The sequence below is a fragment of the Roseibium sediminicola genome (genome assembly GCF_023156505.1).
GTDB classification, from domain to species: Bacteria; Pseudomonadota; Alphaproteobacteria; order Rhizobiales; family Stappiaceae; genus Roseibium; species Roseibium sediminicola.
This window is the reverse complement of sequence record NZ_JALNMJ010000004.1, coordinates 228689-321853: the sequence shown is the minus strand read 5'-3', so window position 1 is coordinate 321853 and position 93165 is coordinate 228689. Positions and strand designations below refer to the sequence as shown.

Here is a 93165-nt window from a genome sequence, read left to right as displayed (position 1 = left end):
GATCCGGCCATCGGCCGTGACGCGATCCGCGAGCTGATGGCTCAGGTCGACGCCTACATCCCGACCCCGGAGCGTCCGAAGGACCTGCCGTTCCTGATGCCGATCGAAGACGTGTTCTCGATCTCCGGCCGCGGCACCGTCGTGACCGGCCGTGTCGAGCGTGGCATCGTGAAGGTTGGTGAAGAAGTCGAAATCGTCGGCATCAAGGACACCACCAAGACGACCGTGACCGGCGTTGAAATGTTCCGCAAGCTGCTGGACAGCGGTGAAGCCGGCGACAACATCGGCGCCCTGATCCGCGGCGTCGGCCGTGAAGAAGTTGAGCGTGGCCAGGTTCTGTGTAAGCCGGGTTCTGTGACCCCGCACACGAAGTTCAAGGCTGAGGCTTACATCCTCACCAAGGAAGAAGGTGGCCGTCACACCCCGTTCTTCACCAACTACCGCCCGCAGTTCTACTTCCGTACCACGGACGTGACCGGTGTGGTGTCCCTGCCGGAAGGCACGGAAATGGTGATGCCGGGCGACAACGTCTCTGTTGACGTTGAACTGATCGTGCCGATCGCCATGGAAGAAGGCCTGCGCTTCGCGATCCGCGAAGGTGGCCGTACCGTCGGCGCCGGCGTCGTCGCATCCATCATCGAATAATCGACAGCCGGGCCTGCCGGCAGAGCTTTTGAATGTTACGCGGGCAGGCCCGCAGATTTGTTGGGAACAATAACAATGAACGGTCAGAATATCCGGATCCGCCTGAAGGCGTTCGACCACCGTATTCTGGACGCCTCCACTAAGGAGATCGTCAATACGGCCAAGCGGACCGGTGCCCAGGTACGGGGTCCCGTGCCGCTGCCGACGCGGATCGAGAAGTACACTGTGCTTCGCGGCCCGCACATCGATAAGAAAAGCCGCGATCAGTTCGAGATGCGTACGCATAAGCGTCTTCTCGACATCGTCGACCCGACCCCGCAGACCGTGGACGCGCTGATGAAGCTCGACCTGGCGGCCGGTGTCGACGTCGAGATCAAGCTGTAAGCCGGGTCGAAGGGGACACATCCAATGCGTTCTGGAGTGATCGCTCAGAAAGTGGGCATGACCCGCATCTATAATGATGCAGGCGAACATGTTCCGGTCACCGTGCTTCGGCTGGAAAATTGCCAGGTCGTCGCACAGCGGACCGACGAAAAGAATGGTTACACTGCGCTGCAGCTCGGTGCAGGTGGCCGTAAAGTGAAAAACACGCCGAAGGCGCTGCGCGGCCACTTTGCTGTTGCAAAGGTCGAGCCGAAGCGGACCGTCGCCGAATTCCGCGTTTCCGCGGACAACCTTATTGACGTTGGTGCGGAACTGACCGCTGACCACTACGTCGAAGGCCAGTTCGTCGACGTGACCGGCACCTCCATCGGTAAAGGTTTTGCCGGTGCGATGAAGCGTCACAACTTCGGTGGTGGCCGTGCCACGCACGGTAACTCGATCTCGCACCGTTCGCACGGTTCTACCGGTCAGTGTCAAGACCCGGGCCGCGTGTTCAAGGGCAAGAAGATGGCCGGTCACATGGGCGATGCCCGCGTGACCACGCAGAACCTGAAGGTTGTGCGCACTGATGTTGAGCGTGGCCTGATCATGGTCGAGGGCTCTGTTCCGGGCGCCAAGGGCGGCTGGATCCTGGTCCGCGACGCGATCAAAAAGGCGCTGCCGGAAAACGTTCCGGTTCCGGGTGCATTCAAGGCATCCGAAGCGACTGCGGCCGCCGGGAAGGAGAGTGAGTGATGGAACTCCAGGTCAAGACCCTCGAAGGCGGGGCGGCCGGTTCGATCACGGTGTCTGACGAGATCTTTGGTCTCGAGCCGCGCACCGATTTGATCCACCGTGTGGTGCGTTGGCAGCTCGCCAAGCGCCAGGCTGGTACCCACAAGACGCTGGGCCGTTCGGAAGTCACTGGCACGACGAAGAAATTCGTTCGCCAGAAAGGTTCCGGCGGCGCCCGTCACGGCAACAAGAAGGCCCCGCAGTTCCGCGGTGGTGGTCGGGCATTCGGTCCGGTCGTTCGCGACCACAGCCATGACCTGCCGAAGAAGGTTCGCGCCCTCGGCCTGAAGCATGCCCTGTCGGCGAAAGCCAAGACAGACAGCATCGTTGTCGTGGAAGACGCCAAGGCGGCGGAAGCCAAGACCAAGGCTCTCAAGGGGCAGCTCGCAAAGCTCGGCCTGACCAGTGCCCTGGTCATCGACGGCGCCGAAGTCGACAACAACTTCGCACTGGCCTCACGCAACATTCCGCATCTGGATGTGCTGCCGGTTCAGGGCATCAACGTTTACGACATCCTGCGGGCCAACACCCTGGTGTTGACCAAGGCTGCGGTGTCCGCACTTGAGGAGCGCTTTAAATGAGCAAACTTCCTCACTACGACAAAATCGTCGGCCCGGTGATCACCGAAAAGTCGACGATGGCTTCTGAAGAGAACAAGGTTGTCTTCAAGGTTGCCAACGATGCAACCAAGCCGGAAATCAAGGCCGCAGTCGAAGCACTGTTCGGTGTCAAGGTCACGGCAGTGAACACCCTGGTCCGCAAGGGCAAGGTGAAGCGCTTCCGTGGTCGCCTTGGCCGTCAGTCCGACTTCAAGAAGGCCGTCGTAACGCTGCAGGAAGGTCACGCCATTGACGTGACCACCGGGCTCTAAGACGGGGACCAGAAGAAAATGGCACTTAAGACATTCAATCCGACGTCCCCAGGCCGCCGTCAGCTGGTACAGGTTGACCGTTCCGGTCTGTGGAAGGGCAAGCCGGTCAAGACCCTGACCGAAGGCCTGTCCAAGTCCGGTGGCCGCAACAACACCGGTCGTCTGACGTCTCCGAACCGCGGTGGCGGTCACAAGCGGACCTACCGTCTTGTCGACTTCAAGCGTCGCAAGTGGGACGTGCCGGCAACGGTCGAGCGCCTCGAATACGATCCGAACCGGACCGCATTCATCGCTCTTATCCGTTACGAAGACGGTGAGCTGAGCTACATCCTGGCGCCGCAGCGTCTGGCTGAAGGCGACACCGTTGTGGCCGGCGAAAGCGTCGACGTGAAACCGGGCAACGCAGCTCCGCTGTCGCGCATTCCGGTTGGCACGATCGTCCACAACATCGAACTGAAGCCGGGCAAGGGCGCCCAGATCGCCCGCTCCGCCGGTGCGTTCGTTCAGATCGTTGGCCGAGACCAGGGCTACACCACGCTTCGCCTTATGTCTGGCGAACAGCGCCGTGTGCTCGGCACTTGCATGGCAACCATTGGCGCCGTGTCCAACCCGGACCACGCCAACGTGAACCTCGGCAAGGCAGGCCGCTCCCGCTGGCTTGGCATTCGCCCGCACACCCGCGGTGTTGCCATGAACCCGATCGACCACCCGCATGGCGGTGGTGAAGGCCGGACTTCCGGCGGTCGTCATCCGGTTACCCCTTGGGGCAAGCCGACCAAAGGTAAGCGCACGCGGCGCAATAAGCAGACCGATAAGTTTATCGTCCGCAGCCGCCACGCGCGTAAGAAGTAAAGGACAGGATCGTGGCACGTTCGATCTGGAAAGGTCCGTTTGTCGACGGGTATCTGCTTAAGAAAGCGGACAAGGTACGTGAATCCGGCCGGAACGAGGTCATCAAGACCTGGAGCCGCCGCTCAACGATCCTTCCGCAGTTCGTAGGTTTGACCTTCGGCGTCTACAACGGTCAAAAGCACGTTCCGGTGCTGGTGTCTGAAGAGATGATCGGTCACAAGTTCGGCGAGTTCTCGCCGAGCCGGACCTACTACGGACATGGCGCCGACAAGAAGGCGAAGAGGAAGTAACGATGGGCAAGCCGAAGAGTGAGCGGACGCTCGCTGACAATGAGGCTCGGGCAATGACGCGGATGATCCGCGTTTCCCCCCGTAAGCTGAACCTCGTTGCGGCCTCGATCCGTGGCAAAAAGGTCGGTTCCGCGATTGCGGACCTGACATTCTCCCGCAAGCGCATCGCGCAGGACGTCAAGAAGACCCTGATGTCCGCAGTTGCCAACGCGGAAAACAACCATGACCTGGACATCGACAACCTGGTGGTTGCCGAAGCACATGTTGGCAAAGCGTTTGTCATCAAGCGTTTCCAGGCCCGTGCACGCGGACGTGTTGGCCGGATTGAGAAGCCGTTCTCGAACCTGACCATCGTCGTGCGCGAAGTTGAGGAGACTGCCTGATGGGACATAAGACAAACCCGATCGGCATGCGCCTCGGGATCAACCGCACCTGGGATTCCCGCTGGTACGCGAACAAGAACGAATACGGCGATCTTCTCCATGAAGACTTCCGCATCCGTGAGCTGCTGTTGAAGGAACTCAAGCAGGCGGCTGTGTCCAAAGTTGTCATCGAGCGTCCGCACAAGAAGTGCCGCGTGTCCATTCACTCCGGTCGTCCGGGTGTGGTCATCGGCAAGAAGGGTGCAGACATCGAACGTCTTCGCAAGAAGATCGCCGACATCACCAATTCCGAAGTGCACCTCAACATCGTTGAAGTGCGCAAGCCGGAAGTCGATGCGACCCTTGTTGCCGCGTCCATCGCTCAGCAGCTGGAACGCCGTGTTGCCTTCCGCCGCGCCATGAAGCGGGCCGTTCAGTCCGCCATGCGTCTCGGCGCCCAGGGCATCCGGATCAACTGCGGCGGCCGTCTCGGCGGTGCGGAAATCGCTCGTATCGAATGGTACCGTGAAGGCCGCGTGCCGCTCCACACCCTGCGTGCCGACATCGACTACGGTGTTGCCAGCGCTCACACGGCTTACGGCGTGTGCGGTGTGAAGGTCTGGATCTTCAAGGGTGAAATTCTGGAGCATGACCCGATGGCGTCCGAACGCCGTGCGACGTCTGCCTCCGAAGGTAACCAGGGTGATCGCGGCGGACGCCGGGATCGGGGCCGCGAGCGCGCAGCTTAATTAAGCTGCCTGCCGCTCGTTAGACAAGAAAGACGAGAGAAGAACGATGCTGCAACCGAAGCGCACAAAGTTCCGCAAGCAGCACAAAGGCCGCATCCACGGCTTGTCGAAGGGAGGCACCGACCTCAACTTCGGCGCGTTCGGTCTGAAGGCTGTAGAGCCGGAGCGTGTTACCGCACGCCAGATCGAAGCGGCCCGTCGTGCTATGACCCGCCACATGAAGCGTGCGGGTCGTGTTTGGATCCGTATCTTCCCGGACCTCCCGGTTTCCTCGAAACCTGCCGAAGTCCGCATGGGTAAGGGTAAGGGTTCTCCGGATTACTGGGCTTGCCGCGTCAAGCCGGGCCGGATCATGTTCGAAATTGACGGTGTGCCGGAAGACGTGGCGCGTGAAGCCATGCGTCTCGCCGCTGCCAAACTGCCGATCAAGTGCCGTTTCGTTCAGCGTATCGGCGAGTAAGGCAGACCAGGAGTTAGAGCCATGAAGGCGACCGATGTACGGGCTAAGACCCTCGACGAGCTCCGCACGGATCTCGAAGGCCTGAAGAAAGAGCAGTTCAACCTGCGCTTCCAGAAGGCAACGGGTCAGCTTGAAAACACTGCGCGTGTCCGGCAGATCCGCCGCGACATCGCGCGCATCCAGACGATCATGCGCGAAAAGCGCGTGTCGGCGAACGCGTAAGGAGACGGCCATGCCGAAGCGTATCCTGCAGGGCACCGTTGTCAGCGACGCCAATGACAAGACGGTGACGGTGAATGTGGAGCGCCGCTTCACGCACCCGCTGCTCAAGAAGACTGTGCGCCGGACCAAGAAGTACCGCGCACACGACGAAAACAACCAGTACAAGGTTGGCGACTCTGTTCAGATTGAAGAGTGCGCGCCGATCTCGAAAAACAAGCGTTGGACCGTGGTCACTCAGTGACCTCTGTTCAGTAGTGAGCATCAGGCGCCCGTGACCCGTGCGCCAAGAGAAGAACAAGGCAGCCAGTCATGATTCAGATGCAAACAAACCTCGACGTCGCCGACAATTCCGGCGCCCGTCGTGTCATGTGCATCAAAGTGCTCGGCGGCTCCAAGCGTAAATATGCCCAGGTTGGCGACATCATCGTCGTCTCCGTCAAAGAGGCAATTCCGCGGGGCCGCGTCAAAAAGGGCGACGTGATGAAGGCTGTCGTCGTGCGCACGGCAAAGGATATCCGCCGTCCCGATGGCAGCGTGATCCGGTTCGACCGCAATGCGGCCGTGCTGGTCAACAACAATAAGGAGCCGGTCGGCACCCGTATCTTTGGTCCGGTGCCGCGCGAACTCCGTGCAAAGAACCACATGAAAATCATTTCGCTCGCGCCGGAGGTGCTCTGATGGCTGCGAAAATTAAAAAAGGCGACACGGTGGTCGTGCTGACCGGCCGTGACAAGGGTAAGTCCGGCGAAGTCATCAAGATGATGCCGGAAGACAACAAGGCCCTGGTCCGCGGGATCAACATGGTCCGCCGCCACCAGAAGCAGACCCAGACGCAGGAAGCCGGCATCGTGGCGAAAGAAGCCCCGATCCACGTTTCCAACATCGCGCTGGCCGATCCGAAGGACGGCAAGGCGACCCGCGTCGGCTTCAAGGTGCAGGAAGACGGCACCAAGGTCCGTGTGGCCAAGCGTTCGGGAGACCTGATCGATGGCTGAGACCATTTACGTGCCGCGTCTTAAGACGCATTATGATGAAGTCGTGCGCAAGCAGCTTCAGGAAAAGTTCCAGTACAAAAACGTGATGCAAATCCCGCAGCTGGAAAAGATCGTCCTGAACATCGGCGTCGGCGAAGCGGTTAGCGACTCCAAGAAGGCGCGCATCGCTGCGGACGACCTGGCAGCGATTGCCGGTCAGAAGCCGGTCATCACCAAGGCGAAAAAGTCGATCGCGACCTTCAAGGTCCGCGAAGGCATGCCGCTTGGTGCAAAGGTGACCCTGCGCCGCCAGCAGATGTACGAATTCATGGACCGTCTGATCACCATCGCGCTGCCGCGCGTTCGTGACTTCCGGGGCCTGAACCCGAAGAGCTTCGACGGTCGCGGCAACTATGCCATGGGCATCAAAGAACACATCGTGTTCCCGGAAATCGAGTACGACAAGGTCGACCAGATCTGGGGCATGGACGTGATCGTTTGCACCACGGCGCCGAATGACGACGAAGCACGCGAGCTTCTGCGCGCGTTCAACTTCCCGTTCACGAAGTAACGGGCAAGGAAGGGATCGACGATGGCGAAGAAAAGCGCAATCGAAAAAAACAAGCGCCGTGAGAAGCTTGTCAAGAAATACGCTGAGAAGCGCGCCGCTCTGAAGGCAATGGCTAAAGATGACAGCCTGTCCCTGGAAGAGCGCTACAACGCCCGCCTGAAGCTGGCAAAACTGCCGCGGAACTCCGCGCCGAACCGCGTTCGCAACCGTTGCGAAGTGTCCGGCCGTCCGCGCGGTTTTTACCGCAAGCTGAAGATGTCGCGTATTGCGCTTCGTGAACTGGGTTCCCTGGGCAAGATCCCGGGCCTGGTTAAGTCGAGCTGGTAAGGAGAAACTCCGATGGCAATTTCTGATCCGTTGGGGGATATGCTGACCCGGATTCGCAACGCACAGATGCGTCGCAAGAACAAGGTCAGTTCACCAAATTCCAAATTGCGCGCACATGTACTTGATGTGCTCGCAAAAGAGGGGTACATCCGTGGCTACACCACGGTTGACTACGAGGGCGGTAAGTCCGAGTTGGAAATCGAACTGAAGTATTTCGATGGTGAGCCGGTGATCCGCACGATTGAGCGGGTTTCCAAGCCGGGCCGCCGCGTGTACTCGTCGGTGAAAAACATCCCGCATGTCTCTAATGGCCTGGGCGTGTCGATTATTTCGACTCCGCGCGGCGTCATGAGCGACCATCAGGCGCGGGAAGAAAATGTAGGTGGTGAGGTTCTTTGCCGCGTCTTCTGATGCGGCATCCTCGCTTTTGAAACAACGACAAGGTTGGTCAAATGTCTCGTATTGGCAAAAAGCCAGTCCCCGTGCCAAGCGGGGTAACGGCATCGATCGACGGTCAGACGGTTTCGATCAAGGGCCCGAAAGGCGAAAAGTCTTTCCTGCTCAATGATCTTGTTCTGGCCGAAATGACGGATGACGGGATCAAAATCGATCCGCGCAATCAAACCAAGCCGGCGCGCTCCATGTGGGGCATGAGCCGGACCATGGTTCAGAACCTGATCACGGGTGTGACCGAGGGCTTCAAGAAAGACCTCGCCATCACCGGTGTCGGTTACCGCGCACAGGTCCAGGGTAAGAACCTTCAGCTGGCGCTCGGTTTCTCTCACGATGTTGTCTATCCGATTCCGGAAGGCATCGACATCGTGTGCCCGAAGCCGACGGAAATCAGCATCACCGGCACAGACAAACAGCGTGTCGGCCAGGTTGCTGCTGAAATCCGCGAATTCCGCCCGCCGGAGCCCTACAAGGGCAAAGGCGTTCGTTATGCAGACGAGTTCATCGTCCGCAAAGAAGGCAAGAAGAAGTAACGGACCCAGATCATGGCGAACAGCAAACAAGCTTTCGAGCGCCGCCGCGATCGCGTGCGCCGTTCGATCCAGAAAGCCGCGAACGGTCGTCCGCGCCTTTCTATCTTCCGCTCGTCGAAGCAGATCTACGCCCAGATCATCGACGATGCGAAGGGACATACGATTGTCTCTGCCTCCACGATCGAAAAAGATCTCAAGGGCAGCCTGAAAACGGGCGCCGACGTCGCTGCAGCCGCAGCCGTTGGCAAGCTTGTGGCCGAGCGTGCATCCGCCGCCGGCGTCAAGCAGGTCGTGTTCGACCGTGGCGGGTACCAGTATCACGGGCGCATCAAAGCGCTTGCTGAAGCGGCCCGCGAAGGTGGACTTGAATTCTGACCAGCGCCCGTTGGCGCTCTTAAGAACGGAAGACGTATAAAATGGCGAGACAAGAAAATCGCGATCGCGAAGAGCGAGACAGCGAATTCGTCGACAAGCTCGTTCACATCAACCGCGTTGCCAAGGTGGTCAAGGGTGGCCGTCGTTTCGGCTTCGCAGCCCTGGTTGTGGTTGGTGATCAGAAGGGCCGTGTCGGCTTCGGTCATGGCAAGGCACGCGAAGTGCCGGAAGCCATCCGGAAAGCAACTGAAGCTGCAAAGCGCACCATGATCCGTGTGCCGTTGCGCGAAGGCCGGACCCTTCACCACGATGTGGAAGGCCGTCACGGCGCCGGCAAGGTTCTGCTGCGTGCGGCTCCGGCCGGTACCGGTATCATCGCGGGTGGCCCGATGCGCGCCGTCTTCGAAACGCTTGGCGTTCAGGACGTTGTTGCAAAGTCGCTGGGGACTTCCAACCCCTACAACATGGTTCGTGCAACCTTTGCTGCGCTGACCAAGGAAGACAGCCCGCGCTCCGTCGCTGCCCGCCGTGGCCTCAAGGTCTCTGTGCTGCAGTCGCGGCGTCGTGACAACACCGATGATGCGGCTCCGGCTGCTGCCGAGGCTTGATCTCGGCGGCTCCGGCCCCCAGCTGATAGAGGGTATGTTCCATGGCGAACACCGAAAAGACTGTAACGGTCGAACAGATCGGCAGCCCGCTGCGCCGTCCTAAGGACCAGCGCGCGACGCTCATCGGTCTCGGCCTGAACAAGATGCACCGCCGTTCCACACTGAAGGACACTCCTGAAGTGCGCGGCATGATCAATAAGGTCCAGCATCTCGTTCGCGTCGTCGAAGACAACGCATAAGAACGGGGTGAGGAGAGAAGAACATGAAGCTCAACGAACTTCGTGACAACGAAGGTGCAACGTCCGACCGCATGCGCGTCGGCCGTGGCATCGGGTCCGGAAAGGGCAAGACCGGCGGCCGTGGCGTCAAGGGTCAGAAATCCCGTTCCGGCGTTGCCATCAAAGGCTTTGAAGGCGGTCAGATGCCGCTTCACCGCCGTCTGCCGAAGCGCGGCTTCACGAACATTTTTGCCAAGGACTACACCACCGTGTCCGTCGGCCGTGTTCAGAAGGCGATCGATGCAGGCAAGCTGAACGCATCCGAGACGGTCACCGTCGAGGCGCTGAAGGCTGCAGGCGTAGTCAAGCGGGTCCGCGACGGTGTGCGCATCGTTGCCAACGGTGAACTCACCGCTGCAGTGACCTTCGAAGTTGCCGGTGCCTCCAAGGGCGCTGTCGCAGCGATCGAAAAAGCAGGCGGCAAAGTAGCCGTTCTGGGAGCTCAGGCTTAACAGCCTGGGCTTCACCCATTTCCTGGGCAAGCATTCCGGAGTAGGGCATGGCATCCGCCGCCGAGCAACTGGCGTCAAATCTCAATTTCTCAGCTTTCGCCAAGGCTGAAGAACTCAAAAAGCGCATCTGGTTCACACTGGGGGCGCTTTTGGTTTATCGACTGGGCACTTACATTCCGCTGCCCGGCATCAATCCCGAAGCCTTCGCGCAGGCCTTTTCCCAGGCCCAGTCCGGCATCGTCGGCATGTTCAACATGTTCTCCGGCGGCGCGGTCGAGCGTATGGCAATTTTCGCCCTCGGCATCATGCCGTATATTTCAGCCTCCATCATCATGCAGCTGATGACCACCGTGGTGCCGTCGCTGGAGCAGATGAAAAAGGAGGGCGAGCAGGGCCGGAAGGTCATCAACCAATATACCCGCTACGGAACCGTGATTCTGGCGGCGTTCCAGGCCTACGGCATTGCCGTCGGCCTCGAAGGCGCGAGCAATGTGGTCTCCGATCCGGGCTGGTTCTTCCGCGCCTCGACCGTGATCACACTGGTCGGCGGCACCATGTTCCTGATGTGGCTGGGTGAACAGATCACCTCGCGCGGCATCGGCAACGGCATTTCGCTGATCATCTTTGCCGGCATCGTCGCCGGTCTGCCGTCGGCGATCGTTCAGACGCTGGAACTGGGACGTCAGGGATCGCTGGCGACCTGGATCATTCTGGCCGTCATTCTGCTGTCGGTGGTGGTGATCGGTCTGATCGTGTTCATGGAACGCGCTCAGCGGCGGTTGCTGATCCAGTACCCGAAGCGCCAGATGGGCAACCGCATGTTCGAGGGCAACACCTCGTTCCTGCCGTTGAAGCTCAACACGGCCGGCGTCATCCCGCCGATCTTCGCGTCGTCGCTGCTGCTGGTTCCGGCAACGCTCTCCGGTTTCGGTCAGGGAACGGGCAATGAGTGGCTGACCTATGTCACTGCCGCGCTCGGTCACGGGCAGCCGTTGTTCATGGTGGTCTATGCCGCGCTGATCGTCTTCTTCTGTTTCTTCTACACGGCGATTGTCTTCAATCCGGCCGACACGGCGGACAATCTGAAGAAACACGGCGGCTTCATTCCGGGCATCCGGCCGGGTGAGCGCACGGCGCAGTATATTGACTACGTGCTCACGCGCATTACGGTGGTGGGTGCGATCTATATCACCGTCGTTTGTCTATTACCCGAATTCCTCATTTCGGCGACGGGCGTTCCGTTCTATTTCGGAGGAACTTCACTGCTGATTGTCGTGAGCGTGACAATGGATACCGTATCCCAGATCCAGGGCCACCTGCTTGCGCATCAGTATGAAGGACTGGTGAAAAAATCGAAACTCAGGGGGAGACGTCGATGAGGCTAATTCTGGTAGGACCGCCAGGAGCGGGGAAGGGGACACAGGCCGCGCATCTTGTTGCGAAATACGGTATCCCGCAGCTCTCCACCGGAGACATGCTGCGGGCCGCGGTGGCCGCCCAGACCCCGGTAGGCCTCAAAGCCAAGGAAGTCATGGATGCCGGCGGTCTCGTCTCCGACGAGATCGTGGTCGGCATCATCCGGGACCGGATCGCCGAAGACGACGCCAAGAAGGGCTTCATTCTCGACGGTTTCCCGCGCACGCTGGCCCAGGCGGAAGCTCTGGACCAGATGCTGGGCGCCAACAGCCTCAAGCTGAACGCGGTTCTTGAACTGAGAGTCGACCAGACCAAGCTCGTCGATCGCATCATCAAGCGGGCGGAAGATGCCAAGGCTGCCGGACAGCCGGTGCGAAAGGATGACGACCCGGAAGTTTTCAAGCAACGCCTTGAAGCATATAACCGCGATACTGCCGTTGTGGTCCCGTATTACGAGAAGACGGGCCTGCTCTCGGTCATCGACGGTATGCAGTCCATCGAAGACGTTACGGCGTCCATAGATTCCGTTCTGCAAGGACTTGACGAAAAGGTTTAGAGCCGTTACACGACGCGCTCTAGCTGAAAGTTTAGCCGGTTCCATGCATGTGGGACCGGCATTCTCTGTGCCGGGGCCAACCCGGCATTTTCGTACCCGCAAGGGCCGGACTCCACCGGACGCGGGCTTTACCCACTGCGGTCAGGCCACCAGGTTTGCCGCTTAACATGGAGACGAACGTGGCACGTATTGCTGGCGTTAACATCCCGACGAACAAGCGCGTAGTCATCGCGCTTCAGTATATTCACGGCATCGGCAAGAAATTTGCCCAGGAAATCATCGAAAAGAACAACATCGATGCTGCCCGCCGTGTGAACGAACTCTCCGACGCAGAAGTTCTGTCCATCCGCGAAACCATCGACCGTGACTACATGGTTGAAGGTGACCTTCGCCGCGACACCGCGATGAACATCAAGCGTCTGATGGACCTTGGCTGCTACCGCGGCCTGCGTCACCGTCGCGGCCTGCCGGTTCGCGGTCAGCGGACGCACACGAACGCACGTACCCGCAAGGGTCCGGCGAAACCGATCGCAGGTAAGAAGAAATAATCATCGCTCCGCGATTGGTGGTGGAGCTGCCGGCATTACGGCAGTGACGAGATCAATAAAAGGACAAAAGAATGGCTAAAGACACGACGCGCGTGCGTCGCCGCGAGCGCAAGAACATCTCTTCTGGCGTTGCGCATGTGAACTCCACGTTCAATAACACCATGATCACGATTACCGACGCACAGGGCAACACGATCTCCTGGTCGTCCGCCGGCGCACTCGGCTTCAAGGGCTCCCGTAAGTCCACGCCGTATGCTGCTCAGGTTGCTGCTGAAGACGCCGCGAAGAAAGCTGCCGAACACGGCATGCGTACTCTGGAAGTCGAAGTACGTGGTCCGGGTTCTGGCCGTGAATCTGCTCTGCGCGCCCTGCAGGCCGCCGGTTTCCTCATCACGTCCATCCGCGACGTGACGCCGATTCCGCACAATGGCTGCCGTCCGCGTAAGCGTCGCCGCGTCTAAGGCTTCCCAGCTTTAGGTACCTGTTTCTCCAAATGGCAAAGAATGGCCTGGCCTTGCTGCCGGGCGGGATAGCCGAAGGGACGAAAACGTGACCATTCAGAAAAACTGGCAAGAACTGATCAAGCCGACCAAACTCGAGATCAAGCCGGGCGACGACCCGCGCTTCTTGGCGACCGTTGTTGCCGAGCCGCTCGAGCGTGGCTACGGGCTGACACTGGGCAACGCCCTGCGCCGCATTCTGCTGTCTTCGCTTCAGGGCGCGGCGGTGACTGCTGTTCAGATCGACGGCGTTCTCCATGAGTTCTCGTCGATCCCGGGTGTCCGGGAAGATGTCACCGACATCGTGCTCAACATCAAGGAAATCGCCATCCGCATGGAAGGCGAAGGCCCGAAGCGCATGGTCGTGCGCAAGCAGGGTCCGGGTGTTGTGACCGCTGGTGACATCCAGACCGTCGGCGACGTCGAGGTTCTCAACCCGGATCTGGTGCTCTGCACGCTGGACGAGGGCGCTGAAATCCGTATGGAATTCACCGTCAACACCGGCAAGGGCTACCATTCTTCCGACCGGAACCGTCCGGAAGATGCGCCGATCGGCCTGATCCCGGTCGACAGCCTGTACTCCCCGGTCAAGAAGGTCTCCTACAAGGTGGAAAACACCCGTGAAGGCCAGGTTCTTGACTACGATAAGCTGACCCTGACTGTCGAAACCGATGGTTCCGTCAAGCCGGATGATGCTGTGGCTTTCGCAGCGCGCATTCTGCAGGATCAGCTGTCCATCTTCGTCAACTTCGAAGAGCCGCAGCGTGAAGTCGCCGAGGACACTGTCCCGGAACTCGCGTTCAACCCGGCCCTTCTCAAGAAGGTCGACGAACTGGAACTGTCTGTCCGGTCTGCTAACTGCCTGAAGAACGACAATATCGTGTATATTGGCGATCTCATTCAGAAGACCGAAGCGGAAATGCTGCGGACCCCGAATTTCGGCCGCAAGTCGCTCAACGAGATCAAGGAAGTTCTCGCCCAGATGGGTCTCCATCTCGGCATGGAAGTCGCCAACTGGCCGCCAGAGAACATCGACGATCTCGCCAAGCGTTACGAAGACCATCAGTATTAAGGGGCGTACGCGTCCCTAGAGGATCAACCGGGCAAGTGCTCTTCAAGGATATGAGCAGACTGCCTGACAGGAAAAGGAGAGGGCCATGCGCCACGGTAAATCCGGCCGCAAGCTCAACCGGACCTCTAGCCACCGTAAGGCTATGTTCGCGAACATGGCAGCGTCGCTGATCAAGCACGAACAGATCGTCACGACCCTGCCGAAGGCCAAAGAAATGAAGCCGATCATCGACAAGCTCATCACCCTGGGCAAACGCGGTGATCTCCATGCACGCCGCCAGGCCATCTCGCAGATTCGCGATACGGCCATGGTTGCGAAGCTGTTCGACACCCTCGGCGAGCGCTACAAGGACCGCAGCGGCGGTTATTCCCGCGTTCTCAAAGCCGGTTTCCGCTACGGCGACAACGCTCCGATGGCAGTCATCGAGCTGGTCGATCGCGATCCGGAAGCACGTGGTGCTGAAGACCGTGCACGCGCCGAGGCTGAAGAAGCAGCTGAAAACGCAGCGTAAGTTTTGTCTTATCAGGCAAGCGGAAAAGGCGGGCAAGTTGCCCGCCTTTTTTGTTTGTGCATGCGCCCATCACCTTAAGTAATCCGTGCCGGATAGTGAGACCGTCAATTATCAATGATTTAAGGAAAACTGCCTAACCTGAAAGCCTGCCTCGTGGAGAAGCGGAAGAGGCTGGGGAGAATTTACAGTGATAGGCAAAATGAACTCAGGCACGAAGAAGCGGACACCTTCTCTTCGTCTTTCCTTTGTCATTCCGGCACTTATGATCGTCGTAACCGTTGCGGCTTGCGCGGCTGTCGGCGTGATCGGATACATGACCGGCCGCGATGGCCTGGAGAAGGCCGCCAAGGCCGAACTCGACATGGTGGTCGCCGCCAGATCGGCGCTCTTGAACTCGGTGTTGAGCGCGGCCCAGGACGAGGTGGTCAACCTGGCCTCCAGCGTTTCGGATCCGCTGAGCAATCTTGGCAACGCGACCATGAACCTGGCCAAGGAGAAGGACGAAATCCTGGGCCTGTTCCAGGCGCCTACGAGCCCTGAAGAGCGCGCGCAGGTGACCGGTAAAGAACAAAAGACAATGTATGCCTGGCGCCACACCGAAGCGCACCCGGCACTTTTCAATGTCTGGAAGAGCGGCGGATATTCCGACATCTACCTGATCGATCCTTCCGGTCTCATTCTCTATTCCGTTACCAAGGGTAAGGAGTTTCTGTCCAAGTTCGGTGAGGGCAGCCCCGCGGAAGGCACCGCTCTGGAAGAAGTGTTCAACAAGGCGAAGGACCTCGAGGTCGGTCAGGTTGTTGCCAGCGATTTCCAGGCCTATGGACCTGCCGACGATGCGGGCTCCCTGTTCCTTGCTTCCCCTGTGTTCATGAATTCCTTTGGGACCGTCAGTTTCAGCGGTGTTGCCGTTGTCCGGTTCGATTCGCACTTTCTTGACAATATCGTCGCAAGCCGCGCCGATATGGGCGAGACGGGCCAGGTCTATGTGGTCAATGAAAAAGGTACCTTGCTGAGCGACATGCCGCTGGCGGGCGAACCGACCGCATTGGTCCGTCAGATCTCCGAAGGTCCGGCTCTGACGGCAGCGGCCGGCACGGATGCCGCCGGCATCGTGACCGGTCAGAACGGCGTCGACAATCTCGTTGTGGCACGGTCGCTGTCCTTCCAGGGGCGGAATTGGGCCATTGTCGCCGAGAAGAGCGTCGATGAGACCCTTTCCGCAGTGACCAACATGCGCGACCAGATGTTCATGTGGTCGCTTGCCACCATTGCCATCGCTGCCGTGATCGCATTGCTGTTCTCCCGCTCCATCACCCGGCCTCTGACGACGCTGGTGGGGGCATTGAACGCGATTGCCTCAGGCGATCTTGGCGCGGAAATCAAGGCTGCGAGCCGCAAGGACGAGATCGGCGATATCGGTCGGGCGGTTCTGCAGATCCGGCAGAACGCGGCCGAAGACAATGAACGGCGTGCGGCGGAAGAAGCAGAAGAAACGCAGCGCCAGGCCGAACAGCGCCAGGAAATGCTGGCCAGCCTTGCAGGCGACTTCGAAGCGACGGTCGGCACCGTCGTGGACAAGGTGGCACAGTCCGCGGCCAAGTTGCGCGAATCCGCCAACAACATGCGCAGCATGACGGACACTGCAGGCGAAACGTCCTCCAACGCGGCGACCATGTCGGAAGAAACCCTGGCGGAAGTGGAATCCATTGCTGCCGCTTCCGACCAGCTGTCGAGCTCGATCCAGGAAATCTCCACCCTGATCGAACGCTCCTCGGCCGTTGCGGCAGAAGCCACCAAGCGCGCCGAGACCACCAACGACACGGTCAAGTCGCTTGCCGAGGCGGCCAACCGCATCGGTGAAGTGGTCACGCTGATCTCCGACATTGCCGACCAGACCAACCTTCTGGCCCTGAACGCCACCATCGAGGCGGCGCGGGCCGGGGAAGCCGGCAAGGGCTTCGCGGTGGTTGCCTCCGAGGTCAAGGACCTGGCGTCCCAGACCGGCAAGGCCACCGGCGAAATCCAGCAGCAGATCGACGCGATCCGCGGCGCGACCGACGATGCGGTCGGAGCCATTGGCGACATCCAGAAGACGATCGACGAAATCACCCAGTCGGTCAGCGAAGTTGCCGCTGCTGTCACGGAGCAGAGCTATGCCACTCAGGGCATTGCCGAAAACACCCAGCGGGCGGCCGGCGGCACCTCCAAGGTGACCGAGGACATCCGCAACGTGTCGGCGCTTTCCAACGACACCAACATGGCGGCGCAGAACTTCTCCGAGGAAGCTGCCGACATGGCCAGCCAGGCGGATGAGCTCGACAAGGAAGTTCGCAGCTTCCTGGCGCAGGTCCGCTCGGCCTGAACCGGTAACGGTTCAAAAATTCAAAGGCCGCCGGGTTACCGGCGGCCTTTTGTCGTTTAATCCTGCTTTTGTATTTGCCTCTATTCCTCCCTATCTGCCATGTATCGCCCTTGGTGATGAGAAGAATCGAAGAAGAGGCACCTGCCATGCGTTTCGCAACTTTCGGCACATCGCGTTCCCTGGCCGCTGTGGTCCTGGCGAGCCTGATCGGCATTTCCCAGGTAAGCGCGCAGACCGCCCAGCCGTCTGCTGCGGATTTGCGGCTGGTTCCCAAGAACGAGGCGCAGATCAAGCTGTCCTTCGCGCCGATCGTGAAGACCGTCGCGCCAGCTGTGGTCAATGTCTATGCCAGCCGTAAGGTGGTTCAGCGGCAACGCGTGTCGCCGTTCTTCGACGATCCGTTCTTCCGGCGCTTTTTCGGCCAACAGGGCGGCGGCTTCAACCAGCCGCGGCAACGCGTGGAATCCTCGCTTGGATCCGGCGTGATCATCTCGGCCGACGGCACCGTGATCACCAACCATCACGTGATCAAGGACGCGGACGAGGTTCGGGTCGCGCTCAATGACCGGCGTGAATTCGACGCCGATATCGTGCTCATGGACGAACGCACGGATCTTGCCGTCCTGAAGATCCGGGGCGAGGGGCCGTTCGAGCATGTCGCCTTTGCCGATTCCGACAATTTGGAAGTCGGCGACATCGTCCTGGCGATCGGCAACCCGTTCGGTGTCGGCCAGACCGTCACCCAGGGTATTGTTTCGGCAACCGCTCGCACCCAGGTCGGGGTGACCGATTTCCAGTTCTTCATCCAGACGGACGCGGCGATCAATCCGGGCAATTCCGGCGGCGCGCTGGTCGACATGACCGGCAAGCTGGTCGGAATCAACACCGCGATCTTTTCCCGCTCCGGCGGTTCCAACGGTATCGGTTTTGCCATTCCGGCGCATATGGCCAGGTTTGTGGCAAGGGCCGCGGACCAGGGCGGCAAGGTCCAGCGTCCGTGGCTGGGAGCGACCGTGCAGCTGGTCAATGCCGAGATCGCCGAAGCGCTGTCGCTCGACCGGCCGCAGGGCGTTCTGGTAACCACCGTCTTCGAAGGCTCGCCCGCCCATCAGTCAGGTCTCATGGTCAGCGATCTCATCGTCGCGGTCGACGGCAAGGAAGTGACCGATCCGAATTCCTTCGGCTACCGGTTCGCCACCAAGATGATCGGTGAGAAGACCGAGTTTCTGGTCCTGCGCGGCGGCAAGGAAGAAGTCGTCACCGTCTCCCTGCTGCCCGCGCCGGAAACCGTGCCGCGGGACACGCGCGAACTGGTCGAGTATTCCCCGTTCGAGGGCGCGACGGTGATGAACCTGTCGCCTGCGGTTTCGGAAGAACTCGGGCTGGAAGGCCTGTTTGAAGGTGTCGTGGTTGCCGATGTGCGGCGCGGCAGCGCCGCCGACCGTGTCGGCTTGCGCCCGGGCGATATCATTCGCGGGATCAACCAGAAAACGATCGAATCGACCAGTATGCTTGAAACGATCACCAAAAAACCGCCCCGGGTCTGGCAGCTCGATATTGAGAGGGACGGCAAGGTGTCCCAGATCATCCTGCGCGGGTAGGGGCAGGTGAGTGACCTCTTCGAAACCTCCGGAGTGAGCCAGACCGGTCCACGCCCGCTTGCGGACCGAATGCGGCCGGCGCGCCTTGCCGATGTGGTCGGGCAGGATCACCTGCTCGGGCCGGACGGCACGCTGACGCGGATGCTGAAAACCCGCACGCTCGGCTCGCTGATCTTTTGGGGGCCGCCCGGGACCGGCAAGACCACCATCGCGCGTCTGCTGGCAACGGAGACGGATCTGGCCTTCGAGCAGATTTCAGCGATCTTCTCCGGGGTTGCCGACCTTAAGAAGGTGTTCGAGGCGGCAAGGGTCCGGCGTATGAGCGGGCGCTCGACTCTGCTCTTTGTCGACGAGATCCACCGCTTCAACCGGGCCCAGCAGGACAGTTTCCTGCCCGTGATGGAAGACGGCACGATCACGCTGGTGGGCGCGACCACCGAAAATCCGTCCTTCGAGCTCAACGCCGCGCTTTTGTCGCGCTCTCATGTGATGACCTTCCAGTCACTCTCCCTGGAGGCGATCGAGAAGCTGCTCAGCCGTGCCGAAGTCGAAGAAGGCAGGAAACTGCCGCTCGATGCCGAGGCGCGCCAGGTGTTGATCCGCATGGCCGACGGCGACGGCCGGTCATCGCTGACCCTTGCCGAGGACGTCTGGCGCGCGGCGGAAGAGAACGAGGTTTTCGACGCGGAGCGCCTGCAGGAGATCGTGCAACGGCGGGCGCCTATCTATGACAAGAGCGCTGACGGCCATTACAATCTGATTTCGGCCCTGCACAAATCCGTGCGCGGATCGGACCCGGACGCGGCGCTCTACTGGTTCTGCCGCATGCTCGATGGCGGCGAGGATCCGATGTATCTGGCCCGCCGTCTCATCCGTATGGCGGTAGAAGATATCGGCCTTGCCGATCCGAATGCCCTCGTCCAGGCCAATGCATCTCGTGACGCCTATCAGATGCTCGGCTCGCCGGAAGGTGAACTGGCGCTGGCGCAGGCGGTGATCTATCTGGCGACGGCGCCCAAATCCAACGGCGCCTATGTGGCCTACAAGGCCGCCATGCGCGATGCCAAGTCCAGTGGATCGCTGTTGCCGCCCAAGCATATTCTGAACGCGCCGACCAAGCTGATGAAGGAAGAAGGCTACGGCACCGGCTATCAGTACGATCACGACGCGCCGGACGGATTTTCCGGGCAGGACTATTTTCCGGAAAAGATGGGCCGCAAGAGCTACTACGATCCGCCGCAACGCGGCTTCGAGCGCGAACTCCGCAAGCGTCTGGACTATTGGGACAAGCTGCGCAAGGAGCGGGGCTGAGGCCGTGGGCGGATTTAAGAAACGATCTGTGGACGGAACCTATAGCTTCTCGAGAAAAGTGTGAGCCGACATTGGCTGCTTCTCGGCTCTGCCTCGAACGCAATAGTCGGCAATGTTTGTTTCAAACATTTCTCGAAATGCATTAGTCAAGATCGGACGGCGTGAGGCGTTTCAAGGCGTTCCTGAGCGAGGACACGAGCTTGTTGCGGTCTTCCTGGCTCATGGATTCGGGCAGGTTGGCCAGCTGCTCTGACATCTGCGCCAGATCCGGGTTGTCCTCGGCAGGCGCAACCTCTTTCAGGCCGATGACTTCATAGGTCGTCACCGGATAGGCAATACCCTTGACGGTGACTTCGCCGTTTTCGGCGCATTTGACGTGGTCCTTGACCTGGGAATAGGTCTCGAAGGAAATCAGCACTGAGCCAGGCGTTGCCAGGCTCTCCAGCCGGGAAGCGGTGTTCACACCCCGGCCGATGATCGTGTAGTCGAGACGGTCGTCGCTGCCGAAATTGCCGACGGTGCAATAGTCGGTGTGGATGCCCATGCGGCATTTGAGCGGTTTCGAGATGCCCGATTCCTGCCAGACGCCCTGGAGTTGCTTCATCCGCTCCTGCATTTCGACGGCCATGCGCACGCAGGCGAGCGCGTCCTCGGTCACACCCCTGGTTTCCGGATCGCCGAAGAAAATCAGGATGGCGTCGCCGACATATTTGTCGATGGTCGCGCCATGCTTGAGCGCGATGTTCGACATCTCCGTCAGATACTGATTGAGGATCGAGGTCAGTTCCTCCGATTCCAGCCGGTCCGCCGTTTCGGTGAAATCCGCGATGTCGGAAAAGAATACGGTCAGCTTCTTGCGCGTCGCGGCGATCTTGACTTCCTGGCGGCCCTCGAAGATCGACCGATACACCTGGGGCGACAGATATTTGGCGAGCTGCTTCGACAGGTTCTCGAGCTTGATGGACTGGTCCGCAAGCTGGTCCTCGACAGCTTCGCCATGTTCGATGGTTGCTTCGTAGAGCACCCGCAGGTCTTCAAGTTCGGCGCGCAGCGTTTCGTTCTCGTCCCGCAGTTCGCGCAGAACGGAATCTTCCACAGCGTTTATGTTTGCTGCAGAGCCCTGTGCGGTTTTCTTGATGCTCTTCGCCATTTCAGTCCGCGTGACAGTGACCAGAACCATTTGTCTGATCTCGAGTTTTCAAAATTCCAGAATCACCTGCTTATATTGAAGCTATCTTAGCGGAATATTGCCGGTGGACATGGGAAAAGTGTAACCGATTTTGTCAATCGGACGGGGTTGCGACGGACGGTTTACACTTTTCCAGATCCCTTGCTCGAACTGGAAAAATCCTGCAGTGGTTCCTTGCCATTTTGGTGCTCCATTTTAATAGCCAGATAAAGACAGTTGCCATTTTTTCACGCTAGAATCCCCACATGGCCGCCGCGGTGATCTCATGAAGGAAATCGAACTCAGACTTGCGCTGGTGTTTTATGGCGGGGTATCGCTCGCCATCTACATGCATGGGGTCAGCCGGGAAATTCTCAGCCTCGTTCGGGCGTCCAGTTTCCGTCTCGACCGGAAAGCCACCAAAACGGCGCCGGACCAGGACGTCGGCGAGCTGCCTCCGGTTCAAAGCGCCTATCGCGATCTCCTCGATCTCCTGTCTTCTGTGGCCGACATAAGGGTGGTTGTCGACGCGATCGCCGGCGCGTCGGCGGGCGGGGTCAACGGCATCATGCTGGCCCGCGCCATCACCCATGACCTGCCGCTCGACAGCCACAGCGAGATGTGGCTGGAAAACGCCGACGTTACCCGCCTGGCCAGGCCCCAGTCCGGTCTGTCGCGTTACCTGAAGATCTCGATCTCGCCGGTGCTGGACCAGTTGATCTCGTCTCGGCTCGACAAACAGATCGAAAGCGCGGAGACGCGCGAGAAACTGCGGCTGTTCATGCAAGCGCGCTGGTTCTCGCCGCCGTTTTCCGGGGAGCGTTTCATCGGCTGGATGCTCGATGCCTGTCAGAAGATGGAGCGGGAGGCGAAACCCGGCCGGAGCCTGATCCCCAGAGGTCAGACGCTGGACCTGTTCGTCACCATTACGGACTATAACGGCGTCAAGCGCCGCATCCATCTGGACGATCCGGACTATGTCGAAGAATGGGATCACCGACGGATCCTGAATTTTCACGCAGCACATCGCATGCCTGGATATGTCGATAGCCAGTTCGACGCCCGGAGCATTCCGGATCTGGTGTTTGCCGCCCGGGCGACGTCATCCTTTCCTGGCGCGTTTCCGCCGGCAACGGTGGCCGAGATGGAACGTGTGCTGGCCAGTCAAAACCTGTCCTGGCGCAATCGGGACGCTTTTCTCGAGCGGGGCTTCGGTCTGACCGCCGAAACGATCAGCCAGCATTGTTTTGTCGATGGCAGCGTGGTCATGAACAAGCCGTTTGCACCGGTTATCGACGTCATCCAGGACCGTCCGGCCACCCGGGAAGTGGCCCGCAGGCTCATCTATGTGGATCCGGCGCCGGTGGAACCGACCGAGCAGGACGGCGCCGTCTCGGAGCTGCCAGGGTTTTTCCGGGTCATTCTGGCCTCGCTTGCTCATATTCCGCGCAATGAACCGATCGGCGACGACCTGAAGGAACTGGAACAAAACAACCGTCGCAGCCGCTGGCTGTCGCAGCTGATCGACAGCGCCGGGCCGATGGTCGACCAGGCGGTTTCCAGCCTGCTGCCCAAGCGGCGGCTTGTAACGCCCGATCTCCTGTCGAAATGCCGTAAACAGGCAACAGTGGCCGCCTTCGAGCAGGCCGGGTTTGCCTTCTTGAACTACCAGTCGCTGAAACTGCATTCCCTGGCGGATCGGCTGGCACAGCTGACGGCCCGCCTCAGCGGCCTGGAACATGCGCGTGGCCAGGAAGAGGCACTGCTCGGGCTGATTTCCGACCGTTTCAACCGCATGACGGCCGCAAGCAAGGATGTTCTTGGCCGCACGGATCCCGATATCGTGGCCCTGCTACGCGGCCTTGATGTCGACTATCGCATCCGCCGTCTGCGCTTCGCGATCCGCAAGCTGAACGGGTTTTACCACTACCAGAAGGCCTCCGGCCTGCCACCTCCGAATACGGAAGCGCTCGATCATATGAAAGCCTTGCTCTACGAGCAGATCGATCACCTCGGCTGGCGGTGGAGCGAGCGGTTTTTCGGCGGTGCCAGCCGCGAGCACGCCAAACGCTTCGTGAGCGATCTTCAGGCCGGTTCCAGCTCCGCCGGAGATCACGTAGCGCCGCTTCTGAAGTCATTCACGCAGATAATGGGCCTTGCCGATCTCGACCGGTTTCAGGACGAGCTGTTTTCCGACACAGCACGCAATTTCCTGGACAGGGGCCGGCATATGGCGCTGTTGCGCTCCTATATCGGCTTCGGCTTTTTCGACTTGATCACTTTTCCCGTCCTGCAGCGGAATGACTTCTCGGAAGTAACGGAAATCCTGGTCGACCGGATCAGTCCGACGGACGCTGCCAGTCTCTACACCGAAGGTTTCGACCTCAAGGGCAAGTCTCTGAACACATTCGGCGCTTTCTTCAACCGGGGCTGGCGGGAGCATGACTACCTCTGGGGCCGGCTGAACGCGGCCGACAGGCTGGTCAGCATCGTGCTGTCGGCGGCCGGTGAGGGCACTTTGCCGCAGCAGCAGGTCAACCAGGCGCGGGCACGGATCTTTTTGGCGGTCCTGGAGGAGGAACGCGAGAAACTGACTGATATTCCGGAGGAAATCGAGCGGATCGACACACTGATCCGGTCCATCTTTCCGGATTTTGCCCATGTTGCGGCGGAAGTCTAGCCCGGCGAACCGGGAAATTGGCAAGTGTTTCCTTGACGTGTGGACCGTTGTTTCGCTACGCACAATACCAACACGCGTTGCATGAGCGGATAGTCAGGTAAATGGAATTTTTTGTCGGCAGTTTCGGAACGGGTCCCATGGCGTTTCTGGCCATGGTTGTCGGGCTCTATGCGACCAGCCTTGTCGTGCTGTTCACGACCGGAACTGTGATGACGCTGCTGAACAAGCGCCACCCGGACCGCAAGATCCAGAAGCGGGAGCCGACCCACGACGCCTTGCGCGACATCCGCTCCTCGATGAAGCAGCTGATGATCACCAGCGTCTGCCTGTCGATCGGCCTTTATGCCCAGATGAAGGGCTGGACCCTGTTTGCGCCTGTCGCGCTGTCCTGGTGGTCCGTGCCGCTGTTCTTCGTGATTTCGCTGATGCTGCATGACACCTGGTTCTACTGGGGCCACCGGATCCTGCACACCAAGATGTTCTACAGGTTCCACAAGCCGCATCACATGACGGTGACGCCGACGGTCTGGTCGAACGATGCCGGCTCCAGCGTCGACACGCTGTTTGCGCATTCCTATTATGCCCTGGTGCTGTTCGTCGTGCCGATGCCGGCGCTCGTGTTCCTGGGACATCGCCTGTTCGACCAGATCTCGGCTGCGGTCGGCCATTGCGGCTATGAGCATTTCGCAAGCCCGAGCGCGCGCAAACCCTGGCCGCTGCTGTGCACGCTCTACCACGACCAGCACCACCAGTATTTCGTCTACAATTACGCCAACTACTTCTCCTTCTGGGACCGGTTCTGCGGCACCATCCATCCGACCTATGACGAGCGGGTCGAAGGCTTCGAAGAGCTCTATGCCGCCGGTAAGCGGGATCAGGCGTGATGGCGTTGCTGGTCGATTATCTCACGATTTTCGCGCTGACCTATCTGGCGATGGTGGTGCTCTATTTCGCGACCGGCTTCACAATGCTGGCGATCAATGCCCGCCATCCGGAGCGGCGCATCCAGAAGCACCGCGACGGGCTGAAACGCCAGGCGGAAGAAATCAAGGCCTCGATGCAGGCGCTGGCGACGTCATCGGTGCTGATGTCGGCGGGTTTTTTCGCGCAGACGCAGGGCTGGACGCTGGTGGCGCCGCTTGCGCTGTCCTGGTGGTCCTTCCCGCTGATGTTCGCCGTCTGCTTCGTGTTGTTCGATGCCTGGTTCTATTGGGGTCACCGGATCCTGCACTGGCCGTCGCTCTACAAGTATCATGTTCCGCATCACCGTTCGATCGCGCCGACGGTCTGGAGCAACGATTCATCGACCACGGTGGACACTCTGATCGAGCATTTCTTCTATTTCCTGGTCTGGTTCGTGCTGCCGGTGCCCGCGCTCAGCGTGTTCGCGCTGCGGCTGTTCGACCAGATTTCCGGGATGGTCGGCCATTCGGGCTTCGAATATTTCGCGTCGAAATCCTCGCGTTTCCCGTCACCGCTGATCTGCACGACCTTCCATGATCTGCATCATTCGCAGTTCCACTACAATTACGGTAACTTCTTTTCATTCTGGGACCGGGTCTGCGGCACCGTGCATCCGAAATACGATGCGCTTGTGCAATCGATGGAAGAGACCGGCGAGATCCCGGACAATGAAGAGACCAAGGTAAAGGCAACCGGGTAAGCCCGCACGCGACCGCGCCGTGTCAGCCAACCGACCAACTGGATGTAAGACAAGATATGTTCGATCATGCGCTGACAGTATTGCTTGAGTTTCTGCCGATCTACGCGGCGTGTTATGGCGTGAACGTGTTCCTCTATTTCGCGACCGGCTGGGTGCTGGTGCAGATCCAGAACCGCCATCCGGAGCGGCGGATCCAGCAGCACCGGCGCGGCGAGAAACGCATGTGGAAGGAAATCCGCGCCAGCGTTTCTTCGCTTACCGTAACGGCCGGCTGCCTTGCCGTCGGCATCTTCCTGTCGATGAAGGGCTGGACGCTGGTGGCGCCGCTGGAGCTGACCTGGTGGTCGGCGATCTTGATGTTCGTCGTCTCCATCATCGCCTTCGACACCTGGTTCTACTGGGGCCACCGGCTGATGCACACCAAATGGCTCTACCGGTTCCACGCCGAGCATCACCGTTCGGTCGCGCCGACGGTATGGAGCACTTATTCCGACGACCTCTTCGATGCTTTCGTGATGCAGAGCTATTACCTGTGGGCGGTGATCATCCTGCCGATCCCGATCCCTGTGCTGATCGTTCATCGCCTCTGGGACCATTTCAACGGCACGATTGGCCATTCGGGCTTCGAGTTCTGGGCCTCGCCCATGTCGCGCATGCCCTCGCCAATGGTCTGCGTCACCTTCCACGACCAGCATCATTCCCGGTTCAAGTACAATTTCGCCAATTTCTTCTCGTTCTGGGACCGGGTCTGCGGCACGATCGACCCGAAATACGATGAACAGGTCAAGGTGTTCGAACAGATGGGACAGGCGGGCGAACAGAAACCCGCGGCACCCGGGGAATAAGGGGCTCGCGTTTGAAACATCTCCTTCTGGTCATGCTGGGCGGCGGGCTGGGGGCAGGCGGTCGGCATCTGGTCTCCATGATGACGCTGCGCCTGTTCGGCCCGGGTTTTCCGGTCGGAACATTGACCGTCAATGTGGTCGGTTCACTGGTGATGGGGCTGTTCGTCGGCTGGCTGGTCAAGCATGAGACCGGCAACCTTCAGGATCTGCGCTATTTCGTGGCCACCGGTTTTCTCGGCGGTTTCACCACTTTCTCGGCCTTTTCCCTCGACACCTCGGTGCTGTGGGAGCGGGGCGACACCCATCTCGCGCTCGTCTACATTCTGATGTCCGTCGCCCTGTCGATCCTGGCTGTGTTTGCCGGGCTGATGATCATGCGCCAGGTCGCGACATAAGAATTTCTTCCCTTCCGGCGCGATTCCGCCTATACGCAGCGGAACGTTTTGCCCCGCGGATACGCGGCGGCGCTGGAGATGCGCGGCGCGACGACGCCTGCAGCAGAAATTGAGATTAAGATGTCCGCGATTGAACAGAAACAAGTGACCGCCGACGAGGCGGGCATGCGCCTCGACCGTTGGTTCAAGGCCCATTATCCGGGACTCGGCTTCGGCCGTCTGCAAAAACTCCTGCGCACCGGTCAGGTGCGGGTCGACGGCAAGCGCGCGGAAAGCAACACCCGCATTGCCAAGGGTCAGACGATCCGCATCCCACCGCTCGGTGTTGAGCTGCCAGCGGACGACAAGAAGAATGCCCGGCCGAAATCGACCAAGCTGATTGCCGACGACCGCAAGGCCATCGAGGACATGCTGCTTTTCGAGGACAATCACGTGATGGTGCTGAACAAGCCCGCCGGCCTGGCCGTCCAGGGCGGTTCCGGCCTGAAGCGCCATCTGGACGGCATGCTCGAGGCTTATACGGACCGCAAGGGCAACAAGCCGCGTCTGGTGCACCGTCTCGACCGGGAAACCTCCGGCATCATCCTGGTGGCGCGCACGCGCCAGGCGGCGCAAGAGCTGACCAAGGCCTTCCGCCACCGCAACACACGCAAGATCTATTGGGCGATGCTTGCCGGCGTTCCGAAGCCGTTTCAGGGCCGGATCTCGACCTTTCTGGCCCGCAACGAGGGCGAGGAGCGCATGCAGGTCGCCCGTCAGGGCGACGACGATGCCCAGCACGCCGTGTCGCTCTATTCGGTGTTTGAAAAATCCGGCCAGAAGCTCTCCTGGGTGACCATGAAGCCGGTCACCGGCCGCACGCACCAGCTGAGAGCCCATGCCGCCCATATCGGCCATCCGATCATCGGCGACGACAAGTATTTCAACATCGAGAACTGGGAGCTGCCGGGCGGAATCCAGAACAGGCTGCATCTGCTGGCCCGCCGGATCGTGATCCCGCACCCGTCCGGTCACGGTCAGATCGATGTCTCCGCGCCGCTACCGCCGCATATGCAGCAGACCTGGAACCTGCTTGGCTTCGACGCGACCGATTACGATCCGGAAGTCGACGACCCGGACGATTCGCTCAACAAGCGCTGACGGCTAACTTTCAATCCGATGGATCTCGAGGACAAAGCCCTCGTCTTCCGTCGGGCGCTGGAAATGGTTGCTGATCCGGTCGAACTGCTCTTCCGTTACCGAGAATTCGTGTTTGCCCGAGGCGTTGCGCTGTTTCAGCCGCGCTTTGCAGATTTCGTCCGGCACGTCGAGAACGTGGAGCCGGTGATCGCATTCCGCCTGTTCGAAAAGCCCCTTCATCCAGGCCCTGGCGTCTTTCGTGTTGGCCTGGAAGTCGAGCACCACGGCGGTGCCGGTTTTCAGCAGCGCCACGATATGCGGCGCGATCGTGCGTCTGAGCCGGCCCGAATACTCCACGAAATCCTTGAGCGTTTGCATGTCCTCGCCATAAAGGCCGGACAACAGGGCATCCTCGCGCAGCAGAACCGTGTTCGGTTCACAGGCGAGCCTGTCGGCCAGGGTCGATTTGCCGGAGGCGACCTTGCCGCAGAGCAGATGAAGGACGGGAGAGATTTTCTCGGACATGGAATCTGACCGTGAAAGACTGGAGAAAGGCGCTCAAAGCCCCTGGAACAGGGCGGTCAGGACCACCGAGGCGAAGGTAATGACAACGACGCCGGCGACCAGCTTCCAGGCGTCCTTGCGCTGTTTCAGCCCCGGCCAGCCAATCGGCTTTATCACCTGGATCGCGGCGACCAGAAACAGAAAGAAGATCAGGATTTTGGTCAAGAAGAGATCCGGGAAGAAATGAGTTCGGAGACTTCATTTAGCGCCGGTTGGCGGCAATGTCGAGAACAAGGGTCAAGGTGTCGGCAATTCAAGCGTATCGAGCCATTCATAGCGGACAGATGTCTCGATCTCCTGTCCGCCGGTCATTGTTTTCGTGTGGCGTTTTGCGGGCAGGGAAGTGTCCGGATCGACCCATAGCGTCACGGTGGAAATCGATTCGACAGGTGCCGTCGTTTCCTGAACATAGCTGTAGGTAGTGAAGGTCTTGTCGCCAAGCTTTTCGCTGCCGCAGTCAACGTCCTTGATGGACGCACGTGTTTCCGCGTTGCGTTTCAGGGTTTCGGCGAGCCAGTCCGGATCGCGTGTCTGACTGGCCGTCCAGTTTTTGCCGTCGCTCGAGGTGTATTCCTGATCGTCCAGGACCAGCCAGTGCAGCCCTGTCTGTTTGATGATTTGATAGAAGTGGCTGTAGTCACGATAATATTGCTCGCTGTTTTGAACCACTTGGCCGCCCATGCTCAGTTCCGCCACAAGCAGGTAGTTTTTGGCGATTTCGCCAGCCTTCATGAGGGCTTGGATGTCGGATTTGCAGTCTTTTGATGCAGCTTTTGCCCCCAAAACGCTGATCAGCAGAGATGTGACGAGGGCAGCAGCAGAGTTGAAACAGCTTGAAAAACGCACAAAAGCCTCCGTGACAGCCTGGTCGGATGATCCAAGTCTATCACGGAGGCTTGTTGAGTAAACCGGAGCTTCTGGCGTTACGCCCCGGCGCCGCGTTCCAGTTTCGCCAGATAGGTCGGCAGTTTTTCGATCGACGGCACCACGATCATGGTCTTGACCTTGCCGCGTTTGAAGGCGTTCAGGAACTTGTTGTAGTCCTTGAAGGCGACACAGCCATGAGAGCCGATGGAGCGGCGCAGCAGGCGCGTGTGGGTCAGCATGCCGTCCCGGCCCTTCATGGCGGCGCGGTCTGTCGGCAGCATGCGGATGGCTTCGACGCCGTGGAAGAGGCTTTCGCGCATGCGCAGGCGATAGATGTTCGGCGGAGTCGGGCCGGCCATCCGCACATGGGCGTATTTCGGGTTGTCCATCCGGTGGCCGATGCCCGAATGGGCTTCCAGCTTGGTGCCATCCGGCATGTGCACGGTGGCGGCGCTGATGTCATAGACGGCGACTTTGCTGGACGGCCCCGGCATGCCCTTGGTGCCGCCGAACAGCTTTCCGAGACCGCCGAAGACACCGTTTTCGTCATCCTGCGGATTGCCCGGACGCGCATAGGCGAGGACCGGTGAGGCGTCTTGCTCCGGTTCAGGGGAGGGCCTTGTTGCGGTCTCAGGCTTGCTGCGGCGCGGCGGCTCCGGTTTGACGTCGGGCGTCGGTGGCAGGATTGCGCCAGGCTTTACGGGAACAGACGCTGAAAGGCTTGCGACGACGATTTCGGCCGGTTTGGCGATCACGTCGGCGGTAGCCTCAGCGGACGTGCCGGTTGCCTGCAGCGCGGCCACGGTGACGGACGTCTGCGCTGCCTTGGAACGCGCCTGGGCGGCCAGCAGCGTGCGGGCAAGTTTCAGTCTGGCGAGTTTTGCGGCCAGTTGTGTCTTGGCGTTCTGGCGCGCCGAGGCTTCGCGAGCTCTTGCCTGGGCCAGTTCTTGCTGAAGGTCGATCTCGGTCTCAGCCGCGGGTTTGTTGCGCGCGGGCAGGAAAGCGACGCCAAGGCTGACGGCAATGCCGGTTGCCAGGGTTGCCTGGTCTGGCGAAGCAGCATTTGGTTCGACCTGAGACAGTGTCAAGTTCGGCGCCGCGCCATCTTCAGCGGATAAATGCGCCGTCGACAGGGAGGTGCCGAGACCGGTCACCGTCGCCGCAAACCCTGAGATGAGAAGGGTTGCCCCCGCGAGCACCGCATAAAAGGTCCGGTCGCTCTTTCGGGAAACCTTGTTTCCGACGCGCCCGATGTCCCGTTTAATCCCTAGCATTCAGACAAACCATTCTTTCGCGCGTCCTCACATGGCCGCGTGTTTCAATCCGTATGATTTGGTGACAAGCTTGCCCCAAACGATCATGCCCACCCGCGCTTATGATTATTGCCCGTTAAGGTAACCAGTGCGTTTAGAAACGTGGTTAACCGAACCTTAAGCGCCGGATCGTGCAATCCGTTTCTCAAGATAAAGAGGCAATTTTCGGGCGCCTGCCCAAAATAGGCGATATCCAAAGATTGGCGGTTAATCATTGGTTAATATGGGAAGACTTTGCCTATTGGTAATTTTACTGGGTCGGCATCAGTCTTTCGAAACTCACCTTGCGTCGTTCCGGGCCTTTCCGGGACGGGTCTTGACGCCCGGACCAAAACCCGGCACATGCGGGCCGCAACAGCCTTTCACGAAGGTCTTCCCATGTATCTGATCCTGTTTGACGTCGACGGCACGCTGGTGGACAGCCAGAACACGATCCTGCATGGGCTTGAAGTGGGGTTTGCGGCGGTCGGCCTGACGATGCCGGACAGGCAAACGGCTTTGTCCATTGTCGGCCGGTCGCTTGAAGAGGCGTTTCTGGATCTGGTTGGTTCCGCGCACACGGACAAGGTTCCCGCGATGGCGGCAGCCTATCGCCAGTCGAAGATCGCACGGCGGGAGCAGGGGCTGGACCTCGACCCGCTCTATCCCGGTGCGCGCGAAGCGATCGACCGGCTGCATCGCCGGGACGAGCTGCTGCTCGGCATCGCCACCGGCAAGGCCCTGCGCGGTGTCCGGCACATGCTGGACAAGCATGACCTTCACGGCCGCTTCGCCACCATCCAGACCGCTGACACATCGCCGTCGAAACCGCATCCGGACATGGTGCTGCAGGCCATGGCGGAAACCGGAGTGGAGCCGGGGCGCACGCTGGTGATCGGCGATACCGGCTTCGACATGGCCATGGCCAAGGCGGCAGGTGCCCAGGCGATTGGGGTCACATGGGGCTATCATGACCATTCCAGACTGGTTGAAAATGGCGCTGACCGGATCATTCAGGCGTTTTCCGATCTGGATGTTGCTCTCTCTGAAATTTTGAAATTCGACAAGGAAACAATCTGATGCGTGATTTTCTTGAAGTGTTGCAGGAAGATGCCGCCAAGGATCCGGAACAGCGTGCGCGGGAACTGTCCCGGCGCGAGCTGCCCAAGCGCTTCTACAAGGAAGCCGCGCATGCCGCCGCCCAAGGCGGCTTTGCCATTCATCTGGACGGACGGCCGGTCAAGACACCGGGCAAATCGCTGCTGCTGCTGCCCAACGCCGTGCTTGGCGCCGCCGTGGCCGCGGAATGGGCCGCGCAGGAAAAACTCATCAATCCGGCGAACATGCCGCTGACCCGGATCGCGAACTCGGCACAGGACGCCGTCAGTGTCCGGTTCGACGAAGTGGCCGACGATGTCACCAAATTTGCCGGCAATGATGCGCTCTGCTATCGCGCCGACGACCCTGAAAGCCTGGTAGAGACCCAGCGGCGCCTGTGGGATCCGGTGGTGGAATGGGCGGGTGAGTTGCTCGGCGGCCGCTTTGTGTTGATCGAGGGTCTTATCCACGCGCCGCAATCCGAGACCTTGCTGGCTTCCTATCGCGCCCGGATCGCGGGAGAGACCCCGCTGCGTCTGGCGGCGCTGCACACGGTCACCAGCCTGACCGGTTCCGCGCTGCTCGCGCTGGCCTTGAAAGAAGAACTGCTCGACATGGACACAGTCTGGACGGCCGCCCATGTGGAAGAAGACTTCAACATCGATCGCTGGGGCGAGGACGCCGAGGCAGCCCAGATCCGCGCCTACAAGCGGACCGAGTTTGACGCGGCCGCGTTGATCCTTCGGGAAGGGTGAGTGTTCCTCACCCCAGATAAAACGTCGTTGCCATCAGGAAGAAGATGAGCACGCCGAGGACGTCGTTGGACGAGGTGATGAAGACGCCGATGGCCATGGCCGGGTCGATGCCGATCTTGTCCAGGATAATGGGCACGGTGGCACCGACCATGGCGGCAAGGGTGGTGACGCACAGGAGCGACAGGGAGGTGGCCAGCGCCAGGCGCTCAGGGGCTTCCAGGGGCACCACGAAAGAGGCAATCAGCACCAGGCTGCCCAGGATCGTGCCGGCAATGGCGCCGTTGAAGAGAGCGGCCGCCAGTTCCTTCATCAGGCGAAAGAAGATGTCCCCGGTCCAGAGCGCCCCTGTGGCGATGCCCTGGACGGCGACGGCCGACGCCTGAAGGCCGGCATTGCCGGCCATGGACATCGTGACCGGGATGAATGCGGCCAGAATGGCCGCTTCGGCGAGCTGGTCCTCATAGGAACCGACAACGGTCGCGGCGACACTGGCGCCGACGAGGCCGGCGAGGAGCCAGGGCAGGCGCCGCCGGACAATTCTCAAGACCGTGTCGTCCGCCCGCGATTCCCCGGACACACCGCTCATCAGCAGCATGTCCTCGTTGGCCTCGTCCGAGGCGATCCGGGTGAGCTGCTTCGGCGTGACCCGGCCGATCAGGTGACCTTCGGAGCTCACCACTGGCACCGTACGCATGTCGCGCTTGCGCGCAAGGCGCAGCACTTCTTCCTGGTCCGTGTCGGCGGACACCGTCAAAACATCCCTGTTGACGATGTCCCGCAAGGGCGTGTCCGCGGGAGCAAGCAGCAGCCTGCCGACCTCGACGGTGCCTGTGAGCTTGCCCTCGTCATCGGTGACATAGACCGTGAAGATCTTGCGGATACGGTCTGCTTCCGCACGCATCTGGGCCACGGCTTCGCCGGTGGTGCAATGTTCCGGCAAAGCAACGAATTTCCGGGCCATCACCCGGCCGGCGGTATCATCCGCATAACCGCCGCGTGTGCCGATTTCGTCGATGTCCTTCAGTCGGGCGATCAGTTCGTCGGCGACGTCGTCCGGAAATTCGTTCAGGATTTCGACGGCGTCTTCCGGGTCGAGCCCGTCCAGAATGTCGTGAAACTGCTCAAGCGTGGATTCCTCCATCAAGATCGAGCGGAATTCCGGGCGCAGCTCGGCGACCACCTTGATCGACGGATTGGCCGGCAGCCACTGGAATAATTTGCGCGCATGTTTGAGGCGTAGCCGAGTCAGCAACTGCATGACATCGACCGGATCCCAGCGCTTGAGCAGCTCGACAAGCTGGTTGCGCTCGCCGGCCTTGATCAGATCGCGGACAGCTTTCAGGGCTGCGTCGTTCTCCTCCAACGGTTCCTGGGCGGGCTCGCGGGTCCAGGAAACGGCATCAAGCTCGGCGACAGCGCTGGAACTGGTCATGGGAAATCACCTTCCGGTTCGATCCGTTCGCTTCTAATGCCGATTTGTGACGGTTGGCTGACAGAGCGGTGGGCCGATCAGACCTCGAATTCGTCAATATCGGCAAAGGCCTCGCGCAGTTTGTCGGACCAGCCGCGGGACAGTTTCTGGAAATAGGGATCGTCCTGTTCGATTCTTACCTGACGGCCGGTGGAATAGCTGTCGGTGTTGTAAAGCAGCATGTCGATGGGCATGCCGACAGACAGGTTGGAGCGCAAAGTGCTGTCGAAGGACAAGAGCACCAGTTTGGCGGCTTCGCCGAGGCGCATGTCGGAGCGCGTGACCCGGTCCAGAATGGGTTTGCCGTATTTGTGCTCGCCGATCTGCAGGTAGGGCGTGTCCTCGCAGACCTCGATGAAGTTGCCTGCGGCATAGACCTGGAACATGCGCGGTGCCTCGCCCTTGATCTGGCCGCCCAGGATGAAGGTGACGAAGAAGTTCTCGGCGCTGGTGGCCAGCGCCTCGCCGTCGATCGCCTTGACCTCGCGCACGGCGCTGCCCACCAGGCGGGCGACCTGGAACATGGTCTTGGCGGTCATCAATGTGGCGCGATTGTCCTCGACGGACGAAATGTGTTCGGTCAGCAGGGAAATCACGGCCTGGGTCACGGCCAGATTGCCGGCGGAAAGCAGCGTGATAACGCGCTCACCGGGTTCTTCCCAGACATGCAGCTTCTTGAACGTGGAAATGTTGTCGACGCCGGCATTGGTGCGCGTATCCGCGGCGAAGACCAGTCCGCGATCCAGTTTCAAGCCGACACAATAGGTCATTCACAAGCCCTTCAGGCACCGTTCGTTGCGCTCACAAGCGAGGGAACCGCTTCCGCCGTCCGGAGAATGACACTCACTGCTGCTGTTGCTGCTGGAGCGCGGCCTGGGCCACGTCGACTTCAACCTGCAGGTTTTCCTCCAGACCGCCGAAGCGGATCCCCCTGATTGGGGCAGCAGAACGGGAATCCAGGCCCACCGTCAAGCGAATATAGCGGTCTGTAGGGCACATTGTGTTGGATATGTCGAAGCCGGTCCAGCCAAGACCGTTGATCATGACCTCCGCCCAGGCGTGATGGGCTTCCGAAGCCTGTTCGTCTTCCAAGAGCAGATAGCCGGAAACATAGCGGGCCGGGATGCCGAGCGAGCGGGCCGCGGCGATGAAAATATGGGCGTGGTCCTGGCAGACGCCTTCACCGGCAGCCAGCACCGAAGCGGCCGGGGCATGGGTCTCGGTGACACCTATCTTGTACTCGACCTTGTCGCGGATGGCGTGCATGAGCGCGTGAAAGCCGGCGATCTTGTCATGGACATCGGCCAGCACCGCCAGTTTGCGGATCGCCTGGTTGGATTGCGTCAGCGGCGTGACACGCGTGTAGATCCGGTCCGGCGCGCCGGCGTCCGGCTCATGGCCCAGCACACCGCTGGTATCGGTCGTGTCGACGATGCCAGTGGCGGTGATTTCCACGTCCTCGACGGGTTCGCTGCGCGAGACCATGTGCACCTGGTTGCCGAAGGCGTCCTTGTAGGTGGTAGCGCGTTCAATGCCCGGGGCTTCGATGGCCCAGTTGACGATGGTCTGTGCAGGCCCGTTTTCCGGCGTCAGCCGCAGTTGCTGCATGGCATTGGCCAACGGGGTCTCGTAGCGATAGCGGGTCGTGTGTCGGACGGTCAGTCGCATGTGGCACCGGGTCGGGTTGAAAGGTCAGGAGAAATTGTAATCTTCACTCAGCTGGTGGGCGAACTGGTTGTTCTTGCCAATGAAGTCGGTGAGGAATTCGTGCAGGCCCTGGCGGTAGATCTCGTGCATCTGCTTGTCAGACAGCTCGCGGAACAGGGCGGCCGCCAGGTCCAGGCTCGGCTCGCGCGATCCGTAGAACTGGGCAAGATCCTCCGCGGTTTCCGCGATCCAGTCGTAACAATGGGCCAGAGAGCGCGGCATTTCCGTTCTCAGGATCAGGAATTCGGCTATGTTGAAGGCTTTCAGGCGCGAATTGGGATAGGCGAAGCGGTAGCTGCGCCGGCCCGAGAGCGCCCTGAGAATGGCGGACCACTGGTAGCGCTCCGCCGAGCCGTCGTCGACAATGTCATTGTCCGGCAGCAGGGCCCAATACTGGGTGTCGAGGATCCGCGCCGTGTTGTCGGCACGCTCAACGAAATTGCCCATCTGGCTGAAGAAATAGCCGTCGTCGCGCAGGATCGTGTTGAGCAGCGCTCCGCGGAAGAGATGGGCACGCTGGTTCACCCAGGCGAGAAAATCCGGCAGCTTGTCCTGGGTGATCGATTGCGGATTTGTTTCGGAAAACTCGATCCAGGTCGTGTTGATGGCCTCCCAGAGCTCCGCGGTGATCCCGGTGCGCACGGCGCGCGCATTGTTGCGCGCCAGTTCCAGGCAGGACCGGATACTGGTGGGATTGTCCTTGGAGAAGATCATGTAGGCCGTCACATGGCGGATGTGCAGTTCGTCGTACTTCTCGTTGTAGTCGCTTTCACAGCCCGCGCTTGCCAGGGCAAACGTCCAGTGGGAGCCATGCTCCTGGCCGGAATGGGACATGATGGCGCCGCGATAGGCCACTTCGAGCAGGCGCGCCAGGTTCTGCGCGCGTTCATAGTAGCGGGACATCCAAAACAGCGAAGAGGCGGTTCTTCCAAGCATCTGTTTTTCAGTCCTCCAGAACCCAGGTGTCTTTTGTGCCGCCACCCTGGCTGGAATTGACGACGAGCGAGCCTTTTTTGAGGGCGACCCGGGTGAGGCCACCCGGGGTGATACGCACCTGGTCGCCAATCAGGACAAAGGGTCTGAGATCGACATGGCGCGGCGCGACGCCCGAAGCAACGTGGGTCGGGCAGGCGGACAGAGCCAGCGTGGGCTGGGCAATGTAGTTGGTCGGGTTGGTCTCCAGAACTTTCCGGAACTCGACGATCTCGCGTTTCGAGGCGGTCGGGCCGATCAGCATGCCGTAGCCGCCGGAGCCGTGCACTTCCTTGACGACGATGTCTTCCAGATTGTCTAGCACATAGGCCAGATCGTCGGGCCGCGAGCAGTTCCAGGTCGGCACGTTGTTCAGGATCGGCTTCTGACCGGTGTAGAACTCGATTATGTCGGGCACATAGGCGTAAATCGCCTTGTCGTCGGCAATACCGGTGCCAGGCGCGTTGCAGATGGTGACATTGCCGGCGCGGTAGGCATCGAAGAGGCCCGGGACGCCGAGCATGCTGTCCGGATTGAAGGTGAGGGGATCCAGGAAAGCGTCGTCGATGCGCCGGTAGATCACGTCGACCTGCTGCGGCTCCCGTGTCGTGCGCATGTAGACATGGCCGGCATCGACGAAGAGATCGCGGCCCTCGACCAGTTCCACGCCCATCGAATCGGCCAGGAAAGCATGTTCGAAATAGGCCGAATTGTAGATCCCCGGCGTCAGAACGACGATGGTCTGACTGGATTTGGACGGATCCGGCGCGACGCTCTCCAGCGTCTGAAGCAGGTTTTCCGGATATTGCTCGACATTTGCCACATGGTGGGTCTGGAACAGTTCCGGGAACAGCCGCATCATCGTCTCGCGGTTCTCCATCATGTAGGAGACCCCGGAGGGCGTGCGGGTGTTGTCTTCCAGGACGTAGAACTCATTCTCCGACACCCGGACCAGATCGGTGCCGATGATGTGGGAATAGACCTTGCGTGCCGGTGTAAAGCCGGCCATTTCCGGCAGGAAGGCCTCGTTCTGCAAAATAAGATCCGCCGGGATCCGGCCGGCCCTGAGGATTTCCTGACGATGATAGATGTCGTGCAGAAACGCATTCAAAGCGCGCACACGCTGGTCGATGCCGGCCGACAGGCGCCGCCACTCGGCTGCGGAGATGATGCGCGGGATCGGATCGAAGGGAATGAGGCGTTCGGTGGCTTCATCCGCGCCATAGACCGCAAAGGTGATGCCCAGCCTGCGGAAGATGGTTTCGGCGTCCTTGCTCTTGCGCGACAGGAAATTGGCGGGCTTGTCTTCTAGCCACTTGGCAAGGCGGGAATAACACTGGCGCGGCGCACCTGCCTCGTCGAGCATTTCGTTGAAATACGTGCGTTCGTCCGACATTGCCTCCCCTTTGCCACTGCTACCTTCTTGAGCAATCATGGCAAAATTCTGAAGTGTGTCAAAGAGCAATGTCGCGGCGGGGGTGCCTACAAATTAGGCGGATAAGTGGAAAAGGAGGCAAAACCCCGACGTTTCCTCCACTTGTGCGACGTTCTCGATACCCGCCATCCGTGAGCGTTAGCCTGCCTTTTGGTACCCCGTCCACTCGCGAAGTGCTTCCTGACATCAGCTGACAGGCGGCAAAGTGCCCGTCGGCACCAAAGGCGTACCTAGCGGCACTTTTTTTGAACGGTTTGTTTGAGAGTGCACACTCGATGTGCAGCGCCGGCACGTTTTTCAGTTTGTCCGAACCGTGCCGGCGCATGTTGCCGGGTGAAAACGGGCGGTGTTATCTCATTTTGGTTCTGCCGGTCGAAATCACAGTGACGTCGCCGTATTTGCGGCCGGTCCACACGTGGAGCCCGGCACCGACGCCGAGCATCGGAATGGTGTAGAGGCCTTTCTTCACGAAGCCCTTGTTCTTGGTGATCTCGATCGCCGCATGGCTGAGTTCCTCGTATTTTTCCATGGTGGTGACGATCTTGCCGATGCCCTTCAGGCCTTTCAGGACATCGCCGAGCTTGCCGCCGATGGCGAGGTCGAGATCCCAGTCGGACCATTCGCCCTTCTTGTTGAACTCGTGCGGGGATTGCACGCCATGGGCAACGACGACAATCGCGCCGACACTGCCGCCGAGGCCGCCGCCGAGTTTCCAGCCGTCGGCCATCAGGTCGACATAGTCGACGAAACCGCCATCGTCCGCGCTTGCCCGGTAGAGCCGGCCATTCCAGTTGTAGCGTCCGACGGCGACAAGATCGCCCGAGTGGCTTTCGCCGATACCAACCCACAGGGTCGATGCCTTTTTGGGTTTCGGCTTCATCTTTTTCGGGGTCTTGATGACCTTGGGGTTGGGCGGTGTCGGTATGGAATGCACATAGATCATGACCGCCCGGAACTGGCCGTCCTCGACGCCGTCTTCCTGCCCCATCTCCTCTGCCAGCGATTCCCCGAGCCCGTCGACCAGGTCGAACGGAAAACTCTTCTGCATTGTTTCTTCAAGGAACAGCTGAACGGCAACGGCCCGCTTCTTGGACAGGGCCTTGTTGTAGGCGGCCTTGCCGCTTCTGCTGGACAGGCCGACCACGCTGATGCTGCCATTGCCTTGCAGCAGAGGAATGACATGGCGCCTGAGCCAGGCCTTGTGTTCTTCCTTGAGATTTGACTGGCTGATATCAAAAAACTGAAGACGGGCGAGGGTGATCGCGCCGTCACAATGTTCAATCACGAACTTTTCGGACATGCTTGTACTCCGACAGAAGAATGCGGTCCCGGCTTGCAGTGTCATGTCCCGATCGACAGGGCGGACTGCTGGAACGGGCCTGTGTGCCGCGACGAAATCGTCCTAATGGCTAATGAGATCACGCTACGTCAGAATGCTTGGGAGGCAAAGCGAACCCGGGGCCCAACGGACGGAAATCGGCGGGAATGTGATGGGGATCACCTTATTGAGCGTTCTCCACCAGCGCCCTTCGGGGAATGCGGTTCGAGCGCCGTGCCCTCGACAGGCTTTCCCTTAAGCCCATGTGCTGACTATGCACTTTTGAGCGATCATGGTACGCCCTCAGCAAGTGAATATTGGGAGGACCGGATGAAAGAAGTTCTGGCCGAATTGGAACAGCGCCGGGAGACGGCCCGGCTGGGTGGCGGGCAGCGCCGTATCGATGCACAGCACAGCAAAGGCAAGCTGACGGCGCGCGAACGCATAGAGATTCTCCTGGACGAGGGCTCCTTCGAAGAGTTCGACATGTTCAAGCAGCATCGCTGCACCGATTTCGGCATGGAGGAGCAGCACATCCCGGGCGACGGGGTTGTGACCGGCTGGGGCACGGTCAATGGCCGAACCGTTTACGTCTTTTCCAAGGACTTCACCGTCTTCGGCGGATCCCTGTCTGAGACCCACGCGGAAAAGATCACCAAGCTTCAGGACATGGCCCTGCAGAACCGGGCTCCGATCATCGGCCTGTTCGACGCGGGCGGCGCCCGCATCCAGGAAGGCGTTGCGGCGTTGGGTGGCTATGGCGAAGTGTTCCAGCGCAATGTGCTGGCCTCCGGCGTCATTCCGCAGATTTCGCTGATCATGGGGCCCTGCGCGGGCGGCGACGTCTATTCACCGGCCATGACCGACTTCATCTTCATGGTCCGCGACACGTCCTATATGTTCGTCACCGGTCCGGACGTGGTCAAGACCGTGACCAATGAGACGGTGACGGCGGAAGAACTCGGCGGCGCCTCGATCCACACAACCAAATCCTCCATCGCGGACGGCGCCTTCGACAACGACGTGGAAGCCCTGCAGGAGATGCGGCGGCTGATCGACTTCCTGCCGATGAACAATCAGGCGGATCTGCCCGAACTGACCAACTACGATGATCCGGAGCGGATCGACACCAGCCTCGACACGCTGATCCCGGACAATCCGAACAAGCCCTACGACATGAAGGAGCTTGTCTTGAAGACCGTCGACGAAGGCGACTTCTACGAGATCCAGGGCAGTTTCGCCGGCAACATCCTCACCGGTTTCGGCCGCATCGAGGGACGCACGGTGGGCATCGTCGCCAACCAGCCGATGGTTCTGGCCGGGGTTCTGGATTCCGATGCCAGCCGCAAGGCGGCGCGGTTCGTGCGCTTCTGCGACTGTTTCGGCATTCCGATCGTGACCTATGTCGACGTTCCGGGCTTTCTGCCGGGCACCGCGCAGGAATATGGCGGCCTGATCAAGCACGGCGCCAAACTGCTGTTCGCCTACGCGGAAGCGACGGTGCCGAAAATCACCGTGATCACCCGCAAGGCCTATGGCGGCGCCTATGACGTGATGAGCTCGAAGCACATCCGCGGCGACATCAACTATGCCTGGCCGTCGGCCGAGATCGCGGTGATGGGCGCCAAGGGCGCGGTCGAGATCCTGTACCGCTCGGAACTTGCCGACAAGGACAAGATCGCCAAGCGCACCAAGGATTACGAGGACCGGTTCGCCAATCCCTTCGTGGCGGCGGAACGCGGCTATATCGACGATGTCATCCGGCCGCATTCAACCCGCCGCCGGGTCGCCAAGGCACTGGCGCTGCTGCGCTCCAAGACGGCGGAGACGCCCTGGAAAAAGCACGACAACATCCCTCTTTGAACGATTACACGGCCCATTACCGCTGGAACTGACCCTCGTGGGGTCAATCCCAGCGGTTGAAGCCGCCGCGCGGGAACAGCGGTTCCCGGCATTCATAGGCAACCGGGCACCGGCGGGCGTCGCGGGTCTGGCCGTATTGGGTGAACAGCACCTGGTTGCGGTCGCAGTAGCTCAGGTTCGAAACGAACATCGAATAGGTGTGCTGACCCGTTGTGAACACGACGGCGCCATGCTGTGCCACCATTTGCTGCGCCTGGGCACAGGTCATGCGGCGCAAGTCGGGCCGTGCTTCCGCGGCCGTCGTCATGGCAAGGCCCGCCAGAACGAACGCCGCTGATAGAAAGTGAAATTTTCGCATCGATGCCTCCTGGTCCGTCGGGTCATCTGTCCGGAACTCCGGCCAAGAGCAGCCAGGCTTCCAGGCATGATATTACCCGTGGGGAAATCATGAGCGCCAGTATGCGATGATTGGGCACGCGGAATTGTGACCCGGAGCACTTGAACGCGGGATTGGACCGGAAAATCCCGATTATTGGCTGTTATGAGCCAGCTGGCTTGCGCAGACCGAGTGCGGTGTGACTTCGCGAACGCCCTTGAGCGAAAAGCCGGCGTAGCGCCGGTCCTCGAACTGGACCTTGAATCTCACGGAAGAGCGCAGGCGGTGCCAGAAATAGGTCAGGTTATCGCTGCAAGCAGGGCAATCGTTGCGGATATAGCCGTCGGGACCGACCTTGAACTTCACCAGCTTGTGGTCCAGTTCGACCCTGACCAGCGAGTCCGGTGAAGGACGCTGCCCCTTGATATCGATGCCGATCAGCGCGCCGCGCGCATCGTGGTTGGGTGGGCACCAGATGGTAAAGCGCGCACCCGTTGAGTTCACGGTCCAATAGCGCTCGTACCCATGGGCGGAATCGTTGTGCCACTTGCCCTGTTCAGCAGCTTGCAAGGGGGACGCCGCGATCAATAGCGCCGCGAAAAATAGAGAAACCTTCAGCATTTGCCCTACCCAAATCTGTCAATGACAGAATTGCAGGGTGTCTCTAAGAAATACTTAAAATTTGAACTTTTATCGGTCGCTGCCGGGTTCGGCCGGAAGAAACAGCGAGGGCGCTAACTGTTCGGGTTCTTTTTCTGCCAGTCAGTCGGACAGACGGGACCTGGCAGGATTTGCCGCGCACCTCTCAAGGAAAAGCCAGCATAGCGGTTGTCGTGAAATTTGACCGCCAGGGTGTGAGACGCGCGCAGCTTGTGCCAGACATAGCCGAAACTGTCGGAACAGGTCGCGCAGCCGCTGTCTATGTAGCCCTGTGCGTTGACGGGCAGTTCCAGAATCTCCTGATCCATGATCAGCTTGATCCGGGTGTTCGGGGTTGGGGTATGTCCGCCGATCTCGATATGCAGCAAGGTGCCGTTGACCTTCCGCTCCGGATGGCACCAAACCACAAAACTTGCGCCCTCTTTGTTGCCGGTCCAGTAGCGTGTAAAACCGTTGATCTCGCCACGGTTCCATTTGCCGATCGTGTCCGCAAGGCTTGCGGTCGACAGCATTGCGCCAGCAAGAAACACACTTGTGAAGCGACTTATCATGCGGCTCTTCCCCTTTTTCATCCGTAATTCCTGCAATAGCTTTCTTAATATTCAGATAAACGGCAGAGTTGCCGCCGGTTTTGCCTCTCTCTTTCCGTCAATAAGGGGATGATCGGGCAAGAGTCGTGCCGAATCGGCAAAAAGACGTCTCGCCCTTTGGATAAGTTGCGCGGCCCTGAGGGGAGGCCTACAAAAAGCAAAACGATCCAGCCGGGTGGAAATTCATGTTCTCGAAAATACTTGTCGCCAACCGTGGTGAGATTGCGTGCCGGGTCATCAAGACCGCGCGCCGCATGGGCATCAAGACGGTCGCCGTCTATTCCGACGCCGACCGAGAGGCGCTTCATGTCGAAATGGCGGATGAGGCAGTGCATATCGGTCCGGCGGCAGCCGCCGAGTCTTACCTCATCGCCGACAAGATCATCGCCGCGTGCAAGGAAACCGGCGCCGAAGCGGTTCATCCGGGCTATGGCTTCTTGTCCGAACGGGCCAGCTTCCCGGAAGCATTGGCCAAGGAGGGCATTGTCTGGATCGGTCCGAATCCGCGCGCCATCGAGGCCATGGGCGACAAGATCGAATCAAAGAAATTCGCCAACGACGCCAATGTCAGCACGGTACCCGGCTATCTCGGTGTGATCGAGACGCCGGACCAGGCGGTCGAGATCGCCGAGGACATCGGCTATCCGGTCATGATCAAGGCCTCGGCAGGCGGCGGCGGCAAGGGGATGCGCATTGCCTGGAATGCCGATGAAGTCCGTGACGGTTATGCCCGCTCCAAGTCCGAAGCCGCGTCCTCGTTCGGCGACGACCGGGTGTTCATCGAGAAGTTCATCGAGAACCCGCGCCATATCGAGATCCAGGTGCTGGGCGACAAGCACGGCAACGCGATCTATCTCGGCGAGCGTGAATGCTCGATCCAGCGCCGCAACCAGAAAGTCATCGAGGAAGCGCCGTCGCCGCTGCTCGATGAGGAAACCCGCCGGCTGATGGGAGAACAGGCGGTCGCGCTGGCCAAGGCCGTCGACTATGACAGCGCCGGCACCGTCGAGTTCGTCGCCGGGCAGGACAAGAGCTTTTTCTTCCTGGAAATGAACACCCGCCTGCAGGTGGAACACCCGGTCACCGAGCTGATCACCGGGGTCGACCTGGTGGAGCAGATGATCCGCGTGGCCGCAGGCGAACAGCTGCAGCTGAAGCAGGGTGACGTCAAGCTGAACGGCTGGTCCGTGGAAAGCCGCATCTATGCGGAAGATCCCTACCGGAATTTCCTGCCTTCCATCGGCCGGCTGGTGCGTTACCGGCCGCCGGAGGAAATGACAACCGATGCGGTGACCGTGCGTAACGATACCGGCGTGGTCGAGGGCTCGGAAATCTCGATGTTCTACGACCCGATGATCGCCAAGCTGATCACCCACGCACCGACGCGGGCGGAGGCGATTGATGCCATGAGTTCGGCCCTGGACGCCTTCTATGTCGACGGCATTCAGCACAATGTGCCCTTCCTGACCGCGCTGATGAACCATCCGCGCTGGCGTTCCGGCGATCTGGCCACCAGCTTCATTGCCGACGAATATCCGGACGGCTTCGCACCGGCGGTCCCGGACGCCGAAGCCTATGCGGTTCTTGCCGCGGTGACCCTGTCCATGGGCGCGCTCGAGCGCGAGCGGCTTGACCACCTGCCGGGACGTCTGCGGCCGCACTCCGGTGCGATCCGCGAGGACTGGGTCATCAAGCTGGACAAGACCTATGTGCCGATCCGGCTGGCAGCGGGTTATCCCGGCACACCGGTCGAAATAGACGTGGCCATCGGCGATGGTCCGGTCATGAATGTGGAGGCCGATTGGGCACCGGGCGATCCGATGTGGTCCGGCAAGGTCGGGTCCCGAACCGTCACGGTTCAGGTGCGCAAGGTGAGGGGTGGTTACCGGCTCGACTGGCAGGGCTATTCCGTCGTTGCCAAGGTGATGACGCCGCGGATTGCCGAGCTTGACCAGCTGATGCCTGAAAAACTGCCGCCGGATACCTCAAAGATGCTTCTCTGCCCGATGCCGGGTCTGGTCGTGTCGATTGCGGTCAGCGAGGGCCAGGAGGTCAAGGCAGGCGAGCAGCTTGCCGTTGTCGAAGCCATGAAGATGGAAAACGTGCTGCGCGCCGAGCGGGACTGCACGGTGACCGCCATCAAGGCCAAGCCGGGCGACAGTCTCGCGGTCGACGCCGTGATCATGGAGTTTTCCTGAGCCGGATTGACAGTGGTCTGGAACCATCGATAGTGCGGCGGCCCGTTACCTGAAGGTGCGGGCCGTTTGTTTTTTGGCCTGGAGGGAATGGTTTGTCATTCACGACCGTATTGTTCGATCTGGACGGAACGCTGACCGATCCTTTCGAAGGCATCACCCGCTCCATCCAATACGCTCTGGAAAAGATGGGCGTTTCCGCTGTTGCAGCCGAGGACCTGCGCTGGTGCATCGGACCGCCGCTCTGGGAAAGCTTTCGTGTTCTATTGGCCACGGAGGAGAAAAAAGAGCTCGACCGTGCGGTCGGCTTCTATCGGGAGCGCTACACGAAGACCGGTCTTTACGAGAACACGCTGATCGATGGCATTCCCGAGCTGCTGGCAGACCTTTTAGAGAGCGGGCTGCGGCTGCATGTCTGCACGTCCAAGCCCCATGCCTATGCGGGCACGATCATCGAGCATTTCGGACTGCGGCCGTATTTCGGAACCGTTTATGGCTCGGAGCTGGACGGGGCCCGGTCGGCAAAGGCGGAGCTGATTGCTCATATTTTGAGGCAAGAGGCGCTGCAAGCCGGTGAGACGGTCATGATCGGCGACCGCAAACACGATCTCATCGGTGCCAATGTCAACGAGGTTGCCGGGATCGGTGTGCTGTGGGGCTATGGCAGCCGCGAAGAACTCGAAGCGGAGCAGCCTGTTTTGATTGCGGAAACGCCCATGGAGATCGCAGAGTTTCTGCAGACGGCCTGTCAAAGCCTGGTGGCGCGTCCTTAGAGCGCCTGTGCGACGCTTGGGACGATGAGGCTTTATTTAGCTGTCTTAACGTCAGATTTATCGCTGTTGCTTAAACAGAGGGCAGACGAGAACAGGTCCTGGTTTGTCATGTTTGAGACGGAGTCCGATAAAACAGCGGAACCGCGCGATACGGCGGTTGTCGTCAGCTATTACGCAGAAGCCGGGAAGACCTTGCCGGTCATGCCCGAGGGCTATCAACTCGAACGCATTGACCCTAATGGGCCAAAGGGATTTTCCTGCTCCCGGATCTGCCTTCTGGTCGTCCAAAATGTGGAAGCCTTTCTCCAGGATAACCCGTCGCTGCTCGACGGCGACCGGTATGTGATCGCCGTTGTCGATGCTGTTCTGGCAGGCGATCGGCAAATGGCTTTGCTCGCCGCCGGAGCAGATGAAGTCGTTTCCTTCAAGGACCGGACACAGCTCGCGCTCGCGCTGATGCGGGCAACCAGGTTCAGCAGGGTACGGGAAGCGCTGCGGCAACGGTGTCACGACATCGCCGTTGAACGGGACAAGCTGCAGGCCGCCATCGACAACCTGCCGTCGCCGATCTTTTTCAAGAACAGGGCCGGTATCTACAGCGGTTGCAACAAGGCCTTTGAGGGCTTCATCGGACTGCCGGCGGCGAAGGTCCGCGGCTCGAGCGTCTATGACGTGGCTCCGGAGGAACTGGCAAAGGTCTATGAGGAGGCCGACGAGGCCCTGATGCGTGAGGGTGGTGTCCAGATCTACGATGCGGAGGTGCGTTTCGCGACGGGCGAATACCGGACGGTGACCTTTCACAAGGCGGTCACAAGGGATGCGGCAAGCGGTGAGGTAAACGGGCTTGCCGGAGCCATGCTCGATATCACGGAGCGCAAAAAACTTGAAGAAAAGCTGACGAGAGCGGCCGAGCGGGACGATCTGACGGAGGCCTATAACCGGCGGCGGTTCTTTGAACTTGCAACCGCGGCATGGGAGCGCGCTCAAGTCCCGTCCAGGCCTCTGTCCGTTCTTGTGATCGACATTGATCACTTCAAGCAGGTCAATGACCGTCATGGCCACGCGTGCGGTGATGCCGCCCTGCGCCATCTCGTCAGGTTGCTCGACAAAGTTCTTGCGCAGCCTCACATCTTTGCGCGGGCCGGTGGCGAGGAATTCTACTGTCTACTGGAAGACTGCGCACCCGACCTGGCGCTGACAATCGCCGAAGCCATTCGCGACAAGGTCGAAGCCACGCCGCATCTGCATGAAGGGCAGGACATTCCGCTGCGCGTGAGCATCGGTGTGGCAACGGTTGGCAAAGGCGAAACCGTCAACCAGGCCATCGCGCGCGCCGACGCCGCCCTTTATCGGGCGAAGGAGGCCGGCCGGAACAGGGTGTGTTCGGACTGACGGTCTCAGAGCGGGCAGTTTTTCATTGCCTTCCCGCTTTTTCAGTAATACTGAATTTTTTTGAGAACAGTTCTCGGGGCGGGGTGCAATTCCCCACCGGCGGTATCAGGGAGACCTGGAGCCCGCGAGCGCCTTGCAAGGACACCTGCAAGGGTCAGCAGATCCGGTGAGAAGCCGGAGCCGACGGTGACAGTCCGGATGAGAGAGAACTTGGCTGCAGAACCTTAGCCGGGGCCTGTGGTCGCGTGTCTTTTTGAGACTGTTCTGATTGGAAACGGAACCGAACTCGGAAAGGACAGCGCCATGTCGGCCAATTCCCGGAAATCCCTTTTTGCCGCCCTAGCCATGATCGGGGCAGGGGCGTCCTTCGCCCTTGTCAACGGTGCCCTGCAGGCCTCGACCATGCAGCTGGGCGTGCCGTCGACTTCGGCCGCTTTCTGGCAGTATGCGCTTGGCCTCCTCGTTGCCTTGCCGTTTGTCCTGCGGCGCGGCCTTTCCGCTCTGAAAACACGGCATCTCGGCTGGCATCTCCTGCGTGGCGGTCTTGCGGTTGTCGGAATCCAGCTCTGGGTTGCCGGGCTGTCGCTGGTCCAGATCTGGCAGGCGATCGCCCTGGTGATGACCTCGCCGTTTTTCGTGATCATTGGTGCGAAGCTGTTTTTCGGCGAACGGGTCGGCCCGGTGCGCTGGCTGGCGACGATTGCCGGCTTTGCCGGCGGCATGGTGATCCTGGAGCCCTGGACGGAAGCCTTCAGCTGGGCCGCGCTGCTTCCGGTTGGCGCAGCGGCGTTCTGGGCCGGGACGTCGCTGGTCACCAAGAAACTCACCGCGACCGAAGAAGCCGATTCCATCACCGTCTACCTGCTATTGCTGCTGACGCCGGTCAATGCGCTTTTGGCGCTGGGCGACGGCGGCATCATGCCCTCCGGCCCGGCGCTGTGGCTTCTGGCCGGGGCGGCTGTGCTGACGGTGATTGCGAATTACCTGCTGACGCTGGCTTATCAGAAGGCGGACGCGGCCTTCGTCCAGCCCTTCGACCATCTGAAATTGCCGCTCAACATCGCCGTTGGTTTCTTCGCCTTTGGCTTTGCGCCAAGTGGAGCCTTCTGGCCGGGTGCGCTGGTGATTGTTGGGGCGTCGCTGATCGTCATGCTGGACGAACAGAAACGGGCATCGCGCAGGGAGACACTCGCGAAAGTCTAGAAACCTTTTCCGAAGCACTCTAAGCTTGCCTCAGGGAAGGACCGGGGGTGCTTGATGACAGCAGATCCATTGACCGTTCATGTGCTTGTTGAAGGCCGGGTGCAAGGCGTCGGCTATCGGGCCTGGTGCGCCGGCGAGGCGGAGGCGCGGGCGCTTTCCGGCTGGGTGCGGAACCTTGCCAACGGGTCTGTCGAAGCGGTCTTTTCCGGCCCCTCGGACACGGTCGTCGATATGCTGGACGCGCTCTGGCAGGGGCCTTCGCTCGCCCGGGTCAACACCGTCAGCAATCTGGATCCCGTCGATCCCGCCTCCGGCGCCTTCGAAATCCGGTCGACCACCTGACCGGTTTCCCGTGACCAATCGTCTCTCGTATATCAATCGTGAAGTTCGATATTGAGTTGTCACGGAAATATCGCAATGATCTGGTCTTTCAAATGGAACAATCGGAACGGCGAGACGTTTCGATACGGACAACCCGGGGAGATTTTCAGTGAAGATTGCGATACTTGGCGGTGATGGTTTTGTCGGCTGGCCCACGTCCTTGCATCTGTCGGATCAGGGACATGAAGTTCATGTCATCGACAATCTGAGCCGCCGGTGGATCGATGCCGAACTCGGTGTGCAGTCGCTCACGCCGATGGATTCGATCCAGGAGCGCACCCGGATCTGGAAGCAGGAATCAGGCAACACGATCCATTTTCACCTGATCGACATTGCCAAGAACTACGAGGTCTTCAAGGCCTGGCTGGCGGACAACCGCCCCGATGCGATCATCCATTTCGCTGAACAGCGCGCCGCGCCTTATTCGATGAAGTCGGACCAGCACAAGAACTACACCGTCAACAACAATGTCAGCGCCACGCACCACCTGCTGAACGCCATGGTGGAGCTGGATCTGGACGCGCATCTGGTGCATCTGGGCACCATGGGCGTCTATGGCTATTCCAGCGTCGGCGCGGCAATCCCGGAGGGGTATCTTTCCGTCGACGTGGAGACGCTCGGCGGCGAGAAGGCTTCTCAGGAAATCCTCTATCCGGCCAATCCCGGTTCGATCTATCACATGACCAAGTGCCTGGATCAGCTGCTGTTCCAGTTCTACGCCAAGAATGACGGCCTGAGGATCACCGACCTGCATCAGGGCATCGTCTGGGGCACGCATACGGAGCAGACCTTGCGCCACAAGCAGCTGATCAACCGCTTCGACTATGACGGCGACTATGGCACCGTGCTGAACCGGTTCCTCATCCAGGCGGCCATCGGTTATCCGCTAACTGTGCATGGCACGGGCGGGCAGACCCGTGCCTTCATTCACATCCAGGATTCGGTGCGCTGCATTGAGCTGGCGCTGAAGAACGCACCGCAGAAGGGCGACCGGGTCAAGGTGTTCAACCAGATGACTGAAACCCACCGGGTGCGCGATCTGGCGGAGCTGATTTCAAAACTCACCGGCGCGAAGGTCGCCTATCTGCCGAACCCGCGCAAGGAAGCCGCCGAGAACGACCTGGTTGTTGAAAACAAGCAGTTCCTGGAACTTGGCCTCAACCCGACCACGCTGGAAGACGGTCTGCTCAGCGAAGTGGTGGATGTCGCAAAGACCTATGCCTACCGGGTCGATCGCAGCCGCGTGCCAGCCGTTTCGGCCTGGACCAAGGAAATCGCCGAAGAGATCGAGCACGATCCGGAGCATCCGCGTTTGAAATCCGTTTCCTGAGGCGGGACGATGCAAGATGCTCCAGATTTCGACAGGGCGCCCGGAAGCCGGACCGCCTATGTGACGCTGGTGACCAACCGGGACTATGTGCTCGGCGCCACCGCGCTGCTGCGCTCGCTCCGCCGCAGTGGCACATCCGCCGATCTGGTAGTGCTCTGTACGCCGGGGGTCGACGAGGACGATCTTGCCGTCCTGAAGGCTTTCGAGCCGCGCCTCGGCCGCTGCGACCGTCTGCCGACCTCGGACGCCTTCAACGAACGCCACGAGCGTGGCCGCCTGCACAAGGCGGCCCCCTTCACCAAGGGCGGCAAGCCGGTGTTCCACACGCCCCTGGACAATTTCGTCAAGCTGCGCCTGTGGCAGCTCACCGAGTATGACAAGGTCGTCTTCATCGACGCAGATGCACTGGTGCTTAAGAATATCGACAAGCTGTTCGGCTATCCGGAATTCTGCGCGGCGCCCAATGTCTATGAAAGTCTCAAGGACTTTCACCGGATGAACAGCGGCGTCTTCACCGCCGTCCCGAGCGAAGCCACCTTCGCGGCAATGCTGGAGCGGCTCGATCAGCCGGAGGCGTTCTGGCGGCGCACCGACCAGACCTTCCTGGAAAGTTTCTTTCCCGACTGGCATGGCCTGCCGGTCTTCTACAACATGCTGCAATATGTCTGGTTCAACCTGCCGGACCTCTGGGACTGGGACCAGGTCCACGTGCTGCATTACCAGTATGAAAAACCCTGGCAGACCAGCCATGACAAGGTGGACCGACTGCGGCCGCTGATTGATCTATGGCAGGCCTTTGCCACCGGCGACGGCATTCCAGAAGATATTTCCGTGCTGCCGCGGCCTGTCGACGCGGCGGCGCTCAGGGCGTCCTGAGATGCGTGTCCTGCTGACCGGGGCAAGCGGCAGCGTTGGCCGGTTCATTCTGGCGCGGCTGATTGGAGAGGGCCATGGGGTTACGGTTCTGGGCCGCCGGCCGGTCGGCGGCTTTGCGGCCGCGTTTCATCCCTTCGATCTGTCGGCCCCTGAACCGCAGCTTGCCGAAGCCGATGCGCTGGTCCATTGCGCGCTGCTGCATGAACCCGGCCGCTTCCGGGGCGGGGAGGGCGACGATCCGGAGACTTTCAGACGCGTCAATGTCGATGGCACGCAGCGCCTGTTCGAATCCGCCAAAAAGGCAGGATGCCGGCGGGCGGTGTTTCTCTCCAGCCGGGCGGTGTATGGCGACCACCGTCGCGGTGAGATGCTCCAGGAAACGGACGACCCACAGCCGGAATCGCTTTATGGAGAGGTCAAGATGGCGGGCGAACAGGTTCTCGCGGAACTGAGCGACAGGGTCTTTCGTGGTTCCGTGCTGCGCGCGACCGGCGTCTACGGCCTGCCGCCGGGTTTGCAGGAACACAAGTGGTCGTCCCTGTTCGAAGACTTTGCGCGCGGCGACAAGATCACGCCCCGGCGGGCAACAGAGGTTCATGGCGAAGATCTGGCGGCGGCAGTGTCCTTGCTGTTTACGCGGGATGAGCCTGAGCCCTTTGAGGTCTTCAACGTGTCGGATCTGCTGCTCGACCGGCGAGATCTGTTGGCGGCCTATTCCGAGATTTCTGGCGTGACCGGCAAGCTTCCGGAGGAGGCCGTGAACATGCCCGGCATCATGACGACAGAGAAGCTGCGGGCGCTCGGCTGGACGCCGGAGGGCATGGATCGGCTGCGGGCGTTCCTAAGGGAACTGACAGCGTAACCGCATTGCTACCAACTCTGATATTCCCTCGTCATTGCCGGACTTGATCCGGCAATCCATGCCGTGACTTCACCAGATGGCACGTCCGTGCCGGAGGGGTTGAAACGGCATGGATGCCATGGTCGAGCCATGGCATGACGATGGGGGATGGGTTTGGCGAGAAAATGCGAGCCGTTTGCTTGCTTCCAGCCTTCGTCATTGCCGGACTTGATCCGGCAATCCATGCCGTGACCTCACCAGATGGCACGTCCGTGCTGGAGGGGGGTGAAACGGCATGGGGGCCATGGCCGAGCCATGGCATGACGATGGGGATGGGGTTCGCAAGAAAAAAGGCGGGCTTTTGAGCCCGCCTTCCTTCGTTGGAACTGCCTATTAGCTTATGCGGCGCGGATGCCTTCGAAGAAGCGTTCGACCTTGCTGCGCAGGTCCGAGGCCTCGGTGGACAGCGACTCGGCGGTCGACAGCACATCGGCGGCGTTACGGCCGGTGGACTGGGCACCGCTGGAGACCTGGATGATGGTCTCGGAAATCGAGTCGGTGCCGGTGGAGACCTCGTTGACGTTTTTCGAGATCTCGTTGGTCGCCAGGCTCTGCTGTTCGACGGAGACCGAGATGTCCTTGGAGATCTCCGACATTTCCGCGATCACGTTGGCGATGTCCTTGATGGCGTCGGCCGCCTGATTGGACACCGTCTGCATGGCCTGGATCTGGGTCGCGATCTCTTCCGTGGCCTGGGCGGTCTGGGTGGCGAGTGACTTCACTTCGGAGGCCACAACCGCAAAGCCCCTGCCGGCTTCCCCGGCACGCGCCGCCTCGATGGTGGCGTTCAGTGCCAGGAGGTTGGTCTGGGCTGCGATATCGTTGATCAGGCTGACAATCTGGCTGATCCGGTCGGTGGTTGCCACCAGGCTCTGCACCGTCTGATCGGTCTCCGATGCAGCCGAGGACGCCTTGTCGGAAATGCCGGCCTGGTCCTCGACCCGGCGGGCGATTTCGGCGATCGACGAGGTCAGTTCCTCAGAAGCCGCGGCGACGGAGCGGACATTGGCCGCGGTGTCGCCGGTGGTGCGAGCGGCGGCTTCCGCGTCGGTCGAGCTCTTCTCGGAAGTGTCGGCGAGTTCGCGCGCGGTGCGCTCCAGTTCTTCGGTGGCGTTGGAAACGGTCTCCAGCACGCTGCGGATTTCCTGGTTGAAACCGCCGAGCAGATCGTCGACGGCAGCAGCGCGGCGCTGCTTGGCTTCCTGCTCGGCTTCACGTTCCGCTTCGAGCTGGCGTTGAGCCTTGCCATTTGTCTTGAAGACTTCAACCGCGTTGGCGATCGAGCCGATCTCGTCGTTGCGCTCCAGGCCCTGGACGGGGGCGTCGAGATCCCCTTCTGCGATCTGTGCCATCGAACCGGTGACCGAGGCGAGGGGGCGTGCCAACAGCGTCTGGAACAAAGTGCCCAGAATGACAAGCATCAGGACGGTTGCGATTACGGTCGCGATGATCGCCGAATAGCGGAAGCTGGTCAGGCTGGCATAAGCCGCGGACTCATCGACGGAAAGGCCGATTTGCCAGTCGACCGGAAGACCGGTAACCGCTACGAACTGGATGATCCGGTCGCCGTTTGCATTGGAGGCGTATTGCGGTTCGCTGGAGACTTTCACGCCACCGTCCGGGAACAGCTCGTTCAGGGGTTTGGAAATCAGCGCGCTGTCCGGGTGGATCAGGATCGTGCCTTCAGAATCGGTGACAAAGACATACCCCAGGCCGCCCATATCGGAACTCGCCAGCATCTCCGCCAGGGTGGTGATGTCGAAGTCGCCGCCGACAACGCCGGCAACCGTGCCGCCGGCCTTGACCGGGGTGGCCGCGGTCACGATCAGGTTGCCGGTGGAGGCATCCTGATAGGGGTCGGTAATCGTCGAGCCACCCTTGGCGACGGCATCCTGGTACCAGGGCCGTTTGCGCGGGTCATAGCCTTCGGGAAGATCGGCCGGCGGCCACATGTTGAAGGCGCCGTCGGCGGCGACACCGTAATAGGTGGCGCTGAAATTGTCGGTCAGGGTTTTCAGGTCGAAGAATTCGGGGGTGACCTCGCCAGCCTTGGCGACGCGTTCGGCCGTGGTCTCGACCAGCAATATGCGGGCTTCGAACCAGTTGCGGACGATGTTGACTTCCGACTTGCCGACACCCGCCATGTAGTCGCGGACCTCGTCGGTCTTGGCGTTGCGTTGCAAGGTGTCGTTGAACAGGCCGAAGCCTGCGAAAATCGCGACGATGACGGCGGCGGCCGCCAGCAGGATCTTGGTGATGACGCTCTTGGAAGAGCGGGAGGTGCGAGACTGGGTCACAAACTTCGTTCCCGAAATTGAGAAAGTTTGTGACGTTTTTGACGCAATCGGGTGAAGGAATACTAAATTCGGCTCGGTCGGACGTAAGAAAGAGCTGGAATTTCAAGTATTATGTAAATTACTGACAGAAATGACGATGACGTTTCTTGGGGTGGCCGCGAATCGAAAAGGGAAACGGCACGGAACTGCCCCAATGGAAACGGTCAGCGCGAGACCGTCGGTCCGAAGATTTTCTCGAACTCGGCGCGCAGGACACTGTCATTTTCAGCCATCGTCACCGGAATGCCGAGATCGACCAGGCTGGTGACACCGTGCTCGGTGATGCCGCAGGGCACGATGCCGGAAAAGTGCTCCAGATCCGGCTCCACATTCAGACTGATGCCGTGGAAGGTGACCCATTTGCGCAGCCGGATGCCGATGGCGGCGATCTTGTCCTCCACAGTCGCGCCACGGTCCGGCCGGCGCACCCAGACGCCGACCCGGTCTTCGCGGCGTTCTCCGCGAATGTGATAGGACCAGAGCGTCGCGATCAGCCAGGCTTCCAGGGCGGAGACAAAGGCCCGCACATCCTGCTGGCGGCGTTTGAGGTCGAGCATCACATAGGCAACCCGCTGGCCGGGACCGTGATAGGTGTGCTGACCGCCACGGCCGGTGCGGTAGACCGGAAACCGGCCGGGCGCTACCAGATCGGCGTCATTGGCGCTGGTCCCGGCCGTATAAAGCGGGGGGTGTTCCAGCAGCCAGACCTGCTCGTTGGCCTCGCCGGCAATGATTCCCTGCACCCGTTCGTCCATTTCGGCCAAGGCCCTGTCATAGTCGACCAGTTCGTCCGTAATCCGCCATTCCACCGGCGCGGAGCCTGAAATTGGCAGAAAACTCAAGGAAAGGGCGTCTCGATCGGTGGGTGACATGTGGATGACAGTTCTTTGTTTTTTGAGCTGGCTGGCCGTACCGTGGTATGGTTAAGCGTCGGCGGCGCTTGCGTCGTTCGCCCTATTTAAGGATCTGCGCGTCTTATGACCACCTTCGATGAGATCAAAGTCGATATTTCCGTCGTGCTCGGGGAAAACGAAATGCCGGTGCACCAGCTGCTGCGCATGGGCCGTGGCGCGGTGATCGATCTGGACGTGTCCGAGGACGACGACGTGAAGATCTATGCCAACCAGACGCTGGTTGCCAAGGGGCAGGTGGTGCTGCTTGGCGAGCGGATCGGCATCTCGATCACCGAAGTGCTGATGCGGCCGCCGGAGATCCGGCCGATGCGCACGGACGGGCCGCTGTAACGGGCCAAACCTGCCCGCGCAAAGAAAAATCGCGCGCCTGTGAATTATTGCAAGAAGGGCACTTGCGCCCCCAAATTCCTTTTGCTACATGGAGCGCCTCGACGCTGACAGGCGCCGGGAACAATCGAATATGCGGTCGTGGCGGAATTGGTAGACGCGCAGCGTTGAGGTCGCTGTGGGGTAAAACCCGTGGAAGTTCGAGTCTTCTCGACCGCACCATTCGAACGGCAACGGAAGTTGCATCAAAGGCTGCCCTCGGGTGGCCTTTTTGATTCTTGTCGTCTCCTCCTGAAGCCGTCGGAATATGCCTATCGGAAGGCCTTGGGGACTGTCGGCAGGCGATCCGATGTGCTTTTCTCCTTGTTGACGCAATTGCCTGAAACCATTCGGTTTCTGCCAACAAGCTCCGGAGATCCTTCATGATGATGCCTCGACATGTCCTGTCCGCGAGTGTTTTTCTGGCGATTGGCGCAATGGTTTCCTGTGTCGCGGCGAGCGCTCAGGAGACCCTGATCCCCCCGCAATCCGTGGCCGGATCGGCCACTGTGCCGGTCGATGGCGACATCTATCGTTATCGGGCGGTGCTGTCCGAAACGGAGGACGGGGGAGATCTCTATATCTTCACCGACGCGGGCGAGGGCTGGGTCGAGACGGTGCATGCCAGAAATATCGTCTGGAAGGGCGGTATGTATGGCCAGGAACCGTGGCTGGAGATCAACGAACACGGATCGCTGAAACTCTATTCGGAGAATTCCGCCATCGGCCGGGACCGTTGGGAGCAGGTGCTGACGATTGCCTATCGCGGCGGCGAATTCCTCATCGCCGGGTACACTTTCAGCTACTACGACACGCTCGATCCGGACGGCGCCGGCCAGTGCGATGTCAATCTGCTCACCGGCAGCGGTGTCCACAACGACAGGAAATTCAAGACAAAGCTGCCAAAGACCAGGGTCGCCGACTGGACAATGGACACGCGTCCACCGGAATGCGCGCGGGACTGAGGTTCGTGGTTTGTATGCAAGTTGGGAGAGGCGGCAAAAGGGAAGCGCTTGTGGCGTTTCTGTCAGGAGCCGGTGCCAGCTCTCTTAATGATGCCGCATTTGCCCAGCCTGTATCTTCTTGAAAACCAAACCGGGTGACCTGTGCCTTCATTTTATCGTTCGCGCCTGAAAAAAGCTGCTTTTGCCGGCGCCGCGTTTGCGGCGACGGCTCTCGTGTTGCTTCAGCTTGTCTTCACGGCCTATTCGGTGAAGGAATTCTGGTTTGCCATTCCGTCGAACCCCTCCCTAATGCTCCGGTTCGTGCTGCAGCAGCTGATAACACTCGAAGTCTGGGCGGTTCTGCTCTCGACCTCGGAGTGCCTTGTCCTGGTGGTCGTCCTGGCAATGGTCTACTTGAAGCCGGGCTCGGCCTGGAAGGTGTATTTGGCGTATGCCATTCTGGATCTTGTATCACTCCTTCTGTCCTATGGGATTATCCAGTCACATATCCCCGGACACCTTCTACCCGTCGTTTTGACGGGGTATGGCCTCTCGATCCTGCGTTCAGGGGTCACGCTGGCCATTCTCTTCGGCATAGCCAGACTGGCTGGGCCGGCAGCCAGCACAGTGGATGTCGATGACTTCGCGTGACACGAATGGTTCAAGCGACAGGTTGTGTCACAGCCGATCTCTTCCGTTTGCGGTCGCGGGGTTTCTGCTGCTTTTGGGCAGTGCGGCGGCCTTTGCCCAGACCCTTACCGTCAATCCCGGTCGTTTCGGCGCGATGACCTGCCAACAGCTCTGGTACACCGAGCAGGAGGTTCTGGCGGAGGGTAGAGTGTGCCTCAAGACCGAGCGGGCCCGGCGGGCATTTCGACGCGCGCCGCGCTGCATTTCGGATGACGAGTCCATTTTGCCGGCGAAGGTGGAAGACTACCTGGATCAGTTGCGGCAAAGCGCAAGAGACAAAGGCTGCAAGGGCTTTTGAGCCTCCGCTGGCGCGCGCGCCGGGCGGCGGTGGCTGGAGAGGTATCGCAAACGCGTCCTTCCGCTTAAGTCTGTGGACCGGTTTCGCTTTTCCGGTGGCGCTTTTCCTTCGCAAACGCTAGTTCTGAACGAAAGGGCTGGTGCCGAGGTGCCGGATGAGGTCAACGCGCAAGGAGGAGGTGCCGGATGAGCGAAGCTGCTGAGCTTGATATGACCGCGCCTCCCGAACCGCAGATTCCGGTTCGCGACGAAGAAGAGCACCTCAACCCGGACTTCATTGCCGCCGTCGAGACGGCGATCCGGGCAAAGGACCAGTTCAGCCTGCGCGAACTGGCGGCGGATCTGCACGAAGCCGACACCGGCGACCTTCTGGAAACGCTCGACGCGGATGAACGGGCCGCGTTTATCCATCTGCTCGGCGATGATTTCGATTACACCGCGCTGACGGAAATCGACGAAGCGGTCCGTCTGCAGCTGCTGGAGGATCTGCCGAACGAGGTCATTGCCGAAGGCCTGGAAGACCTCGATTCCGATGACGCCGTCTACATTCTGGAAGACCTGGACGAGGACGACCAGGCGGCGATCCTGGAAGAGCTGCCTTATGCCGACCGGGCGCAGCTGCAGAAAGCGCTGGATTACCCGGAAGACAGCGCCGGCCGGCGGATGCAGAGCGAGTTTATCGCCGTTGCGCCTTTCTGGACGGTCGGCCAGACCATCGACTACATGCGCGAGGCGCGCGACCTTCCGGACAGTTTTTACGAAATCTACGTGGTTGACCCGACCTTCAAGCTGCTCGGCGCGGTGCATCTGGACAAGATCCTGCGCACCAAACGCCAGGAGAAGGTCACCTCCATCATGGAGGAGACCCGCCAGGCGGTGCTGGCAACGGAAGACCAGGAAGAGACCGCGCGCCGGTTCGAGCGCTACAACCTCGTCTCCGCCGCCGTCGTCGACGAGAACGAGCGTCTCGTCGGCGTGCTGACCGTCGATGACATCGTCGACGTCATCCAGGAAGAAGCGGAAGAGGACATCCGCGCGCTTGCCGGGGTGGGCGACGAAGAAATCTCCGACAGCGTCCTCACCATCGCGCGGTCCCGATTCACCTGGCTGGTGGTCAATCTCGGCACGGCGATTCTCGCCTCCGTGGTGATCGCGCTGTTCGAGGACACGATCGAGGCGATGGTGGCGCTGGCCGTGCTGATGCCTATTGTGGCCTCCATGGGCGGCAATGCCGGCACCCAGACCATGACGGTCGCCGTGCGCGGTATCGCCACCCAGGAGCTGAGCACGCGCAACATGCTGCGCGTGCTCAACCGTGAGGTCCTGGTGAGCATGCTCAATGGCGTTGCCCTGGCGGTGCTCATCGGGATCACGGCCTGGCTGTGGTTCGCCAGTCCGGGTCTTGGCATCGTGATTGGCGGGGCTATCGTGATCAACATGCTGTTTGCGGGCCTGTCCGGCCTCCTGATCCCGATCGTGCTCGACCGGGTCAATGTCGACCCGGCGATCGCCTCAAGCGTTTTCGTGACGACGGTGACCGACGTGGTCGGCTTTTTCGCCTTTCTCGGCATCGCCGCGCTCTGGTTCGGCCTGCCGCTTTAAGGATTATTGCTCGCCCGAGACCAGCACCTTCTGCCGTTCACAGGCAGCCGTGCGGTGGTGAAAGGCGCCACGATAGCTTTCGTCCGAATAAAGCGCAGTCAGGGCCCCCAGGTTCGGATAGGTGCCGATAGCGACGACGTCCCAGTCCTCTGTCTCTCCCAGGAACATGCCCTGGAACGGACCGACATGGAGAAAGCGTCCACCGGCGCGTTGCATCGCCGGAATGCTGACGGACGCGTAGCTCGCAAAGGCGTCCTGGCCGGAGGTCTCTCCGGTTCCCTGTGGATAGTCCGCCTTGTCCCGCAACTTGAAGAAATTGATCAAGGTGACCGGCTTGTCCGCCGGCCGGCCGAGGATCTGCGCCCACTGGTCCACAGTCGGACTGCTGCCGTCGGTGCCCGGGCCGTACCACGCGGTGAACTGGTTAACCTGCTCGTTGACGTTCATGTGCGTTCTCCTTAACTTTACACATGTCAAATATGGGAGTGACTTTACACGTGTCAAGTGTTGACAGGGTGGCGCGGACCCGCGCGGAGATATTGGACAGCGCCTGGGATCTGATTTCGGTGCGCGGCGCCGAGGTGTCGCTGGCGGAGATCGCGAAGGCGGCGGGGATCAGCCGTCAGTCGGTCTATGATCATTTCGGCTCCAGGGGCGGTTTGATCCTGGGTCTGGTCCGGCGCGCCGACGAGCGGCTGGACATCAAGGCACGGTTCGACGAGGCCTTTGAAACCGTCAATCCGGCGAAAAGGCTGGAAGCGTCTATCGAGGTCTGGATCCGGTTCGTTGAGGAAATCTATCCCGTGGCCTCGGACCTGATCCGCCTGCGCAGCACCGATGCGGATGCGTCGGCTGCCTGGGAAGACCGGATGAGCGAGCTGCGGGACTGGTTGCTGATCCTGACCGGATCGCTGGAGCGGGACGGAGCCCTGCAGGCGGATTGGTCCGCCAAGGAAGCGGCGGACTATCTGTGGGCGTCCTTCAGCGTCCAGAGCTGGGGCCTGCTGACACGCGATTGCAGCTGGTCCGAGGAGCGGGCGCTTGAGGTCCTGAAGCGGACCATCCGCCAGGCACTGTTGCGCCCGGCGGTTGCTTGATCACGGCTTTTGGAAAGCGAGGTGAGGGCCTAAACGTCCACGCCGGCTTCGCGCAAATTGTCGCGCAGCCGCATGATCTTCGACTGCAGATCCATGACTTCTTCCAGCTTGAGACCGGTGGAAGACAGGATGCAGGAGCTGAAATGCTCCGTCTTTTTCTGGAGCGCACGGCCCTTGCGGGTCAGCTTCAAAATGACCTGACGCTCGTCCTTCGGATTGCGCGTACGGGTCACCAGGCCCATCGCCTCGAGGCGCTTCAGGAGCGGTGTCAGCGTGTTGGTGTCGAGCTGCAGTTTCGCGGTGATCGTGCCGACCGGGACGTTGTTGTTTTCCCACAGAACGGTCATTGCCAGAAACTGCGGATAGGTCAGCCCGGCTTCCTTGAGCAGCGCCTTGTAGACGCCGTGCATCGCGTGATTGGCGGAATAGAGCGCAAAACACAGATACTGGTCGAGCGGCAAGGCATCGTTGGCGGCGATGGGACCATCCGGTGCTTCCGCCTCCAAAGGCTCTATTGCCTCCACCGCTTCCGCAGGGGCTGGGATTGGGGCGGGCGTGTTTGCAACGACTTCCGTCGCGGCCGGCTCAGGCATGGCAGTGTCAGTCGAAGCCGCCACGGGCTCTGACGCTTCAGCCGCCTTTTTGCGTGCTTTTTTCTCGGACTTTGCAGGCTTTGCCGGCTTGTCTTTTTTCGGTTTCTTGGTCTCTTCGGGCGCGGGCATTCCGATCGCGTCAAGAAGGGACATCTGGCTGGTCGTCTCGTTCATGTGCACTTTATAAATCGCGCGCGATATGGTCGCAACCTGTTGACCTTCGTCATCAGCGTCTATATGTGGGTAACTATATCGTGCACGATATAATCTTGAGCGATAAAAGTGGATTTTGTGACTGACTGCAGAGAGATATGGAGAGACCAGATGGCTGTAGATGTGCTGTATGAAACCCGCGCCAAGGCAACCGGTGGCCGCGACGGCGCCGCGGAAACCCTCAGCGGTTCCTTCAAGGTGACCCTGTCGACGCCGAAGGAGCTCGGCGGGGCGGGCGGTGCCGGCAACAATCCGGAAGAGCTGTTTGCCGCCGGCTATGCGGCCTGCTTCATCGGCGCGATGAAATTCGTCGGCGGTCAGGAAAAGATCGCGGTTCCCGCCGACACGACGGTCACCTCGACGGTCGGTATCGGTCCGCGTGCCGAAGGTGGCTTCGGTCTGACCGTCGTGCTTGAGGTCGCTCTGCCTGGTCTCGACAAGGCCGTCGCCGAGGACCTCGTTGCCAAGGCCCACCAGGTCTGCCCCTATTCCAACGCCACCCGCAACAATATCGACGTTCAGTTGACCGTTGTCTGATTGGGGCGCCGGCCCGGTCCCCTTGACCGGGCCGGCGCTTTTCATATTCAACCGGAGCAGATGTCCGATGAACCTTTTCGTGATTGACCTGACCTATCGCGCAGACCTGTCCGAGATCGACCGACTGCTGGAAGCGCACCGGGACTTCCTGAAGCAGCACTATGCTATTGGTGTGTTCCTGGCGTCAGGTCCGAAAGTGCCGCGCAATGGCGGCATCATCCTCGCCCAAGGGGAAAGCCGGGAGGCGATCGAACGGGTTGTCGAACAGGATCCGTTCAAGGCTGAGGGCGTCGCCGACTACTCAATTACGGAGTTCAGTCCTGTCATGACGGCTCAAGGGTTTCCAACTGCGGCATAGCCTCGACAGACCCGCCAGTCCCGCTATGCTGAGTGCGGAGCTTCGGTGAAGCGCGTGAGCGGGAAGGGATATGCGACCCAAACTGGATGGAATCCTGGAAACGGCGGTCTATGTCGATGACATGGACGCGGCGCATGTTTTTTACTCAGAAATTCTCGGCCTGAAGCGCATGGTGGCGGGGGAGCGGCTCTTTGCCTATGACGCCGGTCCCGCTCAGGCATTGCTGGTCTTCCATCGCGGTCATACCGGCGAGGATGTCGCGACCGAAGGCGGCGTCGTGCCGGGCCATGACACCACCGGGCGCAGCCATTTCGCTTTCCGGATTCCGGCCGATCAACTGGATGCCTGGCGAGACTATCTGGCCAGTCGGAACGTGGCCGTGACCAGTGAGGTGACCTGGCCGGCGGGCGGTACAAGCCTTTATTTCAACGATCCGGACGGCAATGTCCTGGAGTTGGCTGCGGCGCCACTCTGGCCGAATTTTCTGACGTGATTTTAACCGTTTTGGGGCAGTCTCTGACCGGATTTGGGACTTTGGGGTGGTGGAATGAATGTCTTGCAAGCAATCCTGCGGACCTTGTTCTATGTTGTGGTCGGCGGGTTGATATCGATTGTCGGAGCGGCATTTTTCTTCATGAATTGGGAACCGGACCGGGACGATTTCACCGTGCGCGGCATCGACGTGTCACATCATCTGGGCGATATCGATTGGCCGCAGGTTGCCGCGGACGACGTCGCCTTTGTCTATATGAAGGCGAGCGAGGGCGGCGACTTCAAGGACAGCGCCTTTGCCCGCAACTGGGCGGGGGCCGGCAGCGCCGGTCTGGCGCGCGGTGCCTATCATTATTTCAGCCTGTGCCAGCCGGGTCGGAAGCAGGCCGAAAACTTCCTGGGCGTCTTGCCGAAAGACAGCGATATGCTGGCGCCGGTGCTCGACCTGGAATTGACCAGCAATTGTGCCCGCAGACCGCCCGTGGAAGAGGTGTTGAAAGAGATCAGCGCCTTCACCACGCTGGTCGAGCAGGCACATGGCAAACAGGTCATCTTTTATGCGCCAGGCGACTTCTACGAGGCCTATCTCAAGGGCAGCGGCTTGAACCGGCGTCTGTGGGCGCGCTCGATCTGGCATCAGCCGGACTATGCCAGCGACTGGGTGATCTGGCAGTATCATGACCGGGGCAGGGTCAAGGGTGTCGAGAGCGATGTGGATCTCAATGTTCTTCAGTCCGATACGGTACTGGAAAAACTGAAATCCTAATTAGTCAAATTACTGTTATATAATACGAAAAACAGACCTGTTGACTTTAACGTAAAAACCCTGAACTGTGCGCCCAACAAGGAGCGGGCATGCAGCGCTATTACACCATCACCCAGCTGACCCAGGAATTCGATATCACCACAAGGACGCTTCGATTCTACGAGGCGCAGGGGCTGGTGTCACCGACACGCCGGGGCCGGCAGCGGCTTTATACGCCGGGGGACCGCACCCGCATCAAGCTGATCCTGCGCGGCAAACGGCTGGGCTTTTCCCTGAACGAAATCAAGGAAATGATCGAGATGTACGGCAGCGCACCGGGGGAAACCGGTCAGCTGCGCCTGTTGCTCGACAGAATTGCCGCCCGCCGCGCGGAACTCCTGGAAAAACAACGCGATATCGAACTGACATTGCTGGAGCTGGACGAAGTCGAGGCCGGTGCGCATGACCGCATGGCCGAGCTTTCGACCGGCTCGAAATCGGAGAAGGCCTGATGGATTTGTCGCCACGCGACCCGGATTGGAACGAACGGATCCGGTCAAGCTTTGCCGCTCAGAAATTCATGGTGCATCTGGGAGCGCAGATCGCGCATCTGTCGCCTGGAGCGGTGGATCTTGAACTCAAGATGGCGCCGGAGCTGACCCAGCAGCACGGCTATTTTCATGCCGGTGCGACGTCGTCCATCGCTGACAGCGCTGCCGGTTATGCCGCGTTGAGTCTGTTCGCGCCCGGCTTCGGCGTGCTGACCAGCGAATACAAGATCAATCTCCTCAATCCGGCCAACCAGCCTGTGCTGCTGGCGCGGGGCAGGGTGGTCAAGCCGGGCCGCACACTGACCATTGCCAGGGCGGATGTCTATGGCCTTGACGACGGCACACAGGTGCATGTCGCCACCGGCCTGTTCACGCTGATGAGCGTCTCCGGGGTGAAGGACTGACACAATGACAAACATTACCGTCAGGGCGCTGGAGCGCGCGGACAAAGCGGCCTGGCTGGGCCTCTGGCTTTCCTATCTCAGTTTTTACGAGCAGGAACTTGCGGAAGAGGTCACCGAAACCCTGTTTGAGCGGCTTCTGTCCGCCGAGGGGCACCGGGCGCAAGTCGCCGAACAAGACGGCAAGCTTGTCGGATTTGTCCACTATCTCTTTCATGACAGCACGTGGTCGAGCGAAGCCACCTGCTACCTGGAAGACCTGTTTGTCAGCTTGGACCTGCGCGGCGGCGGTGCCGGGCGCAAGCTGATCGAGGCCGTTTATGCTGCTGCCGACGCCGAGCCGACGGCGAGCGGCAATGTCTACTGGCACACCCATGACCACAACGCCCGTGCCCGGCTGCTTTATGACCGGATCGGCGTCTTGAGTGAATTTGTCCGATACGACCGCCCCAAATAATCCGGGGCCAGGGAGGTTCTCAAAATGATCCGCAACGATTTTCCATCCTTCAACTTCGATCTTGGCGAAACCGCCGACATGCTGCGTGACACGGTCCGCTCCTACAGCCAGGACCGGATCGCGCCGCTTGCGGAAAAGATCGACCGCGAAGACTGGTTCCCGCGCGAGCTCTGGCCCGAAATGGGCGAGCTTGGTCTGCACGGCATCACCGTGGAAGAGGAATGGGGCGGTTCCGGCCTCGGCTATCTTGAGCATTGCATCGCCATGGAAGAGGTCAGCCGGGCATCGGCCTCGATCGGCCTCAGCTACGGCGCGCATTCAAACCTCTGCGTCAATCAGATGCGCCGCTGGGGCAACGACGACCAGAAGAAGCGCTATCTGGAAAAGCTGGTCACCGGGGAACACCTGGGCGCGCTGGCCATGTCGGAGCCGGGCGCCGGCTCCGACGTCGTCTCGATGAAGCTGCGCGCCGACAAGAAGGGCGACCGCTACATCCTCAACGGCTCGAAGATGTGGATCACCAACGGCCCATCCGCCGACACGATGATCATCTATGCCAAGACCGACGCGGAAGCCGGCCCCAAGGGCATCACGGCGTTCCTGGTCGAGAAAGGCTTCAAGGGCTTCTCCGTGGCCCAGAAGCTGGACAAGCTCGGCATGCGCGGATCGGAAACCGGCGAACTGGTGTTCCAGGACTGCGAAGTGCCGGAGGAGAACGTGCTCGGTGAGGTCGACAAGGGCGTCAACGTGCTGATGTCCGGTCTCGACTACGAGCGTGCGGTGCTGGCGGCCGGCGCCGTCGGCATCATGCAGGCGGCCATGGATGTGGTCATTCCCTATGTCCACGAGCGTGAGCAGTTCGGTCAGCCGATCGGCACGTTCCAGCTGGTTCAGGGCAAGGTCGCGGACATGTATGTCTCGATGAACGCCTCCAAGGCCTATGTCTATGCCGTGGCGAAGGCCTGCGACCGCGGCGAAACCACGCGCGAAGACGCCGCCGGCGCCATTCTCTACGCGGCGGAGAACGCCACCAAGATGGCGCTCGATGCGATCCAGCTGCTTGGCGGCAACGGCTACATCAACGAATATCCGACCGGCCGGCTGCTGCGCGACGCCAAGCTCTACGAGATCGGCGCGGGCACATCTGAAATCCGCCGCATGCTGATCGGCCGCGAAATCTTCAACAAGACGGCCTGACGGGCGAGACGAGGTCCTTATGAAACAGACGACACTGCCGGAGCAGCCGGACGCGCGCTCTCCGGCAGGGGCCGAGATCCGTTTCATCATGGACGGGCCGACCGGCAACATGATCCATTCCACCGTTCCGCCGGGCCAGATCAACCGGGCCACCCGGCACAGAACCGTGTCTGAATTCTGGCACGTGCTCGAAGGCGCTGGTGAAATCTGGCGCTCCGACGGGGCCGAAGAGAGCATTGTCGACCTGGTCGCCGGGGTTTCCATCGACATTCCCGTGGCGACAGCCTTCCAATACAGGAATGTTGGAACGGAACCGCTGAAATTCATCTGCATTTCCATGCCGCCCTGGCCGGGCGACGATGAAGCCGACTATGTCGACGGGTTCTGGCAGCCGACGATCTGAGAGACACAGAAATCCCGAAGCGGTGAGGATGCGTATCCCTTCCGGAACAGGAAAGGGAACACATGCAGGATATTGCCGTTGTTATCGGGGCGAGTGGCGGGATCGGATCGGCCATCCGCGAGGCGCTGCAGCGCTCGGGAGGCTATGAGCGGGTGATCGGTTTCAGCCGGTCCACGGATCCGGCGCTGGATCTCCTGAACGAAGACAGCATTCGGGCCTGCGCGGAGCACGTTGCTGCTCTTTCAGGTGAGCTCAGATTGGTCTTCGACGCGACAGGTGCGCTGACGCTGGACGGGGCGCGGCCGGAAAAAAGCTGGCGGGACCTCAGCCCGGATCTGCTTGCCCGGTCCTTTGCCGTCAATGCCATCGGACCGGCTTTGCTCTTGAAACACTTCCTGCCGCTGTTGCCGAAGGAGGGGCGCTGCGTCTTCGCGACCCTATCGGCCCGGGTCGGCTCCATCAGCGATAACCGGCTGGGCGGGTGGTACGCCTACAGGGCCTCCAAGGCGGCTCTCAATCAGCTGGTGCGCACCGCCGCGGTGGAATTGGCGCGCAAGAGGCCGGAGGCCGTCTGTGTGGCCCTCCATCCTGGTACGGTGCGCACGCGCCTGACGGAGGGATTTGCGAAGTCGGGGCTGGAGGTTCAGGAACCTGATGTGGCGGCGGAAAGGCTGCTGACCGTCCTGGACGGGCTCGCGCCGGAGCAAAGCGGAGGTTTTTTCGATCACCTCGGCAAGCCGGTTCCGTGGTGACGTAAGACAGATTGAAATCTTCCTACCGGGCGGCTTGAATGGGGCGCCAGTCGAAGCGATCGCAGAGAAGAATGAGCCAAGGCGTTGGACAATTTGACGAACAAGCTTGCGGAAGCAATTAAAGCGCACCGTGTGAGGTATAGGCCTGTAGGGAAAAGAGAACTAATAGGTTTTGGCGTGTGCTGTGCCGTGTACATTGTTTTTAAGTTGCTTGGTGCCGAGTCAAAATACCTCGATAAAGTCGAAGTATTGATGGTGATGCTGGGAGTGTTTTTTGTTCTTGTCTACTTGATCAGGTTCATCAAGCGCTTCAACATGAACTCAGAAGTCGATCAGACTAACGAGAAATCATCGAAAGACCGAGGAGCGCTTTAACTGCTTGCGATAGAACCGACAAAGGGCAAAACCTTTACCTTTTCCCCCACTCTCAAACTTGCCAGGCCATTCTCATTGGGTGTGACAACAGCGCGAAAATGGCAATGATCTACGACAACACTCGGCCCAAATTTCTGTTTAATTGGGAAATCTTTCCGATCTGCCCGCAGCAAGGATCTTTGCATGTCAGACACCTTCTTTCATCCGGTCTCCGGTTTCGAACTGCCCCGTTTCGCCGGCGTGCCGACTTTCATGCGCCTGCCGCATGTCGCTCTCGACGATCCGAGGCTGAAGGACGTCCGGATCGGATTGATCGGCACGCCTTGGGACGGCGGCACCACCAATCGGCCTGGTCCGCGCCACGGACCGCGCCAGCTGCGTGACATGTCGACCATGATAAGGGCACAGAACGGGGCGACCGGCATCCGGCCGTTCGAACTGGTCAATTGCGTCGATCTTGGCGATGTCGGGCCCAACCCGGCCAGCGTCGACGACAGCCTGACCCGCATGACCGCATTCTACGATCGTGTTGTCGCCGCCGGCATCCGGCCGCTTTCCGCCGGTGGAGACCATCTGTGCTCGCTGCCGATCCTGCGGTCATTGGCGAAGGATCGGCCGCTCGGCATGATCCATTTCGACAGCCATACCGATCTCTACAAGAGCTATTTCGGCGGCATGCTCTACACCCATGGCACACCATTCCGGCGGGCGGTGGAGGAAGGACTTCTGGATCCGAAGCGGGTGGTCCAGATCGGCATTCGCGGCACGGCCTACGACAATGAAGACCGGGACTTTGCCGACAGTGTCGGCATTCGCGTAATTCCGATCGAGGAGTTTCATGCGCGCGGCGTCGAAGATGTGATGGCCGAGGCCAAGGAAATTGCGGGGACAGGTGAAACCTATGTGTCCTACGACATCGATTTCGTCGACCCAGCCTTCGCGCCCGGCACGGGGACACCGGAGGTCGGCGGACCGAATTCCCACCAGGCGCTGCAGGTTGCCCGGATGCTCGACGGGGTGAACATCGTTGGAGCGGATCTGGTCGAGGTCTCGCCGCCCTTCGATACCAGCGGGGGCACCGCTTTTCTTGGCGTGTCGATCATGTTCGAAATCCTGTGCAACATGGCTCTTTGCTGCGTACAAGGCGAAGCGCAGACTTCAGGAGCCAGCGCGTGATTGGGCGGACCCTTGGCGCTTGGAGCCGTTATATCGACGCGTTCGTACTAATCATCTTGTGCGTCGCGTTATTGATTGAGTTCCATGATGATGCTTCCTTTTACAAGCGTTTATCATTCTGGGTTTGGGGGGTGATGACAGTTGGAATGGCGTTCAATGTTGTCAGCCGGTTTGTGCACCGGAAAGGCGAAGATCAAAATCGTGGTTGGAAAAACGCAAATGATTCATAGGGAATCGTGAGCGTACTTGAGCGCTGGTTCAAGCCGAAACGCAACGGACAATTGGCAGCGCTGTCATTGACGGCTAGGAGGGGGCGCGTGATTTTATGACCAGGCCTAATGGGGTTGGAACGTTACCTGTTCAGGGCGCTTCCCGCGCGCGTATAGAAAGGAGCTTAATCTTTGAGAACATACTCGAAACGATCTGTGTTTTGGTCAGATAAACATGTGGTCAGGCTTTGTTGTATTTTTATATTTTTGTTTATTCCATTGCTGTTATCAATGTATTTGTCGTATCCATATAACCTTTACTTGTGGGGTGGGTGTATTTTGATTGTCAGTCCAATAGGTTTTTACAGTTTTTTTAGGCTTGTGCAAAAAATGCTAAAAGAAGTGATATAAAAACTTTGCTCTAAGAAAATTTACATTTAGTGTTACTAAAGGAGCGTCGCATGTCCGAAGGCTCGATTGTTTTTCACGCTGTAACGCCGGACCGCTGGCACGATCTGGTCGACCTGTTCGGCTCTGAGCGCGGCGCCAGTTCCGGCTGCTGGTGCATGTGGCCGTTTCTACGGGCCAGGGACTGGCAGGGGCTCACGCGGGCAGAGCGGCGCGACGCCTTGAAGGAGAAGGTTGACGACGGGCCGGCACCGGGCCTGCTAGCCTATTCCGGCGACCTCGCCATCGGTTGGGTCGCGGGCGGACCGCGCACCCGTTATGTCCGCTTTCAACTGGGCAAGACCTCAAGGCCGCTTGAGACGGACACGGAAGACATGATCCGTGCTACCCACGCCATCACGTGTTTTTATACCCGCGGCGGATACCGGAAAGGCGGGCTGATGGAACAGCTTCTTGAGGCCGGGACCGCTCATGCGCGGAGGCAGGGAGCGGCCTTTCTGGACGCTTGTCCAATCGAATCGGATAAGCCTCTCCAATGGGGAGAGGGTTTTGTCGGCATTGCCACCGTCTTCCGGCGCAGCGGGTTCGAAGTGATTGCCAGGCGCAGTCCAAAACGCCCGTTGATGCGCAAAACTCTTTGATGATGGGAATGCGGATGACCGGGGAAACAGATCTGACTGTCTTGATTGCGCAAATGAGGCCAATGCTCGACCCGGAGCCCTATGTTTTCTGCACCTTTGCGACGAAGTCCCTTGTGGAGCTGGCCGATTACGAGCCGATCGGCCTTTTCGCCGAGACCGAGGGGCTGACGGCGATCCTGCCGGTCGAACGGGCCCGCGAACTGGGGCTCGGCGACGCGGAATGGTTTCGCCGCATCACCTTGACCGTGCATTCGTCTCTGGAGGCCGTCGGCTTGACGGCAGCGGTTGCCACAGCGCTGGCCGACAAGGGCATTTCCGCCAATGTGGTCGCCGCCTATTTCCACGATCACGTGTTTGTGCCCGAAGAACATGCGGAGGCGGCGCTGGAAGCCCTGCGTCAGCTTGCCGAAGTCCGTTAAGCTCTTTGCCGGTTTTTGGTAGGCTCCCACCGCGAACTTGCCGAAATCCACCGATTTGTTCTTGCAATTTATGCCGTGCCTTCCCATTCCTACGTGTGAGCAACCAGGGGTAAGAGCATGCAACGGGTCAAGCGACGTCTCGCGGCGATCATGTGCGCGGACGTGGCACAATATTCCAAGCTCATGGAGCGGGATGAAGATGGAACCCTCGACCGGCTCAAGGCCTACCGGTCGGTGATGTCCTCCCTGACCGAGGGCCATAACGGCAGGATCGTCAACACCTGGGGCGATGCCGTCATCATTGAATTTTCTTCAGTGACGGAAGCCGTGCAATGCGCCGTCGATATCCAGAACGAACTGTCCTTGAGGAATTCCGAGCTGCCCGACCTGAACCGGATGGAATTCCGGATCGGCATCAATCTCGGCGACATCATGGTCGAGGGCGATGATATCTATGGCGACGGCGTCAATGTTGCCGCGCGGCTCCAGGAAATCGCGCCGAAGGGCGGCATCATGCTGTCCCAATCGGTCTATGACCAGGTCAAGACCAAGATGGCACTCGGCTTCGATCCGCTCGGGCCGCAGCATGTGAAGAATGTCACCGATCCTGTTGAAACCTATGCCGTGCGTCTCGGCGGCCGGAATGCGCCGCAGGAAAGCGAAGCCAGCGGTCAAGATGCCTCGGACAAAGCTGCCGAAACCGCCTCACACCCGGACTGGGACCGGGACACCCAGGTGCTCGCCAATGGTTTTGAGCAGGCACGCCGGTGGTTGCGGGCCCAGCCACGCAAGGTGCGCAGCTGCGTTTTCCTGATCGGGTTCTTCTTTGTCCTCAACCTGCTGACATCGGGCCTGTCGACGCTCTGGTTCGTCTGGCCGTCTCTGCCGTTCGCCATGATGCTGGTCTGGCACCTGCTTGTCGGACGGAAGGAAAAATCTATGACCAATCCCTCGCAGCAGGGTGACTGACGGGCCGCGTTGCCAATCTGATAACTCTTTTCGCGCTAATCAGAGCCTCAGGATTTGCGAGCGTCCGTCACTTCGCTTACACATGATTCAAATCCGGTGCGGTGGAGGCCTCCGCCAGCCGGGAGAAACTGCCGGTCCACCCGGCCCAACACAGCCAAGGGAGCTTTATCCTGCGCATGAAAAACTATTCGACCACGGTGCCTGCACGCCTCGACGATGACGAGGACGAAAAAACCAAGAGCCAGCCGTCGATCCAGGTCGACAAGCATCTGTTCGAAGCGCGCACGGTTCTGATCACCGGCCCGGTGACCCAGGACATGGCCCGCGACGTCTGTGCGCGCCTGCTCGCGCTGGCGCAGGTCTCCAACGATCCGATCACCGTCATCGTGTCCTCTCCAGGCGGACATGTGGAATCCGGTGACATGATCCATGACACCATCAAGTTCATTTCGCCGGAAGTCCGCATCCTGGGCATGGGCTGGGTCGCCAGCGCCGGTGCGCTGATCTATGTGTCGGTGCCGAAGGACAAGCGCTTTTGCACGCCGAACACGCGCTTCTTGCTGCATCAACCGTCCGGCGGCGCCGGCGGCATGGCCACGGATATCGAGATCCAGGCCAAGGAAATCATCAAGATGCGTGACCGTCTCAACAAGATTTTCTCGGATGCGACCGGACAGCCGATCGAGAGGATCGAGAAAGACACCGATCGCGATTACTGGATGGGCCCGGATGAGGGCATCGAATACGGCCTTGTCGGCAAAGTGGTCACCAGCGTCGACGAACTTGGCTAAGCGTTTGAGCGGATGTGATTGAAAAACGCCGGCCCCAGGCCGGCGTTTTTTGTTGGGAAGTGCTGTCTCAGGCGCGCAGCATTTCCGGTTCGACCGAATAGACCTTGACCGGCGCGACCGGTTTAGGGTCGAGCACATGCGGTCGCAATCGGCCCATCAGCTGGCGCAGATGGGACTCGTCGTCCGCCGTCGGCCTGCCGTTGAACAGTACAAAAACCAGGTGGTCCACAAAACGTTCATAGACGTCTGCGCAGGTGCAGATGGGAGACAACAGCTCGCAGATGGGTTTGCCGTCATAAAACGGCGCGCCGCCGGAGAGAAAAATCAGGAATTCACTGAGATCGTCCGAGCGCTCGAACTCCTGTCGAAACGAGCCGGGTGTGAAACACGGATCCTGCTCAAGCCGCGCCAGCAGATGCGGCATGGCCCGCATGATCGCCTTGCGACCGCCGAGCTTCATATAGAGTGTCATCTGACTATCCTTGATCGTGCCTTCGAAACAATGCAATCAGCGTGCCTCAATCAGCACACATTCCCTGTGACCCCGATCACGGATCGGCCCTTTGTAAAAAACAACAAGGTTACAGAGAGCGCCCGTACCTGGATCAGGCGGGGGCTCCATGATGCGGCATGCATTGCAGGGCGCACCTTGTCGTCCAATTGTGGCGGGAGCTTTACAGATTTGTAACAACGGGAAGAGCTGGAAAATCTGTATAAGTATCTGAATTAAAATACGAAAAATTACCTGGCGATTGCCTGGTTAGAGCGGTGAGGCATTGGTTCCCAGGAATTACGGCGATCCGCGGACGGAATAGCCGATGTCGAGACCCAATGGGAGACCATCCACCATTGGCTGGGGTCACGGCTTCCGTGTCAGTCGGCTGCCTGCGGCTGCGCTTCGGCGCTCCAGGATGTTTCAAACTGCGAGCTGGACGGATCATGGACCAGGCAGGCCCGGCCCTGATTTTTTGCGGCATAAAGGTTCTGGTCGGTCCGCATATAAAGGCTTTCGGGAGTGTCGTCCGGTTGCTGTTGCGCCAGTCCGGCGCTGGCGGTGTAAGCATAATGCTCGCCGTTGGCATAAAGCGGCGTCGCATTGATCAGATCAAGCATTCTGTTGACGACAACGGTAGCCTGATCGAGCGAGGTCTCCGGCAGGATCAGGGCAAACTCCTCACCGCCGACACGGCAAATGATGTCCGTCTGCCGCAGATGCTCCAGGCATCGATGCGCAAAATGAACAAGAACCTTGTCGCCAAGCTGGTGGCCGTGGGTGTCGTTGAAGGATTTGAAATGGTCGAGATCAATCAGGGTAATACAAAAAGCGTGACCATACCGGTTGGCCCTGCTGAATTCTCTCTCCAGTTCCCGGTCGAAACCTCGGCGATTATAGACCTCTGTCAGCGGGTCGGTTAATGCCAGATTTTCCAGCTGCGAGTTTTCACGTCCGAAATGCCTGATCTTGCTGTTCAACGACGATATGTCGTCATTGAGACTCGCGAATTTCGCCGACAAGTTCATGCTTTCGTCAAAGCGGATCATCACCGCCCCGTCGATTCCCGTTTCCGTGACGGCGAGTCGGTGACCGAATGCAACGCAATCGAATCCGGACGTCAATTTCAAGCGGGCGGGCACCGGCATGGTTGCCGACCGGCACAATTGGAAGAAATTCTTCGCTGGCTCGGCATTGGGCACCAGGTCGAAAAGCAGCCGGTTTTCCTGGAGCCCCGCGCTTTCACGCGCGCTTGCATTTGCAAGCACGATCCGTCCCGTCTGGTCGAGGATAATGATGGGGCTGGGGATTGCCTGGATAATTGCGGAAATGATCGCGTAGGATTTCGGCACGATCAGCGGACCTTGAAAAACTCTTTGCTGCCCTCGTCATGTTCCGGGGCAGGGGCGAGATGCACGGTCACGCGGCACTCGGAGTCGCCTTTGGCAATCGCCTTTTCGATGTCTACGCGTGCATAGCCTGTACTGTCGGCCGCAATTCTGCCGAAAACATTGGTGGTCATCATGCAAAGGGCCGGGCGGCCCATTACCCTGTCCCCAAACGGACAACGCGTGTTTCTAAGGACAATGACCTTGTCATCTTCGTATTCAATCGAAAATCGGCCCTCAATCCGGCGTTTCAGGTCGACCAGAACATTTGGTAAAAGGTCTCTTGGAATATGGTCGAGATTGAGGGCGGACTTATAATCCTGGTTGATCTTTTCACCGATGCGGCTGGCAACAAGCGTGATGAAGCCCTCCGCCTCGTTGAGCCCGACGATTTCCTGAAGCGCGCCCGAGAGTTCGTTGATGACCTGATTGAAAAAGTCGGTTTTTTCAAGCGGGATCGTCGTCTTGTCCAATTCCGTCAAGTTACGCTCGATTTCGGCAGGCACGCTCATCGATATACTCCGGCTGTTGCAATATAACGTAGGGGGAGCAGAGTTATTATTCCCTTAAAAGACTGAGCTGACGGAAGAGAGGCGCAAACCACACAAATTAAACAATTTAATTGGAAGTTTTCAGGTTAAATATATTGTCACTTGTGTCAGGGGGTACGAAAGGGGTGGCTGGGTCTTTTTCGAAGTCTCGTTGAGGCATGCGCCGATTGAAGTGTTCAGACAGGAAAGTACGGAGCCGGCCTCAAAATTGTCGGCTTGGCGCGATCCTGTGTCAGCCCCTTGTTTTTGAGATTCGGACAGACTGATGTTTTTTTACGTTGCCAAGTTGGGCGGCTTTCTCTTGCAGCCGTCGAATGTTCTGGTCGGCTTTGTGCTGTTTGGATTGCTCATCAGCGCAAGGGGGCGTTGGGCGAGGGCGGGGCGCCGCTTGATCTGGGCTGGAGCTCTCGGGCTCGCGGTTTGCGGCTTCTCGCCGGCCGCGAACTGGCTGATCCAGTCTTTGGAAGACCGGTTCGCCAAACCTGACACGCTGGAAGGCTTTGACGGCATCATTGTGCTGGGCGGTGCCGTCGACACGATCGTCACCGGCGGGCGCGGCGATACGGCGCTGACCATGTCCGCGGAGCGCATCACGATCACGGCGCGTCTGGCCGAGCAATTGCCGGAGGCCCTGATCGTCCATACCGGCGGGCAGGGGATCATCGTCTCCCAGCAGGCAACGGAAGCGGAGGGCGCCGCCCGGCTGTTTGCGGATTTCGGTATTTCGCCGGACAGGGTGATACTGGAAGACGCCTCCAAAAACACCTGGGAGAACGCGGTCCTGGCCAAGGAGCTTGTCAGGCCTGAGCCGGGACAGACCTGGCTGCTGGTCACTTCCGCCTATCACATGCCCCGCGCCATGGGCGTGTTTGAGAAAGCCGGCTGGACCGGTGTTGCCGCCTATCCGGTCGACTACCGCACCCGGGGAAAAGAGGACCGCATGCTTGGTTTCGGCGGCGCGTCCAAGGGGCTCCGGCGCTTCGACGTCGCATTCCGCGAATGGGTCGGGCTGACGGTCTACTGGATGATTGGCCGGAGCACCGCATTCTTTCCCGCACCCTAAAGCCGAAAATCTCTTTCCACTTTGTTGTGCATTTGGGTCGCAGCCTCTTTTACCGGCAAAGCGCTGCACCCATATACTGGGACGATTCAGGGTTTGAAAGGACGTGGGCAGATGGTCCTCGAAGCGCCGCTTGTCGCGGCAGACGTCGTGCAATGGCTATACAGCGAAGCGCCTCAATTGAAGGGGACGCTTGAAATCGTCAGCGAGCTGGGCGAACGCCTGCGCGCCGGCGGTGTGCCCGTCGACCGGGTCACCACCGGCATCTGGGTGGTGCATCCGAATGTGCGCGCGGAAGGATCGATCTGGACCAGCTCGGAGGAGCCCAAGCTTATCCTCTACAAGGCGGATTCCAAGACGTCGGAAGACTACATGAAAAGCCCGATCCGTCGGGTTCACGAGACGGAAAAGCCTGTGCGGGTGGCGATTGAGCTTGATCCCGAGGCCGCAAATGAGTTCCCGATCGCCGAGGATCTGCGCGCGGAAGGATATTCGGACTATATCGCGCTGCCGATGCCGTTCTCGGACGGTACCGTGAAGGTGGCGAGTTTCGCGACAAAGGCGCCGGGCGGCTTTTCAAAGTCCCATATCAGCGTGTTCGACTCGCTTATCCGTCCCCTGGCACTGGTCTGCGAGCTGAAAACGCTGCGCCGGACGGCGGAAACGGTTCTGGACACGTATGTCGGTCCCCGGGCCGGTCTGAAAGTCCTGGACGGCTCGACGCGGCGGGGCGATGGCGAGTGGATCAAGGCGGTAGTTTCCTTCGCCGACATCCGCGGCTTCACCCGCCTGTCCAATACCCTTCCGGCCGACAAGATCGTCGTGTTCCTGAACAAGTATTTCGGCGCGATGACCGCGGCCGTCGAGGCCCATGGCGGCGAGGTCCTGAAATTCATCGGCGATGAGGTCATGGCGATCTTCCCTTACGAGTCGGAGGAAGACGCCCGCGATGCAGCGCAAAGGGCGTTGCTCGCCGCGCGTGACACGCTAACACGGATCGCGGAAATTAATTCCGGCAATATGTGCGTGGAAACCCCGGACATGAGCGTCGGCATCGCGCTGCATGCCGGGGAAGTGTTTTACGGCAATGTCGGCAGCGAGACCCGGCTCGATTTCACCGTTGTGGGACCCGTCGTCAATCTCGCCGCGCGGATTGCCGAACTCGCCAAGGACTTGAAGCGGCAATTGCTGGTCTCCGATGCCATTGCCGATCTGATGGGATGCCGCTCCGGTCTGTTCGGCCGCTATCAGGTAAAAGGGTTCGATGAGCCCGTGTCGGTGTATTCGCCTGACTTGTCGGGTGAATCCAAGCTCGGATATTGTCCGGACAGCACAGCCGCGCGCGCCCTTGAAGCGAACTGACGCCGGATCAGGACCAAGAGCACGGCAAGTGTGGTGGCCGCGAAGACATAAGGTCCCGCGAACCAGCCGAGAAATCCGATCGAAAAGAAAAATGCCCGCTGGCCGCGGTTGAAATGGCGGCCGGCGAGCACGTTCAGTTCGCCCGCCTGTGAGGCCATCCGTCGGATCACGGTGTCGTCTGCCTTGCCCCGGTCCGGCACAGCCCCCATGACAATGCTGGCGTAGTTGAACAGGCGGTAAGCCCAGCCGAATTTGAAGAAACCATAAGCAAAGATCAGCATCAGTCCGAGCACCTTGACCTCCCACAAGGCCCGGTTGTCGGCGACGGGAATCGACAGGTCGCCGGCGATCTGAAGAATGGTTTCGGTTGCGTCCAGCAGGGCAAATCCGCCACCGATCGCCAGCAGCGAGGTCGAGGCGAAAAACGCCGTGCCCTGCTGCAGTCCGGACATGATCGAGGTGTCCATGATGCGTACGTCCCGCAGGCACATGGTGACCATCCAGCCGCGGCGGTACTCGTCCATGGCGCTCGACAGGGTTTTCTTCCTCAGCGGACTGAAATCGACCAGGAAGTTGAAGCCGAACCAGGCCACCAGAAACCAGCCTGCCGCCGCCATGTCCAAATGCGATAGCACCTGCATCGCAATCCTTTCCAATTTAAAGCTGTCGAATCCCTCTGCAAATCAGTCTTAGCAGAGTTTTTCACGGCTCATAAGGTGGGGTGCCGTTAACGTAAACCCCTGATATTCCGCGGATATCCGAGCCTTGCAAAAATGGGTCAGCAGCTGCTCCATTTTTGCGCTTGCGAAATGGTAAGGGATCGTTTACCTCCTCGCCTCAATGGCGCCATATTTGGGCTCGCAGGGGGACTGGCGCCGAAAAACCATATGTAGGGATTTTATGGACGAAAACGTGCAGAAATCTTGTTGGAGCGTCACCATCTGGACCGTCGCTGCAGTGGGCATCGCATTGATGATGGTGCTTCTGTTCAACGACGTGGAAAGCGCTCAACAAGCCGTCGCCGCCGCTCAATAAGCCGCGGGACGTGACAACATCAAAGGCGCAGCATCGGCTGCGCCTTTTTTGTTTTCAAGATCTTATCCGATTGGGTTGTCTCAGCTGCCCTTGTTTTCCGCCTCAGCACCAGGTGCTGGCCGGTTGGCGGGGCCGAAGGCCTTGCGGAATTCCATTTGCCGAACAACGGTTTTGGAGCCGGGGTGGCTGATCAGAAACCCGGTATAGGCGTTTGCCCCCAGAGGCAGGAGCACAAGCCGCACCATGCCCATACCGGGCCATGCGAGGTCGGCGCCCCAGGCGGGGACATCCTTGCTGTTGGCCTTGTCCTGGAAGGCCTGGATGTCAACGGCGTGGAGCAGGGAGGTTCCATCGGCATTCCATTGCAGTGCAGCAAGGCCGTTTTCGAGCGGAAACAGATCGATCTGGGTTCCGTTGACGGTCAGGCTGAGGCCACCATTCTCCTGATGAACGATCGAGACCGTGGCAATGGCAGTGTCTACCGGCAGAGGAGTGCGCCGGCCGTCTTCTTGCACGAAGCCCTCCGTGTTCACGACCTTGAAGGCACCATGTGGGGCCTCCGCTGCCGCCATGAGCGGTGGAGTTAAACAGATCAGGAAAAACAGTGTGGCGAGCAGTTTGAACAAGAGCCGATCCAGTTCGGGATATTGCTCAATTCTAGACGCTCACACATTGAGAAAGTCTTTTCTCAAAAGAATAGGCTGCGCGGAACTTTGAAAAAGGAAACTGCCGACCGTCTATTTTGACAGGGCGACCACGAGATCTTCCACGGTGGAATGATCTGGCTGCCAGCCGGTGACGCGGCGGGCATGCGTGGTGTCGACCGTCTGGGATAGAGCGTAGCCGGCGCTCCAGTCCGTGTCAGGGGCGGTGTTTCGAGGAGCGTCTTCGGTCACGATCTCCAGAGGTTGCCCGTGGCGCGCCGAGATATGCGAGGCGAGGTGGCCTACGGAGATCCCGGAAATGCTACTGGCGATCAGCGACAGGCGAAAACGCGACTGCTTGAGCGCGAGGGCGTAGAGAGCCGCCAGGTCGCCGATTTCCACCAACGGCCACATCGTGTCGGGACGCGCCCTGGTGGTAAAGGGTTCGCCCGCCTTCAGCGCCCGGGTCATGTCGGCGATCGGACCGCTGTCGCGGCTGCACGCGAGCGCGGGATGCACGACTGTGAGATTGAGATCGGTGCCGTGCGACAGCGTGCGGATGGTCTCCGTCATGAAGCGGAACGCGGGCAGGGGGGCGAAAGGCGTTTTCTCGGTGATCGTCTGGACCGCGCCCGTGCCGGGAAACAGCCAGATCCCGCCTGTGTAAACCACCTTGAGCGGTTGCTTGCGGTGTTTCGCGGCCTGTTTCAAGGCAAGCATGCTTTGCCTGTCGACCCGGCCCATGTCATCCGAAAAGGTCGCCCCGGTATGGATCAGGGCATCGCAGGCGGCCGCACGGGCAACCCAGCTCTCGGGCGCGCGCAAATCACCGGGATAGACACTTGCGCCATTGGCGCGCAATCTGGCCGCCGAGTTGTCGGATCGTGCCAGGCCGATGACGCTGGCGCCATCCTGAACCAGCTGTTTCACCACCGCTGCGCCAATGCCGCCGGTGCCACCTGTCACAAATACATCCATGACTTGAGAGAACCCGTTTCAAGGTCCGCGCGCAAGCGCTTCCTCCGGGTCGCAGCTGACAATCCACCACCCTTTTACACGCAAATCTTGACGTCTCCGGCGAGCCTGCTACGTCAGGGTCATGACCTTGCATCTGGTGAAATTGTGCGTTGGCGCCGACAGCGTCGAGTCGCTGCAGGCCTGGATCGATTTCCGCATGGAAAACGCCCGGAAATCCGGTCTTCCCGCCGAAACCGTCCATACCACGCGCATGGTGCCGACACGGCGGGAGGAGCTTCTCGACGGCGGCTCGCTCTACTGGGTCATCAAGGGCAAGATCCAGGTGCGCCAGCATCTGATCGATATCCGCCCGTTTACCGATGAAGCCGGCGTCAAGCGCTGCGACCTGATCATGGAGCCGAGGCTGATCCCGACCCAGTATCAGCCGAAACGCCCGTTCCAGGGATGGCGCTATCTGAAAGCCGCCGATGCGCCTGCCGACCTCAGGATCGGCGGCAACGCGCAGGCCATGTCCGACGACATGCGCCGCGACCTGACCGAACTCTGCCTGCTGTAAATCCGGTCTTACCCGCCAGTCTCCAGCGCCTTGTTCAGATGCTTCAAAAGCGCGTCCAGCGGCGGCCAGCTTCCCACAAGCTCCGGATTATCCTTCTTGCGGGTCATGGTCAGATGCGCGTAGCCGTGAACGAGTGACCAGACCAGGATTTCGATGTCTTCGGGTGCCGTTCCGGCTGGCACAAACGGTCCGCAAGTGTCCCGCAGGATGGCATAGGCAGCGGTGGAATGCCGGCTGAAGTCGTCGTCCTCTTCATTGAACGCCTGTCCTGAAAAGATGAACAAAAACAGGTGCGGATGTTCCGAGGCAAAGTCGAGATAGCCGTGGCAGATGGCGTTGAGCCGGTCTTGCGGCGCTGTGGACGCCGCGTCAAGCCTGGTCGTCATGGCGTCGCAGAACAGCTTGAAGCCGCGTGCGGCGATGGCGGTGGCAAGGCCGGCGATGTTCTTGAAATGGTAGGACGGCGCGGCGTGGGAGACGCCTGCCATCGCCGCGCATTCGCGCAAGGACAATCCGTCCGGACCGCGCTCGCGCAGCAACGTGACGCCGGCGTCGACGAGGTCGTTTCGAAGCGTACCGTCCCGGCGCCGCCGGGGTGTGGGAGAGGTCATCATGGAAACGTCATTCCTGATTGTCTTGACACTGTCAAGTTCGTTCCTATCTTGACAATGTCAAGTTAAGTTGGGGGGAGGTGGAATGAACGGGTTGGTCAAGGTTCTGGGCAGGGTCGGTTTTACTGTTGCGGCCGTGTTGTCGGTGCTGATCGCGCTTGTTTCCTACAGGTTCCTGCCGCAGGGCGTCGAGACTGCGATGGATTTCATGGCGCATCATGTTCAGGACAATGCGCTGATGCTCTACGCCCATATCGGCGTCGCCCCGATCGCGCTCGCCGTGATGCCGTTCCAGTTTCTTAAAAATCTCAGGGCACGGCGGCCAGCGGTGCATCGGTGGCTGGGCAGGATTCATGTTGCCGCAATCCTGGTGTCGGGTGTCGCGGGATTTCAGCTCGCCTTCTATACCTCCGCCGGACCGTTCGCGGCGGCGGGGTTCGCAATACTGGCGGTGATCTGGCTGTCTACGACGGGAATGGCCTTCTATTTCGCGCTGAAGCGCCAGATCGACCTTCACCGGATCTGGATGCTGCGCTCTGCGGCGCTAACCTTTGCAGCCGTCACGTTGCGGGTCTATCTGGGCGCGGCGACTGCCGCCGGGATCGACTTCGACACCGCCTATCTGCTGGTGAGCTGGCTTGCCTGGGTGCCGAATGCGCTGGTGATGGAGGCCTATCTGTGGACACGGCGCGGGTCGTCCCGGCGGATTGCAGCCTCTGAACCACAACCGACCTGATTTGGGGGGCGTTTGACACGGCAAGCTTGCCAAAGCGGAATTCGGGTCCCACTTTGAATCGCAGCACCTGTCAGGAGGATCCGGCCGTGACGGCGAAAACCGGCAAACGAGAAGGCGACCCGCTTGTGCGCCAGGAGGCGGACAGCAGGCCGCCGTCGGCTGCTGCGGATGTTGCCGCGTTTTTGCAGAAGGCCAGGGAAACCCCACCGGATCCGGGCCGCAGCGGTCGTCTGGTGTTTGCTCTCGATGCGACCATGAGCCGCCAGCCCACCTGGGACCAGGCCTGCCACATCCAGGCGGAAATGTTCCGGGAGGCCGGTCAGATCTCAGGCCTTGAAATCAAACTGGTCTATTTCCGCGGATTTGGCGAATGCAGGGCCTCGCGCTGGTTCAAGGACGGCCAGGAGCTGGCGGCTGTGATGAGCCGGATTTCCTGCCAGGGCGGGCGCACGCAGATCGGCAAGGTGTTGACCGCGGCCCTGAAAGCGGCCAGCGACGACAAGATCGCCGCGCTGGTCTATGTCGGTGACTGCATGGAAGAAAATGTCGATGTCCTGTGCGACAAGGCCGGTCAGCTCGGCATGCTCGGTGTGCCGGTGTTTTTGTTTCAGGAAGGACGGGACGGCGTTGCCGAGCGCGCCTTCCGGGAGATTGCCAGGCTTACAAACGGCGCGTTTTGCCGCTTTGATGCGGGGGCGGCGCAGCAGCTTGCCGACTTGCTGAAGGCCGTTGCCGTGTTCGCGAGCGGCGGCCGCCCGGCCTTGCAGCAACTGGAACGCCAGGGTGGGCGCGGGGCGACATTGCTGCTGAGCCAGTTGCCGCCGGGCGGTTGAGGGGCGGGACCTTTTGTTCAAGTCGTTGGATTGTTTGCGAATTCCCATTGTAACCAACGGCAAATCCCCCCTAGATGAGCTATGGACAGTTGGAGCTCCCGCCGCAATTGGCGCCTCATCCTGGTACAGGGATTATTTTATGCACTGAAGCGCCGGTTGGCGCCGCCCAAGGTGTTTCTGCCGTTCATCTGCGTGGCTGCGGGAGCTCCGGTCTTTCTGGCCGCCGTTGTCGTGCCGTTGTTCACCGTCTCCGCGCGCCTGTCTGAATTGCTGTCCGCTCCTCTTGTCTCCGGGGCGCAACAGCGAAAGACCTTTGCGATTGCCGGCATCGGCGGCATTGCTGGGGGACTCCTGATTGCCATTGCGGCCATCTACGCCAGTCTTCCTGTCCTGACCGTTGTGTGCCTCATTCTGGCAACAATCGCCATCGGGATCGGGCGAGGCATTGGAAACCTGGCCTATACAGCCATGCTTCCCAGCCTGTTCGACAAGGAAAGCCGGGGGCATCTCCTCAATCTGGAAGGGATACTGAGCGCCTGTGCCGCGATGCTGATCGCTTTGGCCGCCTATCACCTGTTCAAGGACAAGGACCCGCTCGACAGCCATATGGCGCTTGCCTGGCTGGCACTGCTTGTGGCTGTTCCGGCTGCTCTGCTGCTCCTGCCGGTGTCCGAACCCGTGCGGGCTGCGCCTAAGGGCAAATCGGCTCAAGAACCAGGCAAGCAGGGACCGCGTGCCGCGTTGCATGATTTTCGACAGTGCTGGCAGGATGACTGGTTCCGGAATTATCTGACGGCGCGGCTGCTTCTTCTTTCCGTGACGCAAGCAATGCCGTTTTACGCCATTCACGCGGCCAGCCTGCACAAGGAGCGGCCCGGGGCCTATGCGGGCTTCGTCATCGCCATGAGCGTTGGCGCGCTTCTGAGCGGCCCGGCGATCTATCGGATGACTGGAAAGTCGGTCGGGGCAAACCTCGCGACAGCTGTATTCGTGGCCATGATTGCGGCTGCAGTCGCGCTGTTCAACGATCTGGCTTTGCCGAAGCCGGAGCTGATGCTCTATCTCCCGGTGTTGATCCTCATGGCATTGGCGGCTCAGATCGCGACAGTGGCACTGGCGGTCTATCTCGGTGAAATTGGTTCGGACGAGAATCGGGAATATTTTGTCGCCACCAGCCGCTTTGCGTCCGGCGTGCTCGGAACCGCGGTCGCGGCGCTGCTGGGCGTACTTGCGCAGATGCAGGATGAGGTCATTCCCATCGCCTTGCTGCTATGTATCAACGCGGTTGCCTTCGTTTTTGTCCTGAAAAACCTCGGTACGGAGACGGCGATGCGCTGAGCGCCTGAGGGCGCTAGGGCGCGCGGTCATGAACGATTTGAAACGCCCGGGCCGGCATCTACATTAGCGAGAAGATCCAACTGGACAGGGAGAAATAGAAGTATGAATCCAATAGCGCTCCATCCCGTCTGTCAGGATATACCTGACAGATGATTTATCTGCTTATCGGCCTGGTCCTGCTCGCGGCGCTCGTTCTTCTGGGCAACCGCTTCGTGACGGCGAACCCGGCGGCTCTCGCCGGAACCGTACAAACGCTTGCGGGCTGGTTCCTGATTGCGCTGGCGGCGGTTTTCATGCTCACCGGGAGGATTGTACTCGGGATACCGCTTCTGGGGCTGGGACTTGGTGTCCTGGGCTTCGGCAGCCTTAGCGGTCTGACCGGTGGTTACAACCCGAAAAAGGCCTCCGGCCAGCGGTCCCGCGTCCGGACGGCAATGGTCGAAATGGAATTGGACCACGACACCGGAGTGATGTCTGGAACTGTGCTCGCCGGCGGCTTTCAAAGCCGCAGGCTGGATGACTTGAACGAAACGGAATTGGAAGCATTCTGGCGGGAAACCGCCCAGGACGCTCAGAGCCGGCAGTTAGTCGAAGCTTATCTCGACCGCAGGCTTGCCGGCTGGCGTGAACACTTCGAGCCGGATGGAGCAGAGCGGCAGGGAAGCGCGCCTGGCTCGGGCCCCATGACAGATGAGGAGGCCTACCAGATCCTGGGGCTTGCGCCCGATGCCGGGGACGCGGAAATTCGAGCCGCGCACCGCCGGCTTATGTTGCGGGTTCATCCCGACCAGGGAGGCTCCGGTTTCCTCGCGGCGAAAATCAACGAGGCTAAAGACACGCTTCTCAGAAGACATTGACGGCATCCGTTACGCGGTTACTGGTAGATGGCGAAGCAGGCGTATTTTGCCTTTTTTAGGGATTTGCAGGCGTTCCACGCCGCAGTCTTGGTGTCGAAGCCGACAAAGCGCGCCCGGTAAAGGGTCTGCCCGCCGGATTCGACCGGTTCGGTGTAGGGGACGCGGCCGCGCAGGGCCGAGCCGGTTTTTTCCTTGGCTGTTTTCAGCATGGTGATCGCCTGGCCTTCCGTTTCGGTGGCCGCGATCTGAACCTGCCAGCCTGGTTCCGCTTCCGCGCTGTCGCTGGTGGCGACCGTCACGGTGTCGCTTTCGGTTTCGCTTTCCTGCTCTGCCTTGGCCATGGCGGTTTCCGCCGGGACGGTTTCCACGGGCGTGGCGGCGAGCGAGATGGTCTCGACCTTGACACTGCGGGGCAGCAGGGGCTGCGACGGGGGCGTTTCTTCAGGCTTCAGACCGGTGCGCACGGATTGTGCCGCCTGGATCAGCGCTGTCTTGGACATCGAATTGGTGGTCAGCGCCGCATCCGGGCTTTCCGGCGGGATCGGCGGCAAAGCGGTGGCCACAGCGAAAGTGGTGTCAAAGCGGCGCTTGATTGCCTTGGGCGGCAACGGCACGTCTTCGCCGAAACCCGGGACCGGAGCCGCTGCGGCCATTGCGACCTGAGCCTGCGATGTAACAGGCACCTGGGCGGCCGCTGTGGACGGCGCGGTGCTCGGAGCCGGCATGGGGATCGGAGCCTCGCTGCCATTGGCGGCAAAGGCCAGGACCATCGGTGTTCCGGCAGCCTGTTCAGGTTCGCTGCCGGGTTTCGCCGTCGGCAGGGGCGGGTTCTTGAGCGCAACCGCGACATGGGTCGGCTTGACGGTCTGCTGCGCGATCAAGGGGGCCGACTTGCGGCCTCGGCTGGCTTTGGGAAGGTACCGGCCAATGAGCTTGGTCATCTGCGCATTGCGCGAGGCACCTGTCCGGCCACCCATGACGACGGCAACAATCTGGCGGCCGCCGGTATTGACGGAGGTGACCAGGTTGAAGCCCGAAGCCCGGATGTAACCTGTCTTGATGCCGTCGACGCCCCTGACCCGGCCGAGCAGCTTGTTGTGGTTGCCGTAGGTGCGGCCCTTGTACTTGTAGGCACGGGTTTTGAAATAGCCGTAATACTGGGGAAAGCGTTCCTGAATGGCGATGCCAAGTGTCGCCATATCGCGCGCCGTGGTGCGCTGGCCGTTATCGGGCAGGCCGTGCGGATTGCGGAAGGTTGTCTTGGACATGCCGATCTGGCGAGCAGTGCGTGTCATGCGCTCGGCGAATTTCTTTTCCGAGCCGCCGACATTCTCCGCGACGACGGTGGCGACATCGTTTGCGGACTTGGTCACCAGAGCCAGGATCGCGTCCTTCACCTTGATGGTGCTGCCGGGCTTCAGGCCGAGTTTCGACGGCGGCCGGCCGGACGCGTATTTGGAAACGGTAAGGTTGGAGTTCAGCGACAGGCGCCCGGCTTCGAGCTCTTCAAAGACCAGATAAAGGGTCATGATCTTGGTGAGCGAGGCCGGGTAACGGTAACTGTCTGCGGAAGACGAATACAGCGTCTTGCCGGTCTTGGCGTCGATGACGATGCCGGCATATTTCGGGTTGGCCATGGCCGTCGCCGGAACGCTCAACATCAGAACGCCGAGGGTCAGAATCCTTGCGGTGCGGGTGATGGCCCGTGCATTGCGAAAAATACGCATCCCAAACACAATAACTTCCCATTCCGGGTTACGCGGTTCGTGTTCAGGGCGGTGCGGATTGGATCCAACCCCCGTGCGATTCAAACCGCCGCCCCGTCGCTCTATGGGTTATTTGATGGAATCACGGTTACGAATGTGTAAATGATCGACATAAAAACCACTTAAAAATATAGATTTTTGTTAGAGTTAATGGCAGGTTAATATGTCATTGACGTATTCATTGTTTTTGTTTTAAGTAAAAACACGAATTTTCCACGATTTATTGGTTAATTTTGTCTTTATTCTACTATGTTTGTTGTTTTGAGTCGTGATTAGTTGCGGTCTGGCGGGCTGAGAGATTTGTTTTTCACATTGTGACGAAAGTGTTTCGCATTGAGAGTTTTTGTCCATGGGAATGGCGAAAGGCACACACCATTCGTTTTGAAAGGGTGAGGTTACTCGCGTTCAGGTTGTTTTTGCGCTGCAAAATCACCTTGACACTTTTTGTGCAGTGCATTACGAAGAAATCTCGTTAGGTAACGCGACAAGCGCGCCGGGTTCTATCTCTACTCCCAAGACTGAGATCGTGAAGCCGGGCCGCCGGATGAGGGCAGTGAAATGATGAACAACTTTGATGAAATCCAGAAGATGAGCAAAGACAACATGGATATGGCCATGGATTCTTTCGGTACCGTCAGCAAGGGTTTCCAGGCGATCGCCGCCGAGATGGCAGACTATCAGAAGAAGTCTTTCGAGGAAGGCACTGCGGCTGTTGAGAAGCTGGTTGCTTCCAAGTCTCTGGACAAGGCTTTTGAAGCTCAGGCCGACTATGTCAAAACCGCTTATGAAGGTTTTGTCGGCGAAATGACCAAGCTGGGCGAAATGGTCACCGACATGTCCAAAGACGTTTACAAGCCGTACGAAGGCGTTCTGGGCAAAATGGCGAAGTAATCGCTGCCGCCCACCGTCACCGGACGGTTCAGGATAAGAACCCGGCTCGCAGGAGCCGGGTTTTTTTTATATGCACAGATTTACCCGAAAGGTTAGCACGACCTTTCATCGCCGTGCGAGCGCAGGGCGAACGGCCATAGCTCCCCATCTTTTAATCGCTTTCAGGAAACCTACATTCAGCTTTAACGGTTGAGCGGCGGATACAAGTCCGCCACTTATCCGAATGTTGATGAAATCGACCATTGCGCGAGCGCGGCTGGCGCGGCAGGATTACCGAATGAAGCGGATCAGTCAGCGGCAGGGACCGAGGTTCCGGAAAGTTCCGGACCAGTTGCCCGTGCCAGCCTGATCGGAATTCGGAACTTGGTGATGGCCGGAGTGATTGAGGCAATAGAAACGGCAATGTCGGCGGGCTCTGATTATGACAATGACGGTGGTGACGCCGGAACGGTTGTTGTCACCCGAACAAAAACAGTTACCAAGCGGCCCAATCTCTATCGTGTGCTGCTGCTCAATGACGACTACACGCCCATGGAGTTCGTCATTCATGTTGTGGAGAACTTCTTCCAAAAGAACCGGGAAGAGGCGACCCGCATTATGCTTCATGTTCACCATCACGGCGTCGGGGAGTGCGGGATATTCTCCTACGAAGTCGCGGAGACAAAAGTCACCCAGGTGATGGATTTTGCGCGCAAGCACCAGCATCCGTTGCAATGCGTCATGGAAAAAAAGTGAGGAACAATTCACGTGCCTTCCTTCTCACGCAGTCTTGAAAAAGCCCTGCACCAGGCTCTGGCTTTCGCCAATGAGCGGCAGCAGGAATACGCCACGCTTGAGCATCTTCTGCTGGCGCTTCTGGACGACCAGGATGCCGCGGCAGTCATGCGGGCCTGCAACGTGGATCTGGACACGATCCGCCGCAACCTGATCGAATATATCGAGACGGAGCTGGACAACCTGGTTACCGACAGCGACGAGGATTCCAAGCCGACCGCCGGGTTCCAGCGTGTTATCCAGCGCGCCGTCATCCACGTTCAGTCCTCGGGCCGGGAAGAAGTGACCGGCGCCAACGTGCTGGTTGCGATCTTCGCCGAACGCGAGAGTCATGCGGCCTATTTCCTGCAGGACCAGGACATGACCCGATACGACGCGGTCAATTACATCTCGCACGGGATCGCCAAGCGCCCCGGCATGTCGGAGGCCCGCCCGGTCGAAGGCGCGGACGAGGAAGACGTGCTGCCCGGTGCGGAAACCGACAAGAAGTCCAATCAGAAGACCGACGCCCTCGAAGCCTATTGCGTCAATCTCAACGAGAAGGCCGAGAAGGGCAAGATCGACCCGCTGATCGGTCGCGACAGCGAGATCCAGCGCACCATTCAGATCCTGTGCCGCCGCTCGAAGAACAATCCGCTGTTCGTCGGTGATCCCGGCGTCGGCAAGACCGCGATCGCGGAGGGCCTCGCCCACCGCATCGTCAATGGCGACGTGCCGGATGTCCTGAAGGACGCCACCATCTTCTCGCTCGACATGGGCTCGCTGCTCGCCGGTACGCGCTATCGCGGCGATTTCGAGGAACGCCTGAAGCAGGTGGTCAAGGAGGTCGAGGACTATCCTGGCGCGGTGATGTTCATCGACGAGATCCATACGGTGATCGGTGCCGGCGCGACCTCGGGCGGGGCCATGGATGCCTCCAACCTGCTGAAGCCGGCGCTGGCCTCGGGCGCGATCCGCTGCATCGGTTCGACCACCTACAAGGAATACCGCCAGTTCTTCGAAAAAGACCGGGCTCTGGTGCGCCGGTTCCAGAAGATCGACGTCAACGAACCGTCCATTCCGGATGCCATCGATATCCTGAAAGGCCTGAAGCCCTATTTCGAGGACTTCCACAAGGTCCGCTACACGCAGGAAGCCATCAAGACCGCGGTGGAGTTGTCGGCGAAATACATTTCCGACCGCAAGCTGCCGGACAAGGCGATCGACGTGCTCGACGAGACCGGTGCTTCGCAGATGCTGGTGCCGGAAGCGCGCCGCCGCAAGACCATCGGCGTCAAGGAAATCGAGAACACAATCGCCACCATGGCTCGAATCCCGCCCAAGTCCGTCTCCAAGGACGATGCTGAGGTTCTGGAAAATCTCGGTACCGACCTGAAGCGGGTGGTCTACGGGCAGGATGAGGCCATCGGTACGCTGGCCTCGGCGATCAAGCTGGCCCGTGCGGGTCTGCGGGAGCCAGACAAGCCGATCGGCAGCTACCTGTTCTCTGGTCCGACCGGTGTCGGCAAGACCGAAGTGGCGCGCCAATTGGCGTCGTCGCTCGGGGTCGAGCTGATCCGTTTCGACATGTCGGAATATATGGAGCGGCACACCGTGTCCCGCCTGATCGGCGCGCCTCCGGGTTATGTCGGCTTCGATCAGGGCGGTTTGCTTACAGACGGCATCGACCAGCATCCGCATTGCGTACTGCTGCTGGACGAGATCGAAAAGGCCCATCCGGACCTGTTCAACATCCTGTTGCAGGTGATGGACCACGGCAAGCTGACGGATCACAACGGCAAGCAGGTCGATTTCCGCAATGTCATCCTGATCATGACGACCAACGCGGGCGCGGCCGATATGGCGAAGATGCCGGTCGGTTTCAACCGGGTGAAGCGGGAGGGCGACGACGCCGAAGCGATCAACAAGCTGTTTACGCCTGAATTCCGCAACCGCCTCGACGCGATCATTCCGTTCGGCAATCTGCCGATGGAAGTCGTCTACAAGGTGGTCGAGAAATTCGTCATGCAGCTGGAAGTCCAGCTGGCCGACCGCGGCGTGACCTTCGAGCTGACCGAGGACGCCGTCAAATGGCTGGCCGACAAGGGTTATGACAGCCAGATGGGCGCCCGGCCACTTGGCCGGATCATCCAGGAACACATCAAGCGGCCGCTCGCCGACGAGGTGCTGTTCGGCAAGCTCAAGAAGGGCGGCATGGTCAAGGTGTCGGTCTCCGAGGACGGCAAGGGCCTGTTGCTTGAAAGCATCGAGGAACGCGCCACCCCGCCGAAGCCAAAGGCCAAGACGGACGCCAAGCCGAAACCGAAGCGCAAGCGCAAGCCGGCCGCGAAGGCGACCGCGGCGCCAAAAGACACCAAGTCCTCGCCGGGCAAGGGGGGGACCCCGAAGAAAAGCCTGGTGCCAAAGGTACCGCTGGCCGACTGAGGTTTTTGGAACAACGAAAGCCCCGGATACATCCGGGGCTTTTTTATTGACAGGCCGTCATTTCGGACGGTCTGCGGTGCAGCTGCATGGCCAGATCCGGAACCCTGCGCACTATTCGCGCCAAAAGCGCGTTTTTATCAATTCATTCTGGTAGTTAAGTGGCTCTGTGTTCGCTTTCGCTCACGCTGAAATGCTGGGTTTCGGATCAGCGTGCAGCGACGCTACACTTGTCCGGCATGACAAGTTGTGGGCTTGTCATCGGTCTGAAGCCCAGAGAAATCCGGTTTTTGTTGCGGCCGACCATAGCATTTCGTGAAAAGTCTGAGCCGACTTTAGCTGCCTCTCGGCTCTGCCTCGAACGCAAAAGTCGGCAATGCTTGTTTCAAACCATTCTCGAAATGCTTTAAATCCCGGCCAGGGCCTGGTCGAGATCCGACAGCAGGTCGTTGCCATGCTCGATGCCGATTGAAAGCCGGAGCAGGTTTTCCGGAATGCCCGAGCCTTCGCCCTCAATGGTGAAGCGGTGTTCAACCAGGCTCTCCGTGCCCCCCAGGGAAGTTGCCCGCTGGAACAGATCCAGCGCGCCGGCGACCTTGAGGGCGTCGTCCTTGCCGCCCTTGACCAGAACGGACAGGAGGGAGCCGAAACCACCCTGCATCTGCGATTTGGCGAGCTCATGCTGCGGATGACCGGCAAGTCCGGGATAAAGAACCGCATCGACCTTCGGATGCGTTGCCAGAAACGTCGCGACGGCCATGGCATTGGCATTCATGCGTTCCACGCGCAGTGCCAGCGTCCGGAGCCCCCGCAGCAGCAGCCAGGTTTCGAAGGAGCCGAGTACCGCGCCCGCAAGCTTGCGTTCTTCTGTTATGAAGCGCCAAGCATCGCTTGCAGCGTCTGGGGTGGTCACCACGCCGCCAAGTAGATCCGAATGGCCGTTGAGCGCCTTGGTCGCCGAATGCATCACCAGATCCGCCCCGAGCGCGAGCGGTTTCAGAATCAGCGGTGTCGCCGCCGTCGCATCGACCGCAAGAACGGATCCCGCCTGTTTGCACTGGGCCGCGATGCTCTTGATATCCGCAACCTTCAGGAAGGGGTTGCTGGGCACTTCCAGCCAGACGAGGTCGGGGCGGGTCACGGAGATCTCGTCCAGGAAGGCCTGCCGGTCGCAGGCATCGGCCTCGATAAGGGCAACCTTGTTGCGGGCGCAGAGCTTGCGCAGGAACAAGGTCGTGCCCCAGTAAATGCCGGACTGGACGAGCAGGGTGCCGCCGGGGGGGACACTGCGGGCAACGGCTGCGACGGCGGCCATGCCGGAGGAAAACAGCCGGCTGTCGGCGCCGCCTTCGAGCGCGGCTATCAGGCCTTCCGTTTTTTTGAACAGCGCGTTGTCGTCACGGCTGTAGATGTGGTCCGCGCTGACCGGCGCGTAGTTCTCATCCCGGACAAAAGTTGTTGCCGTCGGGATCGGAGGAACAACCGCGCCGGTGGCGGCATCAAATCCGCCACCGCCATGGGCCAACAGGCTGTCGAGATGAAGGCCGGGAGCGGCCGGCGGTGCTTTGGACATGACGGATCATCCGGTTGAACGGTGCGGGCAAAGGCGAGAGAAACGGTGACGGATCACCGTTTCAGATGGCGGGTGAGGCGGGCCTCGAACTTGTCCCAGACCCGGCGCAGGATTTCCACGATCATGAGATACGTAACCGCTGCCCAGATATAGGCCTGGAAGTCATAGGAGCGTGAATAGGCGCGCCTGGTTTCGCCCATGAGATCGTAGATCGTCACGATAGAGGCAATTGCGGAGCCCTTGATCATCAAAATGATCTCATTGCCATAGGGGCGCAGCGCAACCATCAGGGCCTGCGGCAGGATGATCTTGAAAAAGGCGACAGGTTTGCTGATGCCCAGGGCCGCGGCGCCTTCCCATTGGCCCTTGGGGACATTCTGGATAGCACCGCGCAGGATCTCCGCCTGGTAGGCGGCGGTGTTCATCGAAAACGCAAATATTACGCAATACCAGGCTTCCTGGAAGAAGCCCCAAAGTCCGACGGCTTCGAGCTCCGGCCGGAACGAGCCCGCGCCGTAATAGATCAGGAAGGTTTGGGCCAGCAGCGGCGTGCCGCGGAAGAAATAGACATAGGCATAGGCCGGAGCCGAAAAGATCTTCCACTTGGAGGCCCGCGCCGCGGCTATCGGCAGGCTCAGGAGCGCGCCGAGCAACAGGGACACGCTGACAATCTGCAGCGTGACGATGAAGCCGCTGAGATAGTTTGGCCAGTACTTCAGGACAAACGGGCTGGCGACGTTGCTGCCCAAATAATAGACAAGGGACGCTCCGGACAGGATCCAGAGAGCCATCAGCACATGACCGAAGATCCGGGTGTTGGTCCAGCGGCGCGGTGGTGCCGGCGGGCGTTGCAGGCCTGTTACGGGATTGGCAGCGATCATCTTGCGCCTTCTCCCCTTTTGGTCCAGCGCTCAATCCGGGCAAGGCCGGTGGACGAGATCATCGCCAGCACCAGGTAGATCAGGCAGGCGATGCCGAAGAACATGAAGGGTTCCTTGGTGACACGCGCTGCAATTCCCGATTCCCTTACGAGATCGGCAAGGCCGATCACAGATACAAGGGAAGTTTCCTTGAGCAGGATCAGCCAAAGATTGCCGAGGGCCGGCAGCGCTAATCGAATGAGTTGCGGCAAGATGACCAGCGACATGGTCTGGTAGCGTGACAGACCAAGCGCATGGCCGCCTTCATACTGTCCCTGAGGGATGCCCCGGAAGGCGGACAGAAAGGCCTCGGATGCGTAGGAGGAGAACACCAACGAAAGGGCAACCATACCCGCGACGAAGGAATTCACCTCGACATAGGTTTCGACCCCGATCAGCTTCAGTCCCTGCTGGATGCCGATCTGGACACCGAAATAGACCAGAAACAGAGTGAGCAGCTCCGGGAGGCCCCGGAAAACCGTTGTGTAGATATTGG

General features: G+C 60.0%; 108 protein-coding genes, 1 tRNA gene, 2 pseudogenes and 1 riboswitch (1 of these 112 running past the window's edge). Of the genes and pseudogenes, 81 read left to right on the top strand and 30 right to left on the bottom strand.

The annotated features are described in order from the left end of the window. The 31 genes from M0H32_RS08770 to M0H32_RS08620 all read left to right on the top strand — a co-directional run. Positions 1 to 645 (top strand): EF-Tu C-terminal domain-related protein (locus tag M0H32_RS08770; protein WP_248153187.1); only part of this gene is annotated, 645 nt, incomplete at its 5' end. A 75-nt stretch (positions 646 to 720) separates the two neighbouring features. Next, complete coding sequence (rpsJ, locus tag M0H32_RS08765; protein ID WP_006936455.1) at positions 721 to 1029, top strand: 30S ribosomal protein S10; 309 nt, start codon at positions 721 to 723, stop codon at positions 1027 to 1029. Between the two features lie 24 nt (positions 1030 to 1053). Beyond that, complete coding sequence (rplC, locus tag M0H32_RS08760) at positions 1054 to 1764, top strand: 50S ribosomal protein L3 (RefSeq protein WP_248153186.1); 711 nt, start codon at positions 1054 to 1056, stop codon at positions 1762 to 1764. Further along, positions 1764 to 2384 carry a 50S ribosomal protein L4 gene (rplD, locus tag M0H32_RS08755; protein WP_248153185.1) on the top strand — a complete coding sequence of 207 codons (621 nt, stop codon included), beginning with the start codon at positions 1764 to 1766 and terminating at the stop codon, positions 2382 to 2384. Before rplC ends, rplD begins: the two co-directional genes overlap by 1 nt. Beyond that, entirely contained in the window at positions 2381 to 2674 is a 294-nt protein-coding gene (locus M0H32_RS08750) for a 50S ribosomal protein L23 (RefSeq protein WP_152501370.1), read from the top strand. The genes rplD and M0H32_RS08750 overlap by 4 nt, the downstream gene beginning before the upstream one ends. A gap of 18 nt (positions 2675 to 2692) precedes the next feature. Further along, entirely contained in the window at positions 2693 to 3526 is an 834-nt protein-coding gene (gene rplB / locus M0H32_RS08745; protein WP_248153184.1) for a 50S ribosomal protein L2, read from the top strand. An 11-nt stretch (positions 3527 to 3537) separates the two neighbouring features. Further along, the gene (rpsS, locus tag M0H32_RS08740; protein ID WP_022998243.1) at positions 3538 to 3816 is read left to right on the top strand and encodes a 30S ribosomal protein S19; all 279 of its coding nucleotides are present in this window, start codon (positions 3538 to 3540) and stop codon (positions 3814 to 3816) included. Positions 3817 to 3818: 2 nt separating this feature from the next. Continuing rightward, the gene (gene rplV, locus M0H32_RS08735; RefSeq protein WP_248153183.1) at positions 3819 to 4199 is read left to right on the top strand and encodes a 50S ribosomal protein L22; all 381 of its coding nucleotides are present in this window, start codon (positions 3819 to 3821) and stop codon (positions 4197 to 4199) included. After that, on the top strand, positions 4199 to 4927 hold the full coding sequence (rpsC, locus tag M0H32_RS08730) for a 30S ribosomal protein S3 (RefSeq protein ID WP_248153182.1): 729 nt from the start codon (positions 4199 to 4201) through the stop codon (positions 4925 to 4927). Before rplV ends, rpsC begins: the two co-directional genes overlap by 1 nt. 46 nt (positions 4928 to 4973) lie before the next feature. Further along, positions 4974 to 5387, top strand: a complete 414-nt coding sequence (gene rplP / locus M0H32_RS08725; RefSeq protein WP_248153181.1) for a 50S ribosomal protein L16 — start codon at positions 4974 to 4976, stop codon at positions 5385 to 5387. A 21-nt stretch (positions 5388 to 5408) separates the two neighbouring features. Beyond that, positions 5409 to 5609 carry a 50S ribosomal protein L29 gene (gene rpmC, locus M0H32_RS08720; protein ID WP_248153180.1) on the top strand — a complete coding sequence of 67 codons (201 nt, stop codon included), beginning with the start codon at positions 5409 to 5411 and terminating at the stop codon, positions 5607 to 5609. 10 nt (positions 5610 to 5619) lie between these two features. Next, the gene (gene rpsQ, locus M0H32_RS08715; RefSeq protein WP_248153179.1) at positions 5620 to 5850 is read left to right on the top strand and encodes a 30S ribosomal protein S17; all 231 of its coding nucleotides are present in this window, start codon (positions 5620 to 5622) and stop codon (positions 5848 to 5850) included. Positions 5851 to 5918: 68 nt separating this feature from the next. After that, entirely contained in the window at positions 5919 to 6287 is a 369-nt protein-coding gene (gene rplN / locus M0H32_RS08710; RefSeq protein WP_008191626.1) for a 50S ribosomal protein L14, read from the top strand. Next, on the top strand, positions 6287 to 6604 hold the full coding sequence (gene rplX, locus M0H32_RS08705) for a 50S ribosomal protein L24 (protein WP_248153178.1): 318 nt from the start codon (positions 6287 to 6289) through the stop codon (positions 6602 to 6604). Before rplN ends, rplX begins: the two co-directional genes overlap by 1 nt. Beyond that, positions 6597 to 7154: a 50S ribosomal protein L5 gene (gene rplE / locus M0H32_RS08700; RefSeq protein ID WP_248153177.1), complete on the top strand. Its 558-nt coding sequence runs from the start codon at positions 6597 to 6599 to the stop codon at positions 7152 to 7154. The genes rplX and rplE overlap by 8 nt, the downstream gene beginning before the upstream one ends. A 21-nt stretch (positions 7155 to 7175) precedes the next feature. After that, entirely contained in the window at positions 7176 to 7481 is a 306-nt protein-coding gene (gene rpsN / locus M0H32_RS08695; protein ID WP_155189797.1) for a 30S ribosomal protein S14, read from the top strand. A 12-nt stretch (positions 7482 to 7493) separates the two neighbouring features. Then, positions 7494 to 7892 (top strand): 30S ribosomal protein S8, encoded by a 399-nt coding sequence (gene rpsH / locus M0H32_RS08690; RefSeq protein WP_207140512.1) that lies wholly within the window; start codon positions 7494 to 7496, stop codon positions 7890 to 7892. A 41-nt stretch (positions 7893 to 7933) separates the two neighbouring features. Beyond that, a complete protein-coding gene (gene rplF / locus M0H32_RS08685; RefSeq protein WP_248153176.1) occupies positions 7934 to 8467 on the top strand; it encodes a 50S ribosomal protein L6 in 534 nt (177 codons plus the stop codon). Between the two features lie 12 nt (positions 8468 to 8479). After that, on the top strand, positions 8480 to 8842 hold the full coding sequence (gene rplR / locus M0H32_RS08680; RefSeq protein WP_248153175.1) for a 50S ribosomal protein L18: 363 nt from the start codon (positions 8480 to 8482) through the stop codon (positions 8840 to 8842). Between the two features lie 41 nt (positions 8843 to 8883). Then, complete coding sequence (gene rpsE / locus M0H32_RS08675; RefSeq protein ID WP_248153174.1) at positions 8884 to 9450, top strand: 30S ribosomal protein S5; 567 nt, start codon at positions 8884 to 8886, stop codon at positions 9448 to 9450. 41 nt (positions 9451 to 9491) lie between these two features. After that, entirely contained in the window at positions 9492 to 9689 is a 198-nt protein-coding gene (gene rpmD / locus M0H32_RS08670) for a 50S ribosomal protein L30 (RefSeq protein WP_248153173.1), read from the top strand. Between the two features lie 23 nt (positions 9690 to 9712). Then, positions 9713 to 10180: a 50S ribosomal protein L15 gene (gene rplO / locus M0H32_RS08665; protein WP_248153172.1), complete on the top strand. Its 468-nt coding sequence runs from the start codon at positions 9713 to 9715 to the stop codon at positions 10178 to 10180. A gap of 47 nt (positions 10181 to 10227) precedes the next feature. Beyond that, positions 10228 to 11559, top strand: a complete 1332-nt coding sequence (secY, locus tag M0H32_RS08660; protein ID WP_248153171.1) for a preprotein translocase subunit SecY — start codon at positions 10228 to 10230, stop codon at positions 11557 to 11559. Then, complete coding sequence (locus M0H32_RS08655; protein WP_248153170.1) at positions 11556 to 12152, top strand: adenylate kinase; 597 nt, start codon at positions 11556 to 11558, stop codon at positions 12150 to 12152. The genes secY and M0H32_RS08655 overlap by 4 nt, the downstream gene beginning before the upstream one ends. Positions 12153 to 12331: 179 nt before the next feature. Then, the gene (rpsM, locus tag M0H32_RS08650; protein ID WP_116699726.1) at positions 12332 to 12700 is read left to right on the top strand and encodes a 30S ribosomal protein S13; all 369 of its coding nucleotides are present in this window, start codon (positions 12332 to 12334) and stop codon (positions 12698 to 12700) included. 71 nt (positions 12701 to 12771) lie between these two features. Next, positions 12772 to 13161, top strand: coding sequence for a 30S ribosomal protein S11 (gene rpsK, locus M0H32_RS08645; protein WP_008191596.1), 390 nt, complete (start codon positions 12772 to 12774; stop codon positions 13159 to 13161). 88 nt (positions 13162 to 13249) lie between these two features. Further along, positions 13250 to 14272 carry a DNA-directed RNA polymerase subunit alpha gene (locus M0H32_RS08640; protein WP_008190287.1) on the top strand — a complete coding sequence of 341 codons (1023 nt, stop codon included), beginning with the start codon at positions 13250 to 13252 and terminating at the stop codon, positions 14270 to 14272. 85 nt (positions 14273 to 14357) lie between these two features. Then, entirely contained in the window at positions 14358 to 14783 is a 426-nt protein-coding gene (gene rplQ, locus M0H32_RS08635; protein ID WP_248153169.1) for a 50S ribosomal protein L17, read from the top strand. Positions 14784 to 14982: 199 nt separating this feature from the next. Continuing rightward, positions 14983 to 17148 carry a methyl-accepting chemotaxis protein gene (locus M0H32_RS08630; protein ID WP_248153168.1) on the top strand — a complete coding sequence of 722 codons (2166 nt, stop codon included), beginning with the start codon at positions 14983 to 14985 and terminating at the stop codon, positions 17146 to 17148. A 146-nt stretch (positions 17149 to 17294) separates the two neighbouring features. Further along, on the top strand, positions 17295 to 18749 hold the full coding sequence (locus M0H32_RS08625; protein ID WP_248153167.1) for a DegQ family serine endoprotease: 1455 nt from the start codon (positions 17295 to 17297) through the stop codon (positions 18747 to 18749). A 6-nt stretch (positions 18750 to 18755) separates the two neighbouring features. After that, a complete protein-coding gene (locus tag M0H32_RS08620; RefSeq protein ID WP_486660013.1) occupies positions 18756 to 20060 on the top strand; it encodes a replication-associated recombination protein A in 1305 nt (434 codons plus the stop codon). Between the two features lie 142 nt (positions 20061 to 20202). Here the strand turns inward: M0H32_RS08620 and M0H32_RS08615 are convergent. Next, a pseudogene (locus tag M0H32_RS08615) lies at positions 20203 to 21045 on the bottom strand (adenylate/guanylate cyclase domain-containing protein); the annotation flags it as partial. A gap of 469 nt (positions 21046 to 21514) precedes the next feature. On the opposite strand from M0H32_RS08615, the gene M0H32_RS08610 reads away from it, so the two are divergent. The 6 genes from M0H32_RS08610 to M0H32_RS08585 all read left to right on the top strand — a co-directional run bounded on the left by M0H32_RS08610 (position 21515) and on the right by M0H32_RS08585 (position 27951). Next, positions 21515 to 23908, top strand: coding sequence for a patatin-like protein (locus M0H32_RS08610; RefSeq protein WP_248153166.1), 2394 nt, complete (start codon positions 21515 to 21517; stop codon positions 23906 to 23908). Positions 23909 to 24009: 101 nt separating this feature from the next. Continuing rightward, positions 24010 to 24792, top strand: coding sequence for a sterol desaturase family protein (locus M0H32_RS08605; protein WP_248153165.1), 783 nt, complete (start codon positions 24010 to 24012; stop codon positions 24790 to 24792). Further along, entirely contained in the window at positions 24792 to 25571 is a 780-nt protein-coding gene (locus M0H32_RS08600) for a sterol desaturase family protein (protein WP_248153164.1), read from the top strand. Before M0H32_RS08605 ends, M0H32_RS08600 begins: the two co-directional genes overlap by 1 nt. A gap of 56 nt (positions 25572 to 25627) precedes the next feature. Beyond that, positions 25628 to 26416, top strand: a complete 789-nt coding sequence (locus M0H32_RS08595; protein ID WP_248153163.1) for a sterol desaturase family protein — start codon at positions 25628 to 25630, stop codon at positions 26414 to 26416. An 11-nt stretch (positions 26417 to 26427) separates the two neighbouring features. Next, on the top strand, positions 26428 to 26811 hold the full coding sequence (crcB, locus tag M0H32_RS08590) for a fluoride efflux transporter CrcB (protein ID WP_248153162.1): 384 nt from the start codon (positions 26428 to 26430) through the stop codon (positions 26809 to 26811). Positions 26812 to 26931: 120 nt separating this feature from the next. Then, entirely contained in the window at positions 26932 to 27951 is a 1020-nt protein-coding gene (locus M0H32_RS08585; protein ID WP_248153161.1) for an RluA family pseudouridine synthase, read from the top strand. A 3-nt stretch (positions 27952 to 27954) separates the two neighbouring features. Here the strand turns inward: M0H32_RS08585 and M0H32_RS08580 are convergent, their stop codons facing one another. From M0H32_RS08580 to M0H32_RS08565, 4 genes are all read right to left on the bottom strand, one after another. After that, a complete protein-coding gene (locus M0H32_RS08580; RefSeq protein WP_248153160.1) occupies positions 27955 to 28455 on the bottom strand; it encodes a P-loop nucleotide/nucleoside kinase family protein in 501 nt (166 codons plus the stop codon). Positions 28456 to 28488: 33 nt separating this feature from the next. Then, the gene (locus tag M0H32_RS08575; RefSeq protein ID WP_248153159.1) at positions 28489 to 28659 is read right to left on the bottom strand and encodes a hypothetical protein; all 171 of its coding nucleotides are present in this window, start codon (positions 28657 to 28659) and stop codon (positions 28489 to 28491) included. Positions 28660 to 28731: 72 nt separating this feature from the next. After that, positions 28732 to 29340 (bottom strand): hypothetical protein, encoded by a 609-nt coding sequence (locus M0H32_RS08570; RefSeq protein ID WP_248153158.1) that lies wholly within the window; start codon positions 29338 to 29340, stop codon positions 28732 to 28734. Positions 29341 to 29417: 77 nt separating this feature from the next. Then, on the bottom strand, positions 29418 to 30635 hold the full coding sequence (locus tag M0H32_RS08565) for a DUF2778 domain-containing protein (RefSeq protein ID WP_248153157.1): 1218 nt from the start codon (positions 30633 to 30635) through the stop codon (positions 29418 to 29420). A 381-nt stretch (positions 30636 to 31016) separates the two neighbouring features. On the opposite strand from M0H32_RS08565, the gene M0H32_RS08560 reads away from it, so the two are divergent. Both M0H32_RS08560 and M0H32_RS08555 read left to right on the top strand, forming a co-directional pair. After that, positions 31017 to 31733, top strand: coding sequence for an HAD-IA family hydrolase (locus tag M0H32_RS08560; protein WP_345779324.1), 717 nt, complete (start codon positions 31017 to 31019; stop codon positions 31731 to 31733). Beyond that, positions 31733 to 32506: an ATP12 family chaperone protein gene (locus tag M0H32_RS08555; protein ID WP_248153156.1), complete on the top strand. Its 774-nt coding sequence runs from the start codon at positions 31733 to 31735 to the stop codon at positions 32504 to 32506. Before M0H32_RS08560 ends, M0H32_RS08555 begins: the two co-directional genes overlap by 1 nt. Positions 32507 to 32513: 7 nt before the next feature. On the opposite strand, the gene mgtE (M0H32_RS08550) is transcribed toward M0H32_RS08555, so the two are convergent. The 6 genes from mgtE (M0H32_RS08550) to M0H32_RS08525 all read right to left on the bottom strand — a co-directional run bounded on the left by mgtE (M0H32_RS08550) (position 32514) and on the right by M0H32_RS08525 (position 39391). Further along, a complete protein-coding gene (gene mgtE, locus M0H32_RS08550) occupies positions 32514 to 33938 on the bottom strand; it encodes a magnesium transporter (RefSeq protein ID WP_248153155.1) in 1425 nt (474 codons plus the stop codon). 77 nt (positions 33939 to 34015) lie between these two features. Next, positions 34016 to 34747: a proteasome-type protease gene (locus M0H32_RS08545; protein WP_248153154.1), complete on the bottom strand. Its 732-nt coding sequence runs from the start codon at positions 34745 to 34747 to the stop codon at positions 34016 to 34018. Between the two features lie 73 nt (positions 34748 to 34820). After that, complete coding sequence (locus M0H32_RS08540) at positions 34821 to 35645, bottom strand: transglutaminase family protein (RefSeq protein WP_248153153.1); 825 nt, start codon at positions 35643 to 35645, stop codon at positions 34821 to 34823. A gap of 24 nt (positions 35646 to 35669) precedes the next feature. Further along, complete coding sequence (locus tag M0H32_RS08535) at positions 35670 to 36620, bottom strand: alpha-E domain-containing protein (protein WP_248153152.1); 951 nt, start codon at positions 36618 to 36620, stop codon at positions 35670 to 35672. Positions 36621 to 36627: 7 nt separating this feature from the next. Continuing rightward, positions 36628 to 38052: a circularly permuted type 2 ATP-grasp protein gene (locus M0H32_RS08530; protein ID WP_248153151.1), complete on the bottom strand. Its 1425-nt coding sequence runs from the start codon at positions 38050 to 38052 to the stop codon at positions 36628 to 36630. A gap of 388 nt (positions 38053 to 38440) precedes the next feature. Then, the gene (locus tag M0H32_RS08525) at positions 38441 to 39391 is read right to left on the bottom strand and encodes an OmpA family protein (RefSeq protein WP_248153150.1); all 951 of its coding nucleotides are present in this window, start codon (positions 39389 to 39391) and stop codon (positions 38441 to 38443) included. Positions 39392 to 39739: 348 nt separating this feature from the next. On the opposite strand from M0H32_RS08525, the gene M0H32_RS08520 reads away from it, so the two are divergent. Next, positions 39740 to 41272: an acyl-CoA carboxylase subunit beta gene (locus M0H32_RS08520; RefSeq protein WP_248153149.1), complete on the top strand. Its 1533-nt coding sequence runs from the start codon at positions 39740 to 39742 to the stop codon at positions 41270 to 41272. A gap of 43 nt (positions 41273 to 41315) precedes the next feature. Here M0H32_RS08520 and M0H32_RS08515 read toward each other — a convergent pair whose 3' ends face one another. The 3 genes from M0H32_RS08515 to M0H32_RS08505 all read right to left on the bottom strand — a co-directional run bounded on the left by M0H32_RS08515 (position 41316) and on the right by M0H32_RS08505 (position 42859). Continuing rightward, entirely contained in the window at positions 41316 to 41630 is a 315-nt protein-coding gene (locus M0H32_RS08515; RefSeq protein WP_248153148.1) for a hypothetical protein, read from the bottom strand. A gap of 171 nt (positions 41631 to 41801) precedes the next feature. After that, positions 41802 to 42269 (bottom strand): hypothetical protein, encoded by a 468-nt coding sequence (locus tag M0H32_RS08510; RefSeq protein WP_248153147.1) that lies wholly within the window; start codon positions 42267 to 42269, stop codon positions 41802 to 41804. A gap of 113 nt (positions 42270 to 42382) precedes the next feature. Continuing rightward, positions 42383 to 42859, bottom strand: coding sequence for a hypothetical protein (locus M0H32_RS08505; RefSeq protein WP_248153146.1), 477 nt, complete (start codon positions 42857 to 42859; stop codon positions 42383 to 42385). A 224-nt stretch (positions 42860 to 43083) separates the two neighbouring features. On the opposite strand from M0H32_RS08505, the gene M0H32_RS08500 reads away from it, so the two are divergent. From M0H32_RS08500 to M0H32_RS08465, 8 genes are all read left to right on the top strand, one after another. Next, positions 43084 to 45096, top strand: coding sequence for an acetyl-CoA carboxylase biotin carboxylase subunit (locus M0H32_RS08500; protein ID WP_248153145.1), 2013 nt, complete (start codon positions 43084 to 43086; stop codon positions 45094 to 45096). A gap of 92 nt (positions 45097 to 45188) precedes the next feature. Next, on the top strand, positions 45189 to 45866 hold the full coding sequence (locus M0H32_RS08495; protein WP_248153144.1) for an HAD hydrolase-like protein: 678 nt from the start codon (positions 45189 to 45191) through the stop codon (positions 45864 to 45866). A gap of 108 nt (positions 45867 to 45974) precedes the next feature. Next, positions 45975 to 47258 carry a sensor domain-containing diguanylate cyclase gene (locus M0H32_RS08490; protein ID WP_248153143.1) on the top strand — a complete coding sequence of 428 codons (1284 nt, stop codon included), beginning with the start codon at positions 45975 to 45977 and terminating at the stop codon, positions 47256 to 47258. 65 nt (positions 47259 to 47323) lie between these two features. Beyond that, positions 47324 to 47472, top strand: a riboswitch (FMN riboswitch). 89 nt (positions 47473 to 47561) lie between these two features. Next, entirely contained in the window at positions 47562 to 48461 is a 900-nt protein-coding gene (locus tag M0H32_RS08485) for a DMT family transporter (RefSeq protein WP_248153142.1), read from the top strand. 54 nt (positions 48462 to 48515) lie between these two features. Beyond that, complete coding sequence (locus tag M0H32_RS08480) at positions 48516 to 48803, top strand: acylphosphatase (RefSeq protein WP_248153141.1); 288 nt, start codon at positions 48516 to 48518, stop codon at positions 48801 to 48803. A gap of 148 nt (positions 48804 to 48951) precedes the next feature. Then, positions 48952 to 50172 (top strand): NAD-dependent epimerase/dehydratase family protein, encoded by a 1221-nt coding sequence (locus tag M0H32_RS08475; RefSeq protein WP_248153140.1) that lies wholly within the window; start codon positions 48952 to 48954, stop codon positions 50170 to 50172. Positions 50173 to 50181: 9 nt separating this feature from the next. Then, entirely contained in the window at positions 50182 to 51048 is an 867-nt protein-coding gene (locus M0H32_RS08470; protein WP_248153139.1) for a glycosyltransferase, read from the top strand. Position 51049: 1 nt separating this feature from the next. Next, the gene (locus tag M0H32_RS08465) at positions 51050 to 51910 is read left to right on the top strand and encodes an NAD-dependent epimerase/dehydratase family protein (protein ID WP_248153138.1); all 861 of its coding nucleotides are present in this window, start codon (positions 51050 to 51052) and stop codon (positions 51908 to 51910) included. Between the two features lie 377 nt (positions 51911 to 52287). Here the strand turns inward: M0H32_RS08465 and M0H32_RS08460 are convergent, their stop codons facing one another. Together M0H32_RS08460 and lipB are read right to left on the bottom strand one after the other, a co-directional pair. After that, complete coding sequence (locus M0H32_RS08460) at positions 52288 to 54246, bottom strand: methyl-accepting chemotaxis protein (RefSeq protein ID WP_248153137.1); 1959 nt, start codon at positions 54244 to 54246, stop codon at positions 52288 to 52290. 203 nt (positions 54247 to 54449) lie between these two features. After that, positions 54450 to 55157 carry a lipoyl(octanoyl) transferase LipB gene (gene lipB, locus M0H32_RS08455; RefSeq protein WP_248153136.1) on the bottom strand — a complete coding sequence of 236 codons (708 nt, stop codon included), beginning with the start codon at positions 55155 to 55157 and terminating at the stop codon, positions 54450 to 54452. Positions 55158 to 55262: 105 nt separating this feature from the next. Here lipB and M0H32_RS08450 point away from each other — a divergent pair, with 105 nt between their 5' ends. From M0H32_RS08450 to mgtE (M0H32_RS08425), 6 genes are all read left to right on the top strand, one after another. Further along, entirely contained in the window at positions 55263 to 55529 is a 267-nt protein-coding gene (locus M0H32_RS08450; protein WP_248153135.1) for a FliM/FliN family flagellar motor switch protein, read from the top strand. A gap of 132 nt (positions 55530 to 55661) precedes the next feature. Beyond that, positions 55662 to 55748, top strand: a tRNA-Leu gene (locus tag M0H32_RS08445). A 200-nt stretch (positions 55749 to 55948) separates the two neighbouring features. Continuing rightward, positions 55949 to 56530, top strand: coding sequence for a hypothetical protein (locus tag M0H32_RS08440; RefSeq protein WP_248153134.1), 582 nt, complete (start codon positions 55949 to 55951; stop codon positions 56528 to 56530). Between the two features lie 141 nt (positions 56531 to 56671). Beyond that, positions 56672 to 57160 (top strand): hypothetical protein, encoded by a 489-nt coding sequence (locus tag M0H32_RS08435; RefSeq protein WP_248153133.1) that lies wholly within the window; start codon positions 56672 to 56674, stop codon positions 57158 to 57160. Next, the gene (locus tag M0H32_RS08430) at positions 57141 to 57497 is read left to right on the top strand and encodes an HdeA family protein (protein WP_248153132.1); all 357 of its coding nucleotides are present in this window, start codon (positions 57141 to 57143) and stop codon (positions 57495 to 57497) included. Before M0H32_RS08435 ends, M0H32_RS08430 begins: the two co-directional genes overlap by 20 nt. Before the next feature lie 185 nt (positions 57498 to 57682). Further along, complete coding sequence (mgtE, locus tag M0H32_RS08425; RefSeq protein WP_248153131.1) at positions 57683 to 59098, top strand: magnesium transporter; 1416 nt, start codon at positions 57683 to 57685, stop codon at positions 59096 to 59098. 3 nt (positions 59099 to 59101) lie between these two features. Here the strand turns inward: mgtE (M0H32_RS08425) and M0H32_RS08420 are convergent, their stop codons facing one another. Next, positions 59102 to 59545 (bottom strand): DUF1330 domain-containing protein, encoded by a 444-nt coding sequence (locus M0H32_RS08420; protein WP_248153130.1) that lies wholly within the window; start codon positions 59543 to 59545, stop codon positions 59102 to 59104. Between the two features lie 50 nt (positions 59546 to 59595). On the opposite strand from M0H32_RS08420, the gene M0H32_RS08415 reads away from it, so the two are divergent. Further along, complete coding sequence (locus M0H32_RS08415; protein ID WP_248153129.1) at positions 59596 to 60195, top strand: TetR/AcrR family transcriptional regulator; 600 nt, start codon at positions 59596 to 59598, stop codon at positions 60193 to 60195. A gap of 29 nt (positions 60196 to 60224) precedes the next feature. On the opposite strand, the gene M0H32_RS08410 is transcribed toward M0H32_RS08415, so the two are convergent. Continuing rightward, complete coding sequence (locus tag M0H32_RS08410; RefSeq protein ID WP_248153128.1) at positions 60225 to 60962, bottom strand: MarR family winged helix-turn-helix transcriptional regulator; 738 nt, start codon at positions 60960 to 60962, stop codon at positions 60225 to 60227. A gap of 150 nt (positions 60963 to 61112) precedes the next feature. Here M0H32_RS08410 and M0H32_RS08405 point away from each other — a divergent pair, with 150 nt between their 5' ends. The 15 genes from M0H32_RS08405 to M0H32_RS08335 all read left to right on the top strand — a co-directional run bounded on the left by M0H32_RS08405 (position 61113) and on the right by M0H32_RS08335 (position 71882). Then, positions 61113 to 61538, top strand: a complete 426-nt coding sequence (locus M0H32_RS08405; RefSeq protein ID WP_248153127.1) for an organic hydroperoxide resistance protein — start codon at positions 61113 to 61115, stop codon at positions 61536 to 61538. A gap of 67 nt (positions 61539 to 61605) precedes the next feature. Next, the gene (locus tag M0H32_RS08400) at positions 61606 to 61896 is read left to right on the top strand and encodes a YciI family protein (RefSeq protein WP_248153126.1); all 291 of its coding nucleotides are present in this window, start codon (positions 61606 to 61608) and stop codon (positions 61894 to 61896) included. 70 nt (positions 61897 to 61966) lie between these two features. After that, the gene (locus M0H32_RS08395) at positions 61967 to 62389 is read left to right on the top strand and encodes a VOC family protein (protein WP_248153125.1); all 423 of its coding nucleotides are present in this window, start codon (positions 61967 to 61969) and stop codon (positions 62387 to 62389) included. 54 nt (positions 62390 to 62443) lie between these two features. Next, positions 62444 to 63154, top strand: coding sequence for a glycoside hydrolase family 25 protein (locus M0H32_RS08390; RefSeq protein WP_248153124.1), 711 nt, complete (start codon positions 62444 to 62446; stop codon positions 63152 to 63154). An 89-nt stretch (positions 63155 to 63243) separates the two neighbouring features. Continuing rightward, positions 63244 to 63645, top strand: coding sequence for a MerR family transcriptional regulator (locus M0H32_RS08385; protein WP_248153123.1), 402 nt, complete (start codon positions 63244 to 63246; stop codon positions 63643 to 63645). Then, positions 63645 to 64088 (top strand): PaaI family thioesterase, encoded by a 444-nt coding sequence (locus M0H32_RS08380; RefSeq protein WP_248153122.1) that lies wholly within the window; start codon positions 63645 to 63647, stop codon positions 64086 to 64088. The genes M0H32_RS08385 and M0H32_RS08380 overlap by 1 nt, the downstream gene beginning before the upstream one ends. Before the next feature lie 4 nt (positions 64089 to 64092). Next, positions 64093 to 64542 carry a GNAT family N-acetyltransferase gene (locus tag M0H32_RS08375; protein WP_248153121.1) on the top strand — a complete coding sequence of 150 codons (450 nt, stop codon included), beginning with the start codon at positions 64093 to 64095 and terminating at the stop codon, positions 64540 to 64542. Between the two features lie 24 nt (positions 64543 to 64566). Next, positions 64567 to 65739 (top strand): isovaleryl-CoA dehydrogenase, encoded by a 1173-nt coding sequence (locus tag M0H32_RS08370; RefSeq protein ID WP_248153120.1) that lies wholly within the window; start codon positions 64567 to 64569, stop codon positions 65737 to 65739. 19 nt (positions 65740 to 65758) lie between these two features. After that, positions 65759 to 66142, top strand: coding sequence for a cupin domain-containing protein (locus M0H32_RS08365; protein WP_248153119.1), 384 nt, complete (start codon positions 65759 to 65761; stop codon positions 66140 to 66142). Positions 66143 to 66204: 62 nt separating this feature from the next. Then, positions 66205 to 66894, top strand: coding sequence for an SDR family NAD(P)-dependent oxidoreductase (locus M0H32_RS08360; protein ID WP_248153118.1), 690 nt, complete (start codon positions 66205 to 66207; stop codon positions 66892 to 66894). Positions 66895 to 67452: 558 nt separating this feature from the next. Next, on the top strand, positions 67453 to 68445 hold the full coding sequence (locus M0H32_RS08355; protein WP_248153117.1) for an agmatinase: 993 nt from the start codon (positions 67453 to 67455) through the stop codon (positions 68443 to 68445). Positions 68446 to 69115: 670 nt separating this feature from the next. Beyond that, on the top strand, positions 69116 to 69703 hold the full coding sequence (locus M0H32_RS08350; RefSeq protein ID WP_248153116.1) for a GNAT family N-acetyltransferase: 588 nt from the start codon (positions 69116 to 69118) through the stop codon (positions 69701 to 69703). Between the two features lie 14 nt (positions 69704 to 69717). Continuing rightward, complete coding sequence (locus M0H32_RS08345; protein ID WP_248153115.1) at positions 69718 to 70122, top strand: ACT domain-containing protein; 405 nt, start codon at positions 69718 to 69720, stop codon at positions 70120 to 70122. A gap of 117 nt (positions 70123 to 70239) precedes the next feature. After that, a complete protein-coding gene (locus M0H32_RS08340) occupies positions 70240 to 71091 on the top strand; it encodes an adenylate/guanylate cyclase domain-containing protein (RefSeq protein WP_248153114.1) in 852 nt (283 codons plus the stop codon). 176 nt (positions 71092 to 71267) lie between these two features. Further along, positions 71268 to 71882: an ATP-dependent Clp protease proteolytic subunit gene (locus M0H32_RS08335; RefSeq protein ID WP_248153113.1), complete on the top strand. Its 615-nt coding sequence runs from the start codon at positions 71268 to 71270 to the stop codon at positions 71880 to 71882. A gap of 67 nt (positions 71883 to 71949) precedes the next feature. Here the strand turns inward: M0H32_RS08335 and M0H32_RS08330 are convergent, their stop codons facing one another. The 4 genes and pseudogenes from M0H32_RS08330 to M0H32_RS08320 form a co-directional block, all read right to left on the bottom strand. After that, positions 71950 to 72354, bottom strand: a complete 405-nt coding sequence (locus M0H32_RS08330; RefSeq protein WP_248153112.1) for a Clp protease ClpP — start codon at positions 72352 to 72354, stop codon at positions 71950 to 71952. A gap of 401 nt (positions 72355 to 72755) precedes the next feature. After that, a complete protein-coding gene (locus M0H32_RS08325) occupies positions 72756 to 73523 on the bottom strand; it encodes a GGDEF domain-containing protein (protein WP_248153111.1) in 768 nt (255 codons plus the stop codon). A gap of 75 nt (positions 73524 to 73598) precedes the next feature. Continuing rightward, positions 73599 to 73727 (bottom strand): annotated as a pseudogene (locus M0H32_RS29725) (PAS domain-containing protein); the annotation flags it as partial. Between the two features lie 2 nt (positions 73728 to 73729). Continuing rightward, entirely contained in the window at positions 73730 to 74275 is a 546-nt protein-coding gene (locus M0H32_RS08320; protein ID WP_248153110.1) for a methanogen output domain 1-containing protein, read from the bottom strand. Positions 74276 to 74579: 304 nt separating this feature from the next. Between M0H32_RS08320 and M0H32_RS08315 the strand changes: the two genes are divergently transcribed. Continuing rightward, on the top strand, positions 74580 to 75377 hold the full coding sequence (locus tag M0H32_RS08315; protein ID WP_248153109.1) for a YdcF family protein: 798 nt from the start codon (positions 74580 to 74582) through the stop codon (positions 75375 to 75377). A 111-nt stretch (positions 75378 to 75488) separates the two neighbouring features. Beyond that, positions 75489 to 76736 (top strand): adenylate/guanylate cyclase domain-containing protein, encoded by a 1248-nt coding sequence (locus M0H32_RS08310; RefSeq protein WP_248153108.1) that lies wholly within the window; start codon positions 75489 to 75491, stop codon positions 76734 to 76736. Here M0H32_RS08310 and M0H32_RS08305 read toward each other — a convergent pair. Beyond that, on the bottom strand, positions 76622 to 77377 hold the full coding sequence (locus M0H32_RS08305) for a DUF599 domain-containing protein (protein ID WP_248153107.1): 756 nt from the start codon (positions 77375 to 77377) through the stop codon (positions 76622 to 76624). The genes M0H32_RS08310 and M0H32_RS08305 overlap by 115 nt on opposite strands. A gap of 259 nt (positions 77378 to 77636) precedes the next feature. Between M0H32_RS08305 and M0H32_RS29455 the strand changes: the two genes are divergently transcribed. Continuing rightward, positions 77637 to 77771 (top strand): hypothetical protein, encoded by a 135-nt coding sequence (locus M0H32_RS29455; RefSeq protein ID WP_282449288.1) that lies wholly within the window; start codon positions 77637 to 77639, stop codon positions 77769 to 77771. 80 nt (positions 77772 to 77851) lie between these two features. Here M0H32_RS29455 and M0H32_RS08300 read toward each other — a convergent pair whose 3' ends face one another. Together M0H32_RS08300 and M0H32_RS08295 are read right to left on the bottom strand one after the other, a co-directional pair. Beyond that, positions 77852 to 78397: a hypothetical protein gene (locus M0H32_RS08300; protein ID WP_248153106.1), complete on the bottom strand. Its 546-nt coding sequence runs from the start codon at positions 78395 to 78397 to the stop codon at positions 77852 to 77854. 111 nt (positions 78398 to 78508) lie between these two features. Next, entirely contained in the window at positions 78509 to 79381 is an 873-nt protein-coding gene (locus M0H32_RS08295; RefSeq protein ID WP_248153105.1) for an NAD(P)H-binding protein, read from the bottom strand. A 133-nt stretch (positions 79382 to 79514) separates the two neighbouring features. Between M0H32_RS08295 and M0H32_RS08290 the strand changes: the two genes are divergently transcribed. After that, positions 79515 to 79949, top strand: a complete 435-nt coding sequence (locus tag M0H32_RS08290) for a DUF1489 family protein (RefSeq protein ID WP_248153104.1) — start codon at positions 79515 to 79517, stop codon at positions 79947 to 79949. Between the two features lie 8 nt (positions 79950 to 79957). Here the strand turns inward: M0H32_RS08290 and M0H32_RS08285 are convergent, their stop codons facing one another. Then, on the bottom strand, positions 79958 to 80563 hold the full coding sequence (locus tag M0H32_RS08285) for a TetR/AcrR family transcriptional regulator (protein WP_248153103.1): 606 nt from the start codon (positions 80561 to 80563) through the stop codon (positions 79958 to 79960). An 82-nt stretch (positions 80564 to 80645) separates the two neighbouring features. On the opposite strand from M0H32_RS08285, the gene M0H32_RS08280 reads away from it, so the two are divergent. The 4 genes from M0H32_RS08280 (at position 80646) to M0H32_RS08265 (ending at position 84324) form a co-directional block, all read left to right on the top strand. Beyond that, positions 80646 to 81296 (top strand): DUF2306 domain-containing protein, encoded by a 651-nt coding sequence (locus tag M0H32_RS08280; protein ID WP_248153102.1) that lies wholly within the window; start codon positions 80646 to 80648, stop codon positions 81294 to 81296. 86 nt (positions 81297 to 81382) lie between these two features. Beyond that, a complete protein-coding gene (locus M0H32_RS08275; protein WP_425607305.1) occupies positions 81383 to 82129 on the top strand; it encodes a vWA domain-containing protein in 747 nt (248 codons plus the stop codon). Between the two features lie 81 nt (positions 82130 to 82210). Further along, entirely contained in the window at positions 82211 to 83467 is a 1257-nt protein-coding gene (locus M0H32_RS08270) for an MFS transporter (RefSeq protein ID WP_248153101.1), read from the top strand. A 149-nt stretch (positions 83468 to 83616) separates the two neighbouring features. Next, positions 83617 to 84324: a DnaJ domain-containing protein gene (locus M0H32_RS08265; RefSeq protein WP_248153100.1), complete on the top strand. Its 708-nt coding sequence runs from the start codon at positions 83617 to 83619 to the stop codon at positions 84322 to 84324. A 17-nt stretch (positions 84325 to 84341) separates the two neighbouring features. Here M0H32_RS08265 and M0H32_RS08260 read toward each other — a convergent pair whose 3' ends face one another. Continuing rightward, positions 84342 to 86051 carry a D-alanyl-D-alanine carboxypeptidase gene (locus M0H32_RS08260; protein ID WP_248153099.1) on the bottom strand — a complete coding sequence of 570 codons (1710 nt, stop codon included), beginning with the start codon at positions 86049 to 86051 and terminating at the stop codon, positions 84342 to 84344. Between the two features lie 597 nt (positions 86052 to 86648). Between M0H32_RS08260 and M0H32_RS08255 the strand changes: the two genes are divergently transcribed. From M0H32_RS08255 to clpA, 3 genes are all read left to right on the top strand, one after another. Beyond that, a complete protein-coding gene (locus tag M0H32_RS08255) occupies positions 86649 to 86981 on the top strand; it encodes a phasin family protein (protein ID WP_282449286.1) in 333 nt (110 codons plus the stop codon). 402 nt (positions 86982 to 87383) lie between these two features. Then, positions 87384 to 87716 carry an ATP-dependent Clp protease adapter ClpS gene (gene clpS / locus M0H32_RS08250; RefSeq protein WP_148587335.1) on the top strand — a complete coding sequence of 111 codons (333 nt, stop codon included), beginning with the start codon at positions 87384 to 87386 and terminating at the stop codon, positions 87714 to 87716. 12 nt (positions 87717 to 87728) lie between these two features. Further along, on the top strand, positions 87729 to 90179 hold the full coding sequence (gene clpA, locus M0H32_RS08245; RefSeq protein ID WP_248153098.1) for an ATP-dependent Clp protease ATP-binding subunit ClpA: 2451 nt from the start codon (positions 87729 to 87731) through the stop codon (positions 90177 to 90179). Positions 90180 to 90582: 403 nt separating this feature from the next. Here clpA and M0H32_RS08240 read toward each other — a convergent pair whose 3' ends face one another. The 3 genes in view from M0H32_RS08240 to M0H32_RS08230 are tightly spaced (at most 53 nt apart) and all read right to left on the bottom strand, a layout consistent with a single transcriptional unit that may run on beyond the window. Next, complete coding sequence (locus M0H32_RS08240) at positions 90583 to 91749, bottom strand: trans-sulfuration enzyme family protein (RefSeq protein WP_248153097.1); 1167 nt, start codon at positions 91747 to 91749, stop codon at positions 90583 to 90585. Between the two features lie 53 nt (positions 91750 to 91802). Continuing rightward, positions 91803 to 92630 (bottom strand): ABC transporter permease, encoded by an 828-nt coding sequence (locus M0H32_RS08235; RefSeq protein WP_248153096.1) that lies wholly within the window; start codon positions 92628 to 92630, stop codon positions 91803 to 91805. Next, positions 92627 to 93165: the 3' portion of an ABC transporter permease gene (locus M0H32_RS08230; protein WP_248153095.1), read on the bottom strand. It continues 175 nt past the right edge of the window; only the last 539 of its 714 coding nucleotides appear in the window; the start codon falls outside the window, past its right edge — the gene reads right to left on this strand; it ends in the stop codon at positions 92627 to 92629. Before M0H32_RS08230 ends, M0H32_RS08235 begins: the two co-directional genes overlap by 4 nt.

Coding starts and splice junctions, on each gene's coding strand:
- rpsJ (WP_006936455.1), top strand. CDS start 721: ATGAACGGTCAGAATATCCGGATCCGCCTGAAGGCGTTCGACCACCGT.
- rplC (WP_248153186.1), top strand. CDS start 1,054: ATGCGTTCTGGAGTGATCGCTCAGAAAGTGGGCATGACCCGCATCTAT.
- rplD (WP_248153185.1), top strand. CDS start 1,764: ATGGAACTCCAGGTCAAGACCCTCGAAGGCGGGGCGGCCGGTTCGATC.
- M0H32_RS08750 (WP_152501370.1), top strand. CDS start 2,381: ATGAGCAAACTTCCTCACTACGACAAAATCGTCGGCCCGGTGATCACC.
- rplB (WP_248153184.1), top strand. CDS start 2,693: ATGGCACTTAAGACATTCAATCCGACGTCCCCAGGCCGCCGTCAGCTG.
- rplV (WP_248153183.1), top strand. CDS start 3,819: ATGGGCAAGCCGAAGAGTGAGCGGACGCTCGCTGACAATGAGGCTCGG.
- rpsC (WP_248153182.1), top strand. CDS start 4,199: ATGGGACATAAGACAAACCCGATCGGCATGCGCCTCGGGATCAACCGC.
- rplP (WP_248153181.1), top strand. CDS start 4,974: ATGCTGCAACCGAAGCGCACAAAGTTCCGCAAGCAGCACAAAGGCCGC.
- rpmC (WP_248153180.1), top strand. CDS start 5,409: ATGAAGGCGACCGATGTACGGGCTAAGACCCTCGACGAGCTCCGCACG.
- rpsQ (WP_248153179.1), top strand. CDS start 5,620: ATGCCGAAGCGTATCCTGCAGGGCACCGTTGTCAGCGACGCCAATGAC.
- rplN (WP_008191626.1), top strand. CDS start 5,919: ATGATTCAGATGCAAACAAACCTCGACGTCGCCGACAATTCCGGCGCC.
- rplX (WP_248153178.1), top strand. CDS start 6,287: ATGGCTGCGAAAATTAAAAAAGGCGACACGGTGGTCGTGCTGACCGGC.
- rplE (WP_248153177.1), top strand. CDS start 6,597: ATGGCTGAGACCATTTACGTGCCGCGTCTTAAGACGCATTATGATGAA.
- rpsN (WP_155189797.1), top strand. CDS start 7,176: ATGGCGAAGAAAAGCGCAATCGAAAAAAACAAGCGCCGTGAGAAGCTT.
- rpsH (WP_207140512.1), top strand. CDS start 7,494: ATGGCAATTTCTGATCCGTTGGGGGATATGCTGACCCGGATTCGCAAC.
- rplF (WP_248153176.1), top strand. CDS start 7,934: ATGTCTCGTATTGGCAAAAAGCCAGTCCCCGTGCCAAGCGGGGTAACG.
- rplR (WP_248153175.1), top strand. CDS start 8,480: ATGGCGAACAGCAAACAAGCTTTCGAGCGCCGCCGCGATCGCGTGCGC.
- rpsE (WP_248153174.1), top strand. CDS start 8,884: ATGGCGAGACAAGAAAATCGCGATCGCGAAGAGCGAGACAGCGAATTC.
- rpmD (WP_248153173.1), top strand. CDS start 9,492: ATGGCGAACACCGAAAAGACTGTAACGGTCGAACAGATCGGCAGCCCG.
- rplO (WP_248153172.1), top strand. CDS start 9,713: ATGAAGCTCAACGAACTTCGTGACAACGAAGGTGCAACGTCCGACCGC.
- secY (WP_248153171.1), top strand. CDS start 10,228: ATGGCATCCGCCGCCGAGCAACTGGCGTCAAATCTCAATTTCTCAGCT.
- M0H32_RS08655 (WP_248153170.1), top strand. CDS start 11,556: ATGAGGCTAATTCTGGTAGGACCGCCAGGAGCGGGGAAGGGGACACAG.
- rpsK (WP_008191596.1), top strand. CDS start 12,772: ATGGCTAAAGACACGACGCGCGTGCGTCGCCGCGAGCGCAAGAACATC.
- rplQ (WP_248153169.1), top strand. CDS start 14,358: ATGCGCCACGGTAAATCCGGCCGCAAGCTCAACCGGACCTCTAGCCAC.
- M0H32_RS08630 (WP_248153168.1), top strand. CDS start 14,983: ATGAACTCAGGCACGAAGAAGCGGACACCTTCTCTTCGTCTTTCCTTT.
- M0H32_RS08625 (WP_248153167.1), top strand. CDS start 17,295: ATGCGTTTCGCAACTTTCGGCACATCGCGTTCCCTGGCCGCTGTGGTC.
- M0H32_RS08610 (WP_248153166.1), top strand. CDS start 21,515: ATGAAGGAAATCGAACTCAGACTTGCGCTGGTGTTTTATGGCGGGGTA.
- M0H32_RS08605 (WP_248153165.1), top strand. CDS start 24,010: ATGGAATTTTTTGTCGGCAGTTTCGGAACGGGTCCCATGGCGTTTCTG.
- M0H32_RS08600 (WP_248153164.1), top strand. CDS start 24,792: ATGGCGTTGCTGGTCGATTATCTCACGATTTTCGCGCTGACCTATCTG.
- M0H32_RS08595 (WP_248153163.1), top strand. CDS start 25,628: ATGTTCGATCATGCGCTGACAGTATTGCTTGAGTTTCTGCCGATCTAC.
- M0H32_RS08585 (WP_248153161.1), top strand. CDS start 26,932: ATGTCCGCGATTGAACAGAAACAAGTGACCGCCGACGAGGCGGGCATG.
- M0H32_RS08580 (WP_248153160.1), bottom strand. CDS start 28,455: ATGTCCGAGAAAATCTCTCCCGTCCTTCATCTGCTCTGCGGCAAGGTC.
- M0H32_RS08565 (WP_248153157.1), bottom strand. CDS start 30,635: ATGCTAGGGATTAAACGGGACATCGGGCGCGTCGGAAACAAGGTTTCC.
- M0H32_RS08560 (WP_345779324.1), top strand. CDS start 31,017: ATGCGGGCCGCAACAGCCTTTCACGAAGGTCTTCCCATGTATCTGATC.
- M0H32_RS08555 (WP_248153156.1), top strand. CDS start 31,733: ATGCGTGATTTTCTTGAAGTGTTGCAGGAAGATGCCGCCAAGGATCCG.
- mgtE (WP_248153155.1), bottom strand. CDS start 33,938: ATGACCAGTTCCAGCGCTGTCGCCGAGCTTGATGCCGTTTCCTGGACC.
- M0H32_RS08545 (WP_248153154.1), bottom strand. CDS start 34,747: ATGACCTATTGTGTCGGCTTGAAACTGGATCGCGGACTGGTCTTCGCC.
- M0H32_RS08540 (WP_248153153.1), bottom strand. CDS start 35,645: ATGCGACTGACCGTCCGACACACGACCCGCTATCGCTACGAGACCCCG.
- M0H32_RS08535 (WP_248153152.1), bottom strand. CDS start 36,620: ATGCTTGGAAGAACCGCCTCTTCGCTGTTTTGGATGTCCCGCTACTAT.
- M0H32_RS08530 (WP_248153151.1), bottom strand. CDS start 38,052: ATGTCGGACGAACGCACGTATTTCAACGAAATGCTCGACGAGGCAGGT.
- M0H32_RS08525 (WP_248153150.1), bottom strand. CDS start 39,391: ATGTCCGAAAAGTTCGTGATTGAACATTGTGACGGCGCGATCACCCTC.
- M0H32_RS08520 (WP_248153149.1), top strand. CDS start 39,740: ATGAAAGAAGTTCTGGCCGAATTGGAACAGCGCCGGGAGACGGCCCGG.
- M0H32_RS08515 (WP_248153148.1), bottom strand. CDS start 41,630: ATGCGAAAATTTCACTTTCTATCAGCGGCGTTCGTTCTGGCGGGCCTT.
- M0H32_RS08510 (WP_248153147.1), bottom strand. CDS start 42,269: ATGCTGAAGGTTTCTCTATTTTTCGCGGCGCTATTGATCGCGGCGTCC.
- M0H32_RS08505 (WP_248153146.1), bottom strand. CDS start 42,859: ATGATAAGTCGCTTCACAAGTGTGTTTCTTGCTGGCGCAATGCTGTCG.
- M0H32_RS08500 (WP_248153145.1), top strand. CDS start 43,084: ATGTTCTCGAAAATACTTGTCGCCAACCGTGGTGAGATTGCGTGCCGG.
- M0H32_RS08490 (WP_248153143.1), top strand. CDS start 45,975: ATGTTTGAGACGGAGTCCGATAAAACAGCGGAACCGCGCGATACGGCG.
- M0H32_RS08485 (WP_248153142.1), top strand. CDS start 47,562: ATGTCGGCCAATTCCCGGAAATCCCTTTTTGCCGCCCTAGCCATGATC.
- M0H32_RS08480 (WP_248153141.1), top strand. CDS start 48,516: ATGACAGCAGATCCATTGACCGTTCATGTGCTTGTTGAAGGCCGGGTG.
- M0H32_RS08470 (WP_248153139.1), top strand. CDS start 50,182: ATGCAAGATGCTCCAGATTTCGACAGGGCGCCCGGAAGCCGGACCGCC.
- M0H32_RS08465 (WP_248153138.1), top strand. CDS start 51,050: ATGCGTGTCCTGCTGACCGGGGCAAGCGGCAGCGTTGGCCGGTTCATT.
- lipB (WP_248153136.1), bottom strand. CDS start 55,157: ATGTCACCCACCGATCGAGACGCCCTTTCCTTGAGTTTTCTGCCAATT.
- M0H32_RS08450 (WP_248153135.1), top strand. CDS start 55,263: ATGACCACCTTCGATGAGATCAAAGTCGATATTTCCGTCGTGCTCGGG.
- M0H32_RS08440 (WP_248153134.1), top strand. CDS start 55,949: ATGATGATGCCTCGACATGTCCTGTCCGCGAGTGTTTTTCTGGCGATT.
- M0H32_RS08430 (WP_248153132.1), top strand. CDS start 57,141: ATGTCGATGACTTCGCGTGACACGAATGGTTCAAGCGACAGGTTGTGT.
- mgtE (WP_248153131.1), top strand. CDS start 57,683: ATGAGCGAAGCTGCTGAGCTTGATATGACCGCGCCTCCCGAACCGCAG.
- M0H32_RS08420 (WP_248153130.1), bottom strand. CDS start 59,545: ATGAACGTCAACGAGCAGGTTAACCAGTTCACCGCGTGGTACGGCCCG.
- M0H32_RS08410 (WP_248153128.1), bottom strand. CDS start 60,962: ATGAACGAGACGACCAGCCAGATGTCCCTTCTTGACGCGATCGGAATG.
- M0H32_RS08405 (WP_248153127.1), top strand. CDS start 61,113: ATGGCTGTAGATGTGCTGTATGAAACCCGCGCCAAGGCAACCGGTGGC.
- M0H32_RS08400 (WP_248153126.1), top strand. CDS start 61,606: ATGAACCTTTTCGTGATTGACCTGACCTATCGCGCAGACCTGTCCGAG.
- M0H32_RS08395 (WP_248153125.1), top strand. CDS start 61,967: ATGCGACCCAAACTGGATGGAATCCTGGAAACGGCGGTCTATGTCGAT.
- M0H32_RS08390 (WP_248153124.1), top strand. CDS start 62,444: ATGAATGTCTTGCAAGCAATCCTGCGGACCTTGTTCTATGTTGTGGTC.
- M0H32_RS08385 (WP_248153123.1), top strand. CDS start 63,244: ATGCAGCGCTATTACACCATCACCCAGCTGACCCAGGAATTCGATATC.
- M0H32_RS08380 (WP_248153122.1), top strand. CDS start 63,645: ATGGATTTGTCGCCACGCGACCCGGATTGGAACGAACGGATCCGGTCA.
- M0H32_RS08375 (WP_248153121.1), top strand. CDS start 64,093: ATGACAAACATTACCGTCAGGGCGCTGGAGCGCGCGGACAAAGCGGCC.
- M0H32_RS08370 (WP_248153120.1), top strand. CDS start 64,567: ATGATCCGCAACGATTTTCCATCCTTCAACTTCGATCTTGGCGAAACC.
- M0H32_RS08365 (WP_248153119.1), top strand. CDS start 65,759: ATGAAACAGACGACACTGCCGGAGCAGCCGGACGCGCGCTCTCCGGCA.
- M0H32_RS08360 (WP_248153118.1), top strand. CDS start 66,205: ATGCAGGATATTGCCGTTGTTATCGGGGCGAGTGGCGGGATCGGATCG.
- M0H32_RS08355 (WP_248153117.1), top strand. CDS start 67,453: ATGTCAGACACCTTCTTTCATCCGGTCTCCGGTTTCGAACTGCCCCGT.
- M0H32_RS08350 (WP_248153116.1), top strand. CDS start 69,116: ATGTCCGAAGGCTCGATTGTTTTTCACGCTGTAACGCCGGACCGCTGG.
- M0H32_RS08345 (WP_248153115.1), top strand. CDS start 69,718: ATGACCGGGGAAACAGATCTGACTGTCTTGATTGCGCAAATGAGGCCA.
- M0H32_RS08340 (WP_248153114.1), top strand. CDS start 70,240: ATGCAACGGGTCAAGCGACGTCTCGCGGCGATCATGTGCGCGGACGTG.
- M0H32_RS08335 (WP_248153113.1), top strand. CDS start 71,268: ATGAAAAACTATTCGACCACGGTGCCTGCACGCCTCGACGATGACGAG.
- M0H32_RS08330 (WP_248153112.1), bottom strand. CDS start 72,354: ATGACACTCTATATGAAGCTCGGCGGTCGCAAGGCGATCATGCGGGCC.
- M0H32_RS08325 (WP_248153111.1), bottom strand. CDS start 73,523: ATGCCGGTGCCCGCCCGCTTGAAATTGACGTCCGGATTCGATTGCGTT.
- M0H32_RS08320 (WP_248153110.1), bottom strand. CDS start 74,275: ATGAGCGTGCCTGCCGAAATCGAGCGTAACTTGACGGAATTGGACAAG.
- M0H32_RS08315 (WP_248153109.1), top strand. CDS start 74,580: ATGTTTTTTTACGTTGCCAAGTTGGGCGGCTTTCTCTTGCAGCCGTCG.
- M0H32_RS08310 (WP_248153108.1), top strand. CDS start 75,489: ATGGTCCTCGAAGCGCCGCTTGTCGCGGCAGACGTCGTGCAATGGCTA.
- M0H32_RS08305 (WP_248153107.1), bottom strand. CDS start 77,377: ATGCAGGTGCTATCGCATTTGGACATGGCGGCGGCAGGCTGGTTTCTG.
- M0H32_RS29455 (WP_282449288.1), top strand. CDS start 77,637: ATGGACGAAAACGTGCAGAAATCTTGTTGGAGCGTCACCATCTGGACC.
- M0H32_RS08290 (WP_248153104.1), top strand. CDS start 79,515: ATGACCTTGCATCTGGTGAAATTGTGCGTTGGCGCCGACAGCGTCGAG.
- M0H32_RS08285 (WP_248153103.1), bottom strand. CDS start 80,563: ATGATGACCTCTCCCACACCCCGGCGGCGCCGGGACGGTACGCTTCGA.
- M0H32_RS08280 (WP_248153102.1), top strand. CDS start 80,646: ATGAACGGGTTGGTCAAGGTTCTGGGCAGGGTCGGTTTTACTGTTGCG.
- M0H32_RS08270 (WP_248153101.1), top strand. CDS start 82,211: ATGGACAGTTGGAGCTCCCGCCGCAATTGGCGCCTCATCCTGGTACAG.
- M0H32_RS08265 (WP_248153100.1), top strand. CDS start 83,617: ATGATTTATCTGCTTATCGGCCTGGTCCTGCTCGCGGCGCTCGTTCTT.
- M0H32_RS08260 (WP_248153099.1), bottom strand. CDS start 86,051: ATGCGTATTTTTCGCAATGCACGGGCCATCACCCGCACCGCAAGGATT.
- M0H32_RS08255 (WP_282449286.1), top strand. CDS start 86,649: ATGATGAACAACTTTGATGAAATCCAGAAGATGAGCAAAGACAACATG.
- clpS (WP_148587335.1), top strand. CDS start 87,384: ATGTCGGCGGGCTCTGATTATGACAATGACGGTGGTGACGCCGGAACG.
- M0H32_RS08240 (WP_248153097.1), bottom strand. CDS start 91,749: ATGTCCAAAGCACCGCCGGCCGCTCCCGGCCTTCATCTCGACAGCCTG.
- M0H32_RS08235 (WP_248153096.1), bottom strand. CDS start 92,630: ATGATCGCTGCCAATCCCGTAACAGGCCTGCAACGCCCGCCGGCACCA.